The sequence below is a fragment of the Brevibacterium aurantiacum genome, from assembly GCF_007558825.1.
GTDB lineage: Bacteria > Actinomycetota > Actinomycetes > Actinomycetales > Brevibacteriaceae > Brevibacterium > Brevibacterium aurantiacum_A.
Genome location: NZ_VLTK01000001.1, coordinates 113,369 through 228,159 on the forward strand (window position 1 = coordinate 113,369; position 114,791 = coordinate 228,159).

Annotated in this window: 109 protein-coding genes and 1 tRNA gene (1 of these 110 cut by a window edge); 42 read left to right on the forward strand and 68 right to left on the reverse strand. The window is 63.7% G+C overall.

From position 1 onward, the window contains the following. Positions 1-345: 345 nt before the first annotated feature. Together FO013_RS00575 and pdxH are read right to left on the reverse strand one after the other, a co-directional pair. Positions 346-1,032, reverse strand: coding sequence for an iron-dependent transcriptional repressor DtxR (locus FO013_RS00575; protein WP_143920548.1), 687 nt, complete (start codon positions 1,030-1,032; stop codon positions 346-348). 253 nt (positions 1,033-1,285) lie between these two features. Then, entirely contained in the window at positions 1,286-1,957 is a 672-nt protein-coding gene (gene pdxH / locus FO013_RS00580) for a pyridoxamine 5'-phosphate oxidase (protein WP_143920549.1), read from the reverse strand. Between the two features lie 177 nt (positions 1,958-2,134). Between pdxH and serC the strand changes: the two genes are divergently transcribed. Continuing rightward, positions 2,135-3,292: a phosphoserine transaminase gene (gene serC, locus FO013_RS00585; RefSeq protein ID WP_143920550.1), complete on the forward strand. Its 1,158-nt coding sequence runs from the start codon at positions 2,135-2,137 to the stop codon at positions 3,290-3,292. Between the two features lie 161 nt (positions 3,293-3,453). Here serC and FO013_RS00590 read toward each other — a convergent pair whose 3' ends face one another. The 5 genes from FO013_RS00590 to FO013_RS00610 all read right to left on the reverse strand — a co-directional run bounded on the left by FO013_RS00590 (position 3,454) and on the right by FO013_RS00610 (position 7,389). Continuing rightward, complete coding sequence (locus FO013_RS00590) at positions 3,454-3,951, reverse strand: DUF456 domain-containing protein (protein ID WP_143920551.1); 498 nt, start codon at positions 3,949-3,951, stop codon at positions 3,454-3,456. Between the two features lie 162 nt (positions 3,952-4,113). Beyond that, positions 4,114-5,373, reverse strand: coding sequence for an MFS transporter (locus FO013_RS00595; protein WP_143920552.1), 1,260 nt, complete (start codon positions 5,371-5,373; stop codon positions 4,114-4,116). A 9-nt stretch (positions 5,374-5,382) separates the two neighbouring features. Continuing rightward, positions 5,383-6,291, reverse strand: a complete 909-nt coding sequence (locus FO013_RS00600) for a DUF3027 domain-containing protein (protein WP_143920553.1) — start codon at positions 6,289-6,291, stop codon at positions 5,383-5,385. Then, complete coding sequence (locus FO013_RS00605) at positions 6,291-6,671, reverse strand: cold-shock protein (protein WP_143920554.1); 381 nt, start codon at positions 6,669-6,671, stop codon at positions 6,291-6,293. Before FO013_RS00605 ends, FO013_RS00600 begins: the two co-directional genes overlap by 1 nt. A 487-nt stretch (positions 6,672-7,158) precedes the next feature. Continuing rightward, the gene (locus FO013_RS00610) at positions 7,159-7,389 is read right to left on the reverse strand and encodes a hypothetical protein (protein WP_143920555.1); all 231 of its coding nucleotides are present in this window, start codon (positions 7,387-7,389) and stop codon (positions 7,159-7,161) included. 72 nt (positions 7,390-7,461) lie between these two features. On the opposite strand from FO013_RS00610, the gene FO013_RS00615 reads away from it, so the two are divergent. Both FO013_RS00615 and FO013_RS00620 read left to right on the forward strand, forming a co-directional pair. Further along, entirely contained in the window at positions 7,462-9,573 is a 2,112-nt protein-coding gene (locus FO013_RS00615; protein ID WP_260847888.1) for a helicase-associated domain-containing protein, read from the forward strand. A 58-nt stretch (positions 9,574-9,631) separates the two neighbouring features. Further along, the gene (locus FO013_RS00620) at positions 9,632-11,266 is read left to right on the forward strand and encodes a DNA repair helicase XPB (protein WP_143920556.1); all 1,635 of its coding nucleotides are present in this window, start codon (positions 9,632-9,634) and stop codon (positions 11,264-11,266) included. A gap of 20 nt (positions 11,267-11,286) precedes the next feature. Here the strand turns inward: FO013_RS00620 and FO013_RS00625 are convergent, their stop codons facing one another. Then, complete coding sequence (locus tag FO013_RS00625) at positions 11,287-12,966, reverse strand: ABC-F family ATP-binding cassette domain-containing protein (protein WP_143920557.1); 1,680 nt, start codon at positions 12,964-12,966, stop codon at positions 11,287-11,289. A 29-nt stretch (positions 12,967-12,995) separates the two neighbouring features. Further along, the gene (locus FO013_RS00630; protein ID WP_260847889.1) at positions 12,996-13,955 is read right to left on the reverse strand and encodes an EamA family transporter; all 960 of its coding nucleotides are present in this window, start codon (positions 13,953-13,955) and stop codon (positions 12,996-12,998) included. 321 nt (positions 13,956-14,276) lie between these two features. Between FO013_RS00630 and FO013_RS00635 the strand changes: the two genes are divergently transcribed. The 9 genes from FO013_RS00635 to pspAB all read left to right on the forward strand — a co-directional run bounded on the left by FO013_RS00635 (position 14,277) and on the right by pspAB (position 23,285). After that, on the forward strand, positions 14,277-14,864 hold the full coding sequence (locus tag FO013_RS00635; RefSeq protein WP_143920558.1) for a CGNR zinc finger domain-containing protein: 588 nt from the start codon (positions 14,277-14,279) through the stop codon (positions 14,862-14,864). 315 nt (positions 14,865-15,179) lie between these two features. Continuing rightward, on the forward strand, positions 15,180-15,935 hold the full coding sequence (locus FO013_RS00640) for a response regulator transcription factor (protein WP_009881891.1): 756 nt from the start codon (positions 15,180-15,182) through the stop codon (positions 15,933-15,935). A gap of 30 nt (positions 15,936-15,965) precedes the next feature. Then, positions 15,966-17,834: a sensor histidine kinase gene (locus FO013_RS00645; protein WP_143920559.1), complete on the forward strand. Its 1,869-nt coding sequence runs from the start codon at positions 15,966-15,968 to the stop codon at positions 17,832-17,834. After that, entirely contained in the window at positions 17,831-19,939 is a 2,109-nt protein-coding gene (locus FO013_RS22270; protein WP_186292944.1) for a trypsin-like peptidase domain-containing protein, read from the forward strand. Before FO013_RS00645 ends, FO013_RS22270 begins: the two co-directional genes overlap by 4 nt. A 181-nt stretch (positions 19,940-20,120) precedes the next feature. Further along, positions 20,121-20,408 carry a WXG100 family type VII secretion target gene (locus FO013_RS00660; RefSeq protein WP_143920561.1) on the forward strand — a complete coding sequence of 96 codons (288 nt, stop codon included), beginning with the start codon at positions 20,121-20,123 and terminating at the stop codon, positions 20,406-20,408. A gap of 202 nt (positions 20,409-20,610) precedes the next feature. Continuing rightward, entirely contained in the window at positions 20,611-21,357 is a 747-nt protein-coding gene (locus tag FO013_RS00665) for a PspA/IM30 family protein (RefSeq protein WP_143920562.1), read from the forward strand. Next, positions 21,354-21,638, forward strand: coding sequence for a PspA-associated protein PspAA (pspAA, locus tag FO013_RS00670; protein WP_143920563.1), 285 nt, complete (start codon positions 21,354-21,356; stop codon positions 21,636-21,638). Before FO013_RS00665 ends, pspAA begins: the two co-directional genes overlap by 4 nt. Before the next feature lie 87 nt (positions 21,639-21,725). Further along, on the forward strand, positions 21,726-22,634 hold the full coding sequence (gene htpX / locus FO013_RS00675; protein WP_143920564.1) for a zinc metalloprotease HtpX: 909 nt from the start codon (positions 21,726-21,728) through the stop codon (positions 22,632-22,634). Positions 22,635-22,685: 51 nt separating this feature from the next. Next, positions 22,686-23,285, forward strand: a complete 600-nt coding sequence (gene pspAB, locus FO013_RS00680; protein ID WP_143920565.1) for a PspA-associated protein PspAB — start codon at positions 22,686-22,688, stop codon at positions 23,283-23,285. A gap of 216 nt (positions 23,286-23,501) precedes the next feature. Here the strand turns inward: pspAB and FO013_RS00685 are convergent, their stop codons facing one another. The 3 genes from FO013_RS00685 to FO013_RS00700 form a co-directional block, all read right to left on the reverse strand. Then, on the reverse strand, positions 23,502-23,714 hold the full coding sequence (locus FO013_RS00685; protein ID WP_143920566.1) for an RNA-binding S4 domain-containing protein: 213 nt from the start codon (positions 23,712-23,714) through the stop codon (positions 23,502-23,504). Further along, on the reverse strand, positions 23,714-24,538 hold the full coding sequence (locus FO013_RS00695) for a hypothetical protein (protein WP_186292945.1): 825 nt from the start codon (positions 24,536-24,538) through the stop codon (positions 23,714-23,716). Before FO013_RS00695 ends, FO013_RS00685 begins: the two co-directional genes overlap by 1 nt. A gap of 178 nt (positions 24,539-24,716) precedes the next feature. After that, positions 24,717-25,466 (reverse strand): TSUP family transporter, encoded by a 750-nt coding sequence (locus FO013_RS00700; protein ID WP_143920567.1) that lies wholly within the window; start codon positions 25,464-25,466, stop codon positions 24,717-24,719. Positions 25,467-25,518: 52 nt separating this feature from the next. On the opposite strand from FO013_RS00700, the gene FO013_RS00705 reads away from it, so the two are divergent. Beyond that, on the forward strand, positions 25,519-26,292 hold the full coding sequence (locus FO013_RS00705) for a DUF1707 SHOCT-like domain-containing protein (RefSeq protein ID WP_143920568.1): 774 nt from the start codon (positions 25,519-25,521) through the stop codon (positions 26,290-26,292). 69 nt (positions 26,293-26,361) lie between these two features. On the opposite strand, the gene FO013_RS00710 is transcribed toward FO013_RS00705, so the two are convergent. The 6 genes from FO013_RS00710 to FO013_RS00735 form a co-directional block, all read right to left on the reverse strand. Beyond that, on the reverse strand, positions 26,362-26,745 hold the full coding sequence (locus FO013_RS00710; protein WP_143920569.1) for a nuclear transport factor 2 family protein: 384 nt from the start codon (positions 26,743-26,745) through the stop codon (positions 26,362-26,364). A gap of 93 nt (positions 26,746-26,838) precedes the next feature. Continuing rightward, positions 26,839-28,476, reverse strand: a complete 1,638-nt coding sequence (groL, locus tag FO013_RS00715) for a chaperonin GroEL (protein ID WP_143920570.1) — start codon at positions 28,474-28,476, stop codon at positions 26,839-26,841. 499 nt (positions 28,477-28,975) lie between these two features. After that, the gene (locus FO013_RS00720; RefSeq protein ID WP_009881874.1) at positions 28,976-29,179 is read right to left on the reverse strand and encodes a cold-shock protein; all 204 of its coding nucleotides are present in this window, start codon (positions 29,177-29,179) and stop codon (positions 28,976-28,978) included. Positions 29,180-29,492: 313 nt separating this feature from the next. Then, positions 29,493-30,080 (reverse strand): LytR C-terminal domain-containing protein, encoded by a 588-nt coding sequence (locus tag FO013_RS00725; RefSeq protein WP_143920571.1) that lies wholly within the window; start codon positions 30,078-30,080, stop codon positions 29,493-29,495. A gap of 2 nt (positions 30,081-30,082) precedes the next feature. After that, positions 30,083-30,349 (reverse strand): DUF3263 domain-containing protein, encoded by a 267-nt coding sequence (locus FO013_RS00730; RefSeq protein WP_009881872.1) that lies wholly within the window; start codon positions 30,347-30,349, stop codon positions 30,083-30,085. Positions 30,350-30,624: 275 nt separating this feature from the next. Next, entirely contained in the window at positions 30,625-32,091 is a 1,467-nt protein-coding gene (locus FO013_RS00735; protein ID WP_143920572.1) for an aldehyde dehydrogenase family protein, read from the reverse strand. 163 nt (positions 32,092-32,254) lie between these two features. Between FO013_RS00735 and FO013_RS00740 the strand changes: the two genes are divergently transcribed. Continuing rightward, positions 32,255-32,956 (forward strand): uracil-DNA glycosylase, encoded by a 702-nt coding sequence (locus FO013_RS00740; RefSeq protein ID WP_143920573.1) that lies wholly within the window; start codon positions 32,255-32,257, stop codon positions 32,954-32,956. 57 nt (positions 32,957-33,013) lie between these two features. Here FO013_RS00740 and FO013_RS00745 read toward each other — a convergent pair whose 3' ends face one another. Together FO013_RS00745 and FO013_RS00750 are read right to left on the reverse strand one after the other, a co-directional pair. Beyond that, the gene (locus tag FO013_RS00745; protein ID WP_143920574.1) at positions 33,014-34,756 is read right to left on the reverse strand and encodes a threonine/serine exporter family protein; all 1,743 of its coding nucleotides are present in this window, start codon (positions 34,754-34,756) and stop codon (positions 33,014-33,016) included. Continuing rightward, positions 34,753-36,033 (reverse strand): amidohydrolase, encoded by a 1,281-nt coding sequence (locus FO013_RS00750; protein ID WP_143920575.1) that lies wholly within the window; start codon positions 36,031-36,033, stop codon positions 34,753-34,755. The genes FO013_RS00745 and FO013_RS00750 overlap by 4 nt, the downstream gene beginning before the upstream one ends. 202 nt (positions 36,034-36,235) lie before the next feature. Here FO013_RS00750 and FO013_RS00755 point away from each other — a divergent pair, with 202 nt between their 5' ends. Further along, the gene (locus FO013_RS00755; protein WP_143920576.1) at positions 36,236-37,030 is read left to right on the forward strand and encodes an SGNH/GDSL hydrolase family protein; all 795 of its coding nucleotides are present in this window, start codon (positions 36,236-36,238) and stop codon (positions 37,028-37,030) included. A 38-nt stretch (positions 37,031-37,068) separates the two neighbouring features. Further along, a complete protein-coding gene (locus FO013_RS00760) occupies positions 37,069-37,869 on the forward strand; it encodes an alpha/beta hydrolase (RefSeq protein WP_260847890.1) in 801 nt (266 codons plus the stop codon). Positions 37,870-37,962: 93 nt separating this feature from the next. Here FO013_RS00760 and FO013_RS00765 read toward each other — a convergent pair whose 3' ends face one another. Genes FO013_RS00765 through FO013_RS00780 form a run of 4 tightly spaced genes read right to left on the reverse strand, consistent with a single transcriptional unit; the run spans position 37,963 to position 41,348 of the window. Then, a complete protein-coding gene (locus tag FO013_RS00765) occupies positions 37,963-38,862 on the reverse strand; it encodes a PaaX family transcriptional regulator (RefSeq protein WP_260847891.1) in 900 nt (299 codons plus the stop codon). 8 nt (positions 38,863-38,870) lie between these two features. Continuing rightward, positions 38,871-39,794: a tryptophan 2,3-dioxygenase gene (locus tag FO013_RS00770; RefSeq protein ID WP_143920578.1), complete on the reverse strand. Its 924-nt coding sequence runs from the start codon at positions 39,792-39,794 to the stop codon at positions 38,871-38,873. Positions 39,795-39,843: 49 nt separating this feature from the next. After that, complete coding sequence (locus tag FO013_RS00775) at positions 39,844-40,227, reverse strand: hypothetical protein (protein WP_143920579.1); 384 nt, start codon at positions 40,225-40,227, stop codon at positions 39,844-39,846. Beyond that, positions 40,224-41,348, reverse strand: a complete 1,125-nt coding sequence (locus tag FO013_RS00780; protein WP_143920580.1) for a M4 family metallopeptidase — start codon at positions 41,346-41,348, stop codon at positions 40,224-40,226. The genes FO013_RS00775 and FO013_RS00780 overlap by 4 nt, the downstream gene beginning before the upstream one ends. 93 nt (positions 41,349-41,441) lie before the next feature. On the opposite strand from FO013_RS00780, the gene FO013_RS00785 reads away from it, so the two are divergent. Together FO013_RS00785 and FO013_RS00790 are read left to right on the forward strand one after the other, a co-directional pair. Beyond that, on the forward strand, positions 41,442-42,053 hold the full coding sequence (locus tag FO013_RS00785) for a winged helix-turn-helix domain-containing protein (RefSeq protein WP_186292946.1): 612 nt from the start codon (positions 41,442-41,444) through the stop codon (positions 42,051-42,053). Next, positions 42,050-42,406, forward strand: a complete 357-nt coding sequence (locus tag FO013_RS00790; protein WP_143920582.1) for a hypothetical protein — start codon at positions 42,050-42,052, stop codon at positions 42,404-42,406. Before FO013_RS00785 ends, FO013_RS00790 begins: the two co-directional genes overlap by 4 nt. 16 nt (positions 42,407-42,422) lie before the next feature. Here FO013_RS00790 and FO013_RS00795 read toward each other — a convergent pair whose 3' ends face one another. Genes FO013_RS00795 through FO013_RS00810 form a run of 4 tightly spaced genes read right to left on the reverse strand, consistent with a single transcriptional unit; the run spans position 42,423 to position 47,157 of the window. Then, a complete protein-coding gene (locus FO013_RS00795; RefSeq protein WP_186292947.1) occupies positions 42,423-43,661 on the reverse strand; it encodes a low temperature requirement protein A in 1,239 nt (412 codons plus the stop codon). A 55-nt stretch (positions 43,662-43,716) separates the two neighbouring features. Then, on the reverse strand, positions 43,717-45,159 hold the full coding sequence (locus tag FO013_RS00800) for a hypothetical protein (RefSeq protein WP_143920583.1): 1,443 nt from the start codon (positions 45,157-45,159) through the stop codon (positions 43,717-43,719). Then, a complete protein-coding gene (locus FO013_RS00805) occupies positions 45,156-46,298 on the reverse strand; it encodes an NAD-dependent epimerase/dehydratase family protein (RefSeq protein ID WP_143920584.1) in 1,143 nt (380 codons plus the stop codon). Before FO013_RS00805 ends, FO013_RS00800 begins: the two co-directional genes overlap by 4 nt. Next, complete coding sequence (locus FO013_RS00810; protein ID WP_143920585.1) at positions 46,291-47,157, reverse strand: MTAP family purine nucleoside phosphorylase; 867 nt, start codon at positions 47,155-47,157, stop codon at positions 46,291-46,293. Before FO013_RS00810 ends, FO013_RS00805 begins: the two co-directional genes overlap by 8 nt. A gap of 161 nt (positions 47,158-47,318) precedes the next feature. Here FO013_RS00810 and FO013_RS00815 point away from each other — a divergent pair, with 161 nt between their 5' ends. Together FO013_RS00815 and FO013_RS00820 are read left to right on the forward strand one after the other, a co-directional pair. Further along, entirely contained in the window at positions 47,319-48,521 is a 1,203-nt protein-coding gene (locus tag FO013_RS00815; RefSeq protein ID WP_143920586.1) for a molybdopterin-dependent oxidoreductase, read from the forward strand. Further along, positions 48,518-48,997 (forward strand): hypothetical protein, encoded by a 480-nt coding sequence (locus FO013_RS00820; protein WP_143920587.1) that lies wholly within the window; start codon positions 48,518-48,520, stop codon positions 48,995-48,997. Before FO013_RS00815 ends, FO013_RS00820 begins: the two co-directional genes overlap by 4 nt. Here FO013_RS00820 and FO013_RS00825 read toward each other — a convergent pair. The 3 genes from FO013_RS00825 to FO013_RS00835 are packed head-to-tail and all read right to left on the reverse strand — an operon-like array spanning position 48,987 to position 51,084. Further along, positions 48,987-49,796 (reverse strand): class I SAM-dependent methyltransferase, encoded by an 810-nt coding sequence (locus tag FO013_RS00825; protein WP_186292948.1) that lies wholly within the window; start codon positions 49,794-49,796, stop codon positions 48,987-48,989. The two genes, FO013_RS00820 and FO013_RS00825, sit on opposite strands and share 11 nt — an antisense overlap. After that, positions 49,793-50,398: a TIGR04282 family arsenosugar biosynthesis glycosyltransferase gene (locus FO013_RS00830; RefSeq protein WP_143920588.1), complete on the reverse strand. Its 606-nt coding sequence runs from the start codon at positions 50,396-50,398 to the stop codon at positions 49,793-49,795. Before FO013_RS00830 ends, FO013_RS00825 begins: the two co-directional genes overlap by 4 nt. After that, complete coding sequence (locus FO013_RS00835) at positions 50,395-51,084, reverse strand: glycosyltransferase family 2 protein (RefSeq protein ID WP_143920589.1); 690 nt, start codon at positions 51,082-51,084, stop codon at positions 50,395-50,397. Before FO013_RS00835 ends, FO013_RS00830 begins: the two co-directional genes overlap by 4 nt. 123 nt (positions 51,085-51,207) lie before the next feature. Between FO013_RS00835 and FO013_RS00840 the strand changes: the two genes are divergently transcribed. The 3 genes from FO013_RS00840 to FO013_RS00850 are packed head-to-tail and all read left to right on the forward strand — an operon-like array spanning position 51,208 to position 54,354. Further along, on the forward strand, positions 51,208-51,927 hold the full coding sequence (locus FO013_RS00840; RefSeq protein ID WP_143920590.1) for a response regulator transcription factor: 720 nt from the start codon (positions 51,208-51,210) through the stop codon (positions 51,925-51,927). Continuing rightward, on the forward strand, positions 51,927-53,078 hold the full coding sequence (locus tag FO013_RS00845) for a sensor histidine kinase (RefSeq protein ID WP_143920591.1): 1,152 nt from the start codon (positions 51,927-51,929) through the stop codon (positions 53,076-53,078). Before FO013_RS00840 ends, FO013_RS00845 begins: the two co-directional genes overlap by 1 nt. 46 nt (positions 53,079-53,124) lie before the next feature. Further along, the gene (locus FO013_RS00850) at positions 53,125-54,354 is read left to right on the forward strand and encodes an MFS transporter (RefSeq protein WP_143920592.1); all 1,230 of its coding nucleotides are present in this window, start codon (positions 53,125-53,127) and stop codon (positions 54,352-54,354) included. A 25-nt stretch (positions 54,355-54,379) separates the two neighbouring features. On the opposite strand, the gene FO013_RS00855 is transcribed toward FO013_RS00850, so the two are convergent. From FO013_RS00855 to FO013_RS00870, 4 genes are all read right to left on the reverse strand, one after another. After that, on the reverse strand, positions 54,380-55,063 hold the full coding sequence (locus FO013_RS00855) for a hypothetical protein (RefSeq protein ID WP_143920593.1): 684 nt from the start codon (positions 55,061-55,063) through the stop codon (positions 54,380-54,382). Positions 55,064-55,348: 285 nt separating this feature from the next. After that, positions 55,349-55,424: transfer RNA gene (locus FO013_RS00860), tRNA-Thr, on the reverse strand. A 145-nt stretch (positions 55,425-55,569) separates the two neighbouring features. Continuing rightward, a complete protein-coding gene (locus FO013_RS00865; RefSeq protein WP_143920594.1) occupies positions 55,570-56,430 on the reverse strand; it encodes a DsbA family protein in 861 nt (286 codons plus the stop codon). 156 nt (positions 56,431-56,586) lie between these two features. Next, a complete protein-coding gene (locus FO013_RS00870; protein ID WP_143920595.1) occupies positions 56,587-58,698 on the reverse strand; it encodes a serine/threonine-protein kinase in 2,112 nt (703 codons plus the stop codon). A 65-nt stretch (positions 58,699-58,763) separates the two neighbouring features. Here FO013_RS00870 and FO013_RS00875 point away from each other — a divergent pair, with 65 nt between their 5' ends. After that, on the forward strand, positions 58,764-60,344 hold the full coding sequence (locus FO013_RS00875; protein ID WP_143920596.1) for an alpha,alpha-trehalose-phosphate synthase (UDP-forming): 1,581 nt from the start codon (positions 58,764-58,766) through the stop codon (positions 60,342-60,344). After that, on the forward strand, positions 60,341-61,369 hold the full coding sequence (locus FO013_RS00880; RefSeq protein WP_143920597.1) for a trehalose-phosphatase: 1,029 nt from the start codon (positions 60,341-60,343) through the stop codon (positions 61,367-61,369). Before FO013_RS00875 ends, FO013_RS00880 begins: the two co-directional genes overlap by 4 nt. A gap of 21 nt (positions 61,370-61,390) precedes the next feature. Here FO013_RS00880 and FO013_RS00885 read toward each other — a convergent pair whose 3' ends face one another. Further along, complete coding sequence (locus tag FO013_RS00885) at positions 61,391-62,500, reverse strand: substrate-binding domain-containing protein (RefSeq protein ID WP_143920598.1); 1,110 nt, start codon at positions 62,498-62,500, stop codon at positions 61,391-61,393. After that, entirely contained in the window at positions 62,497-63,477 is a 981-nt protein-coding gene (locus tag FO013_RS00890; RefSeq protein WP_143920599.1) for a LacI family DNA-binding transcriptional regulator, read from the reverse strand. Before FO013_RS00890 ends, FO013_RS00885 begins: the two co-directional genes overlap by 4 nt. Positions 63,478-63,886: 409 nt before the next feature. On the opposite strand from FO013_RS00890, the gene FO013_RS00895 reads away from it, so the two are divergent. The 4 genes from FO013_RS00895 (at position 63,887) to FO013_RS00910 (ending at position 68,567) form a co-directional block, all read left to right on the forward strand. Then, positions 63,887-64,657, forward strand: coding sequence for an ABC transporter ATP-binding protein (locus FO013_RS00895; RefSeq protein ID WP_143920600.1), 771 nt, complete (start codon positions 63,887-63,889; stop codon positions 64,655-64,657). A 3-nt stretch (positions 64,658-64,660) separates the two neighbouring features. Continuing rightward, a complete protein-coding gene (locus FO013_RS00900) occupies positions 64,661-65,929 on the forward strand; it encodes a DUF4032 domain-containing protein (protein ID WP_143920601.1) in 1,269 nt (422 codons plus the stop codon). A gap of 123 nt (positions 65,930-66,052) precedes the next feature. After that, a complete protein-coding gene (locus tag FO013_RS00905; RefSeq protein ID WP_260847892.1) occupies positions 66,053-66,964 on the forward strand; it encodes an SDR family NAD(P)-dependent oxidoreductase in 912 nt (303 codons plus the stop codon). Between the two features lie 118 nt (positions 66,965-67,082). Further along, complete coding sequence (locus FO013_RS00910) at positions 67,083-68,567, forward strand: amino acid permease (RefSeq protein ID WP_143920602.1); 1,485 nt, start codon at positions 67,083-67,085, stop codon at positions 68,565-68,567. 100 nt (positions 68,568-68,667) lie between these two features. Here FO013_RS00910 and rlmB read toward each other — a convergent pair whose 3' ends face one another. Together rlmB and cysS are read right to left on the reverse strand one after the other, a co-directional pair. Then, on the reverse strand, positions 68,668-69,603 hold the full coding sequence (gene rlmB, locus FO013_RS00915; RefSeq protein WP_143920603.1) for a 23S rRNA (guanosine(2251)-2'-O)-methyltransferase RlmB: 936 nt from the start codon (positions 69,601-69,603) through the stop codon (positions 68,668-68,670). A 78-nt stretch (positions 69,604-69,681) separates the two neighbouring features. Further along, the gene (gene cysS, locus FO013_RS00920) at positions 69,682-71,133 is read right to left on the reverse strand and encodes a cysteine--tRNA ligase (protein WP_143920604.1); all 1,452 of its coding nucleotides are present in this window, start codon (positions 71,131-71,133) and stop codon (positions 69,682-69,684) included. Between the two features lie 295 nt (positions 71,134-71,428). Here cysS and FO013_RS00925 point away from each other — a divergent pair, with 295 nt between their 5' ends. From FO013_RS00925 to FO013_RS00945, 5 genes are all read left to right on the forward strand, one after another. Continuing rightward, positions 71,429-72,997 carry a sodium-dependent transporter gene (locus FO013_RS00925; RefSeq protein ID WP_143920605.1) on the forward strand — a complete coding sequence of 523 codons (1,569 nt, stop codon included), beginning with the start codon at positions 71,429-71,431 and terminating at the stop codon, positions 72,995-72,997. Then, positions 72,997-73,101, forward strand: a complete 105-nt coding sequence (locus FO013_RS00930; RefSeq protein ID WP_143920606.1) for a methionine/alanine import family NSS transporter small subunit — start codon at positions 72,997-72,999, stop codon at positions 73,099-73,101. Before FO013_RS00925 ends, FO013_RS00930 begins: the two co-directional genes overlap by 1 nt. A 317-nt stretch (positions 73,102-73,418) precedes the next feature. Further along, positions 73,419-74,510 (forward strand): S-(hydroxymethyl)mycothiol dehydrogenase, encoded by a 1,092-nt coding sequence (locus FO013_RS00935; protein WP_143920607.1) that lies wholly within the window; start codon positions 73,419-73,421, stop codon positions 74,508-74,510. Next, positions 74,510-75,181, forward strand: coding sequence for an MBL fold metallo-hydrolase (locus FO013_RS00940; protein ID WP_143920608.1), 672 nt, complete (start codon positions 74,510-74,512; stop codon positions 75,179-75,181). The genes FO013_RS00935 and FO013_RS00940 overlap by 1 nt, the downstream gene beginning before the upstream one ends. A 155-nt stretch (positions 75,182-75,336) precedes the next feature. Then, positions 75,337-76,752 carry an amino acid permease gene (locus FO013_RS00945; RefSeq protein ID WP_395949265.1) on the forward strand — a complete coding sequence of 472 codons (1,416 nt, stop codon included), beginning with the start codon at positions 75,337-75,339 and terminating at the stop codon, positions 76,750-76,752. Here FO013_RS00945 and FO013_RS00950 read toward each other — a convergent pair. The 4 genes from FO013_RS00950 to FO013_RS00965 are packed head-to-tail and all read right to left on the reverse strand — an operon-like array spanning position 76,722 to position 79,810. Then, positions 76,722-77,765: a hypothetical protein gene (locus FO013_RS00950; RefSeq protein ID WP_143920609.1), complete on the reverse strand. Its 1,044-nt coding sequence runs from the start codon at positions 77,763-77,765 to the stop codon at positions 76,722-76,724. The genes FO013_RS00945 and FO013_RS00950 overlap by 31 nt on opposite strands. Before the next feature lie 7 nt (positions 77,766-77,772). Further along, positions 77,773-78,297 carry a 2-C-methyl-D-erythritol 2,4-cyclodiphosphate synthase gene (gene ispF / locus FO013_RS00955; protein ID WP_143920610.1) on the reverse strand — a complete coding sequence of 175 codons (525 nt, stop codon included), beginning with the start codon at positions 78,295-78,297 and terminating at the stop codon, positions 77,773-77,775. Then, on the reverse strand, positions 78,294-79,370 hold the full coding sequence (locus tag FO013_RS00960; protein ID WP_313900562.1) for an IspD/TarI family cytidylyltransferase: 1,077 nt from the start codon (positions 79,368-79,370) through the stop codon (positions 78,294-78,296). Before FO013_RS00960 ends, ispF begins: the two co-directional genes overlap by 4 nt. Then, positions 79,328-79,810, reverse strand: coding sequence for a CarD family transcriptional regulator (locus tag FO013_RS00965; RefSeq protein WP_009883639.1), 483 nt, complete (start codon positions 79,808-79,810; stop codon positions 79,328-79,330). The genes FO013_RS00960 and FO013_RS00965 overlap by 43 nt, the downstream gene beginning before the upstream one ends. Positions 79,811-80,127: 317 nt before the next feature. Between FO013_RS00965 and FO013_RS00970 the strand changes: the two genes are divergently transcribed. After that, the gene (locus tag FO013_RS00970; protein WP_143920612.1) at positions 80,128-80,712 is read left to right on the forward strand and encodes a hypothetical protein; all 585 of its coding nucleotides are present in this window, start codon (positions 80,128-80,130) and stop codon (positions 80,710-80,712) included. Positions 80,713-80,904: 192 nt separating this feature from the next. On the opposite strand, the gene FO013_RS00975 is transcribed toward FO013_RS00970, so the two are convergent. After that, positions 80,905-81,588, reverse strand: a complete 684-nt coding sequence (locus FO013_RS00975; protein ID WP_143920613.1) for a response regulator transcription factor — start codon at positions 81,586-81,588, stop codon at positions 80,905-80,907. Next, on the reverse strand, positions 81,585-82,958 hold the full coding sequence (locus FO013_RS00980) for a sensor histidine kinase (RefSeq protein WP_260847896.1): 1,374 nt from the start codon (positions 82,956-82,958) through the stop codon (positions 81,585-81,587). Before FO013_RS00980 ends, FO013_RS00975 begins: the two co-directional genes overlap by 4 nt. Positions 82,959-83,174: 216 nt before the next feature. On the opposite strand from FO013_RS00980, the gene phoU reads away from it, so the two are divergent. Next, positions 83,175-83,837: a phosphate signaling complex protein PhoU gene (gene phoU / locus FO013_RS00985; protein WP_143920614.1), complete on the forward strand. Its 663-nt coding sequence runs from the start codon at positions 83,175-83,177 to the stop codon at positions 83,835-83,837. Between the two features lie 20 nt (positions 83,838-83,857). Here the strand turns inward: phoU and FO013_RS00990 are convergent, their stop codons facing one another. Next, positions 83,858-84,808: an EamA family transporter gene (locus tag FO013_RS00990; protein ID WP_143920615.1), complete on the reverse strand. Its 951-nt coding sequence runs from the start codon at positions 84,806-84,808 to the stop codon at positions 83,858-83,860. 71 nt (positions 84,809-84,879) lie between these two features. On the opposite strand from FO013_RS00990, the gene FO013_RS00995 reads away from it, so the two are divergent. After that, a complete protein-coding gene (locus FO013_RS00995; protein ID WP_143920616.1) occupies positions 84,880-85,815 on the forward strand; it encodes a LysR family transcriptional regulator in 936 nt (311 codons plus the stop codon). Positions 85,816-85,818: 3 nt separating this feature from the next. On the opposite strand, the gene FO013_RS01000 is transcribed toward FO013_RS00995, so the two are convergent. After that, positions 85,819-86,562: a phosphoglyceromutase gene (locus tag FO013_RS01000; protein WP_143920617.1), complete on the reverse strand. Its 744-nt coding sequence runs from the start codon at positions 86,560-86,562 to the stop codon at positions 85,819-85,821. Positions 86,563-86,877: 315 nt separating this feature from the next. Here FO013_RS01000 and FO013_RS01005 point away from each other — a divergent pair, with 315 nt between their 5' ends. Both FO013_RS01005 and FO013_RS01010 read left to right on the forward strand, forming a co-directional pair. Beyond that, positions 86,878-87,828 carry a bile acid:sodium symporter family protein gene (locus FO013_RS01005; RefSeq protein WP_395949267.1) on the forward strand — a complete coding sequence of 317 codons (951 nt, stop codon included), beginning with the start codon at positions 86,878-86,880 and terminating at the stop codon, positions 87,826-87,828. Continuing rightward, positions 87,825-88,472, forward strand: a complete 648-nt coding sequence (locus FO013_RS01010; RefSeq protein WP_260847897.1) for a GNAT family N-acetyltransferase — start codon at positions 87,825-87,827, stop codon at positions 88,470-88,472. The genes FO013_RS01005 and FO013_RS01010 overlap by 4 nt, the downstream gene beginning before the upstream one ends. 3 nt (positions 88,473-88,475) lie before the next feature. On the opposite strand, the gene FO013_RS01015 is transcribed toward FO013_RS01010, so the two are convergent. The 7 genes from FO013_RS01015 to FO013_RS01045 all read right to left on the reverse strand — a co-directional run bounded on the left by FO013_RS01015 (position 88,476) and on the right by FO013_RS01045 (position 93,378). After that, positions 88,476-88,832, reverse strand: a complete 357-nt coding sequence (locus tag FO013_RS01015; RefSeq protein ID WP_143920619.1) for an iron chaperone — start codon at positions 88,830-88,832, stop codon at positions 88,476-88,478. After that, positions 88,829-89,350, reverse strand: coding sequence for a YbjN domain-containing protein (locus FO013_RS01020; RefSeq protein WP_313900560.1), 522 nt, complete (start codon positions 89,348-89,350; stop codon positions 88,829-88,831). The genes FO013_RS01015 and FO013_RS01020 overlap by 4 nt, the downstream gene beginning before the upstream one ends. 30 nt (positions 89,351-89,380) lie before the next feature. Beyond that, complete coding sequence (locus FO013_RS01025; protein WP_143920620.1) at positions 89,381-90,760, reverse strand: glycosyltransferase; 1,380 nt, start codon at positions 90,758-90,760, stop codon at positions 89,381-89,383. A gap of 9 nt (positions 90,761-90,769) precedes the next feature. Further along, a complete protein-coding gene (locus FO013_RS01030) occupies positions 90,770-91,600 on the reverse strand; it encodes an alpha/beta fold hydrolase (RefSeq protein WP_143920621.1) in 831 nt (276 codons plus the stop codon). 21 nt (positions 91,601-91,621) lie between these two features. Then, positions 91,622-91,951: a DUF2516 family protein gene (locus tag FO013_RS01035; protein ID WP_143920622.1), complete on the reverse strand. Its 330-nt coding sequence runs from the start codon at positions 91,949-91,951 to the stop codon at positions 91,622-91,624. Between the two features lie 231 nt (positions 91,952-92,182). After that, positions 92,183-92,605: an AzlD domain-containing protein gene (locus FO013_RS01040; RefSeq protein ID WP_143920623.1), complete on the reverse strand. Its 423-nt coding sequence runs from the start codon at positions 92,603-92,605 to the stop codon at positions 92,183-92,185. Continuing rightward, positions 92,602-93,378, reverse strand: coding sequence for an AzlC family ABC transporter permease (locus FO013_RS01045; protein ID WP_143920624.1), 777 nt, complete (start codon positions 93,376-93,378; stop codon positions 92,602-92,604). The genes FO013_RS01040 and FO013_RS01045 overlap by 4 nt, the downstream gene beginning before the upstream one ends. A 65-nt stretch (positions 93,379-93,443) precedes the next feature. On the opposite strand from FO013_RS01045, the gene FO013_RS01050 reads away from it, so the two are divergent. Beyond that, positions 93,444-94,046, forward strand: coding sequence for a helix-turn-helix domain-containing protein (locus FO013_RS01050; protein ID WP_143920625.1), 603 nt, complete (start codon positions 93,444-93,446; stop codon positions 94,044-94,046). 14 nt (positions 94,047-94,060) lie between these two features. Here FO013_RS01050 and FO013_RS01055 read toward each other — a convergent pair whose 3' ends face one another. Beyond that, positions 94,061-95,209: an FUSC family protein gene (locus tag FO013_RS01055; protein WP_143920626.1), complete on the reverse strand. Its 1,149-nt coding sequence runs from the start codon at positions 95,207-95,209 to the stop codon at positions 94,061-94,063. Between the two features lie 84 nt (positions 95,210-95,293). On the opposite strand from FO013_RS01055, the gene pepN reads away from it, so the two are divergent. Beyond that, positions 95,294-98,092 carry an aminopeptidase N gene (gene pepN / locus FO013_RS01060; protein WP_143920627.1) on the forward strand — a complete coding sequence of 933 codons (2,799 nt, stop codon included), beginning with the start codon at positions 95,294-95,296 and terminating at the stop codon, positions 98,090-98,092. 271 nt (positions 98,093-98,363) lie between these two features. Here the strand turns inward: pepN and FO013_RS01065 are convergent, their stop codons facing one another. The 4 genes from FO013_RS01065 to FO013_RS01080 form a co-directional block, all read right to left on the reverse strand. Beyond that, positions 98,364-99,455 carry a C40 family peptidase gene (locus FO013_RS01065; RefSeq protein ID WP_260847898.1) on the reverse strand — a complete coding sequence of 364 codons (1,092 nt, stop codon included), beginning with the start codon at positions 99,453-99,455 and terminating at the stop codon, positions 98,364-98,366. A gap of 371 nt (positions 99,456-99,826) precedes the next feature. Continuing rightward, positions 99,827-100,939, reverse strand: a complete 1,113-nt coding sequence (locus FO013_RS01070; protein WP_260847899.1) for an LLM class flavin-dependent oxidoreductase — start codon at positions 100,937-100,939, stop codon at positions 99,827-99,829. A gap of 142 nt (positions 100,940-101,081) precedes the next feature. Next, positions 101,082-103,394, reverse strand: coding sequence for an HNH endonuclease signature motif containing protein (locus FO013_RS01075; protein WP_143920628.1), 2,313 nt, complete (start codon positions 103,392-103,394; stop codon positions 101,082-101,084). A 227-nt stretch (positions 103,395-103,621) separates the two neighbouring features. Then, positions 103,622-104,311 carry a helix-turn-helix domain-containing protein gene (locus FO013_RS01080; protein ID WP_143920629.1) on the reverse strand — a complete coding sequence of 230 codons (690 nt, stop codon included), beginning with the start codon at positions 104,309-104,311 and terminating at the stop codon, positions 103,622-103,624. Between the two features lie 114 nt (positions 104,312-104,425). Between FO013_RS01080 and FO013_RS01085 the strand changes: the two genes are divergently transcribed. Further along, a complete protein-coding gene (locus tag FO013_RS01085; RefSeq protein WP_143920630.1) occupies positions 104,426-105,487 on the forward strand; it encodes an NAD(P)/FAD-dependent oxidoreductase in 1,062 nt (353 codons plus the stop codon). Between the two features lie 184 nt (positions 105,488-105,671). Here FO013_RS01085 and FO013_RS01090 read toward each other — a convergent pair whose 3' ends face one another. The 9 genes from FO013_RS01090 to FO013_RS01130 form a co-directional block, all read right to left on the reverse strand. Next, on the reverse strand, positions 105,672-106,067 hold the full coding sequence (locus tag FO013_RS01090; RefSeq protein ID WP_143920631.1) for a universal stress protein: 396 nt from the start codon (positions 106,065-106,067) through the stop codon (positions 105,672-105,674). A gap of 49 nt (positions 106,068-106,116) precedes the next feature. Continuing rightward, positions 106,117-107,547 carry an APC family permease gene (locus tag FO013_RS01095; protein WP_143920632.1) on the reverse strand — a complete coding sequence of 477 codons (1,431 nt, stop codon included), beginning with the start codon at positions 107,545-107,547 and terminating at the stop codon, positions 106,117-106,119. Positions 107,548-107,587: 40 nt separating this feature from the next. After that, positions 107,588-108,298: a type 1 glutamine amidotransferase gene (locus FO013_RS01100; protein WP_143920633.1), complete on the reverse strand. Its 711-nt coding sequence runs from the start codon at positions 108,296-108,298 to the stop codon at positions 107,588-107,590. Beyond that, entirely contained in the window at positions 108,295-109,338 is a 1,044-nt protein-coding gene (locus FO013_RS01105; RefSeq protein ID WP_143920634.1) for a dipeptidase, read from the reverse strand. The genes FO013_RS01100 and FO013_RS01105 overlap by 4 nt, the downstream gene beginning before the upstream one ends. A 79-nt stretch (positions 109,339-109,417) precedes the next feature. Next, entirely contained in the window at positions 109,418-110,443 is a 1,026-nt protein-coding gene (locus tag FO013_RS01110) for a DUF819 family protein (RefSeq protein ID WP_313900561.1), read from the reverse strand. Positions 110,444-110,721: 278 nt separating this feature from the next. Next, entirely contained in the window at positions 110,722-111,036 is a 315-nt protein-coding gene (locus FO013_RS01115) for a DUF3870 domain-containing protein (RefSeq protein WP_143920635.1), read from the reverse strand. An 81-nt stretch (positions 111,037-111,117) separates the two neighbouring features. Next, positions 111,118-111,996, reverse strand: coding sequence for a serine hydrolase (locus FO013_RS01120; protein ID WP_260847902.1), 879 nt, complete (start codon positions 111,994-111,996; stop codon positions 111,118-111,120). Between the two features lie 144 nt (positions 111,997-112,140). Continuing rightward, entirely contained in the window at positions 112,141-113,280 is a 1,140-nt protein-coding gene (locus FO013_RS01125; RefSeq protein WP_143920637.1) for a S66 peptidase family protein, read from the reverse strand. Further along, positions 113,273-114,791, reverse strand: partial view of an ATP-binding cassette domain-containing protein gene (locus FO013_RS01130; RefSeq protein WP_143920638.1) — the 3' portion only. The gene runs 137 nt beyond the window's last position; the window shows 1,519 of its 1,656 coding nt (coding positions 138-1,656); its start codon lies off the right edge, out of view — the gene reads right to left on this strand; its stop codon occupies positions 113,273-113,275. The genes FO013_RS01125 and FO013_RS01130 overlap by 8 nt, the downstream gene beginning before the upstream one ends.

The window sequence follows — 114,791 nt, forward strand, 5'->3', positions numbered from 1 at the left end:
AACTGTAACCAATCAGTGACCGATTGTCACGTTTCTGTCACGAACCTCGCCCGCCACCACGGAGGTTTTCCATAAACGTCCAGGTCAGAGGCCGAGAATTGAGGTAAACATTCGTAACATTGGCGCGTTATACGACACGGCCCAGGGGGTGTTCTGACACCCCCTGGGCCGTACTCAACGTCCTTTTGTAACGAATCGATCCTGATCGAGACCATCGGCCGTGACCGGGTTGTCCCAGCGCCGGTTCTGCCAACGAGGCTTGCTTCTCGACGACGCTTCGTTACCTTGCAGGGCCAACCACTCGACCGAGTTCACTTCTTGCCGAGGAATGCCTCTGGAAAGAACTTACTTCTTGTAGGCGAATACGTGTGAAGCAGTGTCCAGCGGCAGGTCGAGCACATCCTGTGCACCCGGAACCTGGACCGTGATGTACTCGCCGTTGCGCGAGATCTCCACATCGCTGTCCGGCAGGACACCTGCGACCTGGAACTGCTGCAGCAGGTGGATGTCGACCTGCAGAGGTTCGGCCAACCAAGCGATCCGAAGTTCCTTCGCCCCGTCGCGAGCGACAGCCGTCGCCAGATCGACGACCTCGGTGCCTGGCGTCTGCTTTCCACCGATCACGTCAAGGCCAGGGATCGGGTTGCCGTACGGGCCCGAAGCGATCTCGGGGAGGAGTGTGACGAGTTTGCGTTCGACCTGCTCGCTCATCACATGCTCCCACCGGCATGCTTCGTCGTGGACGAGCTCCCATTCGAGTCCGACGACGTCGGCAAGGAGCCGCTCGGCCAATCGGTGCTTGCGCATCACCTCGGTGGCGATCCGACGCCCCTCGGCAGTCAGCTCCAGATGACGGTCGTTGCTCACATGCAGCAGTCCGTCACGCTCCATCCGCGCCACGGTCTGTGAAACGGTGGGACCGGAGTGATCCAAACGTTCAGCAATCCGAGCGCGCAGCGGCACGATCGACTGCTCCTCAAGCTCGATGATCGACTTGAGGTACATCTCAGTTGTATCAATGAGGTCGTTCACTTCAGACCAGCCACTCCACTCTTCGTCTTCAGGCCCATTCGACCATTTCAGGCGTTCTCTGCGTCAATCCTATCCCGCGTGCGTCCAATCACGTATGTTCAACCGACGTTGACGTCTACCGCTGAATGCGCAATGTCGGAATCCTCCGGTCGATCCTTCGACCTCGGCACCTGGACCACGATCCCGCCTGCCCGCTCAACGCGTGAAGTGAGACGATTATTTCGCTGCGTTCTCGACTCAGCCGAAGCTGACTTCAGGGGTAGAGACGGACAGGATTCCACGCGGCCGCCTGTGAGAGATCCGCAGGTTCGTGACTGCCATCTGCACGGCGGAACACCCACCGATCGTGGAACCGATTCCTCTGCCCCTGCCAGAACTCGATCTCGAAGACGCGGACTCTGAATCCTCCCCAGTGATCGGGTCGGGGCACCTCCTTGTCCGCATACTCTGCGAAGGCGGCATCGTATTCTGTCTGCATCTGCTCCCGTCCGCTGACGGGCTGAGACTGCTTCGACACACTGGCCGCAATCTGAGATCCATGGGGGCGCACGGCGAAGTACGCGTCCGAGTCCTCGGGTGCGACCTCCTCGGCGAGGCCCCTGATCCTGACCTGCCGTTCCATATCCTGCCAGGGGAAGTTCACGGCCACTCGTGGATCGGCGCGCAGCTGAGACCCCTTGGCGGAGTCGTAGTCGGTGAAGAACATGAACCCCGTCTCATCGATGCCCTTGAGCAGAACGATCCGTGAGGACGGTCCCCATTCATCGAGGGTTGAGACCGTCATCGCATTCGGTTCGCGGACGTGTTCCGCGGCTTCGTCGTACCACTGTCGAAACAGCGCGAGCGGCGAGACCTCGGGATGGTCGAAGGTCGGTGACTCGTAGGACTTCCGGGTCTGCGGCAATCGGTCGACTGGCTCACTCATGCCTTCACTCTACGACGCTCCGGTGACACGAGTCATCGGCTGCCTGCACACCTCGCCGCATGAGCGCATAACTCATCGCTGAAGCCGCCCCTGGACAGGACTCAGTCCCGCCCTCACATGTCTCCCATGACGATGCCGGTCGTCGCCCACTCGTGGGTGCGTCGTAGAATGTCGAGCGTGACTGCCACGAATATAACGATCCCAGACGAACTCCTGCCCGCCGACGGACGATTCGGAGCCGGTCCGGCTCGCATCCGCAAAGCCCAGATCGAGGCGCTGAACTCCGCCGCCGCCGATGTGCTGGGCACCAGCCACCGCCAAGCACCCGTGAAAAAGCTGGTCGGTCGCATCCGCGCCGGCCTAGCCGAACTCTTCAACCTGCCCTCAGGCTACGAGGTTGTCCTTGGCAACGGCGGTTCCACCGCCTTCTGGGACGTCGCCGCCTTCGGACTCGTGCGCGAGCGGGCCGCACACGCGACCTTCGGCGAGTTCGGTCAGAAGTTCGCCAAGGCCACCGATGAGGCCCCACACCTGCAGGACTCGCTGATCCTCAAGGCCGAGCCCGGCACCTCAGCCATCCCCTCCCCCGGTTCCTTCGCCAAGACGGCCGGGACCTCCGATGCCACGGCCGACGTCTATGCCTGGCCGCACAATGAAACCTCGACCGGTGTCGCCACCACGATCACCCGCCCCGAGGACATCGACGAAGACGCGCTCGTCGTCATCGACGCCACGTCCGGTGCCGGTGGTCTGCCTGTCGACATCACCGCGACCGATGTCTACTACTTCGCACCGCAGAAGAACATGGGCTCCGACGGCGGCCTGTGGGTGGCGATCATGTCTCCGAAGGCCATCGCGCGTGCCCAGGAGATCAAGGATTCCGGACGCTGGATCCCCGCGTCGCTGGATCTCGTGACCGCGATCGAGAACTCCCGCAAGGACCAGACCTACAACACCCCTGCCGTGACGACGCTGGTGCTCCTGGCCGAGCAGATCGAGTGGATCAACGGCAACGGCGGCCTCGAGTGGGCCACCGCCCGCACCCGTGAGACCTCCGGTTTCGTCTACGACTGGGCCGATGCCGCCGAGGTGGCTCATCCCTTTGTCGAGAACCCTGAGGATCGCTCAGCGGTCGTGACCACCATCGACTTCGACGATTCGGTCGATGCGGCCCTCGTCGCCTCGGTGCTGCGCAACAACGGCATCGTCGACGTCGAGCCCTATCGCAAGCTGGGCCGCAACCAGCTGCGCATCGCAACGTTCGTCTCTGTCGATCCCGAGGACGTCAAAGCCCTGCTGGCAAGCATCGACTTCGTCATCGACGCCCTGGCCTGAAGCCTCGTTCAGGCCGGGCACCCTGCACCGGCAGCTCCTCAACATCCCTGTGCAATGAGATGTTTTGGAGCTGCGGGTGTGGGGTGCCGAACTGTCTGTAGGCCAAGTTGCCGGCGACTCCCGACGGTACGGGCGGCCCCAGCCCCCCAGCCCCCCAGCCTTCAGCCGAGGAAGTGGATGAGGGTTCCGATGCCGAAGGTGATGGCCGCCAGCAGGGCGAGAAGGAACTCGAGAGCGGTGCCGATGCCGATCGCTTTGAGTGATTCCCAGCTGGAGTCCCAGGCTTCCTTGGCGTCGTGAAGGCGCATGTGTTCGGCGAGGTAGAGACCGGCGATGAAGCCGATCGGCAGGCCGACGACGGGAATCACGAAGAACCCGATGATTCCCAGGAGACCGGCCACAAGCACAGATCTGTTGGGAACCTTCATCGCCTTGAGCTTTCTGCCCGTGAGCACCAGGGAGGCGCTCATCCCGCCGGCGACGAAGACGGCGACGATGGCGAAGATGATCCAGGCCATCGGCCCGCCGATGACGATCGCCCAGACCAGCACGGCAATCGCGATGAGGATGGATCCCGGCAGAACGGGCAGGATGATGCCGAGGCAGCCGACGAGGATCGCCAGTCCGACCAGCACCGAGGTGAGAATGTCCGCGTTCACTGTCTGTCCGATCTGTTGCTCATGGGGCTCCCAATAATAAGGGACCAGGCTCTGCGCCGCGCTCAGGATGGCAGACGACTGCCGACCCAGTTCCCAGTCCCACACCCAGCCATAAGTTCCAAACCCAACCCCAAGCCCAACTCCTAGCCCTCAGCTGGGTAATCAGGGCCGGCCGAGATAGCTCACGTGGAGACGGATGCGAGATTTGGGGTCATAGCTCAGGCGCAGATTCTTCGACACGATCATCCACACCAGGCCGACGCTGAAGGCGATGATGCCCGAGGCGGCTCCGACGCCCATCGCCATCCGCGGTCCGTACGCATCGGCGACCCAGCCGGCCAGCGGGGCACCGATGGGAGTCCCGCCCATGACGACGGCAGCGTAGATCGCCATGACCCGACCGCGATAGTGCGCGGGAGTCGTCGTCTGAACATAGGCATTGGCGGAGGTCATCATCGTCAGCGACGCGAAACCGACGAGCATCAGCGAAGCCGCGAAGACGTAGTAGTTGGGTATCAGAGATGCTGTTCCCACGGCGAGGCCGAAGCCGCCTGCCGCGCCGAAGATGAAACGCAGTCGCGGCTTCTCCCGCTTCGCCGAGGCGAGTGCTCCGGTCACGGATCCGATCGCCATGACGGAGTTGAGCAGGCCGAAGCCGCTGGCGTCCTTGCCGAACTCGATCCTGGCCATGGTGGCGGTGTAGATGTTGAAGTTGAATCCGAAGGTCGCGACGATGAAGAGCACGACCAGCACGATCGTCACATCGGGGCGCCTTCGCAGGTATTTGAATCCGCCCAGAATCCCGCCCTTGCCCCTGCGCCCCGAGGGGTGCAGCCGGGTCTGATCCAAACGGATGAGCACCGTCAGGGTCGCGGCGAATCCGAGCCCGCTGATGAGGAAGACCGGCCCGGCGCCGATGAGCGCCGTCAGCACGCCGGCGACGGCGGGGCCGATCATGCGGGCACCGTTGAACGATGCGGAGTTGAGGCTGACTGCATTGGGAAGCAGCTTCTCACCGACGAGCTCAGAGACGAAGGCCTGTCGGGAAGGGTTGTCGAGAGTGGCCAGAATGCCCAGGGCCAGAGCCGTCAGGTATACGTGCCAGAGGACGATGACGTCGGTGATGACGAGCACGAACAGGAGCAGTCCTACGGCTCCCAGCAGCGTCTGGGTGACCATGAGCAGCTTGCGCTTGGAGAACTTGTCGGCGATCGCTCCTGCGAAGGGGAACATGATGAGCTGTGGGCCCATCTGCAGCGCCATGGTGATGCCCAGTGCCGAAGCATTGTTGTTCGTCAGGTAGGTGAGGACGATCCAGTCCTGGGCCGTCCTCTGCATCCACGTTCCGGTGTTCGAGATCAGGGCACCGGCGAACCAATGTCGGTAGTTCGGTTCAACCAGTGACCGGAACGTGTGCGCCATCTCGGTGTGTCAGCCCTCCTGGAACTCGAGTTCGCCGGCGGAGTAGTCGTCAACGACGGCTTCGGCAGGATCGCTGCTCTGCCGGCTGACATCGGTCTCCGAATGGGCTCCGCAGCCGAAGTCGAGTGCGACGACCTTGCCGTCAGCCGGGGACCAGCCGTTCGCGCAGACTCCGAACTTCTGTCTCAGCGATCCGGCCAGCGGCATAAGGTATCCGCAGCTGGAGCAGTGAGCCGAGGCCTTCGCCGCGAAATCCGATTCAGCGCCGGTCTCCGATTCGGCCCACCTGGTAGCGGCCGATGAGATGCCTTCGGGCGAGAGGACCCGGCGACGGCCGAGCCCGAATTCAAAATTCGGTATCTCGTCCAGATTGCCATCCGAGGTCTCTTCGACCTGTTCGAAGCCCTGTTGCAGGTTCGGATCGTCCTCGACCTTCGGCAGAGTGTCGCGAGGAGTCAGATCGCCGGGTTCCACACGCTGATCCCAGGGGATCCATTCCGGTGCGACCAGGGAGTCGGGGCCGGGCAGCAGTGCTGTCTCGCAGACCGTGACCTTCTTCGACCGAGGTGCACGGGCGAGGACCGCGACCCAGCGCCAACCGCGGTAGGTCGGATCAGTGCATGCGAAGTAGTGGGTGACCAGGCGGGTGCCCTCGGCCAGCGTGCCCAAATGATCACCGATCACGGAACTGCCGGCAACCTCGGCGATGGCAGAACGCGCAGTGTCGATGGCCGCGGCAAGCTGTGCATCGAGGACGACCTTCTCGGAGCTCGTCCGCGGCGCCTTAGTCGGCTTCACCGGCGCTGCAGCCTCAGCCCTGACAGGTGCTTCGGCAGCCGACGCCGCCTCGGCGGGCGCAGGGTCGTTCGTCGGCTCGGCACTCTGGCCGGCCAACCAATCACTGAAGAGTGATGACATCAGGACTCCAAATCGTCGGCAATTGCCCGCAGCAGTGAGGCTACCTTGTTCCCGTGGGAAGAATCGGGGTAGCGGCCGTGCTGCAGTCCGTTGTTGAGGTCATCGAGTACTTTGATGACATCTTCAACCATAACTGCCATGTCTTCGGCCGGGCGTCGGCGGACCTTCGCCACCTTCGCCGGGCCGGAGAGCAGCCTGGCCTTGAGGACCTGGGCCCCGCGTCGGGAATCGACGACATCATAGTCGAGGCGGGTGCCCTTGGTGACCTCAGCGTCCTCGGGCAGGACTGAGGAGTGGAGGAAGGCCTGTGAGCCGTCCTCGGCGATGACGAAGCCGAAGCCCTTATCGACGTCGAACCATTTCACGCGTCCGGTTGGCATGATGTCCTTTCCTGGTGCTGCTCGTAGTTGGTGTTGCTCGTCGTTGGTGTTGCTCGTAGTTGGTGTTGCTGGTGGTTCGTCAAGCTCGTACGTGGTGATGCTCAGTGGTGCATGGCATCGGGATCTGTCCCCATCGCTTCGCCCGGCTGCAGTTCTAGCTGACCGCAGTTGCGCCTGACTGCTGTGGCTTCGCCCGACTGCAACGACGCGGCCCCGGACCCTCTTCAGGATCCGATCTCGCTGTGTGCTCGTCCGGTGTGCTCATATGCCGCCTTATCGCCCGAACGTCGGTCGAAACGGTGTGCTGGCCGAACAATGACCGACCGATCCGCCCGAGGTGACGGCGGTGACTGTGGCCAGCCTCGGCGCGATGCCGTCATGGTGGGGTTGGCGCCCGGCGCTGACGTCGCGATCGCCCTGCACCTGACTGCGAAGCGATCGCTTCAGCGGAAGTGCGTGTGCCGGCGACAGCGCCCGCGGGAGAGTTTCAGCTCTGGCCCACCTCGGTCTGTCTGCGTCTCAATGCTGCTCTGACCAGGGCCACGGCGACCAAGGCGAATGCGATCGGGAGGAGGATCATCGGCAGATATGTCAGCAGGTGCGACGGGGCGTAGCCCATCCAGGCCTGGCCCAGTACGCCCATGAGCGCAACTGCGCCGACAAGGGCGGCGGCAACGGCTACGACGACGATGGTGGTGTCGACACGCTTGGCTGACAATGCTCGTCCTTTCCGAGATCCACGAAGGTCTTCTACCCATCTATTGTAACCCTCGCGGTAAACTGAACAGCGATGTCAATGACCTTCAGCCAGTGGCTGTCCCACAGTTCCGATACCGACTTCGAGTCCTTCGTCCGGACCCGTCGCGATCTCCTCCAACCAGAGTCTCCGACGATCCCCTCGCTGGCCGCGGCCGCTTCCTCGCGCATCGGCGTCTCCCGGGGCATCGAAGCACTGACGTCAACCCAGCTCGACGTCTTCATCGACATGGCCAAGGCAGCACGCACATCGGCCGACATCACCGTGGGTGAGAATCGTCATATCGATGACACCCTCGCCGAGGTGGCCCTCCCCCGGCTGCGCGACCTGGGCCTGGCCTGGCCCTCGTCCGAAACCACCTGGCGGATCCAATCGGAGGCCATTACGCTGCTGCCCACCTCGGCGGCCGAATCCGCCCGGGCACATCCGTGGCAGAGTGCGACGTCCGAGCTCGACACGAGTACCGAGACGATCCCGACGGCGCTCATCCACAACAGCGAACGTGCCGGTGTCGCAGAGGTCATCTCCTCCCTGCGCGGGCTCGTCGATGAATTGGCCAGCTCCCCGATCTCCCGCCTGACCAGCGGCGGCATCTCCAAGCGGGACGTCACACGGATCGGGAAGACCATCGACCTGGGGCTCGAGCAGACGATCACCCTGCTGCTCGCAGCGAAGTCGCTGAACCTCATCGGCGTGCTCGATGACCCGCTGGATCCTCAGTGGACGGCCAGCGACGATGCGGCCGATGTCCTCGAAGGCGACAGGGCGCAGCTGTGGGCTGCACTGATGACGTCCTGGCTGCGCGAACCCCTCGACGTCACCCAGCTGGCGGCCGGGGCGAGCGCCAACGAACGCCTCACCGTTCTCGCCTCTCCGAAGAAGTCTCTGTTCAAGGGGTTCAGCCAATCGCAGCCGACGATGCCGCTGCTGCGGTTCACGATCGTGGAGATTCTGCGCGACATCGGGCAGGGATCCTCACGCTCCGCCGAATGGATCCACGCGCAGGTCTTGGCCACTCATCCACTCATCCCCGCGCACGATTTCGCGATGACCGAAGCGATCCTGCACACCGCCGGCGCCTTCGGTCTGGCGACGACCCCGCTGCAGAATTCCGAGCACTTCGGGCCCAGCCGGTTCGGAGTCCTCCTCGCCGAAGGTCTGCGCAGAGCGATGAGAGACCAGGCCGCCCACGACCCGTCGATCGCACCGGTGAACTTCAGCCTCGAGGGCCTCGACGTGCCCACCGATGTCGTCGAGGCGGTGCGGCTTGGGCTCGTCGATGAGGTCGAGACCGTGCTCATCCAGTCCGACCTCACCGCTGTGGCGACAGGGCCCATCGAACCCAGGGTCCATCACATTCTGCGCAGGTTCGCCGTCGTCGAAGCTCGCGGGCAGGGCACCGTGTATCGAATCGACGCAGACACCATCGAAGCGAGCATGCAGGCCGGCGTCAACGCCGAGGATGCCTTGGCCCAACTCGGCGAGATCAGCGCCGAGGCCCTGCCGTCGACGTTGAACTTCCTCGTCGAGAACACGGCCTCGAAGCTCCGTCGCGTCCGGGTTGCCGGTGCCCGCGCCGTCCTCGTCGTCGATGACCCCGTCGACCTCGACGTCATCCTTTCCGACCAGGCGATGATGCCGGCCGGCCTGGAACGTCTGACGCCGACCGTGGCGATCGGGCAGCTGGGGCCCGAACGCACCATGCACCTGCTCGAATCCGCCGAGCACCATGCCATGCTGCACTCCCCCTCGGGACCGGTGCGCAAGCGCAAGGTCATCACGCAGGCCGACCCCGAGGTGCATCTGCGCAAACGCGCACGGGTCGACGATGCCCACCTCGACGATTACATCCGCATCCTGCGCTCCCCGGGGGCTCGCTCGGCCCCGGCCACGCGCACGGACGAGCCGCTGGGACACATGGATCGCCTCCGAGAAGCCGCCGAGGCGGGCCAGCAGGTCACGATCATGCTCGCCGACTCGCACGGGAAGGAGCGCGTCATCGACATGTTCCCGGCCACTGTCAACGGTGGGCGCGTGCGGGGCAAGGTGAAGACCACCGGCGCCGAGGCGTCCCTGTCGATCGCGCGCATCGTCAGCGTCGATGTGGCCGGCGATCAATCCGACGGGGTGGAGGAACAATCCTGAGGGTGCAGGCGTTGTGCCCTCGGAAGTCACCTCGGCGTGGAAAGAAGCAGGAACCTACATGAACGGTCCGTTGATCGTGCAGTCCGACCGGACTGTGCTCTTGGAGTCAGGGCACCCCCTGGCCGTCGAGGCGGCCGTGGCGATCGCGCCGTTCGCACAGCTTTCACGGACGCCGGAGTACATACACACCTATACGATCACTCCTTTGGGGCTGTGGAACGCCCGGGCCAGCGGACATGACGCAGAGTCCGTCGTCGACGTCCTCCTCGAATTCGCGAAGTACCCGGTACCCCATGAGCTGCTCGTCGACATCGTCGACATCATGGATCGCTTCGGAGTCCTCACCCTCGTCGACAATCCGATCCACGGGCTGACCCTGACCTCGAGCGACACCGATCTCCTCGCCTCGCTCATCAGCCAGCCGGATCTTGTGGGCAAGTTCGGCAGATCCCTCGACGCCGAATCCGTCCTCGTCCATCCTTCGGAGCGCGGTGAGCTCAAGCATGCTCTGCTGCAGCTGGGTCATCCCGTCTCCGACCATGCCGGCTATGTCGACGGAGAGGCCCACGAGATCGCCCTGTCCGATGATGCCCACGGCGGGCAGTGGCATCTGCGCGACTATCAGAAGGCAGCGATCGACCACTCCCTGAGCGGAGAATCCGGTGTCGTCGTCCTGCCCTGCGGTGCCGGCAAGACCATCGTCGGGGTGGCCACGATGTCGCGGGTGCAGACGACGACGCTGATCCTCGTGACGAACTCCGTCGCAGCCCGACAGTGGAAGGACGAGATCCTTGCACGCACCTCGCTGACCGAGGACGAGGTCGGGGAGTACTCGGGATCGACGAAGGAGATTCGGCCGATCACCATCGCCACCTATCAGGTGCTGACCACCCGCCGTAAGGGCTCATACCTGCACCTGGAACTCCTCGATGCCAAGGACTGGGGGCTCGTCATCTACGATGAGGTCCACCTTCTGCCGGCACCGATCTTCCGTCTGACCGCGAGCCTGCAGGCCAGGCGGCGGCTCGGACTCACGGCGACTTTGGTCCGTGAGGATGGGCGTGAGGACGAGGTGTTCTCTCTCATCGGGCCCAAGCAGTACGAGGTGCCGTGGAAGGAACTCGAACGACTCGGCTACATCGCCACCGCTTCCTGTCACGAAATCCGCGTGCGCCTGGACGGAGGAACTCGCACGGCCTATGCGCGCGCCGATGGTGAGGACCGGTACCGACTGGCGGCCACTTCGGATGCGAAGCTGCCGATCGTGCGCGAGCTCGTCGCCGACCATCCCGATGCGCAGATCCTCGTCATCGGGCAGTACCTCGATCAGCTCGAGGAGATCGGGGCCGGCCTCGACGCACCCGTGCTGACAGGGCAGACCCCGGAATCGCAGCGCCAGGAACTGTTCCGCGAGTTCCGTACGGGCCAGATCCCAGTGCTTGTGGTGTCAAAGGTCGCGAACTTCTCAGTGGACCTGCCTGCCGCCTCGGTGGCGATCCAGGTCTCCGGCGCCTTCGGGTCCCGGCAGGAGGAGGCCCAGCGTCTGGGGCGGATTCTGCGACCTAAGGAAGACTCCGGCTCAGCGGCGTTCTACACCGTCGTCGCCGCAGACACCGTCGATGAGCACTTCGCGGCCCAGCGCCGCCGCTTCCTCACCGAACAGGGTTACAGCTACGACATCGAGGTCCGCTGAGTGAGCTGTCGCGACATTGCTCAGCCTCGCGAGCGCACCACGCGGCCCTCGTCCCAGACCGGGGTCGTCGACTCGTAGACGTCTCCGTCGGAGCCGAAGACTAAGAACCTGTCGAAGTCCCGGGCGAACCAGCGATCATGGGTGACCGCCATGACCGTGCCGTCGAAGGCTGCCAGCGCGTCCTGGAGCGCTTCGGCCGAGACCAGGTCGAGGTTGTCCGTGGGTTCGTCGAGCAGCAGCAATGTGGCCCCGGCGAGTTCGAGCAGGAGGATCTGGAATCGCGCCTGCTGGCCGCCGGAGAGCGAGTCGAAGGTCTGTTCCGCCGCTCCTGCCAGCTCATAGCGGGCGAGTGCGCGCGAAGCCGGCTCTCGCGGGAGGCCGTTGCGGTGCTCATCGCCCCTGTGCAGAATGTCGAGAAGGCTTCTGCCCACAAGGTCCGGCCGTCCATGAGTCTGGGCGAACCACCCCGGTCGGACCCTGGCTCCCAGTCTCGCCCGCCCCTCATGCTCGACGGGTGGGATCTCGACGTCGGAGACCGGCCGATGCTCAGGTTCCGGATCGCTGCCGCCGGCGGCCAACAGCCGCAGAAAGTGGGACTTGCCCGAACCGTTTGATCCGAGGACGGCAACCCGATCGCCGTAGCGGACCTCGAGGTCGAAGGGCAACATGAGATTGCTCAGCTCCAGCCCGGAGGCGACGATCGCGATCTTGCCGGTTCGTCCGCCCTTGAGCCGCATACCCAGGTTCTGCTCGCGCGGAATCGCCTGTGGCGGCCCGGCCGCCTCGAAGCGCTCCAGCCGGGTCTGCGCGGCACGATAGCGCGAGGTCATGTCGGAGTTGTAGGCAGCCTTCTGCTTGTACATCTGCACGAGGGCCCTGAGTTTGGAGTGCTCTTCATCCCACCGTCTGCCCATCTCCTCCAGCCGTTCGAAACGGGATTTCCTCGCCTCGTGGTAGCTGCCGAAGCCGCCGGGATGGACCCAAGCGGTGTTGCCCGCAGCAGAGAGCTCCAGGGTGATGATCTCCGATGCCGCCTGAGCCAGGAGTTCGCGGTCGTGGGATACGAAGAGAACGCTCTTGTCGGTCTCGGCCAGCGCCTCTTCGAGCCAGCGCTTGCCCGGAACGTCGAGGAAGTTGTCGGGTTCGTCGAGGATGAGGATGTCGTTGTGCCCGCGCAGGAGCGCTTCGAGGACGAGTTTCTTCTGCTCCCCTCCCGACAGCGTTGAGATCGACCGATCCCGGCATTGCTCGAAGCCCATCCCCAGCGCCGAGGTGGTGCAGGTATCCCACAGCACCTCCGCTTCGTAACCTCCCGCTTCACCCCATTCGCCCAGCGCATTGGCATAGGACATCTGCACGGTGGTCGACTCAGCATCGGGCCCGAGCAGCTTCTCCTCGGCCCGTCTCACAACGGCTGCGGCGGATCGGATACGCTTCGGTGCCAACTCCTCGAGCGCCTCGGCGACGGTGTCTGCGGTGATGAACTGACGCATCAGTCCGACGCTGCCGGTGTGGGACACAGAGCCTTCGTCGGGAGTGAGTTCGCCGGTGAGGAGTCGTAGGAGGGTGGTCTTCCCGGCACCGTTGGCACCGATGAGTGCGGCTTTCGTGCCGTCACCGACGCGGAAGGACACCGAATTCAGCAGCGGTCTGCCATCGGCCAGAGTGTACGAGACGTCATTGATTTCGATGTGGCCCATGCGTTCAAGCTATCAGCTGCCTCCGCACCTCAGACCGAGTCGAACTCCTCCGAGGTGACGACGACCTCGCGGGAGGCAACCCGACGAGCCAGGCGAGACTCGCCCCATTTGATGAATCCGACGCCGCCGACGATGAACACGCCGCCGAAGAGCTGTATGGGTGCTGGCAGCTCGAACAGGACGAACCATGCCACAATCACGGAGAACGGAACCTCGACGAGGTTGAGGAACGAGCCGATGGTCGCCCCGATGTAGCGAAGACCCAGGATGCCGGTGATGTAGGCGCCCACAGTGAAGACGACGATCATCGACATGGGAAGGATCCAGGACACCTGGTATCCGCCGAAGTCGACATCGGCGGCGACGGCGCCGGCCGGCATCACCCCTGCGAGCACGATGACGGCCATCACGAGCGCCCCGATTCCCATGCCCAGGCCGGTCAGTGCCACCGGTGGAACGTTGATGGAGTCCTTCGCAGAGACCAGGAAGTAGCTGGCCAGGCACACTGCGGCAGCGAGTGCCATGATCACACCGAAGACGCTGATGTCAGAGTTGCGGAGGTCGAGCACGAGCAGGAGTCCGACCATCGAGACCACCACGCCGATGAAGGTCACCGTCGCCGGCCGGGTCCGAGTCCGCGCCCAGATCCAGAACACGAGGAGCATCGGCGCCGTCATCTCGAGCAGCAGCGCCACGGCCACGGTGAGGTGTTCGACGGCGACGAAGTAGAAACCCTGGACGCCGGCCATCGACACGAGCCCATAGATGAGCACCGTCTTCCAATTGGCTCGCACTTCGTCCCAACGCCCGCGCAGAGCGATGAGGGTGGGAATGAGCAGCAGAACAGCCGAGCCCGCGAGCCTGATGAGCACGACAGAGCCCGGCGTCCATCCGGTCAGATACATCGTCTTCGCGATCGGCCCGGAGACCGCGAAGAAGAACGCGGAGGCAAGAGTCAGCAGGAACCCCATGACGACGGTGCGATTCATTCTTGACCTCCTAGGACGTGTGCGGACTCGACGCGAACAGGTGCCCTCGCCGAGGTGGTGCATGTGGGTGAGTTGTGGTGCGGAACAGATGTGGTGTGGAACAGGTGTGGTGTGGAACAGGTGTGGTGTGGAACAGGTGTGGTGTGTGAGTGGGAACTGCGGAGATGTGGGTGGCCCGAAGGGACCGAGTTGTGCCGATCGGCCGCTGACGCGACGCGCGCTGTGCGGGCATGAGCCCTTCCTTATGAAGTATTCACCACTGCCGCGAAATGAGTCAAATGCACTTTGGTCCTTACATATTGTGGAAGAATGTGACCCACAATGACCTTCGCCAATGACATACGATCAAACCTCACAATGCTCGTCGACCTGCTGAATACCTCCGGCGCCGTCGCCGAGGAAGGAGACGAGTTGACGACTGCCGCCGGACTCCGCGAATTCGCAGCCCGGCACGACTTCTCGGGCCCGCTGAAGGCCACGAAGTCCGACGTCAAAGAGACCCGAGAACTCCGTGAACGCTTCGCCATCGCCCTCGATGCCAGCATCGACGCAGAATCGGAATCCGAGGCCTCGAGGGCCACGGAGCGCATCGTCAGTGAGGTCAATATCACACTCCAATGGGCCGGTGCGCTGCCACAGTTGGCCAGACATGGGGATTGGGATTGGCACCTGCACGCAGTGGGTCAGTCGGCGAGCCTCGCCGATCGCGTCGCGGCCGACGTAGCACTGGTCCTCATCGACCTGATCCGCAGCGGCGACCTCGACAGGCTCGGACTCTGCGCCGCCGAGGACTGCAACGCCTACCTCGCTGACTTCACCCGCAATCGTTCGAAGCGCTTCTGCGATTCCGGCACCTGTGCGAACCGCACGCATGTGGCCGCATTCCGCGCCCGCCAAACTGACTCCTGACTCACCGGCCTGAATCCTGACTCACTTGATAGAACCCTGACTCACTAGAAAGAACCCTGAGGTGAAGGCTCAACTCTCAGGTGAAGACCGACCGGAGAACCACCTCGGCGACCGACGCTTCCATGGCCGCCGACTTTCCTGTGCTTCAACTGAGCACGAGCGCATATATCCCTCAATTCGTCGGGCGGTTCCTGAGAGCGCATGCGGCATTCCGGCGCCAAAAGGACTTTTCTGAGAGTTTTTAAGTGAGGTAGATCACAATCGTATTCAGGCAACTACCACTCCACTCTCAGAGTTGAGCTTCAGACTGGATACATGACTACAGCAAACGATACCGACATCGAAGCCACACTCCTCGTTGTCGACGATGAGCCCAATATCCGCGAACTCCTCTCGACCAGCCTGCGCTTCGCGGGCTTCGACGTCGTCTCGGCGGCAAACGGAGCCGAAGCACTTCGCCTGGCCGAGCAGACCAACCCCGACCTCCTCGTCCTCGACGTCATGCTGCCGGACATGGACGGCTTCACCGTCACGCGTCGCCTCCGCCAGATCGGCATGAACGCTCCGGTCGTGTTCCTCACCGCCCGTGATGACACCTCGGATAAGATCACCGGCCTCACCGTCGGCGGCGATGACTACGTGACGAAGCCCTTCAGCCTCGAAGAGGTCGTCGCCCGCATCCGCGCCGTGCTGCGTCGGACCCGCAGTCTCGAAGACGAAGAGAACGCTGTCATCATGGCCGGCGACCTCGAACTCGATGACGACACTCACGAGGTGCGTCGCTCCGGCATCCTCATCGACCTCTCCCCCACCGAGTTCAAGCTGCTGCGCTATCTCATGCTCAATACGAACCGGGTGCTCTCGAAGTCCCAGATCCTCGACCATGTCTGGGAGTACGACTTCGGCGGGGACACCGGAATCGTCGAATCCTACATCTCATACCTGCGCCGCAAGATCGACGTCACGCCGGAAACGGACGCCGCCGGACACCCCGTCGAGATGGAATGGACACCGATGATTCAGACCAAGCGCGGCGTGGGCTACATGCTGCGCACACCAGAATCCAAGTAGTCGGTCAAGCTCAGGCGCTAGATTACTCACGTGGTAAAAGAATCCCGTCCCACCAAACCCGGCTTCTGGGAAGAATGGTCGCTGACCACCAAGCTGCTGGCCATCATGATGTTGCTCATGCTGCTCGTGCTCTCGGGGACGAGCGCCTGGGTGCTCGAGAACCTTCGCGACAGCCTCGTCGAACGCACCGATGAGAGACTCATCAATGCTTCGGAGACGCTTGCGAAGCAGGCCTATCAGGATGTGTTCCAGCCTGCCCAGCTGCAGTCGTCTTCATCGTCGAGCAAGGACCAGTCAGCAGACTCGGACAGCGGTGACGGGACGGAATCCTCTGCTGGCACTCCCACCACCATCGATTCGAGCTCGTGGGACGAGCTCAAGAGCCTCATGCCCGGAGGCTTCTACGTCCAGTTCTATGACACGAGCGGCAAACCGATCAGCGATCCTGTGGCTCCCGAGCCGGGTAACAGCCCGGTTCTGCCGAAGATCAACGAGTCGAAGGTCTACGCGCAGGGCGGTGAGCCATTCACCGTCCCCGGGAGCACCTCACAATGGCGGGCGCGAGCGATGAAGGTCCAGAACACGGATGTGCTCGTCTCGATCGCAGTGCCCTTCGACCGCGAGATCGACAACATCAACGAGCGGGCCCGCAACACGATGATCGGCATCGGACTGCTGGCATTGGCCATGGTTGCAGGCGTCGGATACTGGGCGATCAACAACACCTTCCGCCCGCTGCGCGACATTGAGAAGACCGCCTCACGGATTGCCGCGGGCGACTTGAGTCAGAGAGTGCCGACCTTCCCTCGCAACACCGAGCTCGGTCGCCTGTCAGGCGCGTTGAACACGATGCTGGGACGGATCGAGGACTCCTTCGACGGGCAGACGCGATCGGAGAAGCGCATCCGCCAGTTCGTCTCCGATGCCTCGCACGAACTGCGCACACCGCTGGTGACCATTCGCGGCTATGCCGAGCTCTACCGGCAGGGTGCGATCACGAAATCCGATGACATCGGAAACGCCATGGAACGCATGGAATCCGAAGCCAAACGCATGGGCGTCCTCGTCGACGACCTCGTCGTCCTCGCCCGTCTCGATGAGCAGCGACCCGCCGAGATCGGTCCCATCGACCTCCATCGGATCGCCCGCGACGCCGCCGCCGACGCAGCTGCGCAGGCCCCCGACCGGGACATCAGCTTCGTCGGCCTCGATGGGGAAGATGCCCAGCCCGTGCCGATGATCAGGGGCTCGGAGTCGAAGATCCGCCAGGTCATCGTCAACCTCGCCGGCAACGCTGTCCGCCACACCCCCGAGCACACCGCCATCGAGTTCGCCGTCGGCGTCGTCGGTGGCCGCGCCGGGGTGACTGCGGAGTCCACGGATCCGTCGAATGGTCAGGACACCGGGCCCAAGACCGGAGCCAACAAGACGGTGGCGAATAGGACTGCGGCGAAGGACAGATCCCGCGAACGCGGATTCGTCACCGGCGGTGTCCGCATCTTCCGCCGAGGCGACTCGAACGGCAACGATCAGAACGACGCCCAGGCCCCCACCGGCATCGTGCCCGACATGACTGCGGCTGGGTCCATCACCGTCGACGATTCGCTGCGCGGATTCCCCAACGGACGAGTCAGGTTCGAGGTTCGCGACCACGGCGACGGGATCGATCCCGAGGTCGTTCCTCGGATCTTCGAGCGTTTCTACCGCCTCGACGTCTCCAGGACTCGCGACACCGGCGGGTCGGGCCTCGGACTCTCCATCGTCAAGGCAATCGTGGAGAACCACCACGGCTCGATCACAGTGCACCAGACACCGGGCGGCGGTGCGACGTTCCGCATCGATCTGCCCATCTCAGAAACTGAAGACAGCGCTCCGGACGTACGAAAGGACGAGCGATGAGCAGCAACGACCCTAACAATCAGGGCAACAACTCCGACAACAGGGGACGGCACGGGGATCAGGACCACCGGACGTTCCCCACCGATGGCTCACGCGAATCCTCAGACAACCCCCGGAACTCGGCTGCAGGACCCCAGGGCTCCACGGAGGGCTCCCGCCGCTCGGCAGAGGTCCCACGGACCTTCCCCAACGGTCCGAACGGTCCGAACGGCTCGAATGGTCCTGCTCGGGTCAGTCCACCCATTGCGCCTTCTACCCGCCCGAGCAGCCCAGAACAGAGACCAAGCCAAAGCGGCAGCACGGGTCAGGACCAGGCACCGACACAGAATCAGGCTCCGTGGCAGGGACAGGACCCGAGGCAGATGCACCCGACTCGTGCTCAGCCCCCTGTGGACGCACAGGCACGGTATCCCGGTGCATCGGCGCAAGCTGGGCCATCGGGGCAGCCTGGACGATCAGGGCAGCCTGGACCGTCAGAACAGCCCGGGTCATCGGGACAACCCGGCGCAGCGGGGCAGGCTGGCGCAGCGGGGCAGGCTGGGCAATCAGCGTATGGTCCCGGCCAGAACTACGACGGAACCCAGCGCCATGACCGCGGCCCCGAAAACGGCAGCAACGGTCAGTACAGCCACCCCTATGTCGGAGCCGACACACCCAACGGCGCAGCGCAGGCCGGCCAGAACTCCCCCGCTGACACGAACCCGTATGGCACGCCGTATTCTGAGGGAACCGGGCAGCCAGCAGCAGGCACAGCTGCAGGTGCCGCCGCAGGAGCGGGTGCTGGCGCGGCGGCAGGTACAGGAGCGGCCGCATATGGCCAATTCGGCAATCAGCCGAACCAGGGCGGGTACCCCACGTCCGATTACCCAGGATTCCAGTCCGGACCCGGCATGCCTGGCGCGCCCGGCATGCAAGGTGCGCCCGGTGGACCTGGCACGCCCGCTGGACCTGGCACACCCGGATGGTCAGGACCCTACGGAGGCGAAGCACCACCTCGGCGAGAGAAGCGAGGACCGGGTTGGGGTGCGACAATCGCCATCGCGCTGATCGCTGCTCTGCTGGGCGGAGGCGCAGCATTCGGCGGGAGCTACGCGCTCAGTGCCCTCGGCGGAGAGGATTCGCGCAAGGTCGCCGATCAGACCATCGAAACCCCGGACTGGACCGAGGTCGCCAAGCAGACTTCCCAGAGCGTCGTCTCGATCCAGGTCGGCACCAACGGGCAGGTGCAGGGACTGGGATCAGGTTCGATCTACGACGACCAAGGACATGTCATCACGAACAACCACGTGGTGGCCCCGGCCGACACTCCCTCCGGCGAGATTGCTGTGACGATGAAGAACGGGGGAACGATGAAGGCCGAGATCGTCGGCCGCGATCCCTCGACCGACATCGCAGTCATCAAGCTCGACCAAGTGCCGAAGGACGCTGGTCCGCTCCCTGTCGGCGATTCGAAGAAGATGAAGGTGGGAGATCCGGTGATGGCATTGGGCAACCCCCTCGGTCTCGCGGACTCGGTCACAACCGGCATCGTCTCGGCCCTCGACCGGCCCGTCTCCACGGAGAACATCGGCGAGGACGCGACCTCACAGGAGAAGGAGATGACGATCACGAACGCCATCCAGACGGACGCCGCGATCAACCCCGGCAACTCCGGCGGTCCCCTCGTCGACGGTGACGGCAGCTTCATCGGCGTGAACACTGCGGCGGCCTCGCTGAGCCAGGCTGGTGAAGGCGGGCAGTCGGGATCGATCGGCATCGGGTTCGCCATCCCCGCCTCACAGGCCGTGATGATCGCCGATCAGCTCATCTCAAGTGGCAAGGCACTGCATCCCTTCCTGGGGATCACGCTCACCGACGGACAGATCAACAGCGGCGGCACCACGCGTGGCAGTGCGAAGGTGCAGTCGGTGCAGTCCGGATCGCCGGCCGACAAGGCAGGCTTCAAGGACGGCGACGACATCGTGTCCGTGGCTGGAACCAAGGTGAACAACGCGATTGCTCTGCGGGCACTCGTCCGCGCCCAGCCGACGAACTCCTCTGTCGACTTCACCGTCATCCGCGGCGGCCAGGAGCAGACATTGAAGACGACGCTCGAGCTGAAGTAGCACCACTTGAGTGCAGATCGCTGTGGATGACGATCTCACTCGTGAGCATTGAGGGTGTGGACAGCCAAGCGCTGTCCACACCCTCTTTTGTCGGGCTTCGTCGAGCACGGGTGAACCGCGATGCTGGGAAGAGTCCCGGTGCCTCGTTCCGAGCTCCGGTGCCCCGCCGTTAGGAGAAGTCATGAGTTTCGAAGTCGATGCCGAACGCGTCTCATCCGCTGCCGCCGCCACAGCAGGGACCTCCCGCACCCTCGTTGCAGAATCCAATAAGATGCTGAGGAATCTTCTGGCCCTGCAGGAGTGTTGGAAGGGAAGTGCGGCACAGAATTTCCAGACGGTCATCAATGAGTGGGAGGGCGCTCAGAAGCAGCTGTTCGAATCACTGACCTCGATCCACGGGGCCCTCAACACGGCGGCCGCGCAGTACTCGGAGGTCGAGGCTGCGAACTCCCGACTCTTCGTTCCGTGAGCACCGAGCATGCAGCCCGTCGTTCCCCGCGAATTCCCGCTTAGGGCGTCTGTCCGAGTTCTGTGTCCGCGTCTGGCAAATTGTCAGCCTTTATTAGTAGGCTGATAGCGATAGTTCGCGGCGGTGCCGGCTACGTTTCTCCAGCTTCGGAGACGAGCGGTCAGCACCGTCGGGTCAAGACCAATGCAGGAGTCGACTACGGATGAGCATCTTCCAAAGGATCGCGGCGATCTTTGGCGCCAAGGCCAACAAGGCGCTGGACAAAGCCGAGAACCCCAATGAAACTCTCGATTATTCATATCAGAAGCAGCTTGAGCTGCTGCAGAAGGTACGCCGCGGTGTTGCCGATGTCGCCACCAGCCGCAAGCGCCTCGAGCTGCAGATCACTCAGCTCGAACAGCAGCAGAACAAGCTCAGCGGCCAGGCCCAGAAGGCCATGGAGATGGGCCGCGAGGACCTTGCCCGTGAAGCACTGACCCGGAAGTCGGGGCTGGACCAGCAGATCACCGATCTGCAGGGCCAGCACGAGGGGCTGCAGGGCGAGGAGCAGAAGCTCACGATGGCCTCGCAGCGTCTGCAGGCCAAGGTCGATGCCTTCCGCACCAAAAAGGAGACCCTCAAGGCCACGTACAACGCAGCAGAAGCACAGTCGAAGATCGGCGAAGCCTTCTCCGGCATCTCCGAGGAGCTCGGCGACGTCGGACTCGCAGTCCAGCGCGCCGAGGACAAGACTGCTTCCCTCCAGGCTCGTGCCGGTGCCGTCGACGAGCTCATCGCTTCGGGCGCACTGGAAGATGTCACTGGTTCCTCGAAGGACGACATCAGTGCACAGCTCGACGCGCTCTCAAGCGACAACGACGTGGAGATGGAGCTCAACCGGATGCGTGAGTCGCTGCCGGCATCTTCCGACAAGCAGCAGCAGTCGCTTGAAGGCGAGGACAAGCAATGATCATCCGCATCATGGGCGAGGGCCAGTTCGACATCGCCGACGTCGACCAGAACCTGTTGCAGAAATACGACAACCAGGTTGAAGACGCCGTCAACGCCACCGATGAAGAGGCCGCCCGAAAAGCTCTTCATGCCCTTCACGACTACGTCGTCGGACACGGCAAGCCCGTCTCTGACGACTATCTGGGAACGAGTGAGGCCGTCGTGCCGTTCGTCGATGCGACTCTGGAAGAGATCACAGAGCTCCTCACCGGTGAAGGCTTCATCCCAGATCCAGCCTGATCCACACAGTTTGATATCGGTGACTCCGGCCCACTGCCTTAACCCAAGGCCGTGGGCCGGAACTGCCACACCCAGAGAGGAACCACGATGAAGAATCGTTTCGTCAAGGACAACGGACTCACCATGCGTATGGGGTGGACGATCTTCCTGAACGGACTGATCTACGTGATCCTCATCCTCGCCATCTGGTGGATGCTCGGCGGCAGCACCGGCGGCGTGATCATCGCGGTCCTCGTCAGCGGCGGCGCGTTCTTCTTCCAGTGGTACTTCTCCGACAAGATCGCGATGAAGGCGATGGGTGCACGAGAAGTCTCCCCCGAGGAAGCCCCGGAGCTGCACACGATGATCGATCGCCTCTGCCAGCTCGCCGATTCGACCAAACCACGCGTCGCGGTCTCGAACTCAGCCATTCCCAACGCATTCGCCACCGGCCGTTCGCCGGAGCGCTCAGTCGTGTGCGTGACACGCGGCCTGCTCGAGAAGCTCGACCGCGATGAGGTCGAGGTCGTGCTGGCACATGAGCTCTCCCACGTCGCCCATCGCGACGTCACCATCATGACAGTCGCCGGAGTCACCGGTGTCGTGGCCGCTCTCATGATGCGAGCCGGTTACTACATGAGCTTCGGACGATCGAACAACAACGGCGGCGTCCCCATCCAGCTGCTGTTCATCCTCGTCGGTGCCGTCGTCTACGGACTCTCGTTCCTCCTCATCCGCAGCCTCTCGCGCTACCGCGAGCTTGCCGCCGACAGGGCCGCCGCCATACTCACAGGCGCACCTTCGACGCTGGCCTCTGCGCTGACGAAACTCAGCGGCGACATGAGCAAGATCCCGGAGAAGGACCTGCGTGCCTCTTCCTCGGCGAACCATCTGGCGCTCATTCCCGCCGTCAGCGGCAAGGCGGCCCTCGGACAGCTCTTCTCCACACACCCCTCGCTCGACAAGCGCCTGGAGCAGCTGGCGCGGATCTCCGGGCAGCTCTCACAGCCCCAGTGACCATCGACCCGCTGACATCAACCGCACTGACCGACATCCACTAGGAGTTTCATGGGTTTCTTCGACGCTCTGTTGGGCCGTTCCAAACCGAAGCGGGCCAACCTCGACGACCTCTTCGCACTGCCACCCGCCGCACTGACGCTCGAAGCCGCAACAGGCTTCAAGCCCACCGGAGTCGGGGCCGTGGCGTTCCGACAGGTCGAAGGTGCGGCGTTCCAGTCCGCTGAAACCGAGAGCGTCGCCCTCATCGGCTCGGACCCCGCCGCGAACGTGACCCAGCAGAACGACGGGTTCGGCTACACCTGGCAGGTGGTCTCCGACACCAACGCTGAGGTGGTCAACCTCGTCACCAATCTGCACGCCGTGAACTCGGCTCTGGTCAGCCAGGGCTTCGACACGATGCTGCTGTGCTCGACCGTCTACTTCGCAAACCCGGACGGGCGCCGCCTGGCACTCGTCTACCAGTACAAGCGCGGCACGTTCTATCCCTTTGCGCAGTCAGGTCCCAAGCAGCGCGACAACCCCCTGGAGATCCAGGTGCGCGGCGTACTGTCCAACGAGCTTCCGTTCGAAGAGGACACATCCAATTGGTCAGCTCTCTGGGATGCTCCCGGGCTCAATGACACTCCAGAGGCCAATCAGCGGACCTGAAGTTTTCGCGACAGCTGCTCTGAGGGTCTCGGGTTACCTCGTCTGAGGGTCTCCTCGGGTTACCTCGTCTGAGGGTCTCGGGTCACCTCTTCTGAGGGTCTCGGCGCAGATGCAGAGCGTCGCAATGGCCCACAGACACTGAGACAGCCATGCAGAAGGGACGTCCCCGCGGGGACGTCCCTTCTGCATCAGATGCTGTGTTCGTGATCGTAGGGCCTATTCGACCGAGACCTCGATGACCTCACCTAGGGCTTCGACGGTGTCTCCGGGACGAATCGTGGCACCTCGGCGAGTTTCGACCTCACCATTGACCACGACTTCGCCGTCAGCAATCATGTCTTTGGCCATCGCACCGTGTTCGGCGACACCATGGAGTTTGAGCAGCTGACCGAGCTTGATCGAATCGCCGCGGATCTCAATCGTCTCCATCAGAACAGGTCTCCAAGATCGAACCCGTCGCCGCCGAAGAGACCGCCTCCGTCGCCGCCGTCTCCGCCTCCGAAGAATCCGCCTCCGTCTCCGCCATCTCCGCCGCCGGCATCGCCACCACCGGCGTCACCATAGGCGCCGTCCCAGCCGCCGCCCATGCCGCCGAACATCATCGAGCCCATGAGGACGCCGGGCAGAAGTCCCGAACCGGCATAGGAGTTGAAGTATCCGCGGTTGTATTCGGCGTAGGCAGGTCCTGCTTCCCAGTAGGCCCGGCGAGTATGTCCATCACCGGTCACGACCTTGCGGACGGCCGGTTCCGCACCCACCGCCACGCGCTCGGCGTCGGCGGCACAGACGGGAACAGGTCGCAGCTGGCCGCCGGCAGGCGCCCAGTCGATGTCTTCGACCGAGGGACCGTGCTGCGGGTTGAAGAAGCACGGGGGACGGCGCACGGGCAGAGGCTTTCCGTCAACGCGCGCACGCACGCATTTGGCGGCGTAGCGACCGTCTTCGAGGGCCTCGGTGACGCTGCGGATGTCGGAGGGCTCGTCGACGTTGTCGAGCGTCTCCTTGGCAATGTCGTAGGAATCCAATGCCTGCTTGTAGTCCTGCGAGCCCCCGGTGTCGAGTTCGACTCCGGCGGTGAGGATATCGAGTTCGGCGACTTCCTCGCCGAAGGACGTGACATCCTCTTCGGCGGTCTTTGTCACCTGCTGGAGCTCGGCGGCGGCAAGTTCCTTCTTACGGTGTTTCTCCTTGCGGTAGCCAACGAAGAAGATGGTGCCGAGCACCACGAGTATTATCAGGAATACTGCTGCCACGATCTATGCCTCCCCAGCAAAACGAGTCACCAATCAGTATGCCGGACGAGTCTGACAAGCGACTGAACTGAAGCCTTGTGTCAGCTCAGTCCGCAGGCTCGAAATTCGCTCTCAGATGGGCGCTCAACGCGCTCACAACAGGCTCCCTTGCCTATAACACGAGGAGTCGGTAAGCCGTTCAGCCCAGGTGGATCAGCCCCTTGACGAGGGTCGCAATTCCCCCACCGAGGGCAAGGACGATCATAACGACTCGGGCAGTCGAGGAATCGATCTTCTTCGACATCCAATCCCCGCCGACGAGACCTGCGACGAGGACCGCCGCGATCCCGATCCAGGCAGGTGCTGCCAACTGCGGCCAGGCGCCGTGGTCGAACACGGCTTTGAAGACGATCGCCGAGGTGGTCCCGACGACGAGGAACGGCTGCAGGGTTGCGGCAAATGTCCGCTGATCCCACTTCGTCAGTACAGCATAGGCGCTGACGGCAGGCCCGCCCGCTCCCGCGGCAGCCGACATCGTTCCCGAGAGGAAGCCGGTGGTGAGCTTCGTTCCGAAATTCGCGGGCATCGTCTTGCCGATTCGGCCGATGACCATGGAGCTGATGAGGGAGACGATGATCAGCAGGCCGATCAGAATCTGCAGCGATGGCGCTGGGAGAGCTGCGGCCAGGAGGGCTCCGGGAATCGTGCCGATGAGTGCCCCCAGAGACAGCTTCCAGAAACTGCCCCACTCGGCTTCTCGCCAGGTGCGGGCGAACACGGTGCCGCTGGCGACGATGCCGCAGATGTTGACGAGCACAACGCCGGAGAACGGGTCGAGCAGAAGCACGAGAAACGGCCCACTGACCAGGCCGAATCCCATTCCGGTGACTCGCTGCGAAACTGCCCCCAGGAACACCGCGAACACGATGAGCACGACGACGGGTTCCATTTGCACCATCATAGTTCAGACCCGCTATCTGGGCGGGGTTACAGTAAGTGTCATGAACAGTTCGCCACTGTGGTCACGATTCAGCGCGGATCCCCGCGCTCATGGGCAGGTGCGCGCTTCGGATGCCGATCGCGCAATCGTGGGCGATGTGCTGTCCGAGGCGTTTGCGTTGGGTCAGATCGACGCCGAGGAATTCGACGAACGCAGCGAGGCCGCCAACCGTCTGAAGACTCTGGGAGAGGTCCCCGATCTCGTGCAGGATCTCATCATCGCCGAGGCGGGCGAGGTCGCACCGGGAGAACTCGACGATTCCGCCCGTGCCCAAGCTCTTGCCCGCCTGAATGCTGATCGTATCCCGATCACTCCCGAGCAGATCGATGCGGCCGCGCAGAAGTACTACAAGGACCGCGTGCGAAATGTACTCCTGGGGATGTTCGCCGGTCCTGCCGGAATCACACTCGCCATCTGGGCCGCCACTTCATTCGCCGCGGGCGGGCTCATATTCTTCTGGCCGATATTCGTCATTCTTCCGATGCTCTTCGGCGCGATCTCACAGATCTCCAATAAGCAGAGCCTCATCCGCAACAGGAAGCGCGAGCTGACGAAGCGAGCCCGAGCGCAGTTAGGCGACGCTGAGGCCAAGCGTGAGCTTGAGGAACGCAGGAACGACGATGAGGACGAGGATTACGAAGACACCTTCGGCAACGGATTGCAGCCTCCGCACCCCTTGGCCCCTCCCTTCGCTCCGGGAGAGGTGGCTCCCAATGATGAGATGCGCAGGCGCCGCCGAGAGCGTCGTCATCGACGCAGGAACCCCTGGGACTGACCGACTCGTGACTGGCAGCGAAGCGCTTAGGCGACGTCCCTGAACCTGTCCGCGCCCGGCTGGAGACGCTCAGGCGTGGAAGACCCGGATCTGAGCGAACCCTGTGGCCTTGTTGTTTCGGAACCAAAGCGTATGTGAGAAGTATCGGATGTCTTCGCCGTCGCTCGAATGCTCCCATTGGCCCCAGGCCGCAGCTGCCTTGCCGTGAGTGATGGCTGCGTCGAGATGACCGGCCACGGGCTTCGAGTCAGCAATGCGCAGCAGTGCGTCGATGACTTCGTCGCGCCCGGTGCTGGTCTCGACTCCCCCGCCGCCCACGATCTGGAGGATGCAGTCCTCATCGACCACCTCGGCGAGGGCTTGTCTGTCTCCGTTGATCAGATTCTCCTCGAACCTGGCGACGAACATGTTCTTCGGACTGTTTCCGCAGGATTCTGTGCCTGTGAAGTTCATGCCGTCCAGGCTACGGCACGGCCTTCGAACCGAGAAGAGCCGTGCCGGCACCCTTTCGGGCACCGGCACGGCTCTTCGAGTGAGAGGGGCTTATCAGAAGCCCATGCCACCCATTCCGTCCATGCCGGCAGCAGCTGCGTCAGCACCTGGTGCAGCCTTCTCAGGCTTGTCGGCGACAACCGACTCGGTGGTCAGGAACAGACCGGCGATCGAGGCGGCGTTCTGCAGAGCAGAGCGGGTCACCTTCACCGGGTCGTTGATGCCAGCGGCCAGCAGGTCCTCGTACTCACCGGTTGCGGCGTTGAGGCCGAATCCGGGTTCGAGGTTGGCGACCTTATCGGCAACCACACCGGCTTCGAGGCCGGCGTTGGTGGCGATCTGCTTGAGCGGAGCTTCGATGGCAACCTTGACGATGTTGGCACCGGTTGCCTCGTCACCCTCGAGAGTGAGGTTGGCGAAGGCAGTCTTGCCCGCCTGGATGAGTGAGACGCCGCCACCGGCGACGATTCCCTCTTCCACAGCAGCCTTGGCGTTGCGCACTGCATCTTCGATGCGGTGCTTGGTTTCCTTGAGCTCGACCTCGGTCGCGGCTCCGGCCTTGATGACTGCAACTCCGCCAGCCAGCTTGGCCAGACGTTCCTGCAGCTTCTCACGGTCGTAGTCGGAATCCGAGTTCTCGATCTCGGCACGGATCTGGGCGACCCGACCTGCGATCTCCTCGGCGTCTCCGGCACCCTCGACGATGGTGGTCTCGTCCTTGGTGATGACAACCTTGCGGGCGGTGCCCAGCAGTTCGGTGGTCACATTGTCGAGCTTGAGCCCGACTTCCTCGGACACGACCTGACCACCGGTGAGGATGGCGATGTCGGCCAGCTGAGCCTTGCGGCGATCTCCGAATCCAGGAGCCTTGACGGCCACGGACTTGAAGGTGCCACGGATCTTGTTCAGTACGAGAACCGCGAGAGCTTCGCCCTCGACGTCTTCAGCGATGATGAACAGCGGCTTGTTGGACTGCTGAACCTTCTCGAGGATGGGCAGCAGATCCTTCACGTTCGAGATCTTGGAGTTGACGATGAGGATGTAAGGATCCTCAAGGACAGCTTCCTGGCGATCGGTGTCGGTGACGAAGTAACCGGAGATGTAGCCCTTGTCGAAGCGCATACCCTCGGTCAGTTCGAGCTCGAGTCCGAATGTGTTGGACTCCTCGACGGTGACGACGCCTTCCTTGCCGACCTTGTCGATGGCCTCGGCGATCAGTTCACCGATAGCAGGATCTCCAGCGGAGATACCGGCAGTCGCGGCGATCTGTTCCTTGGTCTCGATGTCGATGGCGTTCTCGAGCAGGACAGCGGTCACGGCTTCAACAGCCTTCTCGATGCCACGCTTGAGGCTGAGCGGATCAGCACCGGCTGCCACGTTGCGCAGTCCCTCGCGAACGAGCGCCTGAGCCAGAACGGTAGCGGTGGTGGTGCCGTCGCCAGCAACGTCGTCAGTCTTCTTGGCGACTTCCTTGACGAGCTCAGCGCCGATCTTCTCGTAGGGATCCTCGAGTTCGATCTCCTTGGCAATGGAGACACCATCGTTTGTGATGGTGGGTGCGCCCCACTGCTTTTCGAGCACGACATTGCGGCCACGGGGTCCAAGGGTTACCTTGACCGCGTCCGCAAGCTGGTTGAGACCTGCTTCGAGTCCCCGACGAGCTTCTTCGTCGAATGCAATCATCTTTGCCATAGTGGCTTAGATCCTCCCTGATGGAGTGGATTGGGAATCCAGAGCAATCGTCAGCGCCCGCGACGGCAGAGAGTGTGTCCGCATGTTCCATTCCACACATGGACCACGCTCTCGAAACGATTGATGAGAAACCCTAGGTTTTCACCAGTACTAGATTTAGCACTCTCCCCATGCGAGTGCAAATATTGCCGCCCACCTGCGCCTGCCGAAATGGCTGCCTCCCGCGTGTTTCCGCAGTTCGGCCCAGCGCGAAACTCCCGCACGTTCCACAGAGCGGACACGTGAGGCGGGTGCGCCAGGTGGATGCGAGGTGCGGACTCACCAGGTGGACGCACCGGAAAGCTGCTGCAAGGAGCCTGCCCCCGCAGAAGGGAAGCCGCCCCCGTAGAACTGAAAAGCGCCAAGCAGCTGCCTGCTTGGCGCTTTCCCCGCTCGATAGGATTCGGGCCTGAGCCGCCATCCCGCCGAGGCGGATCAAAAGACTTTACGTACGTGAGTCTCAGAGGAGGGTGACGGATTCCGCCTGAGGACCCTTTTGTCCTTCTCCAACTTCGAACTCAACCTGCTGGCCCTCTTCGAGAGCGCGGTAGCCATCCATCTGGATTGCGCTCCAGTGAACGAACACATCCTGGTTGTTGCCTTCCAGGGTGATGAAACCATAGCCCTTTTCGGCGTTGAACCACTTGACGGTACCTTGTGCCATTACTTCTCCATAAAGTGCAGTGTCATTGACATTCCATCACCCGCTTGCAACCTGTCTGGCCGCGCAGCGGACTACGGAAGCTAGTAAAACTCAACCGACCCCGCGATTTCTCTCATTGACCTCTGGAGAATGATCTCGGTGAAGCACGAATAGAACACAAGGGCAGTGCTTGCCTAGCTGATGCAACTCTACCCCAGCGTCGGACAGGTCCTCCGACGGCTCAACACTGTTACCAATTCGTTATACGGGACCATTCGGAGAGTTCATTTCTCCTGGCAGACGAGTTCATTTCCGCTGAGATACGTGCGGACATTCAGCCCTCGGCTTCGCCTGAACCGCCTTCGCCCGAATCGCCTCCGCTGGGTTCGGGTCCGCGTTCGGCGATATCCGAACAGATGACGACAGTGATGTCGGTGTCGAAGTCCGTCGAGGACTCGACGGCCTCGATGCCGAGCGCCTCGGCGACCATCTTCGCCTGAGAGGCATTCGCCTCATCAGCGTAGTAGACCGTGGAGTCGGTCAGTCCTGTCGAATAGTTGCCGACTTCGCCAAGGCCCCAGCCCTTCTCCTCCACCGCTTCGGAGAACTTCTTCGCGGTTCCCGAGACTCCGGAACCGTTGAGGACGTCAACCGTGACCGAGGAGTCTGCGACGCTGACTTCACTTTCGCTCGGCGATGGACTCGCCGAGGAGGTCTTGTCAGACCCGGAATCGGCGACGTCGGACTCGGGGTCCTTCATCGACGAGGTGATGATGTTGATGGCAGCGACCACCAGCAGAACGGCAACAAGGGCGAGGATGATGACCAGTGCGATGGCACCGACATTCGACTGCGCCGCGGACTCCTGTCGATGGGCTCCGCTGCGTCGTCCAGTTTCGATCTCGTCGAATTCGTCAGTCATGTCTACCTCGAGACGCGGGCTTGTGCTCGTTCGCTCTGCCGCGTGGTGCGGATGCGACGCAGGCGTTTGACCAGCATTGGGTCACTGGCAAGAGCGGCTGGGTTATCGAGCAGGGAATTGAGGATCTGGAAGTAGCTTGTGGCAGACATGTCGAACCGTTCGCGGATCGCATGATCTTTGGCTCCACCGTACTTCCACCAGCGCCGCTCGAACTCCAAAACGGACACCTCGAGCTCACTCAGTTCGGGTGCGCCTTGGTTCTGCGGCATAGACGTTGTGCTCCTTCAAGATGAATCGTTGCTTCTATATTATCGCCCGGACGACAGGACTGAAATTCCCGGCGCGCCGTCGCGCGTCCGCCAGCGCGCCTTTCCATCCCCACCAGCGTGCCTTCGCATCCCCGCCGACACCATTCAAGGTCAGACAATCAGATAACCCACCCTGCTGCAGGAGACTGACCGCAGTGGGTGAGTCGCCCACCGCAGAGTGGGTCGAGATTGCCGACAGGTGGTCCGAATCGGACGACCTGTCGAGCGAGAGCTGATCAGCGGATGCGGATGTTGACCTGCTTGATCTGGGTGAAGCCTTCGAGCATGCCCTCCAGCGATGCCTCACGACCGAAGCCGGAGGTCTTCATTCCGCCGTAGGACTGGCCTGCCAGCTGGCCACCGCCCTGGTTGACCTGGACCCAGCCGGATTCGATCCGATTGGCCATGGTCAGCGCGGCATCGACGTTCCTCGTGAACACGAACGCGGCGAGGCCGAATTCGCTGTCATTGGCCATGTCGATGACCTCGTCGACGTCCTTCCAGGGAATGACGGAGAGGACGGGGCCGAAGATCTCTTCCTGGCTGGTCTGCCATTCGTTCTTGGCCTTGGAGAAGATGACGGGCGCGTGGTAGAAACCGGGTTCGCCGACCTCGAGTGAGTCCGAACCGTCGTAGGCGATCTCAACGCCGTCCATCGACTTGCCCATCTCGATGTAGTCAGACACCTGATCGTACTGCTTCTCGTTGATGATGCAGCCGATGTCGGAGTCCTCATTTCGAGGGTCACCGACCTTCATCTTCGAGACTGCGTCGACGAGCTTGCCCAGGAAGTCATCGTAGATGTCCTCGTGCAGGAACAGACGCGAACCCATCGTGCAGGACTGTCCCTGGCGTGCAAAGCGAGTCGAAAGCAGCACCTGCTGGAGGGTGTCGTCGTCGTTCGAGTCTGGGAAGACGATGTTGGGGCTCTTGCCACCGAGTTCCATCGAGGAGTGAGCGAGACGTCCGCCTGCCAGTTCCGCGACGTGGCGGCCGACGTTCGTCGAACCGGTGAACGAGACCTTATCGACGTCGGGGTGGACGTTGAGTGCTTCACCGATGACCGAGCCCTTGCCGGTGACGACGTTGAGGACGCCGGCCGGTAGGATGTCGGCGAGCAGCTCAGCCATCTTCAGAATCGTCAGCGGTGCATCCTCGGCGCATTTGAGGACGATCGTGTTGCCCGCGGCCAGTGCGGCCGGGGTCTTGAAGGCTGCGATCATCAGCGGTGAGTTCCACGGCAGGATTCCGGCGACGACGCCGAGAGGCACCCGCTTCGTGTACTGCAGCTGACCGTCACCGGCCGGCAGAGTGTTGCCCTTGACCTCGCCGGCGACTCCGCCCATGTAGCGGAACAGGTCGGCCAGGATGATCGTCTCCGGACGTGCCTGTGTCCGGATGGCGTTGCCGGTGTCGATCGCGGTCAGTTGGGCCAGTTCCTCGGAAGCGGCTTCAAGGGCGTCGGCGCAGCGGATGAGCATCTTCTGCCGTTCCTTGAACGGAAGCGCAGCCCATTCGGGAAATGCCTTCCGAGCAGCTTTGACGGCGCGATCGGCGTCCGCTTCCTTGCCATTGGCCACAGTGGCGATCACAACGTTGCGATCGATGGGGGTGATGACGTCTTTCCTGTCACCGTCGGCAGCTTCGACCCATTCTCCGCCGATGAACATCTTCCAGTTCGTGGCCTCGGGAAATTGCGACATAGTGATCCTTTCACCTACTCAGTTCTGCGATGAACTCTTGTCGTCGAGCATATCGTCTGCCCGGGTCCGAAAAGAATGGTGGGAGGGTAGGCGATGATGCACACCTGATCTGCGTTGTGTGCACATCGGCACCGAGCCTCACCCCATCGGTAGAATCGCGGCCATGACGTCCACAGCCGAACTGACGAAGATCATGTCCCCCGATTGGGCCACGGCGCTGTCCGGCCAGGCCGATCGCATCCATGCCATGGGCGATTTACTGCGGGAGGAGGTCGCCGCCGGGCGCAGTTATCTGCCCAGCGGAGACAAGGTGTTCCGTGCCTTTGCCGAGCCCCTCGCCGAGGTGAAGGTGCTCATCGTCGGTCAGGATCCCTATCCGACCCCCGGACATGCGATCGGTCTGTCCTTCGCCGTCGATCCCGAGGTGCGTCCGCTCCCCCGGTCGCTGACGAACATCTACAAGGAACTCAACTCCGACCTGGGCATCGAGCCTGCCGCCCATGGTGATCTGCAGGCCTGGTCTCGGCAGGGAGTCATGCTGCTCAACAGGGTGCTCACTGTTTCACCGGGCGAGCCCGCATCCCACCGCAGACGCGGCTGGGAGGCCATCACCGAAACCGCGATCGCCGCACTCGTCGACCGGGATCAGCCGCTCGTGGCGATACTCTGGGGCCGTGACGCGAGGAATCTGGCACCGATGCTGCAGTCGGGTCGCTCCGAGGTTGCGATCATCGAGTCCGCGCATCCGTCGCCGCTGTCGGCCAGCAGAGGCTTTTTCGGATCCCGACCGTTCTCGCGGACGAACGAACTGCTGGGACAGAAGGGCATACCGCCCATCGACTGGGCCCTCCCACCCCAGGACTGAACGTGCCGATGCTGAGCGTGGACACACTGAGCGGGCAGCCAGTGAACGTGTCGGCACTCAGTCGCGGGGTTCGACAGTGTCCAGAGTGATCGTCGATTCATTCGAGCGCGCAGATTCGGCGGTCTTCTCCACAGCGTCTGCCTTGAGGTTCTTCAGCGGCCGGGCCAGGTAGCTGCCGAGCACTGCGCCGACGGCCAGTGCCGCATTGGCAAGAATCGCGGTGAACAGCGAGGACAGTCCCACTGCGAAGGACGTCGTCTCGGATTCGGCGACGATCAGATAGACGGCGGTGAAGATCGACAGCCCCTGCAGCAGGGTGTAGATCGCGGGAATCATGAGAACGATGGCAGGCGCGCCCAACCGAAGGGACAGCGGTCGCGCAAGGAAACCGCTCACGGTCGCCGCCAGCAGACTGGCGAGGACATTGTCGATCTCGAGGACCGTCAGCACCGTGATCGTGATGTAGGAGGCAAGACCGACGAACGCGGCCGGCAGGATGAACCGCCTCGTCGACTGCATGGCGACGACTGCCGCCATTGAGACGACTGCCGCTGCGATCATCGAGGCGATCGCGGTGAGGACATGTACACCGGTCTTGGGCACGAGAACCTCGATCGGGTCGAGGCCGATCGCCTCGCCGGTCACCACTCCCAGTGCCAAACCCGAAACGATGCCGGCCAGGGTCAGGACCACTCCCACCATTCGCCCGGCCGCAGTGAGCGGAAAGTTCGTCAGGGCGTCTTGGACAGACGAATACAGAGACTGAGTCGGCAGAAGCAGGACGATTCCGGCAGCAACAAGGTACTGCGGTGATTCGATGATGCCGAAGTTCCCGGCCACCATCGCCACCAGGGTCGCAATCGCCGCCTGCAGCGTGGTGATGAAGAAATTGGGCAGACTGGTGCGGCCGATGAACTTGCCGCTCTCCCGGATGAAGATCGCCATGACGATTCCGAGGACTGCTGTGATGGCTCCGCCGCCGAGCATCACGACGAGACTGCCGACCATCAGTCCCCAGGCTCCTGTGACGAACCAGTCCTGATAGGGACGTCGCTGCGACCTGATGGCGTCGAGGCGGCTGCGTGCATCGTTGAATCCGATGTTGCCCGCAACCAGATCGGTGACGAGCTTGTGCACGGAACCGAGCTTCGCGAAGTGGATGGATTCGCCCCGGTTGACGCGCATGACGGTCATGAGACGGCCATCAGAGGTCGAATAGTGCACGGTGAGGGTGTTCGAGGTCAGGTCCACCTGCGCAGTCGTCAGCCCGAAGGCCGCACAGGCCGCGATGACGGAGACTTCGATGTCGGAGGTGCCTGCGCCGGCGCGCATCATGATCGCGGCGATGTCGGCCGCGAGGTCGAGGACCATCCTGGCCTCGTCCTCGGCAGGCTCGTTGGCTTGCACCGGAGCCTTGTACGGGCTGCCTTTGAGGGCGGTGACGATCGGCACCGGCTGGGTGTTGACCGAGGCACCGGAGACGAGTCTGCCCACGGTGCGTCTGGCCACGCGCTGTGCGACCCGCTGAGAGGTGCCTCTTTGGTCGGCTTTCGGCTTCGACTTGGCTGTCGTCGCTTTCGCTGACTTCGGGCCTGCAGGGTCGACGTCCGCGGACTTCAGCGCTCCGGTCGGTGCTTCGCGCAGCTCCTGCAGGCGCTGCTGACGAGAGAGTTCGAGCAGTTCCTGCAACGCCGAGGATCCGGCTTCGGCCTGGTTCGCACCGTGCTCAGGTCCGGACGACGACTGGGCGTCGACCGGTACCTCGGCGGTGGGGGCCTCTTCTGTGCTGTCGTCCGTCACGGCTCACTGATGAGAGTCGGGCCGAATGGGTCCGCCACATCGGCAGAACCTGCTGCGGCGTCGAACTCGAAGACCTTGCGGCCGGAGACGAACACCTGATCGGCGCGGGAGTTCAGGTCGAGCGGGTCACCGGACCAGATGACGAGGTCAGCGTCGCGACCCGGTGCCAGTGAGCCGAGTCGGTCATCGAGGCCGAAGATCGCGGCCGGGTTGATGGTCAGAGCTTCGAGCGCGATGACCGGGTCGAGGCCTTCCTTGACGGCCAGGGAGGCCTCATGGATGAGGAAGTTGATGGGGATGACGGGGTGGTCGGTGGTCAGGGCGATGCGCACCCCGGCCTTGGCAAGGGCGCCCGCGGTCGCCAAAGTGCGATCGCGCAGCTCGACCTTCGACCGGCTGGTCATGAGGGGCCCGAGGATGACGTCGATGCCCTTGTCGGCGATGTAGTCAGCGATCTTGTGGCCCTCTGTGCCGTGGTTGATGACCAGTCGGTAGCCGAATTCCTCGGACAGCCGGATGGCCGTGGCGATGTCATCGGCGCGGTGGCAGTGCTGGTCGAAGACGAGTTTTCGCTCAAGGACATCTGCCAGGGTCTCTTTGGCAAGGTCACGTTCGAAGGGTGTGCCTTCGGCTTCGGCATGGGCCCGCTTCGCCAGGTAGTTCTGCGCATCGACGAAGGCGTCGCGGAAGATCTTCGCAGTTCCCATGCGTGTGGACGGGGTGACGTCCTTCTCACCGTAGACGCGCTTCGGGTTCTCTCCCAGTGCGGACTTCACGGACAGATCCTGCGTCACGAGCATCTCGTCGACGATCCGACCCCAGGTCTTGACGAAGGCGGTGCGCCCGCCGATCGGATTGCCGGATCCTGGCTTGATGAGCGCCGAGGTGACTCCCCCGCGCAGTGCGTCCTTGAACCCGAGGTCACTCGGGTCGATGCCGTCGAGAGCACGCACGCCGGCACCATTGGGATTCGTCATCTCGTTCGTATCGTCACCTGACCAGCCCTCGCCATCCTCATGGACGCCGAGGTGGCCGTGGGCTTCGATGAATCCCGGCAGGACCCAGCGGCCCCCAGCGTCGATGACCTTCGTGCCGGCTGGCAGATCCTGTGCGGCGCCAGCGCCGGATTCCACTGAGGTGATGGTTCCGTCCGAGACCAGGATCGTGCCGGATTCGATCGGTTCGACACGTCTGCCGTCGGCGTCTGCGATGGGCACAATCCGAGCATTGGTGATGGCGAAATCAGTGATCTCGGGAACCGGAACCGAACGATACATTGTGCTCCTTCTGCAGTGACCTTCAAAGATGAGATCCGTGTCGATTCGAGTCTACGCCAGGCGCTCGGCACTGGTCACGACGCGGTGCCGCCGGGGTCTTCTGCAGTCTGATCCGTTTCCAGCAAGGCAGTCCGACCTGATTCCGGCAAGGCCGATTCAGTATAGTTCGGAGTCAGAGAACCAATGAGAGAAGGACCCTGCGATGCTCCAGACAATCACGTCATATGTCGCGATCGGCGACTCCTTCAGTGAAGGGCTGATGGACCATGACCCCAACCAAGAGGACCGGTACTTGGGATGGGCCGATCGTCTGGCCGGCAAGCTCGTCGACTCCCCCGTGGGCAGTTCCGAGCTCACCTACGCCAACCTGGCCATCCGCGGGCGTCTCCTCGATCGGATCATCGATGAGCAGGTGCCCAAGGCACTCGCCCTCAAACCCGACCTGGTCAGCTTCTGCGGCGGCGGCAATGACTGCCTGCGCCCGACGGCCGACATCGATGACCTGGCCGATCAGTTCGAACGCGCCGTCGTCGCCTTCCGCGAGGCCGGCATCGAGGTGCTCATGTGCAACGGCTTCGACACGGAGATCAGCTCACCTCTGATCCGCGCCGTACGTCCGCGCGTGGGCATCTACAACACCCACCTGTGGTCGATCGCGCAGCGTCACGGCTGCCACATGATCGACGTCTGGGGCCTGCGACCCCTCTACGCCGGCGAGAATTGGGCCGATGATCGGATCCACCTCTCGCCTAAAGGCCACGACCTCGTCGCGGATCAGGCACTGGCCACCCTGGAGAGCGGACATTCGCTGCCCGTGACAGGGTTCGCGATGCCAGCACGCCCGACGCGGCCGATCCGCGCCGCAGTCAGCGAGGAGTCGAAATGGGCCCGTGAGCACTTCGCCCCCTGGGTAGGTCGGCGCCTGCGCGGCCAGTCCTCGGGCGACAAGCTCGATGCGAAGCTTCCCGAACTGACTCGCGTGCGCAAACCCGAATGACCGCGAACGAGCCAACTGCGAAGGCGAACGAACCCTCGATGAACGACGACAGTCCTTCCACAAGTTCATTGCGGCAGGACGAGCGCTTTGCCGCCTTGGGTGACGCCGGTGCCGATCTCGGCTCGAAACGGGCGGCCAACCGGAGTGAGTACGGAACCGAGTCCGATCAGTTCCTTGAGGTCTACGGCGACCCGGGAACCGCCTCGGCGACGGTGATCCTCGTCCACGGCGGCTACTTCCGTCAGCGCACGGATCTCGCCCATGCCCGACCCATGGCCCTTGCCCTCGCCGAGGCGGGGGTGCTGTGCGTCCTCATCGAATACCGGCGCTCGGGTGGGCAGCCCAACTGCCTCGATGACGTCACCGCCGCCATTGCCTTCGCATGCGGCTCACTGTCGGGCTGGGGTGTGAACGCGCGGGCACGGAACAATCTCGTCGTGACCGGCCACTCCGCCGGTGGGTGCCTGGTGCTGGCCTGGGCGAGCCACCTCGGCGAGGACGGACCTGAGTTCCGGCTCAGACCCTTGGCGCCGATCACCGACCTATTCCGGGAGGTGGTGGACGAGCTGGGCGACGGCGCGGTGCTCGACTACATGGGTGCGCGGCCGGAAGAGAATCTAGCGGCTTATCTGCGCGAGGATCCGCGTTCTCGAGTGCTGCTCATCCCCTCTCGGGTGGATCTGCGCATCCTCCACGGCGACCGGGATGAGACGGTCGACATCGATTTCTCACGGACGTTCCCGGCCCGGCTGACCATCGCCGAGGGCGCCGATCACGCTGACCTCGTCGATCCCGAATCGCCCTACTTCCCGCTTGTGGTCGACACGCTTCTGAGCTGAATCGACCCAGGGCGGGCTGCATCGACGTCTGTTGAACGACGCCGGCTCCGGCTCCGGCTCCGGCTCCGGCCATAGTGCACCGATGTGCACCGGTCACCTGCCGGCTGCGATCTCTCTGACGTGGGCACGTGCCGGTTCTGCCAGACTGCGGGACAGTTGAGCGAAGAGTTCGACGCTCCTCATGCCGGGCCAGTTCGCGGGCAGGGCGCTGGGTGGAAGGCCCGGATCGACGTAGGGGATCGTCTTCCAGTCGTCGACGCAGCGCAGCCACAGGACGAATGCTTGACGGGGTTCGGGCTGCATTGCTGAACCGGTGTGTTCTGCAACCGTTGCGTGCGACGCTGAGCTCTCTGCGTGCGGCGCTTTCGGCGCTGAGCTCTCCATGCGCGACGCAGAGTGCTCGTATAGACCAAGGAATTCGGTGTGCCGGGCAGCCAGCGTGTCCAGCTCCCACCATCTCGCCGCCGCCTGGGCGAAGGGCTCGGCCGTCAGCGGTGTCTGCGTGAGGAAGATCGTCGCCCGGTTTCGAACCTCAAGCGTCTCCAGCGCGTCTTCGACCTCGGCGCGCAGATGTCCGGGGGCGATCCACAGACCGTCGATGACTGCACCGAATCCCAGTCCCATGAGTGCTCGACGCAGCTGCACCCGTTTCGACCGGTCCACCTCGGGCAGGGAGTAGGACACCAGGCACCAGGGTTCGTCATCCCTCTGCCCGCGGTAGGAGAAGATCCTCCGGTCACCTCGTTCGAGGTCGGTCACGGCCGCCGGGTCCAAACGATATCCGGCCACGGTGCCGCGCTTGTCGGGAATGAGCAGCCCTTTGCCTTTGAGTCTCGACACGGCGCTGCGCGTCGAGGAGTTCGAGACGCCGACAGCGGCGAGGAGGTCAAGCAGAGCCGCGACCCGGATCCACCCACCCAGGTCTCGCAGATGGAGTCCGACGAAGGTCCGCAGCAAGGAGGTGGGGCTGCCGGACGTGTGATCGAGATCCACGATCGGACTCAGAGCCCCGGACAGCCGGTCGCGGAATTCTGGCCGCCGGTCGCGGTGCCGGGTCCGTTTTCGATGCCGGTGCGGATGTCGAAGAGCTCGGGGAAGAAGGTGAGGTCAAGTGCCTTCTGCAGGAAGCCGACGCCGCTCGACCCGCCGGTGCCTCGCTTCATTCCGATGATGCGCAGCACCGTGCGCATGTGCCGGTAGCGCCAGAACTGGAAGTTCTCCTCCAGATCCACGAGCTCTTCGCAGCTCTCGTACTCCAACCAGTAGTCCTGCGGGTTCTCATAGATGATCCGGAAGGTGTCGAGAAGCTCCTCATCGAAGGTGTGCGCCACGCTCACATCTCTGTCCAGAAGTCGCCGCGGAACCGGAAGGCCGCGGCGGGCGAGGGCACGCAGGAACTCGTCGTAGACGCTTGGCTCGTTGAGGTATCTTTCGAGTTGCGCACGGGCCTCAGGCTCACCGTCGAAGACCTGCAGCATGCCGGCGTTCTTGTTCCCGAGCAGGAATTCCACGGCCCGGTACTGCCAGGACTGGAAGCCAGATGACTGGCCCAGTTCATCGCGGAAGCCGACGTATTCGCTCGGTGTCAGGGTTGCAAGCACCGACCACTGCTCGGTCAGGGTCTTCTGGATGTGCTTGACTCGGGCGATGCGTTTGAGGGCCAGCTGGAGCTGGTCGCCCGCGATGAGGCTGCGTGCGTCGAGAAGTTCGTGGATGACGAGCTTGAACCACAGCTCAGTGGTCTGGTGCTGAATGATGAACAACAGCTCGTCGTGGTGGACCGGTTCGCTGACGGGGTGCTGGGACGTCAGCAGGCGGTCGAGGCTGAGGTAGGAGCTGTAGGTCATCGTCGACCGCAGGTCCGTGTGAATGCCGTCTTCGAGATCCCGTTCGTTCTTGGCCGCGGTGGAGTCGTCATGAGTCATGACAAGCAGTCTATTGCAATCTACGTCCGCACGGACTGAGTCTGCAACATCAACCCGCCCCGGGCCTACGCCGCTCGGGGGCAGCGATCTCGCGCACCTGTTCGACGAGGCTCTTCCACTCCCCCGGCATCTCGGCCTCGCCGAAGCGCACAAGGCCGAAGCGACTCTCGATCACATAGACATACCTGTCAGCCCCGGCACCGCAACCACCGGCAGTCTGCGAAGTCGCGTCGCCCTGCCACGGGAGTTGTGCCACTTTCGGGCCGATCTCCTCCCGATGCTCACTCGAGTCGATATCGAGGTCCCAGACGAGCAGCAGCCCGCCGATCCCACCGCTGCGCTCGACGACGAGGTGGCCGAAGCCGTCGCTGCGGCCACTGCTCCCATCGCTCGCACCGGCCGAGGCGCTCGGACGAGGCGCCTCCTCACTCACCAGCTGCTCCCCACGTTTCCGCGACCTGCGCCACGGGTGACGCCCACTGCGTCCCAGCTTTGGACGAGCGCGTCATGAACGTCGGACCCCTCTCCGAACTGGGCGACCGCCTCGGCGATGGTCAGGGCCGCGAAGCCAGAGAAATCGGTGCGCGTGGTGATGTCGGATCCGGTCAGCACGGCGAACCACACTTGCCCCACGGTCTCCCATGCTGGGCCGCCGAGGCGGGTGGCGGCGAGCGCGAAGGCGCGGTTGGGGATGCCGGAGTTGAGGTGGACACCGCCGTTGTCCGACTCAGTGGTGACGAAGCGGTCCATGTGGTCAGGCTGCGGGTCCGCGCCGAGGACATCATCGTCGTAGGCAGTGCCGGGCGAAATCATCGAACGCAGCGCTGTGCCGGAGACCGCGGGGGTGAAGATGCCTGCGCCGATGAGCCAGGTGGCATCCCCCGCATCCTGCCCGGAGTCGTGCTGTTCGGTCAGGGCCCCGAAGACGTCGGCGCAGTGCTCATTGAGCGCACCGGGCTGCCCGAGGTACTCGAGGTCGGCTGTGTGGCTGATGACGCCATGGCTGAGCTCGTGGCCGATGATCGACAGCGACCCGGTGAAGCCGGTGAAGACCTCGTCGTCGCCGTCACCGAAGACCATGAGCCGACCATCGAAGAAGGCGTTGTCATAGTCCTGGCCGTAGTGGACGCTGGCAATGAGCGGCATCCCTTTGCCGTCGAGCGAGTTGCGATCGAAGGCCTCGGCGAAGAGTGAGTAGGAGGCCCCGAGCCCGTCATAGGCCTCGTTGACCGCCTCGTCTGACACCGACTGCTCGCCCTCGCTGCGAACGAGGACTCCCGGCAGGGTCTCGGTGCCCTGCGCGTCGTGGATGAGTCGGTTCACCCCAGCACTGGCACCGATGACCTGAGAGTGCCTCGCACCCCGGGAGTCCTGGACTCCCCCATCGGGCTTGGCCACCGGCGTATACCGCAGCCCCTCGGCACGTAAGTTGCGACAGGAGTCGTCGGAGACCTGACAGCTGCGCGCAGCACGGGCGGCACGAGGGAACTTCTCGCCTCCGCGTTCGGCGATCGCATCGAGCAGGTAGGGCGGGATGACATGTCGAAGACTCATATGACCAGGGTGCCACTTCTGCTGGTGCAACGAATGGAAAATCGATGCAAACTTTTCCTTGCAAAGAATTCTTTGCAAGCGTATCTTTGCAATATGGCTGAAGAATCAGACTCTCCGACACCGATCCGAACCCTTGGGCCCGAAGCACTCAAGGGGCTCGCACATCCGCTGCGAGTCGAGATCTACGACGCACTGTCCAAGTTCGGTCCGCAGACGGCGACGAGTCTGGCCAGCAGGCTCGGCGAGTCGACAGGTTCGACCAGCTACCACCTGCGTCAGCTCGCCCGCCACAACTTCATCCACCAGGTTGAGGGCATCTCCGGCGGGCGAGCGAAGTGGTGGGACCGCTCCCCGGGTGCGATCGATGTCAGCCGAAACGCCGCCAAGGAAGACCCCTCTGCCAGCGCCTCGACCGGCTTCATCCTGCGTGAGTGGACCAGAAACCGCACTCGTGCGCTTGAGGACTTCGTCGACGCTCTCAACTCGGACGATCTGCTGCCCGATGCATGGGCCGATGCCGCGGCGATCGACACGAGCAATGTGCATGTCACGCCTGCTCAGCTGCGGGAGATCAACGACCGGGTGCACGAAGTGATCGACGCCGTCGTCACGGAGTTCCGCGGTCGAAACGACCCCGGATCCCGTCCCGTGCAGATCCAGTTCAACGCCTTCCCCCTGACCGATGGAGAGGAAATTCCATCATGAGCACCCTCATCTATCCGATCCGACCGCAGACCTTCCCACGAGGGCCCGGCAGAATCGTCGAGCGCACAACAACCACCACCCGTGAGATCTTCCTCGATGACGCGCGGGCAACGATGCTCCGAGCAGGACCAGCTTCCCCGCGCGGCCCCGAAATGGCAGCCCAGCCGCAGTCGTCCCCATCGGACATGCGACTTCGCGGACTCAGTCGGGCCATGATTCGCCTCGGCGTGTGGCTGATTGAAGCGGGCCGCAGGCATGCGCTTCGCCCCGCAGCACGCGCGGACGAGATCGCCCGCAGGCTCGAAGATGCGAAGGACCGCGACATGAGGCATTTCATCGGCCCTCCGAACTGAGCTCAGGCTCCCGAACTCACGCCCTCACCTCGGCGCCGGTGGACGATTCATCCCCCTTCGGCGTTGCCACGATGAGGGTGATGACGATGATGATCATGAAGAATGTCGTAAGGAAGGTCGGGATCGGGATGATCGGATCCAAGAGCACCAGCACCGCGCAGGCAGGAACGACGATGTTGACGACCCTGCCGGCATTGGCCCTGATCGCCAGCACCCACACGCCGAGGACGAAGACCGCGATCGGGACCGCGATCATGAAGGCACCGAGCAGCGGATTGATTTCGCTGTGGCTCAGCTGCGAGTCGACTTCGACGCCCACTCCGGCAGAGAACGCACCAGCGGCGGCGAAGACGAAGTAGTGGCCGTAACCGTAGGTGAGGGTTCTGCGAATCGATGACACCGCCCGGTGATGGGGCGGCCAGAAGTAGATCCACCACATGGATGCGGTGACGACGAGGCAGAGCGAGCCCAGGGTCACGAGAGGAATCACTTCACCGTTGTCCGCGAAGGCTCCGAAGATGGCATTGGCGGAGGCGAGCAGGCTTTCACCGAGGAGGATGATCGTGAACAGCCCGTAGCGCTCCGTGATGTGATGCGGATGCCACGGCGTCGAGCCGCGGATCTCGGCGATGACAGGAACGCTGAGCTCGACGAGGACCAGGAGGGCGAAGCAGACCAGCGCCATCCCCTGCGGCTCAATGGCGAGCCACGCGATCCACAGCACTTGGGCGAGACCGATTCCGCATGCGTAGAAGATCGTCGCACGCCGTGCGGGACCTGCCCTCCGTGATGCGCGCAGCCATTGGGCGATCATGACGATGCGCATGAGGATGTAGCCGAGAACGACGATGGTGAACTCGCCGTCGACGAAGGCGGGCTCGATACCCGCAGCCAGGATGAGCACTCCACCCATCTGTACGACGGTCATCACGCGGTAGAGCCAGTCGTCGTTGTCGAACGACGTACCGAACCAGGTGAAGTTCATCCACGCCCACCAGACGGCGTAGAAGATCATGAGGTAGGCGACCAAGCCGTCACCGAGGTGCCCCTCGGCGACGCTGTGATGGAGCTGGGTCGCAGCGATGCTCACCGCGATGACGAAGGTGAGGTCGAAGAAGAGTTCGAGCGAACTCGCAGTGCGACCGTGCTCACCGGGGTCGCGAGGGCGCAACGGTTCGAGGCGGAATCGGCTGGGACTCGTGGGGGTGTTCACATCGAGGGCTTTCGTGCTTGGGCCGGGCAACGGCAGGTGCATGACAGACTGGCTGGGAACAGCTTAGGGTCAACGCGTCAAAGCCACCAGACCGGTGTCACCAAGCGCTCTGCGCAACGTGGGCCAGCCCCAGGCCGAAGACGAGATTGAGACCGAGCAGCCACGACCTGGACCTGTCAGGAACAGCTGCCAGGGAAACGAGCAGCCACGGCACCATGAACAGCCAGATGCGCTCGACCTCCGCCCTGCTCATATTCGACAGGTCGGCGGCCACAACCATGAGCACAGCTGACGAAGCAAGGAGAACCACCACGCGCAGCCGGCGGTCAGCTTCGCTCGAGTGCGCAGCCTCATTCGAGTGCTGCGAGAACATCGCCCGACGGGAGCCCCTCGCCGTTTCGACGATTCCCGCCCCGATGCCTGGACCTGTCGCGCAGATGAGAGCCGCGAGGTTCGCCCACATCCAATACGTGGGAGGCCGAGAGGACGCGAACCCGTCCCAGTACCGCTGGCTGAGCGCCGGGTAGGCCTCCCACCAGAAGAATCCAGCGACGGTGAAGACGCCGACGACGAGCAGCGCCCCACCGATGACCCACGGCAGCGGGCGAATGGACCGTGCCGCGGCGAACACGGCGAGGACCACGGCCCCGAGGAGCGGGAAGCCGTAATTCATATAGGTTCCCAATCCGAGCATGAGACCCGACACCACTGACCAACCGACCGCTGGCCACCCGACCGCCGGCCACCCGACACGAACCCGCGAGGTGACCGCGGGGCGTCCCTCCTCCACCCGCGAACGCACCGCCACTGCAGCGCTGAGCGCAGCGATCGCCCACGCGCCCACGGCCGCGAACACAGCGTCGGCAGACACGGCCGACCAGATCGCGGCGGGCGCCGTGGCAAGGAATGGTGCGAGGATCCGAGCGCGGGCCTCGATGCCGAGGTTCCTGCACGTGCACATGATCGCGAGGGGAATGGTCGCCGCAATCAGGGTGACAACGAGCCCGATGGCGTACGTCGAGCTCAACCCCAGAGAGACGAGGAGAGCGAAGAAGAGCACGGCTCCCGGCGGGTGACCTGCGAGGTGGACAGGAAGATTGTGGGCACTGGCCAGGGGGATCCGGTCGACGTACCTGGTGAGCAGCGACGATGCACCGGAGAAGAAGCCCTCGTCCGCGATCTGGCGTGCGGTCGGCAGATACTCCGCGTCGCTCTCAAGCTCTCCACCAAGATGAGAGAGCCCGTCGATCGCGTCGAGGGCGAGCATCCATGCCGCGGAGACGAGAGCGGTGAGCATCAGAAGCATTCGCCACGGCAGCCGTTGGGCGGCCCGGAATCCCCAGACTCCGACGGAGACCGCGATGGCCACCGCAGCAATGCTTCCGATTCCCACTCGAGGTCGGAATTCGGCGAACAGGGGCGGGAGGCTCAACACCTTGACGTCCACCCCAGTCACGAGTGGGAACACGATCGCGGCGGCCACGAGGGCCAGAGCCGCCAGCACGCCGCCGAACCCGGGCCACACACCCCCGCGCTTCACCCCCGGGACACTTCCCCTGCCGCAGGCTCCTGCGACGCGTGGGCATCGCGCATCGGGGCCCTCGCGAATTCGGCCATGCCCTCGGCGAAGCCGATGCGCGGCACCCAATCCATCTCGGTCCGGATCCGCGCCGCCGAGGCGGTGATATGGCGAACATCGCCGAGGCGGTACTCGCCGGTGACGATGGGTGCGCCACCGCCCAGAGTCTCGGCCAGGGCGAGCGCCATCTCTCCAACGGTGTGGACGTCTCCGGTCGCGACGTTGAAGGCTCGCACCGTCCCCGCTGCCTGTCCCTGAGACCAGTCGAGACCGGCGAGATTTGCGCGGGCGACGTCGCTGACGTGGATGAAGTCGCGGCGCTGCTTCCCGTCCTCGAACACTCGGGGTCTGTTGCCTGCTTTGAGGACGGAGCGGAAGATCGAAGCCACTCCGGCATAGGGGGTCCCCTGCGGCATATTGGGTCCGTACACATTGTGATAACGCAGGAGAACGGCCCGGCCTCCAGTGGCGCGGGCCCACGAGGCGGCGAGGAATTCCTGACCGAGCTTGGTCGCCGCGTAGACATTGCGGGGATCGCACGCTCCGTCCTCGGTGATGAGATCCGGGAGCAGCCGTGTGCCGGTGCGCGGTGACATGGGATCGAAGCGTCCGGCGTCGAGGTCGGCCCGGCTGCGCAGATCGGCGGCGATCGGCCCCTTCTCGTCACGGTAAGCCCCCTCGCCGTAGATGACCATGGACGAGGCGAGGACGAGGTCCTTCACACTATGTCGTGCCATCGCTGCGAGCAGAACGGAGGTTGCCAGTTCGTTGCTCGCGACATAGTCGGGACTGTCGGAGAAGTCGACACCCAGGCCGACCTTCGCGGCCTGATGACTGACAGCATCGACGCCCGGGAGGACACGGTCGAGGACACCGGGATCCGCGACATCGCCGTGGACGACGCGGACGTGGCGATCCGTGAACTCCGTTCCGAATCGGGCCAGCAAACGTGGCGAGGTCAGCGCAGAAGCATGAACGTCGGAGCGGAAGTTGTCGAGGACGGAGACCTGCCAACCGGCGCGCAGTGCCGCGGCGACAACCTCGGCGCCGATGAATCCGGCCCCTCCGGTCACGAGCAGGTGCGGGGCGGTCTCATGCATCGGAGGCCACAGTATGGGTCAGGATCGCTCGAATGGTCTCAGCGGGCACAAGCTGCGGCGGCCTGTAGTCCGCGTCGATGGCCGCGACGATCGCGGACAGGGCGGCGATGATTCGAGGTTCGGCCGCACGCAGGCGGTCGAGGACCACGCTCGCGTCGACCGCCTCGGCGAGATTCTGCCCGGCGTCGAAGTCGGTGACGAATGAGAGGTTGACGATCCCCATGCCGAGCTCCCCCGCGAGGGCGGCCTCCGGGTACTGGGTCATGTTGACGATATCGCCGCCGGATTCGCGCAGGAGCCGCGACTCTGCCCGGGTGGAGAACCGAGGGCCTTCGATGACGGTGGTGGTCCCGGAGTCGGGGACTGCCTCGCCGAGCGCGCGCACGGCCGTTCGGGCTTTGGCAACGAGGTCTGGGGTGAAGGGATCGGAGAACGGCAGGTGGACGACGAGGCCACCACCCGAGTAGGTCGAGGCCCGGCGAGTGGTGCGGTCGAGCATCTGATCAGGGATGACGAAACTACCGATGGGCATGTCGGGGTTGATTGAGCCCACGGCGCTCGACGATACGACGGTTCTGACTCCGAGTGAGGCCAGTGCCCACATGTTCGCGCGGTAGTTGATCTCGTGCGGGGCGAGCGCATGCCCGGCTCCGTGGCGGGAGAGGAAGGCGATGGGTGTGCCGTCGAGATCACCGAGAGTGATCGTGCCGGATGGCGGGCCGTAGGGTGTGTCGATGCGACGATCGATGCGCTCCGATGGGGCGAGGAGCTCATAGAGCCCCGATCCGCCGATGACGGCGATGCGCGGACTTGGCTCCGCGGCCTCGGCCTCGCCGAGGCGGTCCTCCGTGGGGTTCATATGTGCTCCTTCTTCTCTCTCGTGTCCGTTCATTGTGTCGCGGCCGAGAGTGGGCACGAGGTGGGAAATGCTTACGAGACGATGACAACCTGGCCACCGATGTCCTCGGACCGTAAGAAAATCCGAGCACGGCGCCGACGGTGCGTCCCTAGTCTCGAACCATGTCCGCTCACGATCCTCGAATTCCCGGAGATGAACAGCCGCCGGTCAACACCGACTCGGGCGGAGGCTCGCGCTTCGAGAGTGCACGGAACGCGGTGTCGTCGAAGCTTGCACCCTCCGACCCGGTCCGCGGTCCCCGCACCGCAGTCGTCGTCGGTCGCCTGCTCGGACTCGTCTTCGCGGTCTGCTTCGTCACCGGCCTCTTCAGCCACTTCCTTCAGGATCCCCTCTCCTGGATGCGCTTGGCCACTCGTCCTGTCACGATCTATCAGATCACCCAGGGCGTGCATGTGGCAGCGGGCCTGGCATCGGTCCCCCTGCTCCTGGCGAAGCTGTGGACCGTCTTCCCACGTCTCTTCACCTGGCCGCCGATCACCTCGTGGGTTCATCTCCTCGAACGGGCTCTCATCGGGGTGCTCGTCTCTGCGAGTCTCCTCGAACTCACGATCGGCGTCATGAACATCTACCACTGGTACGGTTGGCCGTTCTCGTTCCGCTCCACCCACTATGCGCTGGCCTGGGTGATCGTCGGCACGCTGCTTGCCCATGTCTCTTTCCAACTGCCGAAGATCATCGAGCACTGGCGGGTCCGGCCCCGCACCGTCGAGCTCGATCGCCGTCTCTTCCTCGCTTCCGTCCTCACGGCGACGGGGGCCATCGTGGCCTTCACCGCCGGGCAGTCGACGAAGGTCTTCGCAGGCATCAACCTCTTCGGTCCACGCAGGTACGGAGAAGGGCCGCAGGGACTGCCGGTCAATCGCACCGCTGAGGCGGCGGATGTGCTCACCACCGCCGTCGACCCCGAATGGAGGCTCGACGTCAGCGGACCGGGGGTGTCGCAGCGGTTCACCCGTGACGAACTGCTGGCGTTGCCGCAGACGGAGGCGGTCATTCCGATCGCCTGTGTCGAGGGCTGGTCGACCACCGCTTGGTGGAAGGGCGTGGCGCTGCATGAGGTCCTCAGCCGTACGGGAATCGACCCGAATTCGCGGATCAGAGTCTCGAGCCTGCAGACCAGGGGCGGATATGCCACCAGCGAGATGGGCCCGGAATTCGCCTCCGACGATCTCACACTCATCGCCTTGGAGCTCAACGGCGAGGTCCTCGACCTCGATCACGGGTACCCCGCTCGCATCATCGCGCCCGGTCGGCCCGGTGTCCTGCAGACGAAATGGATTTCGAGCATCGAGGTGATCGCATGACTGTGGCTCTGAGAACCTCTCTTGTTCTCGTCGGTATCGGCATTGCGTCCTATGGCGCCGTCCTCGTGCTCGCCCGCTTCGGTCTCGACCAGATCATCGGACTCGCCATCTGGCTGGCGGCGGCCGTCGTCCTCCACGACTTCATCCTCGTGCCCATCGTGACGCTCATCGCTCGGTTCGCCTTCGGCCAGAAGACGAGTTCTTTGGCTGGCTCAGGCTCTGCTGAGTCAGGCTCTGACTTCCGGCCGAATCCTGGTTCTCGCCGGCTCGCGATCGTCCGCGCACTGCTCGTCTCGGCGAGCCTCATCTCGGTAGTCGTCGTGCCGGAGATCGTGGCGTTGGGCCGCGGTGTTGCGAATCCGACGATTCTGCCCGGCGACTACGCCCACAATCTCCTGTGGCTGTGGGCGTTCGTCCTCGCGGCTGTCGTAGCAGTCCTTGGCATCGGCCTCATCGCCGCACGTCTCAGGCGCTGAGAGCCACGAACGTGCGCACGCCGGCAGCTTCGACGTCAGCAGCTTCGGCGTCGGCTCCTGCTTCGTTGCCACCTTCGCCATAGCCTCCCACGCTCCAGCGCGCCTCGACCTGCAACCCCACCTCGGCGGCGATCCGGGTGAGCGGACCGGCACCGATCTGAGCCCAAGGGAAGGGTTCGCTCGATCGACCGCAGCGGTCGCGCACCTCGGCGAGGAAGCAGCGTTCTTCCCCCTCCCCGGCCGAGGTCTCGACGATGACGAGCCCCTGTGGGTTGACGAGGAGGCGGGCACGGTTGAGCAGGGCACGTGGGTCGCCGCCGATGCCGATGTTCCCGTCGAGGAGCAGCGCGGTCCCCCATTTCCCTTCCAAGGGCAGGGCGTCGTTGATGTCGTGGCGCAGGACCGGCAGCCCCGAAACGTGGGCCATCGCCACGGCGGTCGCCGACACATCGATGCCCAGGGCGAAGCGCCCGGACACAATCGCGGCCCGAACCATTCGGCCGGGACCGCAGCCTAAGTCGATGACGGAACCGGCGCTGTGTTCGATGACGCTGAGGTCGGCTGCATCGGCCTCCGCGGTATAACGATCGACGTCCATGATCGTCGTCGCGGCAGAGGCTGCGCTGCACGCAGCGCCAGGGGCGCAGACTGTTGGATCCGGAATCTCGCCGGCCCTGCCTGCCGTGATTGAGGTGTCACCGACTGCACGGAGGGTCAGTGCCCCGCCGCCCAGCAGCGAGCGCTCATACGGGTGGGCTCCTCCGTGACCGAAATAGGTGGGCTGCGCCGTGAGAGTCATGATGCCCTCGTTCCCAGTACCGTTCCGGGCAGCAGTCGGGCCGCGGCATCGAGGTCATCGATCGTGTCGATGTCACGCAGGCTCGGCAGGATCGCCGTCGCCAGGCCAGCGTCGATGAGCCGTGCGTACTGGATCGCCCCAGTGTCGCCACGCGACATCGGCACCCCGCGCACAACGTCACCGTCGGGTTCGCGCAGTCCCAGAGCCCAGAATCCACCGTCGACGGCGGGACCGAACCAGGCATCACATCCCTCTGGCCAATTGCGACTCACGGTTTCGAGCACCAGGGGATCGAGATGCGGGGAATCCATTCCGATGAGGACGCTCGGTCCGCTGCAGACGTCGAACACCGCGCCAATCCGCTCATCGAGTCCGCCACGAGCCTGCTCGATGACATCCCAGCCGTCGAAGTCGCGGGGCAGTGAGTCACCGTCGAAGCAGAGGATCTTCCGCGTCCATTCGAAGGACTCGACGGCGGTGGCGGTGATGTCGATGCAGGCGGCGGCGATATCGGCGGCGGCCTCGAGGCTGAGCGGCGGGTGCAGGCGGGTCTTGACCTTTCCCGGAATGCACTCCTTCGCGAGCATGATGAGTGTCGTCAAGAGGGGATCTCCTTGATCATTCGGGTCATATCGGCGATCGCGGTGAGCGTGCCCTTCAGCGTGCCGGTCACCTTCGAACGCCCGGTCCTCGGCCGGTAGCTCACGGGCACCTCATCGACTCGCAAACCCGCCAGGTGGGCGCGCAGCACCATTTCGAGGGGATAGCCGCTGCGGCGATCGTGCAGGTGGAGATCGAGCAGTGCCGCTCTGCGTATGGCGCGCATGGGTCCGAGATCGTGGAGTTCCAGACCGGTGCGTACGCGGATGAGTCCGGACAGTACGCGGTTGGCGATTCTCGCGTGGACCGGCCAGGCCCGCAGATTTGTGGCGCGGCGTCGACCGAGCATGAGATCGGCCTCTCCCGCCAACACAGGTCCACTCACCCGGCCGAGCTCGGCGAGGTCGAAGGACCCGTCCGCGTCACAGATCGCAACCACCTCGGCCGTTGCCGCCATCACCCCAGCCTGCACTGCCGCGCCGAAGCCTCGCCGGGATTCGACGATCACCTGGGCACCAGAAGCCCGGGCAACCTCGGCGGAGGAATCGGTCGATCCATTGTCGACGACAATGGCATGCACACCGGGCGGAAGGCTCCCGAGAACTCCGGGCAGGGCACGCGCTTCGTTGAGACACGGCAGAATGAGGTCGATGGGCGCCGCGGGGGTCGGCTGCGAAGATTTCGGCATAAGTCGAGACTAGGTATCTGGCCCCTCCACAGACGGTCGAGAAATCTTACGAAACAGGGACAAACCGCCCCCTCGCAACGGTTTCGGTGCTCGGCCCGGGGTTCGGGTTCTTAGACTGAGGCCATGACTCATGCACCTGCGAGCTCTCCCCTGCGCGACCGCAGGCTCCTCCTCGTCGAGGACGACCCGACCGTCGCCGAGGTTGCCCGCAACTATCTGCGCGCCGCCGGGTTCCTCGTCGACGAGGTCACCGATGGGTTCCAAGCCCTCGACGCCGTCGCAGAGGGGGTTCCCGACCTCGTCGTGCTCGACCGGAAGCTGCCGGGCATCGATGGGACAGAGGTGTGCCGTCGTCTGCGGACCTTCTCAGACGTTCCGGTGCTCATGCTCACCGCGCTCTCGGCCACGGAGGACCGGATCGACGGCTTCGAATCCGGGGCCGACGACTACCTGACGAAACCGTTCTCCCCGCGAGAACTCGTCCTGCGTGTGGGGTCGATCCTCAAACGCACCGTCGACGAGGCGGCTCCAGAGGTCCCCTTCAGCCTGGGCCCGTTCCGACTCGACGTCTCCGCCCGGAAGGTGAGCCGCAACGGGGTTCCCCTCGATCTTTCGGCACGCGAATTCGATCTCCTCGCCTTCTTCCTCAAGCACCCGCACCAGGTCTTCGATCGTGAGGCCCTTCTCAAGTCCGTGTGGGGATGGGAGATCGGCGACCTGTCGACCATCACCGTGACCGTGCGGCGGTTGCGAGCGAAGATCGAAGACGACCCTTCCCAGGCGAAGCACCTGGCCACGGTGTGGGGAGCCGGCTACCGCTTCGACGTTGAGGAGGTGAGCTGATGCTCCTGCCGCTTCCGGAGATGTCCATCATCTTTCTTGTCGCGATCGGCTGTTCTGTGGTCATCGGTGCACTCGGCGTCGTTGCACTGTGGCTGTTCCGACGTCGATCGCTGAGAGTTCGACTCGTCATCATTGTGGCGACGACGCTGTCGTCCGTACTCGCCGGCATGATCGCTATCTCCGCGGCCATGTATCTGTCTGAACACGACCTCTACGTGTTCTTCACCGTCGCCTTCGCCTCCTTCCTGTCGACGATGGTCGTGACGTGGGTGCTCGGCCGGCTCATCGCCCGGGAGTACCGCGACCTCAAGACCCTGACGGCCGAAGTCGGTGAGGGACGTCGCCTCGGTGCCAGCCATGACCCCAAGGACGTCTCCGAGACCGCTCAGGTGAAGGCCGAACTCATCTCCACGAGCCAGAAGCTCGCCGATGCCCGAGATGAGGTGGCGGCCCTCGACCGGTCGCGCAGAGAACTCATCGCGTGGATCGCACATGACCTGCGGACTCCGATGGCGGGGCTCAAGGCCATGGCCGAGGCGCTCGAAGACGGAATGGTCGACGATCCCACCAGGTACCACGAGAAGATCAAGCTGCAGGTGGATCGGCTCTCACACATGGTCGACGATCTGTTCGCCCTGTCGCGAATACAGTCGGGCAACCTCGAGCTCGACAGCATCGAGATCAGCCTCTACGACCTGGTCTCAGACACTGTGGCCGATCTGCGTCCGATCGCCGAGTCCAAGGGAATCTCGGTGGAGGCGCTGGGCCTCCAGGACGTCGTGGTGACCGGTGATCCCAGGGAGCTGACCCGCGTGGTCGAAAACCTGTTGATGAATGCCCTGCAGCACTCTCCCAAGAATGCCGAGGTCGTGCTGGAAACGAGTCGGAACGGTCAGCAGCAGGCCGTGCTCACGGTCAGCGACGCCGGCGGAGGTGTCCCGAACGCGGCCCTGACCGAAATCTTCGTCACCGGTTGGCGCGGCACCCCTTCACGAACTCCGGAAGACGAGGTGCTCACCGCGGGTGCAGGCCTGGGACTGGCCATCGTGCGCGGAATCGTCGAGGCCCATGCCGGCACTGTCGGAGTCAGCAACACACCGGCAGGAGCGCGCTTCGAGGTGCGACTCCCCGCAGCAGCACCCATGCACTAGGCGCCGGCGCACGTTCCTGCGCTCGGTCGTCAACTAGACTTGGCAGGTGCTCAAACCCATCCTGTGGCCGGTCCTCGCACCGTCCCTCCTCTTCGCCGTCGGTGTGGGCGCGATGCTTCCGGTTCTGGTTCTCGGCGCGCTTGATCTGGGCTCGAGTTCCTCCTTCGCCGCCGCCATCGTCGGCATCATGGGGGCAGTGTCCCTTGTCGCGACTGTGCCGGCAGGGATCCTCATCGACCGCCTCGGCGACTTCCGGGCGATGCTCGTCGCCACGATGACCGCGGTCGTCGTTCTCGGGGGGATCGTCGCGGCCTTCCTCTGGGACTCGCCGGCCTCGCTCGTTCTCTACACGGTGGCGCTCATGCTCTTCGCTCCGGTCTCCGATGTGTGGAGCCTGGCCCGGCAGGCTGTGGTCGCCGAGGTGATGCCGGCGAAGGATCTGGCCAAGGCGATGACGGCGCTGGGCGGAACTCAGCGGGTGGGCAACCTGATCGGCCCCATCGCCGGCGCCGGCCTCATGTTCGCCTTCCCGCTGTGGTCGGTGTTCGTCTTCGCCGGTACCGCGGCCGTCGCCGCCATCGTCGTCATGGCCCTGCCCATCGCCCACATCCCCGGCTACTCGGACCGCGGGAACTCCGGTGCTGGTATATCCGATTCAGGTCAGGCACTGAAGGCACCAGAACCTCCCCGTCCTCGCCTCGATGTGAGGTGGAAGGCTGTGGTCCTCGTGGGGATCTCGGTCGCTGCGCTGACGGTGGCTCGGTCGGCTCAGCCCGTGGTGATTCAGCTGTGGGGCGTCGAGATCGGGATGCACGAATCGTCGATCTCGCTGCTCATCGCCTTCGGCGCCGCCCTCGAACTCGGCTTCATGTTCCTCGGCGCCTATATCAAGGACCACCTCGGGCGGACGACGACGTTGGTGGTCTGTCTGACGATCTTCGGGTCCGGCTTCATCGTCATGGTGCTGCGTCCGGATCTGACCGGCATGATCGCGGCCGCAGCAGTCATGGCCTTCGGCAACGGGCTGGGTGCGGGTGTGAACATGACCATCGGTGCCGATCTGTCGCCGGCGATCGGACGCGCCCGTTTCCTAGGCATCTGGGCGATCTTCTCCAACGGCGGCAAACTGGCCGGACCGACCCTCATCTCACTGGTCATCACGGTCGCCTCACTGCGCTTCGGCATCCTGTTCCCGGGACTCTTCGCCATCGTAGGCGCTGTGTGGGCGATCATCTGGTCCCAGCAGATCCGCCTGCCCAGTCGACGCCGCCGCTGAAAACTGTCCTCTCGGCCCTGACAGCCTAGGAGGCAGGGACCTCGAACTCAGAGGTGAATTCGGGAACCTTCTTGTCCTCCCCGAGCACCTTCGCCTCGGGACGGAGGTAGGTTCCCTTGAGCTCGTCAGCCGTTTCGCTCACGTAGATCGGAATATACCCCGTGTGCTCTCCATCGCGACGTGGCGCGAGGTCGAAATACTCATACCCGGCCTCTTCGAGTTCGTCTTTCGCACTCGATGCGTAATTGGCCTCTTCGCCGGCGCTGTCGAGGTAGAAGTCCGCTGAGCTGATGGTCCCGCCGTAGCTGTCGCCTGGTTCCACCTTCACTTCGATGTAGACCATCTCTCCATCAGGGTTGTCGGCGGCTTCGTAGTACTCAGTGGGGTTGTTGCGCACCGCAGATACGACGGTGATGACATCTCCGGTCTCCTTATCGGTGAATTCTGCGCCGACCTTCACCTCGGCGCCCTCGGCCTTGTCGCTCGCGCCTTCGGCATCGTCCGTCTCCGTGGTCGTGTCTGCTGTCTCTTCTGCGGTCTCTTCTGCTTCGAAGCCTTCGCCCTGCGCTTGGGTGGGTTCTGCACCCTCGGGGGCTGTCTCCGCCGCCGAGTCATCGGTGCCGCAGGCTGACAGTGCCAGTACGGCGGCAAAGGCCAAGGCTGAGGTCTGCGTGAGGATTCGGGCTGAGTGGCGTCCGCTGCGGTTCATCGGGTTCCCTTTCGAAATGATGGGCACTGCATGAGCTGTGTGATTGACAGCTCTTCGGCCCTGACAGGGAAAACTCTATGGTCAGCGACCCCGGATACGGGTGATGATCACAGCACACCTCGTAGCAGATCTGCCACAACTCCCGAGGACGTTCGCGCGAGTCTACGCATCGACGTACCCGAGTCTGCGCATCGACGTACCCGAGCCGGTGGCCAAACCGGCGCCCGAACCAGTGCCCGAGCATAAAAAACCAGGCCAGACAATTCACTGTCTGGCCTGGCTGAGTGGAGCCCCCCATCGGACTCGAACCGATGACCTTCGCTTTACAAGAGCGGTGCTCTACCAACTGAGCTAGGGAGGCGTGGCGACGAAACGATGCCGTCGGCGCCTACACGATAGTAGTCCATTTACCTTCGCGGCTACAAAACGGGCGCGAGGCAGACTTCACTCACGAGCATCGGTCGACCACCACCTCGGCGGCGGTCGACCGATGTTCGTGAAGTCGATCAGCCCTTGATCTCTCCGGTGGCCTTGAGAATCTCCAAGGTCAGCGACTGCGGGTCGCTGGTCTTGTCGGTCTTCTCGCCGTTGATGAGCACCCACGGGGTGCCTTCCACCTTCGCGTCCAGAGCGTCCTGCGAGGAATTCTCGACGAAGCCCTTGAACGACTGGTCCGTGACGCAGCTCTTGACGGTCTGCTCGGGATCGGACTGGAGCTTCTTCGAGGTGTCGACTCCGACATCCTCAGCGACCTTGAGCAGTTCCTCATCGGTGCGGCCGTTGCCCTGCTCTTCCGGCTGCTGGGCATACATCGCGGGGAAGAAGTCCCTGACGGTTTCGGGCTGCGAGTCGATAACGCAGGCGGCCAAGTTAGCCGAGCGGGTCGAGTACTCGTTGCCGCCGGACATGCGGTCAAGGAAGGAGACTGGCTTGTACTCGAGCACGATCGAACCCTCGTCGGCGAGCTTCTCCAGGGTCGGGGCGTTCGCCTCCTCGAACGCTTTGCATCCTGGGCATTGGAAGTCGAGGTAGACCGTCACGGTCGCAGCATTCTCCTTGGCGCCGGCATCGGCCGGAGCCGGCAGATCCGACTCCTCATCGCCGGGCATCTGCTTCGGCTGCACCACTTTGCCGTCCTTGGCCATGCTGACACCGCCGGCGACGAAGTTGGCCGGAGTTATTCCCGGCTTGCTCTGCTGGAAGATGAGAACAGCGACGACCGCAGCCACGACGACCACGACAACACCGATCCCCACGTAGAGGATGGTCTTGGCGGTCTTCTCCTTCTTCTCCTGAGCCGCTGCGATCTGGCGCGCGTTCTCACGTGCTTGGTTCCGCCGATTGTCACCGGAATTGTTCTTCGCCATTGTTCCTCACGTTGCGATCGTCTGACGTCGGCCCAGCCTCGGACCGTGGGGAGTCGGGTCGACATACGAGTCCCGACCGTCCCACCTTACCCAAACAGGTGGCGCCTCGACTCCCAGTGAAATTCAAGGATCAACTACACCGGGGCTGGGAGACGCCTATACAGGTTCGGGCAGATAGGTGAATGGGTTCGTCTGCAGAGGCCACCAGGACATGCCCGAACCCGTCTGGATGACCATGATCGCGATGATGATTAGGAGCGCGATCGCGGACAGAGCGATGAGCCGGCCCAGTTGGTTGCGCGTCGCCCCGGAGACCATGAGCCGTGATCCGAATCGCAGGCTGCCCGCACCAGGCCCCAGCCACAGAACCAAGCCACCGGCGGCACCGGCTGCCCACACCGAACACTGCTCCGAGTATCCGCTGGGAACGATTCCCGCAATGTCGAGTCGGGTCAGCACGAGCATCGCGACACCCGCGATCGCCGGCAGAATGAACGACGTGATCGAGGTCAGCACCGATGCCAGAAGCGCACCCGGCGCCGAGGCGAGCGAACGCAGGAATTCCCTGCCGTTCGTTCCGCGTTCGAACCGGTGCTTCTGGGCCTTGCGGTCCAACCGTGTGCCGGTCCGCGCCAGGATCGACCACAGGAACACGATGAGTGTGACGAGCAGCGGGGCCAGCGGCATGATCGCGATCGCCAGCAGGATGAGGGCGAACACCACCCATCCGCCGGTCCGGATCGTCCGGTAGGTCATCGGCCCCCAGCCGTAGCCCTGCTGGTCCGGCTGACCCGGTCGGCTCTGCTGTCCTGACTGGACTCCTGTGCCCGTGGGGTCGGGTCGGGCGGTGCCCTGACCTGTGCCTGGTCCGCCGCGAACGGTCGGAGGTCCGCCGAACCCATACCCTGCCCCACCGAGGTTGGTCCCGGCCATCGCTGATCCCGGAGCGGCCTGGATGCCGCCGTTGGGATTGCACACGGGCGGTGCGGTTCCCCGGTTCGTCTGGCCTGGGTTCATGGGCGGGTTCCCCTGCGAGCCGGGCATCATCCCGGAACGGGCCTGCGGCTGCTGGCCCTCCACCGGTGGGCCCTGTGGGCGCTGACTCTGTGGACGCTGGCCCTGTGGGGAATAGCCCTGCTGTGGGTATCCCTGCGGGCCCGTTCCGCCGGGCCCCGTACCACCGGACGCGTTCGGGTTCGGCGCCGAATCCGGATAGCCTCCGCGCGGCGATCCGTGCCCGGTGGCACCGTAGCCTGAAGCGTCGTATCCGGCGGCTCCGGTGCCTCCGCCATAGGCTGCGGCACCTCCAACAGCAGCACCAGCGGCACCACCGGCAGCAGCGCCGAAGGCTGTGCCCAAGGCGTTGCCGTAGCCCGACCGGCTGCCCCCACCGCCGTCGACCGCAGGCATCCGTGCAGTCCCGGTCGACGATGCCTGGTTCGAGCTCCCGGCGGCCGGACCGGATCCCAGCTGCGGTTCGCGTCCGGACTCGATGTCGACGAGTGCGTCAAGGATCATCTGACCACTGGGTCTGCGTTCGGGCTTCGGGTCGAGGCAGGCCGCGATCAGGGGAACGAAGTTGCGGGGAGCGTTGCCGAGATCGAACTTGCCCATGGCCACTCGCCCCAGCACCGCTTCAAGAGGACCGGAGCCGTACGGGTTGCGGCCAGTGGCGGCATAGGCCATCGTCGCGGCCCACCCCCACCAGTCGGTCTTCTCACTCGAGGTCTTGCCATCGGCGATCTCAGGGGACAGGTATCCGGGCGTTCCCATCACCAGGCCCGTCGCGGTCACCCGCACCTCGTCGGCGACCTGAGCGATGCCGAAGTCGATGACCATCGGCTCGCCGTCCATGATCATCACGTTCGCGGGTTTGAGGTCGCGGTGGATGACACCGGACTCGTGCACAGCGTTGAGGGCGTCGAGGAGAGCATGGCCGAAATGGACGAGTTCATCCTCGGCGAAGGGACCGTTGTCTCTGACATCGTCGGACAGCGTCTGCCCGTCGACGAACTCGGTGATGATGAAGGGCTGCGCGGATTCGAGCTCGGCGTCGAGCACCTCGGCGATTCTGGGATGTTTGATCCGGCGCAGGGTCCTGACCTCGCGTCCGAGGCGTTTGCGAGCGGTCTCATCATTGGCGATATGCGGGTGCAGGACCTTCACTGCGACCGGGTTGTTTCCGCCGTCGACACCGAGATAGACGACGCCCATGCCGCCCGAGCCGAGCTCCTCGATGAGGCGGTAGCCTCCCAGATCCTGAACCATCACCCTCCCAAGCGTAGTCGAGCGAGTACAGTTCGTTCCAAGGACCGACACAGGAGGAGGCGCAGATGAACACCGTCAACTCTGCCAAAACCACTACCGCATCCGCATATGGTGACAGCGATTTCGTCGTCGTCGCGAACCGTCTGCCCGTGGACCGGGACCCTGCTGAGAAGAACCAAGGATGGCGCACCTCACCTGGGGGTTTGGTCACTGCAGTGGCGCCGGTGATGAAGTCTCAGGAGGGTGCGTGGATCGGCTGGACCGGGGTGCCCGACGTCGATTTCGACCCGTTCACGATCGACGGGATGCATCTGGTTCCCGTCACCCTGACGAGTGAGGATGTCCTCAAATATTATGAAGGATTCTCCAATGCAACATTGTGGCCGCTCTACCACGATGTGATCGTCCCGCCCGAGTTCCACCGCACGTGGTGGGAATCGTATGTGCGCGTCAATGAGCGCTTCGCGGCCAAGGTCGCCGAGGTGGCTGCCGAGGGCGCCACCGTCTGGGTCCATGACTATCAGCTCCAGCTGGTTCCGCAGCTGGTGCGCCGCACGCGTCCCGACCTGGCGATCGGGTTCTTCAACCACATCCCCTTCCCACCCTACGAACTCTTCGCACAGCTGCCCTGGCGCGACGAGATCCTCCGCGGCCTCCTCGGCGCGGATCTCATCGGATTCCAACGTCCAGCCGATGCCGCGAACTTCCGACGCGCGGTGCGCGGACGTCTCAATTTCACGACGAAGGGTTCAACGGTCAACGTCCCGGCCGGGGATTTCCTGCCGGAGCACATCGTGCGCGCCGAAGCCTTCCCGATCTCCATCGACACCCCGTACCTCGAGGAGCTGGCGCGTGATCCGAAGATCATCGAGCGTGCCCAACAGATCCGCGAAGAGATCGGCAATCCGAAGGTCGTCATGCTCGGAGTGGACCGAATGGACTACACAAAGGGCATCCGACATCGGCTCAAGGCGTTCGGCGAACTTCTGGCCGAAGGCAAGCTCGACGTCGAGGATGTCGTTCTGATCCAGATCGCGACTCCCTCCCGAGAACGGCTCGAGCAGTACAAGATCATCCGGCACGATGTGGAGCTGGCCGTCGGTCGGATCAACGGTGAGCAGGCCGAAGTCGGGTCCATCGCCGTCCATTACCTCCACCACTCCTACCCGCGCGATGAGATGACCGCCTTCTTCCTCGCCGCGGACGTGATGCTCGTGACGGCCCTGCGTGATGGGATGAACCTCGTGGCCAAGGAGTATGTGGCCTGCCGCAGACGTGATGACGGTGCCCTTGTCCTGTCCGAGTTCACCGGGGCCGCCGATCAGCTCAAGGGTGCCGTGATGGTCAACCCTCACGATATCGGCGACCTCAAGGCTGGCATCCTCGACGCCGTGCAGATGGATGAGAAGACGCGGTCACGGCGGATGAAGCAGATGCGCAAGAAGATCGCCACGGACACGGTGAGCATCTGGTCGAAGAAGTTCCTGGCCGAACTCGAGGCCATCCACACGAACCCGGAGGCGATCATCCCCGACCGTCCTGCCGCCCTGCCCGAACGGCCGACGACGGCCTCCGATCGCATCACCTCCACTGTCACCGCACAGGACCCCAGCCCGGCGTCTGTACCCGGTGAGGGCCGTCAGTGACATCGGATCCGGCCTCCGTGCCGCCGTCCCAGCCCCGCCCCGGTCAGTCCCACTCAGAGCAGCCTCGACCTGAGGCTGTGCCACCCGAGCCGCTGTCACCTGAGCAGGCGCCCTCACCACGATCGACTCCCGATTACACGCCATCGGCGGCCCTCGACCTCGGGCAGGTCACCGGCGCCGATTCGGTCCTCATCGCCCTCGACTTCGACGGTGTCCTCGCGCCGCTGCAGGACAATCCCGACCAGTCCCGGATGCTCCCGGAATCGGCACAGGCGATCGTTGATCTCAGCACCCTGCCCGCAACCCGGGTGGCTCTGGTCTCCGGTCGTGACGTCACCACCCTGCGGCGTCTTGCCGACCCGCCCCCGGCTGTGTGGCTGGTCGGTTCCCACGGCGCCGAGGTGGACCTGGGCTCGTCATCGCCGGCATCGACTCCCTCACCTGAGGTGACGGTGAATAAGCCTCAGGTCAGCGTCGCCGAACAGCGGATGCTCACCGCGATCGATGCCCATATCGAGTCCTTCGAACACGACCTGTCGTCGGGATCTGGCGCGAGTTCGGAGCCTGGATCGGGCTCCGAATCTGGCTCGGCCTCAGAGCCTGGCTCGGTCGCTGAGGTCAGGGTCGAGCGGAAGCCGTTCTCCCGCACGGTGCACACGCGTGGCCTCGACCCGGAGTTCGCGTCTGCACTGCACGCCCATGTCGTCGCCGTCCAGGCCGAACATCCAGGGATCCGCGTCATCGAGGGCCACGACATCACCGAGCTTGCAGTGAAGACGGCGACGAAGGGCGATGGTCTGCGGGCTCTCATCGCCGCCGGTTCACCCGCCGCGGTCCTCTACCTCGGCGACGATGTCACCGACGAGGATGCCTTCGCCGAACTCGAAGACCTGCCGACGGGCCTGAGCATCAAGGTCGGGCCGGCCCCGACCCGCGCACCGTGGCGGATCACAGATCCCAGCGCGGTCGCAGAACTCCTCACACGTCTCGCAGACGAACGCCGCGCACAGCCGTCACAGCTCTGAAGCGCCTCGGCGGCGGCTTTCTCAGCGTCGCTGCGGCGGCACTGCGCTGGCCCGCAGGACGAGATCCGGGGTCATCGAATAGTCGATGGCCGCCGCCTCGCCAGGATTGGCCATCATCGTCCTGACCTCGTTGAGCGCGGAGACGGCGATCGCCTCCCAGTCGTAGCTGACCTGCGACAGGGGTGGTGCGATGACATCGGCATCGGGCATGTCGCCGACGGTGAGCAGCGAGAGGTCCCGCGGAACGTCGAGGCGAGCGCGCGCGGCGGCTTCGAGAATGCCGAACGACAGCGATGGAGCGCAGGCGATGACGGCTGAGCACTGCAGGTGGAGCAGCTCCTCGGCCGCGGCGACTCCGGCCATGGTGCCTCCTGCCGCCTCGACCACGGGCGCCTGGTCACGGGTGGCGGGAATGTGGAGGACCTGAGCCATGGACTTGCGGAATCCGGCGATGCGCACGGCCGCGGCTGAGTCGCGGAGCACGGCGAGCCCGATCCGACGATGCCCCAGGTGCACGAGGTGCTGCACCGCGGTTGCGATGCCGTCCGTGGCATCAAGCACGATGCGTGAGATCCCGTCCTCGTGCCGGGCGTTGGAGACCCTGATCTGCGGCAGGTGCCGCTCGGCCAGCTTCGCGGCGAGTTCTCCGGCCGCTCCCCCGCCGAGGACGATCGCGCCCTGAACATGAGGCTCGCTTCCAGCCGAGCCGAGCAGAGATTCGGCCAGGGCATCGGCCCGGTAGGCCGCGGCCTCAACATGTACAGCGGCAATCCCCTGGGCGAAGACTCTGCTGGTCAGAAGGTCGAACAGGCGCGCATAGGGGTCGACGTTGCCCGCCGGAGCGGCGGGCTTGACCAGAGCGACCATCTGTCTGGACGGTGCATCGTGACTGCCCGAGTCCACGCCGAGGATCGCCAACGCCCGCCGGACCTTGGCCAATGACCCCGGGGACACTGTGTCCGGGTGGCGAAGTGCCCGCGAAGCAGTCGCCTTCGACACCCCTGCCGCACCGGCGATGGCGCCGAGTCCGACATGTCTGTGCTCACCGAGTTCGGGCGCGGTGGATGCATTGGGTGCCTCGGCTGCAGTGGAGGCACCGGCTCCGGAGTGTGATTCGGCGCTCGGGTTCACTGTCGCGCCGCCGTCGTCGAGGCCCTGGCCAAGAGCCGGGGCCGAAACACCGGCGGGACCGATTTCAGGTCCTCACCGGAGATCTTCAGCGTCGACAGGGTGGCTGCGACGAGCGCCTGCGAGAGCCCCTCGACGTCGATGCCGAGAACGGTGGCTGGTGGCCCGGTGAACTTCATCGTCGGCGAATCGCCGAAGCCGACGATCGACATGTCCCGCGGTACCTGCAGGTGCCGATTGCGCAGACCCTGAAGAGCCCCGTGCAGCTGCAGTGCCGACTGCACGATCACCGCGGTGCAGGTCGCATCCTTGAGGTCGAGGACGGCGCGCGAACCACCGGAGAAGGACTTCGGAACCTGCGAGATCCAATCATCGAGCTTGACCCCGAAGTTGCGAGCGGGATGCTCGGCGCGGAAGCGTCTGATCAGCTGCACCGCAAGCTCACCGCTGTCATTGCAGATCAGACCGATGCGTCGGTGGCCGATGGCCTGGAGATGTTCGAAGGCTGTCGTCATTCCCCCGCCGAGGTCGAGGCGGGCGGCGATGATGTCGCCGCTGACATCATCGGAGTCCACCGCCGACTGCTCGTCGACGCGAATGCAGGGGATGTCCGTGTGCAGGCTCGTCAGCGTCGGCGTCACGAGGGCAACGGCACCGGCGTCGACGGCGACCTCCAGCGGGGTGGTCTCGGTCTCGACCGGCGGCCGGGTGATGAGCAGACCGTGCTCCTGCAGAGCCGTGGCCACGCGAGTGCAGACCTGAACCTGCCAGTATTCGGGATTTCCCGGTGCGCTGACGGCGACCAACCGCCTCGGCGCCTCATGGAGGAGGGTGGAGCGAGAGTAGCCCAACGAGTCCATGGCTTCGAGGACTCTGGCCCGGGTCTCTTCGGCCACAGCGCCGCGCCTGCCGAGGACACGGGACACCGTCGCCAGGGACACTCCCGCCCGGGCGGCGACATCGTCGAGCTTGACCTTCATACCCGGAAGTCTATCGGGGCCAGCTCCACCGGCGACCACCTCAGCGGCGGTGTCCCTCGATTGCAGATTTGCCTGCCATCCTCGGCGGCGGTGGGGCCTCAGTCCGCGGTGAACACGGGGGCGAGGTCTCGACTCAGTGATTCGCCGAGGGCGCACACCTGTTCGTCGAGCTCCATCACCTCAGACAATGCGTCTTGCCTGCGTCCGACACGCCGCCTGTGCAAACAATTGCACAAACAAACTTGCCTGCACGTTCGGTGCAGGAGAACCGTTGAGCAATCGCTGAACCCGCGGTTTCTCACCCAGCATCCGCCCAGGTGTGCGCCTGCGCGCTGGCACAGTGCTGAGAATCACTCTACGCTTTGTCGAATAGGCTGTCACACAGCGCAATCAACGGCATAGGATGTGAATGACTGAGCATCCCCGCCAGGTCACCGACGACCAGCTGCTCACGAATACTTTAGGAGGAAACATGTCAACAGTGTCGTTGAATGGCCTCAGTCATGCCTACGAGAACACCGTGTCCCCCTCGGTGCACCCGTTCAATCTCTTCATCGACGACGGTGAGTTCGTCGTCCTCTACGGACCATCCGGATCCGGCAAATCGACCATCCTGCGGATGCTCCACGGCCTCGAGGCCCCTAAGACGGGCACGATCCTCATCGACGGAGTCGACGTCACCCACGCCGCGGTCAACGATCGAGACGTCACCCTTGCCCTTGAGAGCTACGCCCTCTACCCTCACATGAGCGTGCGCGACAACCTCGGCTTCGCGCTCCGTGTCGATGGTCTCCCAGCCGAGGAGATCCGTGAACGCGTCGAGTCCGTGACCTCGAAGATCGGGCTCAGCGACATCCTCGATGCCGTGCCCGGTGACCTCTCCGCCCTGCAGCGCCAAACGATCGCCCTGGCCCGTGCCGTGGTCCGTCAGCCCAAGGTCCTGATCATGGACGAACCGGTCGTCAACCTCGTTCCCGAGTATCAGGCCGACACTCTGCGCCTGGTCAAGGATCTGCAGCAGGAATTCGGGCTGACCACCCTCTATGCCACGGCCGATCTCGATGACGCGAAGGTCCTCGGCGACCGCATCGCATTCCTCGACCATGGGCGTCTGATCGGGGTGGAGAAACCTGAAGTCGCCGAGGCGCTCGTCGCCTCGATCGCGGACGTGGACTCCTGATCGGTGCCCGAAACCTCAGCACCGCAGATCCACGCGGTCCACAGCGCCGATCACGACGCGATCGCAGGACTTCCGTGGCATCTTCCCCTCGGTGAGTGGCCCCAGGACTTCCTCGGTGGTCTGCCCCGCGGCATTTCCCGCCATGTGGTGCGCTTCGTCGAAATCGGCGATGAGGTCCTCGCGATCAAGGAGACCGACGACCGTCGGGCCCTGCGCGAATTCGACATCCTCGGTGTGCTCGGAAACCTAGCCGTACCCACGGTCGAACCGCGCGCCTATGTCACCAACCGATCCACCACCTCGGCGATGGAGCTCCCGGGGGCGCTGCTGACCGCCTACCTCAACTTCTCACTGCCCTACCGTGCTCTGTTCTCCCGGTCGCTGGCCGCGGACGCAGCCGACCGCCTCGTCGACGCACTCGCGGTCCTGCTCGCCCGGCTTCACCTGGTCGGCTTCTACTGGGGCGACGTCTCCCTGTCGAACACTCTGTTCCGGCGCGATGCCGACGCCTACGCCGCCTATGTCGTCGATGCGGAGACCGGTGAGCTCCACGATCAGCTCTCCGACGGTCAGCGGCAGATGGATCTGCGCATCGCGCGCACGAACATCGCCGGTGACTTCCTCGATCTGCAGGCCGCGGGCCTCATCGAATCGACGGTCGACCCGATGGCCGCCGGCGAACGTCTCTTCGAGGCTTACAACGGGCTGTGGCGGGAGCTGACTCGGGTCGAAGAGTTCTCCGTCAACGAACGCTGGCGCATCGACGAGCGCATCCGCCGCCTCAACGACTTGGGCTTCGACCTGGGCGAGCTGACCGTGACCACCGACCTCGACGGCGTCAGCCTGCTGGTCGAACCGAAGGTCGTCGAGCCCAACCACCATTCCCGCAGACTCCTGCGCCTGACAGGCATCGGTGCCAACGAGAACCAGGCGCGGACGATGCTCAACGACCTCGATTCCCACCGCAGCGCACCCGGCTTCACCGGCGGAGCACACGGCTCGGGCGAGCTGCCCGCCGAACTCGACGAGGACCAGGCCGCGCGGCTGTGGCTCGACGAGGTCTACAAGCCCCTCATCTCCGCCATCCCTGAGAATCTCACCCACAAACTCGAACCTGGCCAGATCTTCTATGAGTTCGTCGAGCACCGGCGCGTCATGTCCCGGGCCAGGCAGCGCGACATCCCCACGATGGAGGCCATCGCCTATTTCATCGTCGACTATCTCTCGAACCTCCCCGACGAAGCGCTCTACGTCGACAGCCAGAAGTTCTGAGGACGTCAGCGCTGGGATTCCACCAAGTGGAACGTGGACCCGAGCGCCACCTCGGCGGGCTTATGTTTGAGGACAATGAGGCGATCCCCGCCTGAACATCCAGTGCTACGCAAAGGACCTTCGATGTCGCAAGTCCCGCAGAACTCATCACAGTCGACGCAGAATTCCGTGCCGACGAACGAGAACAACCCTTCGATCCCCTCCCTCTTCGACCTCAGCGGCCGTACGGCCGTCGTCGTCGGAGCAGGTTCCGGACTGGGCCAGGCCAGCGCGATCGGCCTCGCCGATGCCGGTGCCCACGTCGTCGTCGCCGATCTCAACCTCGACGGTGCCGAGGAGACCGTGCGGATCATCACCGAACGCCAAGGTGATCCGGGCGGCACGGGAAGCACCGCCGGCAGAGGCAGGGGCGGACACAGCGCAACCTCGTCGCCGGGGGCCGAGGCCGCACGCGTGGACATCACCGATACCGAATCGGTCAATGCCCTCGTCGCGGCTCACCCGGAGGCCCAGGTTCTCGTCATCACCCCTGGTGCGAACGTGCGCAAGCGGCTGCTGTCGACGACCGACGAGGAATTCGACCGGGTCATCGACATCAATCTCAAGGGCACCTATCGCCTGATGCGCGGATTCGGTGCCGAAATGGCCGAGCGCGGCCGCGGCTCGATCGTCACCTACTCATCATTCCGGGCTCTGGCGATCGAACCTGGCCAGGGCATCTACGCCGCGGCCAAGGCCGGTGTCGTGCAGCTGACGAAGACGCTGGCCAGTGAGTTGGGGCCACAGGGCGTGCGCGTCAACGCGATCCTGCCCGGACCCTTCGACACTCCGCTGACCCAGCAGATCAAGGCCGATGATGAGTGGTGGACCGCCTATGCGGAGAAGACCGCGCTGGGCCGCTGGGGGCACCTCCACGAGATCGCCGGGCCCGTGCTGTTCCTCGCCTCCGACGCCTCGACGTATGTCACCGGACACTCGCAGCTGGTCGACGGCGGCTGGATGGCCCAGGACGGTCGCTTCTCCCCTCGGCTGTAAGGCTCCGGTGTAAGTCTCCCGTCGTGCGCAGTCGCGTGCGGCGGTCGTACTCAGTCACGTGCAGTCGCAGCACGCAGTCGCGTGCGACCGTGGTGGGTGCACGTGCAAGAATATTCGCATGACCGCTCGAGACAACTCCACCTCCCCGACAGCGACCGATCGACCTCGGCTGGCCAATCAACTGGTCCGCCGCAAGTCGATCAGCAGCATGGTCGAGGACACCCAGGATGCGTCCACCGGCGGTCTGCGCAGAACCTTCGGCGTCTTCCAACTGACGATGATCAGCGTCGGCGCCACCTTGGGCACGGGCATCCTCGTCATCCTCGGAGAGGCCGTGCCGATCGCCGGGCCTGCCGTCTGGTTGGCCTTCATCCTGGCCGGAATCACGGCTCTGCTCTCTGCCGTCAGCTATGCGGAGATGGCCGGCATGGTTCCGGTGTCCGGGTCAAGCTATTCATATTCCTATGCGACCCTCGGCGAGGGCGTGGCTTGGATCTGCGGTTGGTGTCTCGTCCTCGAGTATGCGGTCTCCGTGGCTGCGGTGGCCGTGGGTGCCGCCGACTACGTCAATGAGACGCTGCGGATCTTCGGAATGTCGCTACCGCCGTCCCTGTCGGCGGGCCCCGATGGTGAAGGCGGAGTCATCAACCTCTCGGCCCTCATCGTCGTCCTCCTCGCCACGGTGCTGCTCATGCGCGGGGCCAAGGAGTCCGGCATCGTCAACACGATCATCGTGTTCGTCAAGCTCGGCATCCTGGTCTTCTTCGCCATCGTCGCGTTCACCGCGTTCAAGGCCGGCAACTTCGCACCGATGCTGCCCATGGGCGCCGCCGGAGTCACCGCCGCAGCCTCGAGTGTGTTCTTCTCCTACATCGGCTTCGACGCAGCCTCGACCGCCGGCGAGGAGGCGAAGAACCCCAAGCGGGACCTGCCGCGGGCGATCATCCTCTCCATGGTCATTGTCACCACCATGTACGTGCTCGTCGCCGTGGCTGCGATCGGTGCCCGGGAATGGCAGTGGTTCGAGACCTCGACCGCTCCCCTGGTCCAGATCGTCCATGAGATCACACAGTCCGATCTCGCGGTCTTCATCTTCGCCATCTCTGCGGTGCTCGCGATCCTCTCGGTCGTCATCACCGTCCTCTACGGACAATCACGCATCCTGCTCACGATGTCACGCGACGGTATGGTTCCGAAGGTCTTCGGCATCGTCTCACCCCGGACAGGCACTCCCCTGGTGGGGACCCTGGTCACCGGCGTGCTCGTCGCGATCACAGCGGCACTGATCCCGCTCGGCGAACTCGCGAATGCCACAAGCATCGGCACCCTGTTCGCCTTCTGCCTCGTCAACATCGCGGTCATCTACCTACGTGTCAGACGCCCGGACCTGCCCCGCTCATTCAAGGTTCCCTTCGGCCCGACGATTCCCATCCTCGGGTCCCTGGCGTGCGCGTTCCTCATGGTCAACCTCGGCGGGACCACCTGGGTCGTCTTCGGCCTATGGATGCTCGTCGGCTTCGTCGTCTACCTCACCTACAGCCGCCGCCACTCCCGCGTCGGTGCCCTCAGCAACAGCGACTACCGCGCCAGCATGGACGCCTGAGCGACGATACGGTTCGCTAAACCTCCCCGACGTCACAAAACCTCCCCGGCGCCGGGCGTTATTAGTGACGTCGGGGAGGTTTAGCGCGGGCTGGTCGCTCTCAGCCGCGTCGGGTGCGAGCGACCTCGTAGAGGGAGACAGCTGCGGCGATTCCCGCGTTGAGGGACTCCGTGGTCGCGGCGATCGGAATCGAGACGATCTGATCGCATTTGTCGGCGATGAGGCGAGAGATGCCCTTGCCCTCGGACCCGACGACGATGCACACCGGGTCACGGCTGAAGGTCAGCTCCGGCAGCTCGACGTCTCCGTCCATGTCGAGTCCGACGACGAAGACGTTCTGCTTCTTGAGCTCATCGATGGCACGCGCGAGGTTGACGACCTGGGCGACCTTGATGCGGGCCGCAGCACCGGCGGAGGTCTTCCATGCGGCTGCCGTCATCGAGGCGGCACGACGCTCCGGGATGATGACGCCGTGACCGCCGAAGGCAGCCGCGGACCGCACAATGGCACCGAGGTTCCTGGGGTCGGTGATGCCGTCGAGAGCGACGAGCAGCGGAGCCTCGGCCCGGTCGGCTGCGACCTCGAGCAGGTCACGGGGCTCGGCGTAGTCGTAGGGCGGGATCTGCAGGGCGATGCCCTGGTGGATCGCGTCATCGGTGAGCCGGTCGAGGTCGGGCTTGCTCGCCTCGAGCATCGAGATGCCGCGCTTGGTAGCCAGGGTGATGGCCTCCCGAACACGGTCATCGGAGTCGATTCGTCCGGCGACGTACATCGCGGTTGCGGGAACGTCCTCACGCAGAGCCTCGAGCACCGAGTTGCGCCCGGCGACCATGTTCGGACCGTTCTCCTTCTTGCGGCGCCTGGCCTGATTGGCGCTTGATGCCTTCTTCGCCGCTGCGGTCTTGTGTGCCTTGTGATAGACACGATCCTCGGCCTTGGGCGTGGGGCCGCGGCCCTGCAGGCTGCGCTTGTTCTTGCCGCCGGAGCCCTTGGTCGGGCCCTTCTTCGAGCCGCCGGCGCGTGGGTTGGAAGCCATGTGAATCCTTAAGAGTCGTAGGTGGTCACGAACCGGAGTCCGTCACCGGGGGAGATTTTCTGAGCAGAGTGCAGTGAGTCAGCTGTCCTTGACGTGGTAGCGGTAACCGTCGGCCGTGTCCTCGATGACGATTCCGGCGGATGCCAGATTGTCGCGGATCGCATCGGCGGTGGCGAAGTCCTTCTCCGCCTTCGCCGCGGCCCTTTGCGCGGCGAGCGCATCGACGAGGGAATCCAGCGCCGATTCCACCGTCGCATTCGCTCCTGAGCCGGCCCACGCCTCGGCGCTGGGATTGACTCCCAGGATATCGAGCATCAGCTCCACCTCGGCGACGATCTGTGTGAGAGTGTTCCGGTCCTGGCCGGAATCGAGGAGCTTCGCACCCTCGGTGACCTTCGCGAAGACCACGGACAGTGCACGGGGCACGCCGAGGTCGTCGTCGAGTGCCGCTGCGAACTCCGTGGGTACGTCGACGCTGCGACCGCGGTAGGAGTCGCTGACATCGGGCAGTGCGGGTGCGTCGTCTCCGAGTGCCTGCCGGGCCCGCTGGAGGAAATTCGCCAGGCGGTCGAGCGAGGCCGTCTGCCGGTCCATGGCCTCGGGTGAGAACTCGAGGATCGACCGGTAGCTGGCACCGGTGAGGAAATAGCGCACGGCCAGCGGGCTGTAGCGGTGGAAGAGCTCGGAGGCGAAGACTGAGTTACCGAGCGACTTCGACATCTTGTCCCCGCCCACGTTGAGCAGGCCCGAATGCATCCAGATGTTGGCGAACCGGTCACCTGCCGCGCGCGACTGGGCCAGCTCGTTCTCGTGGTGAGGGAAGCGCAGGTCGAGCCCACCGCCGTGGATGTCGAAGTTCTCGCCGAGGTACTTCGTCGACATGGCCGAGCACTCGATGTGCCAGCCCGGTCGGCCCCGACCCCAGGGAGCCGGCCACGAGGCGGTGCCGGGCTCGCCGGGCTTGTGCGTCTTCCACAGCGCGAAGTCTCGGGCGTCCTTCTTGCCCCTCAAGTCCGCATCGTTAGCGGGTTCCATGTCCTCGAGTCGCTGGTTGGTCAGTTCCCCATAGTCCGCCCACGAGGCGGCCGCGAAGTAGACATCGCCGCTGTCGTCGAGTGCCGGGTAGGCATACCCCGCCGTGATCAGTCGATCGATGAGTTCGATCATCTCGGTGATGTGCCCGGTGGCGCGGGGTTCGTAGCTGGGTGGCAGCACATCGAGGGCGGCATAGGCCTGAGTGAAGGCCCGTTCGTACTTGAAGGCGTGGGCGAACCAGGGTCGCCCCTCCTCGGCGGACTTCGACAGGATCTTGTCGTCGATGTCCGTGACGTTGCGGACCAAGGTGACGCTGTAGCCGCGGTACATCAGCCAACGACGAAGCTGATCGAAGACCGAGGCCGAGCGCAGGTGGCCGATATGGGGCTCACCCTGCACCGTGGCACCACAGACGTAAATGCCCACGTGCCCGGCATTGACGGGGCGCAGTTCGTCGGTGGTGCGGCTGGCGGTGTTATACAGAGCGATAGTCACGCACACAAGTCTACCGGGGACAAGCGTGGTGCTGCTGTCTTCGCGAGCATCATGACGCAGGGACGACTATGAGGTGTCCGACATTTGATACGAGAGTGTTACACAGCTCACGTGACTTGGGGCACGTTTCACCGAGGCCTCCCAGTATGCTGGGGAGCAAGTCAACGCGACCGTGCCTGCCTCATCACGAGGTGACCTTCATGGGCGGTACGCTCGCTTGCCGGCGACTTCGTCACAGCAGACCGTCATACCGGCATCAGCCTCACAACAATGTGGTTGGACAGAAAGGAACACCGTGTCTTCCACCAAATCACCCCAGAGGGAGGTCTTCGCCACCCGCGGCGCGTTCATCTTCGCAGCCATCGGATCGGCAGTCGGCCTCGGCAATATCTGGCGCTTCCCGTACATCACGTACGACAACGGCGGCGGCGCCTTCATCATCCCCTACCTCGTCGCTCTTCTGACAGCCGGCATTCCGCTGCTGTTCTTCGACTACGCAATGGGCCACCGGTCCCGCGGTTCAGCGCCGCTGGCGTTCCGGATGGCGTCGAAGGTCGCCGAGCCCATCGGCTGGTTCCAGACCGGTGTGGCCTTCTTCATCGGCATCTACTACGCAGCCATCATCGGCTGGGCCGGCTGCTACATGTTCTTCTCGCTCAACCAGGCATGGGGCGATGACGCGACCGGCTTCTTCACCGAGACGTTCCTCCACGCCAGCGACCCGGGCATCTCATTCGAGTTCGTCCCCGGCATCCTGATTCCGATCATCCTCGTGTGGATCGCCACGCTGGGAATCCTCCTGGCCGGCGTGCAGAACGGCATCGCGCGATTCGCGAAGATCTTCATCCCGCTGCTGGTCGTCCTGTTCCTCGCGCTCGTCGTCCGGGCGCTGTTCCTGCCGGGCGCCTTCGACGGCATCGACGCGCTGTTCACCCCGGACTTTGCGGCACTGACAGATCCGGCGGTGTGGATCGCGGCCTATGGGCAGATCTTCTTCTCACTGTCGATCGCCTTCGGCATCATGATCACCTACGCCTCTTACCTGAAGCGGAAGACGAACCTGACCGGTGCCGGTCTCGTCGTCGGCTTCTCGAACTCCGCGTTCGAGATCCTCGCCGGAATCGGCGTCTTCGCAGCTCTCGGCTTCATGGCCGCGGCGCAGGGCACGCAGGTCTCCGAGGTCGCCGACAGCGGCATCGGACTCGCGTTCATGGCGTTCCCGACACTGATTTCGGAGATGCCGGGAGGCGCGCTGTTCGGCTTCGCCTTCTTCGCCTGCCTCGTGTTCGCCGGGCTGACTTCGATCATCTCGATCGTGCAGGTCCCGATTCAGGCCGTGCGTGAGAAGTTCGGCCTCGGCGACAAGGCCTCGACCTTGCTCGTCGGCGGAATCATGGCGGTCATCTCGATCCTGCTCATGCCCACCGTCACCGGCCTCTACGTCCTCGACACGATCGATGCCTGGGCCAACAACATCGGCATCGTCGGTGGTGCCGTGGTCGCACTCATCACCATCGGCTGGATCGCCCGCAGGCTTCCTGTCCTGCGTGATCACCTCAACGCGATCTCGAGCTTCAAGGTGGGCTGGCTCTGGATGATCATCCTCGGCGGTCTCACGACCATCGTGCTCATCTACATGCTCATCACCCAGATCATCACCTACTCGACCGAGGGCTATGAAGATTATCCAGTCGTCCTCACGGGCACCTTCGGCTGGGGCATGATCGGGCTGCTCATCATCGCCTCGATCGTCCTGACCCTGATCAAATGGCCCCAGAAGACACTCGACGCGGCTGATGCGGCTATCGCTGATTCTGTGGCCGAAAAGAATCGCACAAACACCACTCACGGAGGAGCACACTGATGGGTACCTCAGCAATCGTCATGATGGTCATCGCCATGGTCACCGTCTGGGGCGGCCTCATCGCCGCAATCATGCACCTGCGCAAGCACCCGGACGGGGAGTGATCACCACCGACAGATGGTGACCTAACACCCAAGATCTGTTCCGACGAAGGCGGTTCGACACCTGGCAACAGGCATCGGGTCGCCTTCGTCGATTCGCCCCTCGTCTCGCCTCACGCACCGACCGACTTCGGACCTCTCGCATGTCCCAATTTCGGACCTCTCGCATGTCCCGGCTTCGGACCTGAATTCTCATTCGGCGGGCGCACTGGTCGCGAGCGCCCTGCCTGGTTAGGGTGGGGGTTGTACGAACTTTTCAGTGGGCGCATATGGCCTTTGCCCATGCACAGAGCACAACGCCCAGATCACTAGGAGACGCAATGCCACAGACCGTCAAAGGTGTCATCTCCCGCAGCAAGGGGGCGCCGGTCGAACTCGCCGACATCGTCATCCCCGATCCGGGTCCAGGCGAGGTCATCGTCGATGTGAAGTCGTGCGGCGTCTGCCACACGGACTTCCACTACCGCGAGGGCGGGATCAGCGACGACTACCCGTTCCTGCTCGGCCACGAATCGGCCGGCACGGTCTCGGAGATCGGCGAAGGCGTCACCGACGTCGAGGTGGGCGACTTCGTCATCCTCAACTGGCGCGCCATCTGCGGTGAGTGCCGGGCCTGCAAGCGCGGTGAACCCTGGTACTGCTTCGACACCCATAACGCTTCGCAGAAGATGACCCTGCCCGACGGCACAGAGCTCGAAGCCGCACTGGGTATCGGGTCCTTCGCAGAGAAGACCCTGGTCGCGGCCGGACAGTGCACCAAGGTCCCCGAGGCTGATCCCGCTGTCGTGGGCCTCCTTGGCTGCGGTGTCATGGCCGGAATCGGTGCCGCCATCAACACCGGCGAGGTCACCCGCGGCAAGACCGTGGCCGTCATCGGCTGCGGCGGCGTCGGCTGCTCGGCCATCGCCGGTTCTGCGCTGGCCGGTGCCGGCACGATCATCGCCCTCGACCTCGATGACACGAAGCTCGACTGGGCGAAGGATCTCGGAGCCACCCACACAGTCAATACGCGCGGCAAGAGCGAGGACGAGGTCGTCGAGGCCATCCAGGAACTCACCGGGGGCTTCGGCGCCGACGTCGTCATCGACGCGGTCGGCCGTCCGGAGACCTGGCGACAGGCCTTCTACGGCCGTGACCTCGCGGGCACCGTGGTGCTCGTTGGCGTGCCGACCCCCGAGATGGAGCTGAGCGTTCCGCTGCTCGACGTCTTCGGCCGCGGCGGTCGTCTGAAGTCCTCCTGGTACGGCGACTGCCTGCCCGAACGGGACTTCCCGATGCTCGTCGACCTGTATCAGCAGGGACGCGTGCCATTGGAGAAGTTCGTGTCTGAACGCATCGGGCTCGGCGACGTCGAGGAGGCTTTCGAGAAGATGAGTCAAGGCAAGGTACTGCGATCGGTGGTGGAGCTCTGATGACGGCAATCGAACATCTGGTTACGACTGGAACGTTCTCGCTCGACGGCGGAACCTGGGACGTCGACAACAACGTATGGATCATCGGCGATGACTCCGAAGTCATCGTCATCGACCCCGCGCACGACGTCAACGCCATCGCGGAGAAGGTCGGTGCGCGTGAGGTCAAAGCGATTCTGCTGACTCACGGTCACGATGACCATGTCGGAGTCGTCCGCGATTTCGCACACCGCGTGGGCAACCCACCCGTTCATCTGAACCCCGAGGATCACGTCCTCTGGGACATGACGTATGACAGCTACCGCCCGGACATGGAGATCTCCGACGGTGATACCTGGAACGTCGGCGGCGTGAGGATCAAGGCCCTGCACACCCCTGGCCACTCCCCCGGCTCCACCTGCTTCTTCGTCGAGACCGGCCTGCCGATCCCGGCAACTGCGGGTGCCGGCAGTGCTGTCGGGCCCGTCCTCTTCTCCGGAGACACTCTCTTCAATGGAGGCCCCGGCGCGACCGGTCGTTCGCACTCGAGCTTCGAAACGATCATCGAATCGATCAGAGACGTCCTGTTCAAGCTGCCTGACGCCACGATCGTCCTGACCGGACACGGCGAGCCGACGTCGATCGGAGCCGAAGCTCCGTCGCTGGAGGACTGGGTCAAGCGCGGAGCGTGAGGTCCTCACACCGCGGATTCGCCGAGGTGGCGCTCGGGTGAGTGATCACACTGATCACCGCTCGGGTCAGAGCCTGCACAGCTGAATCCGGTCGGAGATGCCGTGGTCGCAGATTCGCGACCACGGCATCTCTTCGTCTCGGGCGCTAGAATCGTCTGGTGCCTGAATCTCAATCATCGCAGTCCCCTGTACCCGCAGACTCATCCTCAGAGTCTCTGACACCTGAGACGTCGCGGGGCGGCGCTGGCCTCAAGATCGGAATGAAGCCCCGCCATCTGGTCATGATGAGCCTCGGATCGGCGATCGGAGCCGGCCTGTTCGTCGGCTCGGGCGCCGGTGTCCAGGCTGCCGGTCCAGCCGTCCTCATCTCCTATGTGGTTGCCGGGCTCATCGTCATCTTCGTCATGCGAGCCCTGGGAGAGCTCGTGGCTGCCGACCCGAATCCCGGCGCCTTCTCCCACTACGCTGGTCGCGCGATGGGCCCTGCCGCCGCATTCGCCGTCGGCGCCCTGTGGTGGGTCCAACTCTGCCTCGTCGTCGCAGCCGAGGCCACTGCCGCCGCACAGATCGCGGCCAGCTATGTGCCTTCGATCCCGCAATGGGTCATCGCTCTGGCGATCATGATCATCTTCACCGCGATCAACCTCACCACCTCGGGCAGCTTCGGTGAGTTCGAGTTCTGGTTCTCCCTCATCAAGGTCGCCTTCGTGACTCTGTTCCTCGTCCTCGGCGCCGCATTCCTGTTCGGCTGGACCCCGGCACAACCACCCGAGACCATCTTCGCCGATGGGTTCATGCCCACAGGTCTCCCGGGTGTTGCGGCCGGTCTCCTCGTCGTGGCGTTCGCCTTCGGCGGGATCGAGATCGTGGCGGTCGCCGCTGCCGAGACCGCGAACCCGAGTCGCAGCGTGACGCAGGCGATCAAGACCATCGTGTGGCGAATCCTGTTCCTCTACATCGGCTCCGTGGCGATCATCGTCCTCGTCCTCGACTGGAAGGACGAACGGCTCACCGAGTCACCCTTCGTCGCAGTCCTCGACACCGCAGGTCTCCCCGTCATCGCGTCTCTTCTGGCCGCGGTCATCGTCATCGCACTGCTGTCTTCGATGAACGCGAACATCTATGGTGCTTCCCGGATGGCGTTCTCCATGTCCGAACGGAAGATGCTCCCGGCAGGACTGAGCCGCACGACCACACGCGGCGTCCCGATGGTCGCGGTGCTGGCCACCTCGGCGTTCGGATTCGCAGCAGTGGCCCTGAACTACTTCTGGGCCGCCGAGGTGCTTGGTGTGCTGCTCAACATCGTCGGGTCCACGCTCATTGTCACCTGGGTCGCGACACTGGTCTCCCAGATCATCATCCGCCGCCGTACCGAGGCCGCCGGCGCAGAGCTGCCGTTGAAGATGTGGCTCTTCCCCTGGCTGTCCTATGCGACTCTGGCTGGCATCGCCGTGATCATCATCCTCGGTCTGACCGTGGAGTCCGTGCGCATCCAGATACTCGGCACCCTGGTCTTCACCGCAGCACTCTACGGGATCGGCTACCTGGTCACGCGTAAGCGCAGGGCCTGAGCCAGTTCACGAAGTGCCGACGACTGCATCGGGATCGGCAGCTGTCCCGCCACTGAGGTGGGAGTAGGAGATCGGTGCATTGCGGGCGTAGGCGGCTGTGCCCTCACGGAGGTTCGCTCGGCTGCCCGGCTGAGCCATCCGTCGAGCATATCGAGTGTCTGGCCTTCGTGGCGGCCGAAGTGTCGGCCCGCATATTCACTGACGTCGATGGGCACGAATCGTTCCAAGGCGTCGAGGACGAACCCGGCCCCTCGGTCCGACATCGGCATCCGGACGCCGGTCACTGCGTGCACCGCCTCCGAGGCTGCCCGCGAGGGCCGTCGCAGATGCGACCTCAGGCTGGCCCAGCTGCCCTCGCGAGCACTCAGTTCAGCGACGTAGGGAATGAACACCGCCGGTGGAGCGGAGATCACAAAGGCCGGCACACCGACGATGAGGCCACCGAGCCTGCGACGCAGTCCTCGCACAGTCTCCCTGCGGCCGCTGGCCATGAACACAGGCATCCCGGGCGGATGCCAGTATCTGACCTTGCGTCGAGTTGTTCGCTCTGACAGGAGCGCGGGTGAGAAGACGAGGATCTCGGAATCAGGGAACATCGACGCAGCAATGGACCGGTCCCCATCGACCTGGCTGGTGATCGCGATGATGCCCGGGCGAAGGGCGACAATCGACGCGGCAACACCTTCGTCGAGGTCACCCGGCCGTGTCGTCAGCACCACGAGGTCCCAGGATTCCGAACTCACCGCAGCCCAATCGACCACGGTCACCCGGCGTGCAGTGCCTGCCCCCTGCACAGGTTCCCGACGCGCTGGCCTCTGACCGAACACGGGTTCCCGGCACACCGGCCCCTTTCGGAAAGAGCGCACCCGTCTCGGATATGCGGCGCTTCGCCCCCGCACTGCATCAGAGTTCGAACTCTCCGACCGTGAGACCACGACCGCTTCGTGTCCTCGGCCGAACAGCGCCGCGGCTGCGAGGCCGATCGCTCCTGCCCCTTGGAACACGACCTTCATGCACTGCTCACTGCGGTCTCGGCGCTGCCACCGACGCGTCGTCGCGCGCAACAGGATAGACGAGAGCATTCGCGATGGCTGCGACTCCTTCGCCGCGCCCCGTCAGCCCGAGCGCGTCGGTCGTCGTCCCGGACACCGATACATCGGCCCCAGCAGCCGCCGACAGCGCCTGCTGAGCATCGAGCCGCCTCGTACCGATCTTCGGGCGATTGCCGATGACCTGGACGGAGACATTGCCGATCTCAAAACCTGCCGCACGGACCTGTCGTGCTGCCTCGGCGAGGAGAGCGGCCCCGGAGGCACCGGCGAACTCAGGCCTGTCGACGCCGAAATGCTGTCCCAGATCGCCGATTCCCGCGGCAGAGAACAGCGCATCACAGCACGCATGGGCAGCAACGTCGGAATCGGAATGGCCCTCGAGCCCACGTTCACCGGGCCAGTTCAGGCCCGCGACCCAGAGTTCCCGCTCGGGATCGTCGGAATAGGCGTGCACGTCGACTCCGATACCGGTACGAGGAATGACCATGGTCATCGTCGCTGCTCTCCTTCGCTCGCGGGGTTTTGTTTCTCGCCCTCGTCCAGAGTCGCTTGCGCGTCGATAGTCGCCGACTCCTGCTGCGTCGCGTCCCGAGTCGTTTCCGTGTCCCGTTTCGTCGCGTCCCGAGTCGTTTCCGTGTCCCGTTTCGTCGCGATGTGCTCACCGAGTACGAGGTCGAGGGGGTAGGTGATCTTCAGTGCTTCCTCGTCACCGTCAACGGCGACGACTTCGATGCCGAGGCGCTCGACGAGTCCCGCATCATCCGTGGCCGCGAGGGATCCAGGCCCCAAGGCAGCCAGATCGTCTTCGTATCTCTCGTGTGCTCGACGCAGGGTGCTGGCAGTGAATCCCTGTGGGGTTTGGACCCGGCGCAATCGCGAACGGTCAAGATCGCCGTGGAGGACCTCAACGGTTGGTAACTTCTGGTCGTTCTCAGCACCAGATTCGACCACAACTTGCCAACCGTCTGCGTCTGGCTGCGATCGAGGCGCCCGGCGCCCGTCGTTCGTGGTGGGACGGTGATCGTTCATGGTGGGACGGTGATCCGAGTTCACTGCGGGGCGACTCTCCACGCGACGCACGGTGTCGGTCATGGGCAGGACGGGAACGACCGCCTCGGCGCCCGCGCGGACAGCATCGGCTACTCGCCGGAAGACCTCGGAGGGTGTCAGCGCCCGGGCGGCATCGTGGACCAGCACAACGTCTGCGTCACCTGCATATTTCAAGGCTAATTGCACGGATTCGATTCGATCTTCTCCGCCTGCTACAGCTGTGATTCGCATTCCCGACATGTTGGATTCCGAATCTTTCGCACCCGATTCTGAAATGGAATCGATTTCATTGCGGGCACGCATTAAAAACTCCTCAGGAGCGGCAACCACAATTGTGGAAGCAACTCCCGAGGAGATGATCGCCTCAAGACTGCGAGCCAGAAGGCTCTTCCCGTTCAGCCGAACGAGGGCCTTCGGGTCTGCACTGCCCAAGCGCGTTCCCGACCCTGCGGCCGGAACGATGACGCAGATATTCAGGACGCGAGCACTTCGTCCAGAATGGCCTCGGCCTCGGATTCCTCTTTCTTCTCAGCCAATGCGAGTTCGGAAACGAGGATCTGACGGGCCTTGGACAACATGCGCTTCTCACCGGTCGACAAGCCGCGGTCCTGCTCGCGACGCCAGAGGTCACGAACGACTTCGGCAACCTTGATCACGTCGCCGGACTGCAGCTTCTCAAGATTCGCCTTGTAGCGACGAGACCAGTTCGTGGGCTCTTCGACGAATTCCGCGCGGAGGACGTTGAAAACCTTCTCAACACCCTCTTCACCGACGACATCGCGCACACCGACGAGGTCGCAGTTCTCCGCAGGAACCTCGATCACTAGATCACCATGGGCGACCTGGAGCTTGAGATACAGTTTCTCCTCACCTTTAATGGTTCGTTTCTTGATATCTTGGATTGTCGCTGCACCGTGATGTGGATAGACAACTGTGTCGCCGACCTCGAAACTCATATTCTCTTCAAACCCCTTTCGCGGACTTCCAGTTTACCATGAGGCGCGCCACAGAAATCATTCAGGCTGCGGATTCTTCGTGCTAGGCTTCGCTGCGCGGCTTGCCGAACGCGGGCTCGTCTCCAGCGATGCCGAGGTTCTCGCGGCCGAAATCCTTCCCACCAGGCCCGGGCTCTGCTGGAGCACTCACTGCGCAGGCCTGGGCTCTGTTGGAGTTCTCACCGCGTGAACCCGTCCGGTCACGCTCCGGGTTCTACGGCCGGTCAAAAACCGGGTAGTATACAGATTGATCTTGTATTGCCACTTCAAGGAGCACAATGAAACGGCACAACCGCGCGGCACTCGCAGTTGCCGCACTCGCTCTCGTCATTCCAGTCAGCGGATGTGCAAGCCTGCTGTCACCTCACCAGACCGCCGAGTACCAGTACAACGCCGGTGACGGTGCCTGGGGATCGGTCGGAGACGTCGAGGTCCGCGGTCTGATGCTCATCATGGACGAGTCCGGCAAGGGCCCGGCCCAGCTATTCTTCACACTCATCAACAAGGGCGATTCCTCCGCCAAGGTGTCCCTGGACGTCGGCGGGAAGACGACCACCGAGTCGGTCAAGGCCGGCGAAACCTTCGTGCAGGACCCGGAGAGCTCGGCGTCGACGTCTTCGAAGCCGGTCATCGTGGACAGCCTCAAGGCGAAGCCCGGAGACCTGGCCGACGTCACCGTCAAGGTCGGCAGCGACGAGAAGACGATCCGGACTCAGGTCCTGTCGAATTCCCTGCCGTACTACGAACAGTACGTACCGACCGAAAAGCCATCGGAGTCACCCAGCGAGGATGCCTCACAGCCCGGCGAAGACGCATCGCAGTCCGGCGAGCAGGGCGAGTCAGCCACTGGCATCAACGGCTGAACCCAGCCGCACAGGAGCCGAATACCTCAAGGAGCCGCCCACACGATGTGGGCGGCTCCTTCTGCGTCACCTGTGAGTCTCTCGGCCCTGTGAGTCTCTCGGCGCAGGTACCGTGAGAGCCCCCGCTTCGGAGCCAGGCCCTGCTTGGCCAAGCTCCCGCTGCGCGCAGTCAGGCTCTGCGGGGAGTCGTGGTCAGGCTTCGAACTTGTAGCCGAGTCCGCGCACCGTGGTGAGCAGGCGCGGCTCCGAGGGGTTCTGTTCGACTTTGGCACGCAGACGCTTGACGTGGACGTCGAGGGTCTTCGTGTCGCCGACGTAGTCTTCTCCCCAGATCCGGTCGATGAGCTGACCGCGTGTCATCACTCGACCGGAGTTGCGGATGAGGATCTCGAGCAGCTCGAACTCCTTCAGCGGCATCGACAGCTCTTCGCCGCGGACGCTGACGACGTGACGTTCGACATCGATGCGGACTCCCCCGGCTTCGAGCACCGACTCGTCGTCGAAGGCTTCGGACTCGACGTTGCGGCGCAGCACCGCTCGCACCCTGGCCAGCAGTTCTCGCGAGGAGTAGGGCTTGGTCACGTAGTCGTCTGCGCCGAGTTCGAGTCCCACCACCTTGTCGATCTCCGAGTCCTTGGCCGTGAGCATGATGATCGGCACACTGGACTTCGCACGCAGCTCTCGGCATACCTCGGTGCCGGAGACTCCCGGCAGCATGAGGTCGAGCAGAACGAGATCGGCGCCGTTGCGGTCGAACTCTGCGAGAGCCTTCAAACCGTCATCGGCAACTGTCACCTCATATCCTTCTTTATCGAGCAGGTACGACAGTGGGTCCGAGAACGAATCCTCGTCCTCGACAAGCAGAATTCGAGTCACGTTGTGAGCTTCCTTTGTTCGCTTCCGGTTTTCAGAACCTGGGTTGTCTCATTCTCATTCTCCCCTGTGCTGACGCCCTTGTCATCGTCGGGGTCATGTTCGGTGCCGTCATTGGCAACCGCGCCATCAGCAGCGGCTCCCTCTGCATCCGTCTCAACCTCAACCTCAGCCTCGTCGGCATCAGCCCGTGCCGAGTGCTCGAGCAGGACCCCATCCGGCGCCGAGGAGGATGCTTCGTCATCGGAGACGTTGCCTGCCAGCGGAAGCACGATGGTGAAGGTCGAACCCTTGCCGAGGCGGCTCCAGACCTTCACCTGCCCGCCGTGTGTGGCGATGATGTGCTTGACGATGCTCAGCCCCAGCCCGGTTCCACCCGTGATACGCGAACGCGCCGGGTCCACGCGGTAGAAACGTTCGAAGACGCGCTCGGTGTCCTGAGTGGAGAGACCGATGCCCTGGTCGGCGACGGAGATCTCGACGCGTTCGTCGACCAGGTCGACTCCGACGCCGATGCGAGTGCCGTCGGGTGAGTAGTTGATGGCATTGTCGATAAGGTTGCGCACCGCATTGACGAGGAGTTCGTAGTTGCCCTCGATGAGCATTGTGCCCGGTGGCGAGACCTCGATGTGGATGTTCTTGCTCTCGGCACGCGTACGGGCACGGTCAGCGGCATCATCGACCACCTCGGCGGCGGAGATCTTCTCCGTCGCGGACGGAGCGGTATGGTCCTGGACGCGGGACAGGTCGATGATCTCCTGCACCAGCTGAGTCAGCCGCTTCGACTCCCGCTGCATGCGACCGCCGAAGCGTTCGACGGCCTGCGGGTCATCGGAGAAGTCGGTGACCGCCTCGGCGAGGAGGGACATCGCGCCGATGGGGGTCTTGAGTTCGTGGGAGACGTTGGCAACAAAATCTCGCCGAATGGAGTCAACGCGCTTGGACTCGGTCTGGTCGTCACAGAGGACGAGGACGAAGGCCGTGCCCAAGGGCGCCACACGAGCGTGGAGGAATCGCAGGATCGAATCCGTCTGCTCGCGCTTCTGTTCGAGTTCGATCTCTTCGATGAGGCCTCTGGAGCGGACTCGGCCGACCATGCGCAGCATCTCGGGAGAAGCAAGGGAATGCCCTCTGACCAGCCCGAACGTGTAAGCGGCCGGGGATGCTTTGACGACGTCATCACCGGCGTCGAGAACGATCGCGGCCGAGGGCAGCACAGCCAGAACCTCGGCGATGCCTTCGGGCAGGTCGTCCTCAGAATGCAGATCGGCAGCATCACGGGAGCGTTCGCTGAAACGAAACGCCAGAATTCCCGCTATGCCCAGTCCCAGACCGACGATGCCGGTCAGGACCGCTACGATCAAGAGGTCCACGTCATCAAGCTTATGCGCAGTCGGCTTCAGAGGCGCACGGAATCGACCCCAGGACGCCGCTTTTGCCGAGGAATTCACCTGCATGCCAGACAACGTTCACCCAATGGTGTCAAGCTGACACAGTGTGCCTATCCTGACCGGAGGGTTGTCCGCACCCAGGGCGATCTCAGGCACCTCCCCTTGCACAAGATCCACGAGATTAAGGAACCGCTGTCAATGCGCGAAGTCTTCAGAAATGAGCTGGACGAGCTGGCCACGCAGCTGGTCGACATGTCTGTCAAAGTTCACGAGGCGATGCGCCTGGCGAACCAGTCCCTGCGAAGCAACGACCTCGAACTGGCCGAAAAGGTCATCGAAGCCGACGCCGTGATCGACCACATGCAGCACGCCCTCGACCTTCAGGCCGCTGAGATGCTGGCCTTGCAGGCCCCCGTCGCCGCCGACCTGCGCGCGGTCATCGGCTCACTGCGGATGTCCGCTTCGCTCGAGCGCATGGGTGACCTCGCTCGCCACATCGCCCAGCAGGTCCGCATCCGCTACCCGGAGTCAGCGATCCCCGACCACTTCACCGACACCTTCACCCGCATGGGCGAATCCGGAGAGAAGATCGCCGAGGCGACGGAGAACCTGCTGTCGAACCCGGGCCTGACCGCCGTGCCCACGATCAATGCGATCGACGAAGAGCTCGACGAACTGCACCTGAGCATCTTCGCCAAGCTCGCCGAGGCGCCCGCCGGTTCGCTGGCACCCCGCCACATCGCCGACGTCACCCTGCTCTCGCGCTACTACGAGCGCTTCGGCGATCACGCGGTGTCCGTGTCTCAGAAGGTCGAATACCTGCTCACCGGCAACTGGGAACCGTACCTGTCGAAGAAGTGACATACGCCTGAAACACCGAATCAGCCCGAGGTCGACGAATGTTCGACCTCGGGCTTTTCGCTGGCGATGACCTTCCGCTGCCTCCGGTTCGTTCCGCTGATGCTGCGTGCGATGGTCTTCAGCACTCCCGTCGTGACGGCGACGCCCAGAAGCAGCAGGGCTCCGCCGACGAGCTCGGGAACGGTGGGACGGTCTCCGAGGACGAGCCAGGCCGAGAGCACACCGACCAGGGGAACCAACAGTGAGAACGGCGCCACCTGCGATGCCGGGAACCTTGCAAGCAGCGAATTCCAGATGACGTAGCCGATGAGTGAGGCGCAGCCGGCGGTGTAGACGACCGAAGCCACGACTCCCCAGGTCGGGTTCGCAAGTGCGTGAGCCACCTCGGCGGGGCCGTCGACGAGCATCGAGAGCGCGAACAGGGGCACGGGGACCACGATGGCCGACCACACGGTCATCTGCACACCGTTCGTGCCCTCCTTGACGCCGCGGGCGATGACATTGCCGATCGCCCAGGACAGGGACGCGGCGAGCGCGACGAGGAAGGCGACGATCGGCACCGATGCCTGGAGGCTCAGGCCGATGACGCACAGTCCGGACAGGCCGATGAGGATGCCGATGATCTGGCGTCGACTCGGGAATTCCTTGAGCACAAGGGCCGCGACGAGCACCGTGAAAGCGGCCTGAATCTGGATGACGATCGACGTCAGACCCGCAGGCAGTCCGAGGAACATGGCTGTGTAGAGGAGGCCGAACTGACCGGCGGACATGAAGACGCCGATGAGGAGGATGCGTCGGAAGTTCCCTCTGGGGTACTTGACGAAGAAGATCGCCGGGATCACGACGAGCGTGAAGCGGGCTGCGACGAGGAGCAGCGGTGGCCAGTCCCGCAATCCGAAGTCGATGAAGATGAAGTTGACGCCCCAGAGAACGACGACGAGCAGGGCGAGCATGTAATGGACGGGACGCATACCTCCAGGATCCCAGCCATTGCATCAAAATTCCATTGAATATAAATGCGTGGTTTCGTTAAAATTGTTTGATGATTGACGCTCTCGCTCTGCGCACGCTCGTTGCTCTCGACTCGGCCGGATCCGTCACGGCGACGGCCGATGCACTCGGCTACACCTCGGCGGCCATCAGCCACCAGCTGCAGAAGCTCTCGCGCTACCTCGGCTCGCCTGTCACCGAGCGCACCGGACGGGGGATCGCATTGACTCCGATGGGTCGGGAGCTCAGCCGTCGCGGCGCCGAGCTGCTCCAGGATCTCGAAAGCCTCGAGACCGACGCCCGGGCAAGGTCGGGCGAACCTCGAGGTCGGATCACGGTGGGCGGTTTCTCGACCGGCATCCGCGGGGTGCTGGTGCCATCCCTGCCGCTGCTCAAGAACACCGCGCCGGAGCTGACGATCACCAACATCGAGGAGGAACCCGATGAGCTCATCGACATGGTCACGGTCGGTCGGATCGACGCTTCGCTGATCTTCGACTGGCGGGAGGGTCCTCCCCAGCTGCCCTCGACGCTGAATTCCGAGCTCATCACCGTCGACCGGGCCGATATCGTCATGCATCGTGACCACCATCTGGCATCACGCAATCTGGTGACCCGGCAGGATCTCCTCCGCGAGGTCTTCGTCTCGGCACCGCGCAACGGCGTATGCCACCGCTGGCTCACCGCGCTCTTCGATCCCCTCAACGCCGAACCGCGGATCGAGTACTGGGCGATGGAGTATGACACCCAGATCGAGTTCGTCCGGGCCGTCGGGGCGCTCGCGCTGGTGCCGCGGCTGGGACGGCCGCACCTGCCAGCCGACGTCACCGTCGTCGAACTCGACGATCCGAGCATCGCCCGCTGGATCTACCTCGTGTGGCGGGCCTCCATGAGCGCATCCCCGGCGATCTCCCTTCTCCTTGAGCAGATGAGGGCAGTCGCCGAGGTGACAGCAGGTGAGTGCGAGCCCGGGCGAGGGAGAGTCTGAGCCTCAGCGACCCTGGTTGGCGACCTGACCGATCGCGGCCTCTGCGGCAGCCGCATCGAGGTACGTGCCGCCGGGCCTGACCGGAGTGAAGTCCTCGGTCAGCTCGTAGTGCAGCGGGATGCCGGTGGGAATGTTGAGGCCGGTGATATCGGCATCGGAGATACCGTCGAGGTGCTTGACGAGGGCACGCAGCGAATTGCCGTGGGCGACGACGAGCACGGTGCGTCCGACGGTGAGCTCGGGGACGAGCCGGTCGTACCAGTAGGGCAGAAGCCGGTCGATGACGTCGGCCAGGCATTCCGTGCGAGGCAGGGAACCGCCGAGGTTGGCGTAGCGAGGATCTCCGGCCTGCGAGAATTCGGAGGCGTCGCCGAGAGCTGGCGGCGGGGTGTCGAAGGAGCGGCGCCACGTCATGAACTGCTCCTCGCCGAACTCCTCGCGGATCTCCTTCTTGTTCTTGCCCTGCAGTGCACCGTAGTGGCGTTCGTTGAGTCGCCAGCTGCGATGGACGTCCAGCCAGGAGAGATCGGCGGCCTCGAGCGCCAGATTCGAGGTGAGGATGGCCCGCTTGAGACGGGAGGTGTAGACGACGTCGGGGATGAGGTCGGCCTCGCGCAGGAGCTCGCCGGCCCGCTGGCCCTCAGCCCGCCCCTTGTCCGTCAGGGTCACGTCGACCCAACCGGTGAACAGATTCTTCTGGTTCCATTCGCTCTCGCCGTGGCGCAGCAGGATGAGGTTATGCGTCATGCCACCATTTTTGCACGACCGTGCCGACGCACACAGAGCCGCCCACCCTCTGGTCCAGGTGCTTCCGAGATATTTCTCACTATTCGGCACTCGATCTTGCATCCCGATATGCCGGGATAGCCTGAACTCATGCCTGACACCCCTACACCGCAGTCGTCGAGCTCGCAGCCTGAGTCGTCGAACCCACAGCCTCAGCCGTCGAACCCACAGCCTCCATCGTCGAGCTCGCAGTCGCCGACCCCGCCACCGCAGGCGGGAGGCTCATCGGCTCCTCAGCCCCAGCAGCCGAACTCCGACCGCAGTTCGATCATCGCTGTGACGGCACTGCCGGTCCTCGTCGTGATCGCCGGAGTCCTCGGGTTCCTCAGTCCCGACACGTTCACTCCTCTCGCGCCCTCGATCACCTGGGCTCTCGGAATCGTCATGTTCTTCATGGGTCTGACGCTGACGCTGCCGGACTTCGCTCGGATCGCGAAGAAGCCGTGGATCGCCGCCCTCGGTGTCGTGACGCAGTTCGTCGCAATGCCCCTGCTCGGTCTCCTGGTCGTCACCCTCTACAGCCTTCCGACTGAGATCGCTGTCGGCGTCATCCTCGTCGGATGTGCCCCCGGAGGGACTGCTTCGAACGTCGTCACCTACCTGGCCAAGGGCGATACCGCCCTGTCGGTGTCGATCACAACCCTGTCGACCCTTCTCGCCCCGGTCCTCACTCCCCTGCTGACCCTGTGGCTGGCCGGCTCATACATGGACGTTCCGTTCTGGTCGATGTTCGTCTCGATCTGTCAGACGGTGCTCGTGCCCGTCATCGTCGGGGTGATCGTCAGGCTCGTGGCCTCGAAGTTCGTCGACAAGATCTCACCGATTCTGCCCTGGTTCGCGTCCATCGCCATCGCCTACATCGTGGCGGTCGTCGTCGCGGGCTCCGCCGACTCCATCGCGACCGCCGGAATCCTCGTGCTCCTGGCAGTCATCACGCACAACGTCTTGGGACTTGGACTCGGCTACGGAGTGGCCGCAGCCTGCCGGTTGGACACTCCGACCAGACGAGCGATGACCTTCGAGGTCGGGTTGCAGAATTCGGGGCTCGCATCCACTCTCGCAACCACGTACTTCTCACCGCTCGCTGCTCTTCCCGGCGCTGTGTTCAGCGTCTGGCACAACGTCTCCGGTGCACTCCTGGCCTCGGTGTTCGCACGCCGCCCCTACGGCAAACCACCGCGTGAGCAGGTCGCCGGAGACAGTCACACACAGGAGTCGGGACTGTGATCGGGCCCTCGACCCCGTCGGGCTTCTCCGCTTTCGACGAGGAGACGATCGCTCTCGCGAACAGGAGATTTCTGATTCGGCGGGCACGAGACACCGATGTGCACGACCTCGTGTCCCTGCTTCGCGATGACGCCCTCGGTGCTGCTCGTGAGGGTTCCGGCGCCGAGGAGGTGGCAGACTACCAGCGTGCCTTCGGTCTCATCGATTCCGATCCCAATCAGCTTCTGGTCACGATCGACGACGTCACCAACTGTGCTGAGAGCAATCACGAAGATGCTGAGACCCACCATGACGGTGCCGAGACTCATCATGACGGTTCTGCGAACAACGATGAGGGTGGGCAGCCACGCCCGTCCGACACCGGATCGACCGCCGTCGTCGGCACCCTGCAGCTGACGCTGATCCCGAGCCTGTCACGACGAGGTTCGACGCGGCTGCAGATCGAAGCGGTGAGGATCGGGCCTGATGCGCAGGGCCTAGGACTGGGCACGGCGGTCTTCGAATGGGCCCATGACTGCGGGCGTCGATTCGGGGCCTCGCTGGCTCAGCTGACGACCGATAAGTCGCGCACGGATGCGCAGCGGTTCTATGCACGGCTGGGCTACGAGGCCAGTCACGAAGGGCTCAAACTGGACCTGAGCTGAGACTCACATCCACTTCACCCCATCGACCTCGAACTCACGGATGCGGTGGGCGATCATCTCCGCCAGCAGGTCGGTGGGTATCTCGCGATCGTAGTAGAGCTTGATCGAACCCTTTCCGGTGTCGAATCCGCTCAGCCGATCGGCGAAGGCCTCTTTGGTGCTGGGGGTGAATACGAAGTTCGCGTGCTTAGCATAGCCGGCGAAGGCGAAGAGGATCGTGCCTACGAAATAGGCAGGGTTCCCCCACTTGAGGCCTTCCTCAGCGGTGGGCGCAGCGGCGCGGCTGAGGTCCCGCAGGCGCCTCAGGAATTCCCGCTTGTGCACATCGTCGAAGCCGGCGATGTAATCGTCGACGTTCAAGCCTGCTCCAGAAATTCGTTGTCCGGTCCGCTGAGGACGTCTTCGAAGGCGGCGAGGTTCCGCGTCGACTCGCCGCGACTGACCCTCCAGGCCCATTCCTTCTTCATTCCGGTGAGGAAGCCGATGAGCAGAAGTTCGTTGAACGAGGAGTCGGCGATCGCCAGAATCGCCCCGAGCAGAGAGTCGAGTTCCTCGAGAAGTCGGCCCCGGGGAACGCTGGCTCCCAGATACACATCGCCGAGGGTGTCGATGCCGAACGACACCGGGCCTGGTCTCATGTTCTTGATGAGCAGCCAGCGGTTGAACTCCTCGGCGTTCTCATCCGGGTGGCGGATGACGAACGCCTGCAGCTGCACCGTTCGCGCGGAGATGGTGATCGACACGGTCGTCTTCAGCTTCTTCTCTCCCGGCAGGACCACGGCGATCTGCGTGTCCTCTACGGCGTCGACTTCGACCTCGTTCTCATGGGCCCACTGCCTCACACCGGCCAGAAGCGTCTCGGTGTCGGTCGTCATCATGTGTCCTTCCGTCGGCAATCCATGAGTCCTTCAGCAGCCGCGCCCGACCAGTCGCGGCTTCGGGTTAAGTTCTTCCCCAGTCGCTGTCTCTTCCATGACCGTCAGCTGTTCGGTGGTCGTCATCGTCGTGGTCGGGGCCAGATCCGGCACGTCGAGGGCGCCGAGCACACTCGCCGCCGTGGCCGACCAGTCGAATCGGGCAGAGCGATCGGCGGCATGAAGTGCGAGTTCGCATCGCAGTTCGTCATCGAGGAGCATCCGCTCGAGAGCCATGGCCCAATGCCGAGGGTTATGATCGGCGATGAGCACGCCCGAATACCCGTGTTCGACGATGTCGGGCAGACCGCCCACCGCCGAGGCTATGGCGGGCAGGCCCGATGCCGAGGCTTCGGCCGCGACCAGTCCGAATGATTCGCTGCGTGAGGGGACGAGAAGGATGTCCGCCGCGCGGTAGTAGGTGACGAGTTCATGAGCGGGGACGGGACGTCGCACCTCGACGCTGGGTTCGGCGGCGATCGCTGAGTTCAGCTCGCGCAGGTACGACGAAGAACCAGTCGGAGCCTCTTGGCCCGAAACTGCGCCGAGGAGGATTCCACGCGTCCGAGACGCCAGGTGCGGGTTGTTCTCTCGCAGGCCGGAGATCGCATCGACGACGACGTCGGTTCCCTTGATGAACTGCATCCGCCCCACATAGAGGACGACGAATTCGTCTGGTGCAAGACCCAGAACTGTTCTGGCTTCGGCACGATCTCCTGGGGAGAACAGGTCGTGGTCGACGCCGGGCCTGGCCACCACTACGGCGTCGGCATCGGCGCCGAGCTCGTGGATGAGATCGCGACGCTCTGCCGGAGTGTTGGCCACGATCAGGTCCACCGCCGAGGCGATTCGCTCCTCTGCTTCCAAGCGCTGAGGCCGTTCGTGGCTGGTCTCTGAGTCGCGGTTCTTGACTGCGCCGATCGTGTGCATGCTCACGACGATTCGAGGACGCTCACCCGACCTGGTCGCGTCGTCGGCGACCGCCGACGGTGACTCCTGGGAGCGAAGCTCCTGAGCCCGCAGCGCCGCCTCGGCGGAGATCCAATAGTGCGCCCAGATCACATTGGCTGAGGTGAAGCTCGGCTCGGCGAGGAGGAGCAGCACGAGTTCGTCGATGGCATCGGCAAGCTCGTCCTTGTTGGCCGCATCGATCGGCAGCTGGTGGAGTCGGACGTTCTCAGCGATCTGCAGGGTGCCGGCGCGCCCGCCCAGGCCGTCAATACCGCTTGGGTCGGCAGTGAAGACGTCGACCACGTGGCCAGCTGCTGCCAATGCGCGCACCGACTGGTCGACGTAGACATTCATCCCACCGGCATCACCCTGGCCCGGCTGAGCCGCGGGCGAGGTGTGGAGTGAGAGAACGGATATGCGCACTGTGACAGTTTAGCCAAAGAACTCGCCGAGGATCCGGCGGACTTCGTGGCGCCCGCGCCACAGGATCGATCCCGCTGGCAGGACTTCCAAGTGGGCCTCGGGAATCGCGGCCGCAATAGCCTCGGCGACCTCGACCGGATGGGCAGGGTCATCCTCGTGGGTGAGCACGAGCGCTTCCCCCGGGAACCGAGCCAGAGCACTCAGCGGGTCATTGCCCGTGCTCACATCGCCTGCGCTCTCGTCGACTGCGATCTCAAGAGCCAAGCCGAGCCCGTCGGACATGTCCGTATTGACGAGATTCTCGGCCTTCGTCTTCGTCCAGGCTCTGGCCGGCAGGAGCTCGGCGACCTCGGTGGGTTCGCGAGAAAGCATCAGGTCCGTGATGGACTCGACGTCACCGGCTGCCACCAGATCACGCAGTCCCTCCAGGTAGCCGCGGTTCGCATCGGCCACCTCGGCGGAGAATCCGGTGAATGATGCCGGAAGCACGAGCGCGACCTTCTCGAGGTTCCGGCTCGCCGGATGAGTGGTGCCGAGCAGTCTGAGGAGTCCGCCGGCGGACATGGATACGCCGAGGGCCTGCGTCGCCGAGGTGGACGTCAGGGCCCGTGCCAGCACCTCGGCGATGTGGCCGTAGTTCCACCCCGATCCAGGTGAGGGGCGTCCGCCGTGGCCGGGCAGGTGGACGAAATGCTTGGTGCCGGTGATGCCAGTGCCGAAGGGACGGGTGTCGCGGATTGCGCCGGCGAATCCGTGGCCGAAGAGCGTGTGGGGCTCACCGGTGCCGAAGGTGGCGATGTAGTCGGAATCTGGGCCCGGGAGGTTGAGGTCGTTTGTCATCTGCGCGTGTTCGTCGCGGCCTCAGCGCCAGTGGTTCCGATTCTGTTTGCGATTGCGCGGGTCGATCGCCTTGATCTTCGGGCGGACGTCGGTGAGGTAGACGATGCCGGCGACGAGTGCGATCAGGTTGAGGAAGATGATGCGCATGCCCATGGGTGGAAGCGCGATGAGTGCGAGCGCGAGACCGACGCCGAGGAGGATGACCCAGAACTTCTTGCTCTGTTTGTCAACGGCGCGATAGTTCTCGTCCTTATAGCGGAGGCAGTCGATGAACGCCCACAGCTGGAGGCCGAAGGCCGCGACGGACAAGGCGAGAAAGACCATCTGCTGAACGCCGGCAATTATTTCCATAGCATCTACCCTAGCAATCGCAGCTCTTCGGGGCACGGGGACGGCTCGGATCCTGGGCGAATCCTCATCGTCGGATCACCCTCCGCACATGAACCGCCTCAGCGCTGCGACGACACGGTGTTGAGGAAGTACGCCGTTGAGGAAGTCCGGCGCTCTGCCCGTCACACGGTCAGACGCTGGCTGTCATCCAGTCTGACTCTGACTGTCGCACCTGCGCACCATGGCCGGCGTTCACAGGACCCCTGTCATTCGGATGCCTGCGCAGACACCCATTCCCAGCAGCACACAGATGAGCATCGGCACTCGCAGGATCGCGGCCAGGACTCCCACGCCGACGCCGATGAGCCGTGCGGGGTCCGCGATGTCCTGACCATCGAAGATCGCCGTCGTCGCGAAGACTGCACCGATGAGGACGACCGTCGCCCGATCCATCCACTTCGTCACCGTCGCCGTCGAGTCGCCTTCCGACTCCCCCGCGAGTTCTGCGGTGCCGTTCGGTCCTGTGGTGTCGTATGCCCCCGCCGAGGCGCGCGCGAGCTGTCGGCGTCTGCCCTTCGTTGCGATCGCCGCACCGAGCTTCACACCGGCGAAGCGCATGGCATAGGTTCCGATGCTCAGCGCGGCGAGTGCGATGAGAAAACTGACCGGACTCATCGGCTTCCCTCCTGTCGATCGAGATCGTCAGCATCGCTGCGAACGCCAGCGTCACTGCGATCAGTCTGGGCGGTACGCCTCCTGATGACTGCCTTGATCGACCAGCCGGCTGCCACGAACACGAATACCGACAGAGAGGTCACGGCTCCGAGTCCGAGCGGCAGGAGCGGAGTGAGGAGGACCGAGATGAGGATTCCGACGACCGTGAGCGACAGCGTGGTCCTGCTCTTCAGATCGCCGCGGATGAGGCAGAAGAGGATGATGGGGAAGGCCGCATCGAGGCCGAGGAGATCGGCGTCGATGACGCTGCCGAGCCACTGGCCGAGCATGGCCCCGCTCGGCCACATCAGTGCGATTGCCGCACCCATGAGAAGGAATGCATGCCACCGTGCCCGGTCGGTGCTGACCGTTCGCGATACGGCGATAGATTCGTCGTTGATCCAGTGCGCCGCGATGAGTGCGCGCCAGTCCTGCGGGAAGAACGGCCCAACGGCCATGCCGAAGGCGAAGTTCCGTGAGTTGACCAGCAGGCCCGCCAACACTGCAAGGACCGGCGCTCCGCCTGCTGCGATCACGCCGACGAAGGTGAATTCCGCTGCACCGCCGAGGGCGAACATCGCCAGCAGCAGCGTCTGCCACCACGGGAATCCGGACACCGCGGAGATGGCCCCGTAGGACAGGGCGACCGCGATGATCGTGATCGTGACGATGACGACGTCACGATAGGTCGAGCCCGGAAGGACCCGATCTATCGTGCGAAACACAGAACTCATGTTCTATATAGTGCACACTCACAAATCGTTCGTCAACCGGAACGTTGGGTCGCTATAGTGAACTTATGAGTTCTCAACCACGAGATGAGGCACCCACCGGATCCAGTGAGCCGTCGGCTGGCCCGACGCCGCGTGAGCAGATCGCAATCGCAATCAGACGAGAGCGGATGCGCGCGAACCTCTCGCTGTCCGAAGTCGCCCGTCGAGCGGGGATCGGAAAATCGACCATGTCCGGGCTGGAGGCTGGCACCGGCAATCCCAGTGTCGAGACGATGTGGGCCCTGGCATCCGCGCTCGACATCCCACTGGCCAGACTGCTCGATCCCCCGCAGCACGAAGTCGCACTCCTGCATGCCAAGGATCTGCCCAGCCTGCCGTCGAACACCGCGAACTATGCGGCGACCCTGCTCTCAGCATCGCCGGCGAATGCGCGGCGCGATGTCTATTTCATTCAGGCCGAACCGGGTCAGCCGCGAATCTCACAGCCGCACCCTGTCGGCACTATCGAGCATGTGATCCTGGGGCAGGGGGCGGCACGCATCGAGGTGCTCGGACAGTCCTACGAGCTTCACGTCGGCGACTACCTGACCTACCCGGGTGACCAGCCGCACGAGTTCACGGCGCTCAGACCGGAGACGACTGTCGTCTTCATCGTCGAGAGCCGCTGAGGTCCGCGACTTAATCACTCCGCGGGCGGTTCGTCCGTATCTCGCGTGTCTTCACTGAGCGAGGGAAGTCGGTTCTGGGCGGCCTCGTTGGTCAGCCCGCAGGCTTCGAGGAGGTCTACCGCGACAGGACGCAGCAGCAGCACGAGGGATTCGTCGTGGATATCCCAGCTCTCCTCCGCACGGGGATCAAGACTGGAAGCGGCCTCGGCCAGCGCAGCTTCTGCCAGTGCCCGATCGGTCCCTCTGCGCAGCGCGACTTCGAGCTTCTTCGACCCTTCGGACAGCGAATCCACGTAGCCGGCGATGATCGGCTTCTCCGCACCGAATTCGGTGATGCCTACGACCCTGCGAGCGATGACGCGAATGGTGCGCATGGCACGATCGGCATGGGTGTGTGCACGGGACAGCCTGGTCACCTCGGCGGAATGACGCCTGCCTCTGGCATTGATCTTCGCCGCTTCCCTCGAGATCTTGAGCGAGGAACCCCAGGAATCGATGATGTCCTGGGTCTCTCGAGCCCGTGTCAGTGCCCGTTTTGCGAGTGCGACGTCGGAGTCCTGCAACGCCCGCGCCATCATCTGCAGGACTGCGCTGATCTCGTCGAGCATGCTCGCGGCAAGACCACGCGGGACCTTGCGGGCATCGCGCGGAAGGATGAGGGCGAGAAGGATCGCACACACGGATCCGGTGAGGGCATCGAGGGTGCGGGGAAACGGCAGGGTGGTGGCGGTGGCAGGGACCACGACGACGTAGACGGATTGGACGGCGATCTGGGTGATGAAGATACCACCGGAATTCAGCATCGTGCCGATGAAGAGGCCGATGGCAAGCGTCAGTGTGAGCTGCCAGATCCCTGTGCCGTAGACGTTGACGAGGAGCTCACCCACGAGCACGCCGAAGGTCGCACCGAAACCGATCTCCATGGCTCGGCGCAGACGACGGTCGGCGACCGGTCCGATGCCGACGGCAGAGGCGACGGCTGCGAGGAACGGATATGGGTGGCCGAGGACATAGACGCAGAAGGCATAGGCCGCGGTGGCGGCGATCGGGATCTGGATCAGCTGCCCGGCGTTGGCCTGCACACGCTTGAGACCCATCCGAGATCGATGCACCAGAGTGTTGAAGGCGCGCTGGGGCAGTTCTCTGACCTCGGGCTTCGCCATCAGACTCCCTTCGTGCTCGCCTTCGCTGTACCCAGCGTACCGGAATTGTGACATGCTAAAGTCTGTGCGCCGAGGAGGCTATGAATGACAACCAACCTGACCCGAGATGAAGCGCAGAGCCGCACTCAAGTGCTCGATGTCTCGACTTACACCGTCGACATCGACGTCAGCAATGCTGAGACCGGAGCTCCGACGTACCTCTCCCGTACCGTCGTCGAGTTCACCGCCCGAACCGAGTGCCGCACATTCATCGACCTGATCGCAGACACGGTCACATTCGCCGAGATCAATGATGAGATCCTCGACCCCGCCGAGGTGTTCGACGGCGCACGCGTGGGACTGCCCATCCGCGCGGGGAAGAACACCCTGACAATCGAGGCGCAGGCCTACTACTCCACCTCGGGAGAAGGACTGCACCGCTTCACCGACCCTGCCGACGGCAAGGTCTACCTCTACACTCAGTACGAACCGACCGATGCCCGCCGCGTGTTTGCGAACTTCGACCAGCCAGATCTTAAGGCAGAGTTCATCTTCAACGTGACGGCCCCCGAACACTTCCAGGTTCTGTCGAACCGCCCCGAGACGAGTCGCGGACCGAGCCAGGAGGCGAGCCAGGGTTCTGTCGATATTGACTCCCCTGCGATCACTCATCATTTCGCTCCGACGCTGCGACAGTCGAGCTACATCACGTGCATCACCGCGGGCCCCTACGAGGGCGCAACCGACCACTGGACGGATCCATCGACCGGTGAGGTCGTGCAGTTGGGAGCATGGACGCGCGCCAGCCTCGTCGACCACCTCGACGCATCGGATATCTTCTCGATCACGAAGGCCGGGCTGGACTTCTTCACTGGCGAATTCGATTATCCGTATCCGTGGGGCAAATACGATCAGATCTTCGTTCCGGAGTACAACCTCGGCGCCATGGAGAATCCGGGACTGGTCACGTTCACCGACAGTCTGATCTTCCGGGACAAGGTCACCGACGCGAACTACGAGTCGCGGGCGAACGTGATCCTGCACGAGATGGCACACATGTGGTTCGGCGACCTGGTGACCATGAAGTGGTGGGACGACCTGTGGCTCAAGGAGTCGTTCGCCGACTACATGGGTGGGCTGGCACTGGCCGAGGCGACCCGATTCACCGAAGGCTGGGTGACCTTCGCACTGCGTCGCAAGGCGTGGGCGTACACGCAGGACCTCTATCCGACCACGCACCCGATCGTCGCCGACATCCCCGACGTCGAGGCCGCGAAGCTCAACTTCGACGGCATCACCTACGCCAAGGGTGCGTCCGTGCTCAAGCAGCTCGTGGCCTTCGTCGGCCGGGAGGCGTTCTTCGCCGGCTCGCGCCTGTACTTCAAGCGCTTCGACTACCGCAATACCGAGCTCGCCGACTTCCTCGAATGCCTCGCCGAGGCGGCCCCTGACCGGGACATCGTCAGCTGGGCCAGTGCATGGCTGGGCACCTCCGGAGTCTCCGAACTGTCGTTGGAACTGACGACATCCGACGATGCCCCATCGTCTGCGCGGGGCTCAGCACGAGCAAGCATCACCAGCGCGAAGATCACTCAAGCCGATTCGGCTCGCGGTGCCGAGCTGCTGCGTCCGCACACGCTCGAGATCGCCACGTTGGGACGAAAGGGACGCAAACTGGTCCCGATCGATTCCTTCTCCTTCGACTTCTCCACCCGGTCAGCTGAGGTGGAGCAGCTCGCTGGACGCACCCTCGGCGATATCACGCTGGTGAACTATTCCGATCACGACTATGCGCGCGTGCGCTTGGATCCGGCATCGACGGAGGCCGCGATCAGGTCGGTGTCCCGGATCGCGGATCCGCTTTCACGGGCATTGGTGTGGTCAGCCTTGGAAAATGCTGTTCGCGATGGCCTCCTTCCCGTGCAGCGATATCTCACGGCCTATGCCCGGAGCTTGGGCAAGGAGAGCCATGCCGGCATCATGGCCGGGCTGAGCCAGACGGCGCTGACCTGCCTGGACCAGTGGGTCTCGGCGAGAAACTTCGAGACCGCAATCACCGGGCTGTTGGGCGCTGCTCTTGACGCATTGGCAACCGCCAGGTCAGGCTCGGACGCTCAGCTTCATCTGGCGAATCTGGTTCTTGCTCTCACCTCGCGCACTGCGCGTTGCTTTGGGGCAAGTGCCGCGATCGCGATGGGCCGCAGCTTCGCGTCGCAGATCCTCGCTGTTCCCGTCGGCGAAGAAATCGACCATCTGACCTCGAGCGCACCGCCTGAGCCTGTTGGGTCTGGGACCTCCGGGAGTGAGCCTGTTGGGTCTGGGACTTCCGGGCCTGGATCTGATGCTCCGGACCACGCTGCGGCGTCTCTGCCGTTCAAGGGACTGCTCAATGATCATGCTCTGCGGTGGAATGCTCTGACCGCGCTCGTGTGCCTGGGGTGGGCCGACCAGACCGACATCGCGCGAGAGAACCAGTCAGATCCCAGCTCATCGGGCCGCCTCCATGCCGAGACTGCAAGTGCGGCCATGCCGCTGCCGATCGTGAAGATCCGCGCATGGGAGGTCATCAACGAGGCGTCGGCGCTGAGCAACGATGTGCTCACGGCCATCATCTCCGGTTTTGTGGCCCCCACGTCGATGCCGCTCATCGAAAACTATGTCGATGAGTACTTCTCGCGACTTGCCGGCTTCTGGGCCGACAATTCGATCGAGATCGCCAGGCGCCTGGTCCTCGGGCTCTACCCTCGTTGGTCGGTTGACGAAGAGGCCGCGGTCGAGAAGACCGATGCCTGGTTGGCCGCGCACAGCGATGCTCCGGCGGCGCTGCGTCGGCTGCTCATCGAACGCCGCGATGATCTGGCTCGGGCGATCTATCTCAAGTCGACCCAGAGCTCACGCCACTGACCTGTCCCCTCAAGTGGGCCCGTCTGTCTCTTCGGCGGGCCACCTGGCGACTCAGCAGACCTGGTCAGGCGGCTGATGCCGCTCAACTGGCGCCAGGACTCCTGAATCTGCCGCAGCGATCGGGCAGGTGTATGACGAGACAGAGCGAAGGCCGATTCCCCGTTTCATGTGGGGCTTCGGCCTTCGCTCTGTCGTGGGACGTCAACGCTTGCCACCTCGACGCTTGCGACATCAATGTCGGCCGGAATCGGCCAACCGCTCAATATCGCGCTCAGATGATTCGGCGAGCTCCGGAGAACTCATTGCCGGTGTCCCACGACTTCCAGTCGGTGACATAGACGTCTTTGGACGCGTTGGGCGAATGGATCATCTTTCCGTCGCCGACGTACATTCCGACGTGATGGACGGTTCCCGAGGTGGTCGAGAAGAACAGCAGGTCGCCTGCCTTGAGGTCACGTTCGGAGACTTTCCTGCCGGCGGTGGCCTGCTCTCCCGAGTCACGGGGAATGTCGATGCCATGGGCCCGGTAGATGCTGTAGGTGAAGCCCGAGCAGTCGAAGCCGTAGGGCGAGACTCCGGCCCACAGGTAGCGCAATCCGTCGAACTGCTTCGCCGTCTTGACGAGGTCAGAGCCGCTGGGCTTCGCTGGCTTGTCACCGGTGTCATAGACGGCGACGTCGTCGAAATCGATCCACGCAGCACCGCCACCGGGGAGCGCCACGCGCACGTCATCGACGTCCTGGGCGATGAGCGGAAGATCGACGTTGAAGCTGACATCCGCACCGGTGTCCTTGGTGAACTCGATACCTTCGAGTTCACTCTTCTTCTTCGTCACGACCGCGCGGGGCTGGTCGTCCTTGAGTTTCCCGAATCGGTCGTTCTCGACAAGCTGCTTCTTCGGCACCCAGCCCGGGTAGCCCTTCTTGTTCTTGGACGTCGATTGGTCCTTGACCGCGACCTGGGCCCAGTCGCCCTTGGTTTTGAGGACAGTGACTTCGGAACCGTATGCAGCTTGAGTCTCGACCTTTCCGGTCAGGTCACGTCGCACATCGGTCTTTTTGAGATTCTTGTTCCACTTGTCGAGGTCGACAGGATGGCCAAGGGCAGGCTTGTCGACCTTCCGGGGGGCTTTCGAATCGGTCCACAGGGTAGCGACAGTGACATCGACGTAGGCCGTTTCGCCCTTTTCGATCTTCCCGTCGGTGATCCGCTCAAGCTCCTGGCCCGGGACGACTGCAGCTTTCAAATCGGTTGCAGATTCTTCATCGGTCGACATCAGGTTGCTCGACAGCGCAGGGGCTCCTGCGCCGAATACAAGTCCGAGCCCAAGTGCCGCCGAAACAGCAATTTTGGTACGCATCATTTCTCTTTCGGTCTGCGGGTGTCACTCCCGCGTGGGGGAAGTCTCCGAAGGTCATTCGGTATGCGTGCTCCGCCACCCATGGCATCGACCGGTATCGAAATCTGTGGTCGACATCGATCGAACCCATGCGCATCGAAGCGCCGCACAGTGCCGATATTACCGGCCGCTCAGAAGCAGACGACAACGCCGACACTGTGGCAGGATATCGCGATGCCACGTTGAAAAGAAGTGTCCTTGTCCCAATCGATACAGAGATGAGACTTCGGACGAACATTGCAGCTGAAGGGCGCGCCCCGGTTTCGAGGCGCCGCCTTCAGGTCAAGATCGAGTGTTCAGGCAGGGCTGTTGCTGTCAGTTCAGACCTGGTGCCTTCAGTTGAGGAACTCGGCGGCCAGCAGCTCGAGCGATTGGATCCTCGCGTCGTCCTGGCGGAGATCTTCGCCCTCCATCGCTCCTGCGACGGGCTGGATCATGATCTCGTCGACCTCGAAGCGACTGGCGAGCTCTTCGAGCTGTGCTTTGGCGGATTTCGCGTCGCCGATGATCCAGTTCTCAGACATCTCTTCGCCGACCATACGTTCCTGGTCGGTCCTGACTGATCGCACGTCATCGCCGGCCAAGCGCAAAGGTTCCATCCGCCCACCGGTCCGCAGGCGAGACATCTGCAACAGGAAAGGCTCGGAGCGCAGGTGCGCTTCGTCCTCGGTCGGCGAGACCACAGCATTGACTGTGACGAAGGTCTGCGGCTTGTCACCGTAAGCACCCGGAGTGAAGTTGTCACGATAGATCTTCATGCCGGTCGTGGCGCCCGCCGCGAAGTGGTTGGCGAACACGTAGGGCATGCCGAGCTGGGCAGCGAGTCGGGCGGAGTAGCCGGATGAGCCGAGCAGCCACGGCAATGGCTGTGTTCCCGGCACGGCGGCGGGAGTCGCATGCAGGACGTGCTCACGGCCACCATGGAGCGGAATACGCAGTCCTTCGGGCTTCATCAGGCTCAACGTGTCGATGACGTGCTGCGGGAACTGTTCGACGGGATCGACGGTTCGTCCCTCCCGGTCGACCATTCGACCTTCGCCGAGGTGTCCCCTCATGGCCGCCGAGGTGATCGGATCTGTGCCGGGTGCCCGTCCGATCCCCAGGTCGATGCGGTCACCGTAGACCGCCGATAGGAGGGAGAAGAGTTCCGCTACTGCCAGCGGAGCGTGGTTAGGCAGCATCACGCCGCCGGATCCGAGACGAATGCGCTCGGTTCCCTGGCCGAGGTACATGAGTTCGGCACCGGGCATCGTTGACGCGATCGATGGCATGTTGTGGTGTTCGGCGACCCAATAGCGGGTATATCCCAGTTTGTCCGCAGACTGAATCAGTTCGTGGGAGGCAGCGAATGAATCTGAGGTGCTCTGTCCGACACGAACCGGCACAAGGTCAAGAATAGAAAGCTCCATAACCATGGCAACAGCTGTCTCAACAGCTTCATTCCTCATTCCCCACGTGACCTGGGACGGCACTGCTTGACCTTGCTCACGTCCTGGTGACCACGCTCCTGGCGTGTCTGGCAGAGACCGACATCAGACAGAGACAGACATCAGCCGACGCACACCTCTCCCTTGCCCCGCTAAACCAGCACTAGTCGAAGAGAGTATCGGTGGTCTCTTTTGCAATGAATCGCGCGTGCAGGATCGGGCGTCTGGCGGGATCGATCGTCGCAGGCGGAACCCATGCCGGGCGCCCATCCTTGAGCATCACGGTGTGCCAATCCGAATCGTCGATCAGGTGGTGATGGGATCCACATGCCAATGTCAGGTTGTTGACATCGGTCCTGCCTTCGTTCGCCCACGGAACTACGTGGTGTGCATCGCACCATCCAGGCGGGGTGTCACAACCGGGGAATGTGCAGCCTTGGTCTCTGCTGGACAGTATCGCCAATTGTTTCGAGGTGGCGAACCGTCTTTCGGTGGCAAGCTCCATGCTCTTCGTCTTCTCTCCCATGAGGTGGAAGAACACCGAACCGTTCAGGCCTTCGAAGGAGGCTGTCTGCATCGGAAATGACGCCTCTGCGTCGGTGACAGCACGACCAGACTGCTTCGCAAGGTCCTCAGCCTTTGCCGTGACCACGAGCGCGAAGGGCGCACCTGCCATCACTCGATTCATTTCGATCCGGCCGATCATTGTGGCGAACCGTTCGTAGATCTTGTTCTTCACGCTCGGTTGGCGACCGGCCATCGCCACCGTGGAGCCGTCTTCCCTCACTCCATATCCGGGCGGAACATCACGGCCACCAGTGGCGCGTTCATCCTCAGCCTCGCGCTGCCATTCACCGATTTGATGGTCGAAGCCGAGCTCAAGCGAGGGGTCAACTGCGTCTGAGCGATCACCTCGAAGAACTTGGCTGAATACATCGACCACCTCTTGGTCGGCCGCCGAGATCCTTCCCGCGGATATCGTTCCTGAGTCTGTGGCCGAATCTTGCTGCTGGTCAGAACTCGAAGTCTCTCTGTCGTCCGCTTTGATCCTCGAGGTGAGGTGTCCGCTCATGATGCCGCCCGTTACGGGATCGAGGACTCCCTTAAGCGCCCAGGTTCCGTCTTTTCGCTGACGCAGGCTGACTGAGAGTGCATCACGCTTTGGGGCCTCATGTGGAAGCTCGCCATCCGGGTCGAGCCAAGCGAGGATCTCGTTGAATAGCTGCTGGATGTCCTTCACACGCACCTTCGGAGCCTTTTCAACCAAGATTTTCTCCGCTTCGAGCTGATCCTCCAGACTCACTCGAAGCGGCAGGTCTTTCAGACAGCCGATGATTGTGCTCGCCTGTGTTGATGATAGCGATCCGCGCTGCAGGGCGCGGGACACCACAGGGAACTTCGGTCCGATTGACTGGCCACTGAAATTGACCTGATTGCCCAGCTTCTCAGCCAGTTCAGATCGACGGTACGCCTCTCTTTCGGAGAGGTTGAGGCGATTCTGGACCAGCGCCTTCGTCGACTTCGCCCCATAATCTCGAGGCGTTCCCACTCGTTCGAAGACGGAGAGAGTCACGACTGAGAGTGATTCGACCAGCCGATTGACTGTCTCCAACCCATCCAACACCGTTATCGCATCGTCGGGACCCATCGGACGATTGAACGATTCGAGGTCACCGACGAGAGACCTAAGTCCGTGGATGCTGGTCGCAACCTCCGGAGCGATACGCTCCAAACTCACCCAGGCGTGCTCGTCAAGAAGAGGATGCTCCGAAGCGGGGGCCGCATCTGAATCGGAGCCACCAACCGGAGCAAAGTCGGAGGCGGAGGCGCCACCTCGAACCGACTCCGAGTCGGTCTCGCTCGTGAGTCTTGAACGGTTCGGTGATTCTCCGCCATCCGATTCATCCGCAGACTGCTGACCCAGGAAGGCTGCCCAGTCGCCGTCTTCGCCCTTTTCCGAGGCGTCCTCACTGGCACTGCGCTCGGCCGCAGCTGCCTCGGACTTCTTTTGCATCCACTCTTCTTTTTCAGCGTCGATCTCTGCTGCACGACGCTTGAGTTCGGCTTGCGCATCCGGATCATCAGCGCTGGCCTCCCACGGGTTGCGGCCACTCCAACGGGCTCGCCGAGCAGTGTCTGTGAACTCATCGGCTTGTGCGGGATCAATCGGCTCACGAAGCTCGTAAGACTCTACCGGTTCGGAGGGTTCCGCAAATTCTGTCGATTCGGCGCGTTCCGCAGGCTCGGCAGGATGATCCGCGTCGGCGAATTCGAAATCGTTCGGGGGCGGCGTGGCAACTTCATCGAAGCGATCTGCCAATGGATGACCATCAAGGTCGAAGCCTGCATCACGCAGAAGCTCTCGATAAGTGGGAGAGCCCTCGCCCGCCTCGTCTTCCCCACCAGGCACAGCGGAAGAGGCTGGTTCGTCATGCCCATTCTTCTTGTGGCGCTTGCGGTCGGGGGTGAGAGTCATGATCTCGCAAATCCGTTCGTCAACTGCTGTGTTGTCCGCTTGACTCCAATTTTACTCTCACCACAGACTATTTGTCTATAGTCTTGTTCTAATCTTTTAGGATCGTCATCAAGTTGCTCTACGTTCTTCTATATTTTGGCTCGTCAGATATGAGATCAGAGCGGATAGGGCCGTTGATCGACCGCCCCTCCCGGTCGCAGCCCGCCCCTGAAGCAACCTGGGCGAACTCATTTTCTGAGGTGGACGCGTTGCCCCTCCGGCCCGAAAAGACTCAGATACTCGACGCCGGACTCCTCCGCGCTTCCGAACCAGTGCGGGGTGCGGGTGTCGAATTCAGCGGCTTCCCCTGCGTCCAGGGTCATCGATCTGTCACCCAGGATCAGACTGAGTCTGCCCCTGATCACGTAGACCCATTCGAATCCGGGGTGTGTCTTCAGCGCGCCGAGCTTCGGCGTCTGCTTGCCGTCGACGATGTGCTTGAACGCCTGGACGCCGATGGCACCTCGGCTCAGCGGCAGGACGGTCTGACCGTTGATCTTCTTTGGCGTGATGTGAATTCGCGGGTCTCCGATCGGCGGCGTTCCGACGAGCTCATCGAGTGGCAACCCGTAGATGCCCGCCAAAGGAAGGAGAAGCTCCAGACTGGGCTTCCGCTTTCCAGACTCCAGCCGCGACAAGGTGCTCAGTGACATCCCGACCAGATCGGCCACCTCCTCGAGGGTGCGCCCCTGCTCCCGACGCAGATTTCGCAGGCGGGCGCCGACACCGGCGAGTGACTGCTGAATGGCCTCCTGCGGGCTGACCCCCTCAGATCTCGCACCGAGCCGACGAGTGCCCAGCGGCCCCGACCCGCCGGGCCCCGACCCGTCGCTCGCCCGTCTGCCTGTGCTCGATTCCTGCGGCGCATCCTCAATCATGGTTTACATACTGCCAGAATTTGCCAATTCGGCAAACCTGCTTGCGATTCGATAGCTTGAAGGGTGAAACTGCAGAGGTACCCGCTTCCTCACCCCGTCGAGCCAAGGACTGCTATGTCAGAATCAGACCCCACACCGCAGAATCAGCCACACACCTCCCAACAGAGTCAGCCAAACCTGCCCAGCCGGCAGAAGCTCATCGCCGAGGTGGCCGTCATCGGCGGAGGCGCCGGTGGCCTGGCCGCTTCGATCGCTTTGGCTCGCTCGCTTCGCAGTGTCATCGTCATCGACGCCGGCTCCCCGCGCAACGCGGCCAGCGCTCACGCTCACAACGTCCTCGGCCATGAGGGCGTCAACCCGCTCGACCTCATAGCCAAGGGGCGTCAGGAGGCCGAAGCATATGGAGTCCAGTTCATCGACGCCACAGTCCTCAGCGCCAACAAGAGGACGCAGGCACCAGAGACACTTGGCTTCAACCTCGAGACATCGGTGGGAATCTCCATCGAGGCAAAGCGAATCATCATCGCGACCGGGCTCACCGACGTGCTTCCCGACATCCCAGGGCTGGCCGACGGGTGGGGCGAGACCGTCCTTCACTGCCCCTACTGCCACGGTTACGAGGTTCGCGGGCAGAACATCGGCATCATCGGCACAACCGCCATGTCATATCACCAGGCGATGATGTTCTCCCAGATCAGCGACCGCGTCACCTTCCTGCGACACAATGCTCCGGCACCGGATGAGGCGCAGAGGAGAATGCTCAGCTCGCTTGGCATCGCCTACGTCGACTCGGCAATCGAAGCGGTGGAACGGACCGAGACCGGAACCGTCGTCACGTTGCGCGACAACGAGGCCGACAACGAGACCACCCTGCACAGCAACCGGTCGGACGCCGATGCCGGCCCCTCGGACATGACTTTCGACGCTCTGGCCGTAGGGCCCCACTTCCGGGCGAATGGCGAGATCTTCGAGCAGCTCGGCGGCACTGTCGCCGACCACCCGACCGGCATGGGCTCATCCATACCCGCCGAGGCAAACGGTGCCACAGACGTACCCGGTGTCTGGGCGGTGGGAAACAGCGCGGACATCTCGGCCATGGTGGTGGCGAGCGCGGCCAGCGGTGTCCTGGTCGGTGCGCAGGTCAACGCCGAACTCATCATGAGCTCAGTGTCGTAGCAATCACCCCGGCCTGATTTCAGCTGCCGTACGCGGTCACCGCCGAGGTGGCCCGGTCGCCGAAGCACCAACCGTCGAGTTACACGACCGCCGAAGCACCAACCGTCGAGTTACACGGCCGCCGAGGTAGCCCGACCGCCGAGTAGCCCGCCGTCGTGGGATGCCCCACGACGGTGGGCTCAGCTCAGTGACTGGCCTTCACACAGAGGACCGGGCAGACGGCTTCGAGGATGACGCGTTGGATCGTCGACCCCAGTAGGAACTTCCCCACCGGGGTCCGCTTCCGGGTGCCGAGCACGATCAGCTGAGCCCCCACCTCGGCGGCGGCATCGAGAATCTGCTCGGCGGGGTCGTACTCGCTGCCACGCGTCAGCACCTGCGCCTGCACACCGGAGCGCGACAGATAGTCCTGGACCGACTTGATCTCCCCCTCGCCGAGGCGGTAGGAATCTCTGCGATCAGATGATCGGGAAGCGTTGACGACGACCAGGTCCCGGTCGTCCTTCTTCGCCTCTTCGATCCCCTTGTCGAGGGCCGCGTGGCCCGCTGGATTGTTGACATAGCCCACGACGATGGTCATGTTTCACCTTCATTTGTTGAGACTGATTGAAACCCTGTGCGTCCCGCGATCATGTGAGCTCCTCGGGGTTGCGGAACTTGGTGCTCGCACCTTTGACCGAGCGATTCCACAGCCAGGTGATCGCCCAGAGGACGACGCCGATTCCGATCAGCGCCACCGCAATCTGGTATTGGATGAGTTCGTCGAGGCGAGCCCACGGTCCGACGAGGAATGAGCAGGAGAACAGTCCGATCCAGGGCAGATAGGTCGGTGCTTTGAAGTGCTCGTGCTCAACCGGCTTCTTCCGCAGGACCAGCACAGCGACGTTGACGACGGCGAACACGGCGAGCAGCAGCAGTGATGTCGTACCGCCCAGGGACGCGGTCACCGTCTCCGGCAGCAGCGTGGTCACGGCGATGATGAGAGCGAAGGCGATGAGAGTCGTGAAGAGGATCGACACCCAGGGCGAACGACGGCCGCGCAGCACCTTCGCGAATACGGGCGGAAGCACGTTCTGCTTCGACATTCCGTATAGCAGACGGCTGGCCATGAGCATGTTGATGAGTGCGGAGTTCGCGACTGCGAACATCGTCATGAACGGGAAGATCAGATCAATAGGAAGCCCTGGAGCACCGGCTCTGACGACCTCCAGCAGCGGCGTTTCGCTCTCGGAGAGTTTGCCGATCGGCACCGCGGCCACTGCCACCAGCGAGACGAGCACATAGATCACGCCGGTGATCGACAGCCCGGTGAGCATGATCTTCGGGAAGACTCTCGGGTCCTTGGTCTCCTCGACCATGTTCACCGAATCCTCGAAGCCGACCATGGAGAAGAAGGCCAACGAGGTCGCACCGGTGATCGCGAGGAACACGCCCTTGTCGTCCGCGGTTTCGAAGATCAGCACACGTGAGAAGTCGGCGCTGCCGGATCCCAGTGCGAAGAAGCCGACCAGGATGACGAGCAGCAGGCCGCTGAGTTCGATCATCGTCAGCACAACGTTGAACCAGACGCTCTCGCCCACGCCGCGCAGATTGATCGCGGCGATGACGGCCAGGAAACCGAGCGCGATCCACATGACTCCAGTGCCGGATACGTCCCAACCGAAGCCGGCCACCATATTTGCCGCGAAGACATTCGAGGCTGTCGACGCCGAGGTGATGCCTGAGCTGAGGACGGCAAAGGCGACGAGGAACGTCACGAAGTGGATCCCGAACGCCTTGTGCGTGTACAGCGCTGCACCGGCTGCGGTCGGGTACTTGGTGACGAGCTCCATATAGGAGAATGCCGTGATCAGCGCAACGGCGAACGCCAGGATGACCGGAGCCCAACCGGCACCGCCGACCTGCCCTGCTACCTTGCCAGTCAGAGCATAGACACCTGTACCCAGGATGTCTCCGACGATGAAGAGAAGGAGCAGCTTGGGCCCCATGACCCGCTTCAAGGTCTCCGGTTGATGCTCGGCCCCCGGGCCCGCCGCAGTGGTGTTCTGGCTGTGACTCACGATGTTCCCTCCGTGTTCGCCCGTGATCGCAGCCGTGCGATCACTGGTGTTTGCTGCGGACCACGTCGAGGAAGGCCGTCAGGAGCGCCTTCGCCTCCCGCTGACTGTCCTCACCGCGTTCCTCTGCTTGTTCCAACAGGGTCTCTTTATTAAAGCCCAATTCTTGCAGTTTGTCCGCGTCCCAGTTGCGTATGTTCTGCCCTGACGACTCGGGATGGAACTGCGTGCCCCATGCGTTGCCGATTCTAAATGCTTGGAACCGGCAGGCGGTACTGGTTGCCAACAGTGTTGCCTCGGGTGGAAGGTCGACAATCCGATCGACGTGACTTTCGACGAAGGCCACGCGATTGCCGATCGCGGAGAACACCGGATCCTGAGCCGCGTCTGCGGTCATATCGATCCAGGTGTACCCCTTCTCCGGCGCGCCGGTCTGCGCCCGCACATCCCCGCCGATGACGTGGGCGATGAGCTGTCCACCGAGGCAGATGCCGAACTGCGGCAGATCCGTCTCCAGCGCATGTCGTGACAGCCTTGCCTCGGCCTCAAGCCAGGGCGCCCTATCGGTCTCATCGGGCATGTATCCGCCGCCGAGCATGATCAGACCGTCATAGTCGCTGAGCTCATTCGGTTCCGGCAGTTGCGAGATACCGCCGATGCGCAGGTCGAACTCGATGTTCTCGCTGATCATCCACTGTGTGAGCAGTCCCGGCTGGGATTCGATGTGGTTGACGATGACGAGGAGTCGCGTCATGACGACTGTCCCGCCGAGGTCCCCAGGAAGCGGGTGTAGGCGTCCTCGTGTGCTTCGAGGACCCGCATCGCATTGTCGAAGCCGAGCTTGTGCAGATCGGAGTCCGACCAGCCACGTGAACTCAGTTCCGAGAACAGCGCCGGGTACTGCCCGGCGTCGCCGAGTCCGGTCGGCAGCTCATCGACACCGCAGATGTCTCCGCCGAGGCCGATGTGGTCGATTCCGATCCGGTCGCGTACGTAATCGCAATGGTCGGCGACATCGGCCACGGTCACCTCGGGGGCGGTGCCGTTCTCTCCTGCCTCCGCCCATTCGCGACGAGCATTCGAGACGAACGAGGGCACGAAGGTCATCATCGCCACTCCCCCGTTGCCGGGCACCCGGTCGAGGACGTCGTCGGGAATGTTGCGCGGATGCGGGTTGAGCCCGAACGCGCAGGAGTGGCTGAAGATCACCGGCAGGGTCGAGATGTCCAGGGACTGGTGCATCACGCTGGGCGCGACGTGGGAAAGGTCGACGATCATGCCGATCCGGTTCATCTCTGCCACGACCTCACGGCCAAAGGCGCTTAAGCCCCCGTGCTGCGGTCCGTCCGTGGCCGAATCCGCCCAGGAATGAGTCGTCGACCAGGTCAGGGTCATATACCGGGATCCGGCGCGCGCATAGGAACGAAGCACGGCCAGGGATTCATCGATCTGCTGTCCGCCTTCGACGCCCATCAGCGAGGCCACCTTTCCGGCCTCCCGGGCGGCGACCACCTCGGCGGCGGTGCGGGTGAACTGGAGTCGTGCCGGGTAGCTCGTGACGACGCGCTGCACTGCGTCGATCTGTTCCCACGTCGCCTTGATCGCGTCCGCGCCGGTGATCGAGGAATGGACATAGACCGACCAGTACTGCGCGGCAACGCTGCCCGCGCGCAGCTGATCCATCGTGGTGAAGGGCGAGACACTGGGGTCGTTGAGTCCCTCAACGCTGTAGTCGCGCTCCTCCCGCAGATACCAGGCGAGGTCGTTGTGCCCGTCGAAGACGTCGATTGTCATGAGTGTGCTCCTTCAGTTCGGATGATGGTCGGTGGGTTGGGTGGAAATCTGCGCGGTCTCAGGCGCCGAATCATGCTCGTCATCCGATGCCCGACATCAGCTGCGCCGACCACAGCCCGAGGAAGGTTCCGGAAAACGTTCCGATGAGCGCGAAGAGCACGCCCACCGGCACCAGCTGACGGTTGAATGCACCCGCGACCACCGGTGCCGAGGCGATTCCCCCGATGTTCGCGGTGCTGGCCACGGCAATGCTGAACAGTTCGGTCTTCGTCAGCTTCGCATAGACGAGCATGATGACGATGTGGACGAAGAACACGATCACGCCGGCGACCAGATAGATCGGGGCTTCGGCCAGCGAGGTGAAGTCGGATCCGGAGGCGATGATGCCGATGATGATGTAGAGCATCATGGTCGCAAGCTGATTCGAACCCGCGGCCCGCCCCCACCGAGTCGACCCGATGATGAGACCCACGATGCTCACGATGAGGATCGTCCAGGCCGAGGCATTGATCACCGTGCCCACTTCCGGGAGCATTTCGCCCGCCTTGGCGGCCAAGGCGGAGACGAGCAGGGAGAAGCCCAGCAGACCGAAGATAGAGGACAGGGTCATCGGCTTCTCCTCCTCGTCGGTCACCCGATCGGCGAAGTCGAACTTCGAGGTGTCTGCCTTCGTCCATCTGTTGAACTTATCGGAGACGGCGACCGAAGAGAAGATGAGGAGCAGCCAGAAGGAGTAGAGAACGGTGTCGACGATGAGCACATAGCCGAAGATGTCCTCCGGCGCCTCCAGAATATTCTGAACGGCGACCATATTCGCCGAACCGCCGGTCCATGAAGCATTGAGCGCACCAAGTGCCTTCCAGGATTCGGGAGCCAGAGCCGAATGCACGATCAAGTAGGCGAGGATGAAGCCGATCATGATGCTCGCAGCCGTCACTACGAAGGTCAGCAGCAGTTTCGGTCCGAGCCGGATGATCTGTCGCACATCGCATTTGAACAGCAGGAGCAGGATCATCGCCGGCAGCAGCGCGTCCTGCAACCCGTCGCCGACGCTGTCGATCGCGTCGTGGTCGAACATGCCGACGGTGTTGAGCAGGGCCGCCACGATGTAGAGGAAGACGAAACCGGGACATATTTGAATACTTTGAATTTCCCGCTGCGATCGGCGACGACGAGAACCGCCGAAATCGCCAGCAGCAGGCTGATGAATAGAAAACCGTCCGTAATCACAAACGACACTCCTTCAGTTGGATTGGACCGCGTCGGCCTGCCCTCGGTCCGTTCCACGAGGTGCAGGCGCAGTGCGCGGTGAAGCCATGTGCGGTTGTCGATTGGATCCGGTCCGGTGGGGACCCAGGCAATCTTGGTGGTCGAGAAGTCGTCTCAGCTAGAGGTTGGGAGCTCGTGGTACTTCTTCGCTGCGTTGTTCACCGCGACGATGAGCGCCTTCTGGGAGGACCCGTGGTATCTGGCTGTGATCGAATCCGTGAGTCGACCGGTGTCCCTGATGTCTGCGTCGATGAACAGGCTCCTGATGAACTTCCTTGTCAGGGCCAACGTCGCCGAGCAGTCGACATCGAGGACTCGATGTGTCTCCGCCTCGATCTCGAAGGCGATGTAGAACAATCCGTACTGTGCCATGATCGGGTTGTTCGACGGTGCTTTCGCTTCGCCTGTGAGGTAGATCGAGGAGGTCATAGGACATCAACGATACTCGAGGAACAGCGTGTGAGCGTGCGTATTCTCGAGCCGATTGAATGCTGATCGATGTCCGGTTTCTCAGAGGAATCGGTGAATCGCCTCCCCCGCTTCGCGCATGATGGGCATGACGTCGACGACCCGGTCAGTGCCCTTTTCCCAATTCGCGAACACGGCGTAGGCGACCCGCCGGGTCGGTGTCATGACGATCCCGGAGTCGGCGCGGATCGTCCCGTTCGTGCCGGTCTTGTTCCAGACCCACACGTCGCGCTGATAGTTGTAGTGGGCCAGAGGATCGAGATCGAACGCCGAGGCGACCATCGATGTGTCCGCGCCGGCTCCCAGCCAGCGACGGAAGATCTCGTTCGTCGACTCGTCCCAGAACTCGTCCTCTGCATGACGGGCCATGAAGTCGCTGAGCTCGGCCGCAGTGCCCGTCGACAGTGTTCGCGGCGCCTTGGCCGGTCGGGGCCAGCGGAGGAAATCATGGAGGCCGGAGTTCCGGTATCCCAGATCCTCGACCTGGCGGGCGACGTTCTCGAGGCCGATGCGACGAATGAGCACGTTGGTCGCGAAGTTGTCGCTGAAGGCTCCGACGAGCACGGCCACGTCATAGACGCTCAGATCGTCCTGCTCCATGAGGTACCAGATGCCGGACTCGTCGACTCGTTCCGAGGGACGTCTGGACAGCCGCTCCTGTAAGTTGAGATTGCCGTTGACGTGCATCTGCAGCGCCGTGTGCAGGAGGAACACCTTGCCCATGCTGGCGGTGTCGAGTTCATCGTTCTCGTTGTGGGCGAACACGCGTTCGCCGCTGTCGATGTCGAAGGCCAGGGCGCTGAAGCGCACACCCGGCAATCGGTCGAAGCCCACGCTGCCCATGTTCGACGGTGTCCCTACGTACGACGCGGTCTCTACCTGCGACGTTGTCTCTACCTGCGACGTTGTCCCTTGGTTCATGCTCTCACTCTTCACGTTCATGTCATCTGTCATCGTGCGAATTCCTCATCTCCATCGACATCTGCGAGCACCACAGTCTGCTCACACGCCGTCTGCACTCGCTCATGTCTCGTCTGTACTCGCTCACACCCCGTCTGCACACGCTCATGTCTCGTCTACCCACATTCGGGGTCTGCCCCGGGCGGGAGCCTCGAGCGTGACGGAAACTCCCAGCGGCGTGCTCGGCGCATCGGGGTCATGCCCGAAGCCCATCTCGCTCACGATCGGTATGCCCGCCTCGCCCAGGTAGTCCATGATCAGGGCCTCGACCTCGTCGACCTCCGCGCAGTCCTGCCAGGAGCCCAGCACCACTGCGTCGGCTGAGTCGAACCAGCCGCCGCGGACGAGCTGCACCAGCAGATTGTCGAGTCGGTAGAGCTCCTCCTCAACATCCTCGAGCATGAGGATCGAAGGCCCACTGCGTTCACGCAGCTCGCGTACCCCGGCCAACTCGGGACTTCCCATCCCGGCCGCGACCAGACTGAGGTTTCCCCCGCCTAGGCGGCCCTTCGCCGTCCCCGGAACCAAAGTTCGCGCCCGGCTGAGCGGGCGAGGGGGCGCCGAGCTTGCGTCGATAGGCGCCGCCCTCTCGCCTGCCTGCGGTTCCCCCGCAGGGAACCCGAGTTCGCGCCCGCCCCAGGGTTCAAACAGCCAGGCAGCCACCTCGGCGGGGACGACCGTGGAGTTCTTGAACGGATCGTTTCCGACCATCGGGCAGAACAGCGTCGCCACCGACATGTGATGATCCCAGGCCTGATGCAGCGCTGTGATATCCGAAGAGCCGGTCAGCAGCTTGGGGCGGCCGTCGGGTCGCAGGGCATGCTTGCGCATGAGGTCGAAGTCGATGCCGTCGAGCAGACGCATCGCTCCGAATCCGCCACGCAGTGCGATGACCGCTGCGGCATCCGGATCGCACCATGCCTCGACGAGGTCAGTTCGGCGCTGTTCGTCGGTTCCCGCCAGGTACCTCACGCGTGGGTGACGAGCGCGGACATTGTCGCCGACGACCACGCGCAGCCCCCAGGATTCGAGCTGGGTGATTGCCCGCAGCAGGGACACTTCGTCTGTGGGTCCCGACGGTGCGATGAGACGGACGGTGTCGCCGGCCTGCAACGGCGCGGTGTCGAGGTACGGGCTGACGCTCGCCTGCGCCAGCCCACTGCTTCCCTGCGCCGGGCCGCTGGTCGCCGACGCGGGCGGACGAGAGGCAGAACTTGAGGTTGAGTGAGGGCTAGGGCTATCCATGCGTGACCAGACTCTGACTTCCCAATCGGGGAACTGCGGCGAGGAGTTCCTGCGTGTATGCGTGCTGCGGGTTCGCCAGCACGGTGTCGACAGCGCCGTACTCGACGATCTCGCCCTTCTTCATCACGGCCACGGTATCGGCGATGTTCCACGCCAGACCGAGGTCGTGGGTGATGATCAGGGCGCTCATCCCCAGGTTCTTCTTCAGCGCCAGGAACAGAGAGAGGATCTCTCCTCGCACGGAGGCGTCGAGGGAGGCGACGGGTTCATCGGCGATGAGCACCTGCGGATCGAGTGCGAGCGCACCGGCGATGACGACCCTCTGCCTCTGTCCACCGGAGAGCTCCTGCGGAATCGACTCGAGGTAGTCGGCCGCGGGAGTCAGCTCGGCGGCTTCCAGCGCCCCGATGACTCGCGCGTATTCGTTGTCGTTGAGCTTCTGCACTCGCAGGCCTTCGACGACGGCCTCGTAGACGCTGCGCTTCGGGTTGAGCGAGCCCGAGGGGTCCTGGAGGATCATCTGCACTTGTCGACGGAAGGTCCGCAGCGCCTTCGCCTTCTTCGGCAGGGCCTTGCCCGCGAACTCCATCTGCGAGCCCGAATCCACCTCCTGCAGGCCGAGCAGAGACCTGGCCAGGGTCGTCTTGCCCGACCCGGACTGGCCGACGACGGCGAGGATCTCCGCCTTGTGCAGCGCCAGATCGACGTCGCGCACGGCCCGTTCCCTACCGTGGCGGGTGTCGAAGGAGACATTGAGGTTCTTGGCCTCGAGGACCACCTCGTCGGTCATCGTGAACGGTTCGGCCCGGCGCACCTCGGCGGGTTTGAGGGTTCGGGGATTCATCCGCGACTCGGCGTCTCCGATCTGCGGGAACGCACCGGCCAGCTGCTTCGTATAGTCCTCCCGCGGCGACAGGCACACCTGGTCGCTGGGACCGTACTCGACAAGCCTGCCGTAGCGCATGATCGCGAGGTTCTCGCACACCGCGGAGAGCACGGCGAGGTCATGGCTGATCATGAGCAGCGAGATCCCGCGTTCGGCGACCAGCTTCGCCAGGCCCACGAGAATCTGCTTCTGCACGATGACGTCGAGGGCGGTGGTCGGTTCGTCTGCGATGATGATGTCCGGTTCGCAGGCCAGAGCCATGGCGATCATGATCCGCTGCTTCTGCCCACCGGAGAGCTCATGCGGATACGCCACGGCCTTGCTCGGATCGAGGTCGACCTCCTCGAGGAGTTCGAACATCCGGTCTCGTCGTCTGGCCGGCGTCGTCCAGGTGCCCTTCGAGTGGTGTTCGAGGGCCTCGATGATCTGACCTCCGACCTCGCGCACGGGGTTGAGGGAGTGCAGGGCGCCTTGGAAGACGATCGAGGCCTGCGCCCAGCGCACCGCCCGGATCTCGCCGAAGCTGAGATCCTTGATGTCCTTCCCGCCGAGGCTGACCTGCCCGTCGATCTGCGCGGACTTGGGCAGCAGGCGCAGGACCGACATGATCAACGTGGACTTGCCC

Bases quoted from the DNA above. Each gene is read 5' to 3' on its own strand.
- FO013_RS01120 (WP_260847902.1), bottom strand. From the start codon at position 111,996: ATGAACCAAGGGACAACGTCGCAGGTAGAGACAACGTCGCAGGTAGAG.
- FO013_RS00855 (WP_143920593.1), bottom strand. From the start codon at position 55,063: ATGAACCGCAGCGGACGCCACTCAGCCCGAATCCTCACGCAGACCTCA.
- FO013_RS00615 (WP_260847888.1), top strand. From the start codon at position 7,462: ATGTCAATGACCTTCAGCCAGTGGCTGTCCCACAGTTCCGATACCGAC.
- FO013_RS00600 (WP_143920553.1), bottom strand. From the start codon at position 6,291: ATGTCATCACTCTTCAGTGATTGGTTGGCCGGCCAGAGTGCCGAGCCG.
- FO013_RS00750 (WP_143920575.1), bottom strand. From the start codon at position 36,033: ATGTATCGTTCGGTTCCGGTTCCCGAGATCACTGATTTCGCCATCACC.
- FO013_RS01065 (WP_260847898.1), bottom strand. From the start codon at position 99,455: ATGATGCGTACCAAAATTGCTGTTTCGGCGGCACTTGGGCTCGGACTT.
- FO013_RS00815 (WP_143920586.1), top strand. From the start codon at position 47,319: ATGTCCGCTCACGATCCTCGAATTCCCGGAGATGAACAGCCGCCGGTC.
- FO013_RS00790 (WP_143920582.1), top strand. From the start codon at position 42,050: ATGAGCACCCTCATCTATCCGATCCGACCGCAGACCTTCCCACGAGGG.
- pspAB (WP_143920565.1), top strand. From the start codon at position 22,686: ATGGGTTTCTTCGACGCTCTGTTGGGCCGTTCCAAACCGAAGCGGGCC.
- FO013_RS00875 (WP_143920596.1), top strand. From the start codon at position 58,764: ATGAACACCGTCAACTCTGCCAAAACCACTACCGCATCCGCATATGGT.
- FO013_RS00730 (WP_009881872.1), bottom strand. From the start codon at position 30,349: ATGCCGCAGAACCAAGGCGCACCCGAACTGAGTGAGCTCGAGGTGTCC.
- FO013_RS01000 (WP_143920617.1), bottom strand. From the start codon at position 86,562: ATGACGCATAACCTCATCCTGCTGCGCCACGGCGAGAGCGAATGGAAC.
- FO013_RS00845 (WP_143920591.1), top strand. From the start codon at position 51,927: ATGCTCCTGCCGCTTCCGGAGATGTCCATCATCTTTCTTGTCGCGATC.
- FO013_RS00705 (WP_143920568.1), top strand. From the start codon at position 25,519: ATGAACAGTTCGCCACTGTGGTCACGATTCAGCGCGGATCCCCGCGCT.
- FO013_RS00935 (WP_143920607.1), top strand. From the start codon at position 73,419: ATGCCACAGACCGTCAAAGGTGTCATCTCCCGCAGCAAGGGGGCGCCG.
- FO013_RS00910 (WP_143920602.1), top strand. From the start codon at position 67,083: ATGACCGCTCGAGACAACTCCACCTCCCCGACAGCGACCGATCGACCT.
- groL (WP_143920570.1), bottom strand. From the start codon at position 28,476: ATGGCAAAGATGATTGCATTCGACGAAGAAGCTCGTCGGGGACTCGAA.
- FO013_RS00625 (WP_143920557.1), bottom strand. From the start codon at position 12,966: ATGGGCCACATCGAAATCAATGACGTCTCGTACACTCTGGCCGATGGC.
- htpX (WP_143920564.1), top strand. From the start codon at position 21,726: ATGAAGAATCGTTTCGTCAAGGACAACGGACTCACCATGCGTATGGGG.
- FO013_RS00595 (WP_143920552.1), bottom strand. From the start codon at position 5,373: ATGGCGCACACGTTCCGGTCACTGGTTGAACCGAACTACCGACATTGG.
- FO013_RS01075 (WP_143920628.1), bottom strand. From the start codon at position 103,394: ATGACTCTCACCCCCGACCGCAAGCGCCACAAGAAGAATGGGCATGAC.
- FO013_RS00640 (WP_009881891.1), top strand. From the start codon at position 15,180: ATGACTACAGCAAACGATACCGACATCGAAGCCACACTCCTCGTTGTC.
- phoU (WP_143920614.1), top strand. From the start codon at position 83,175: ATGCGCGAAGTCTTCAGAAATGAGCTGGACGAGCTGGCCACGCAGCTG.
- rlmB (WP_143920603.1), bottom strand. From the start codon at position 69,603: ATGGCTTCCAACCCACGCGCCGGCGGCTCGAAGAAGGGCCCGACCAAG.
- FO013_RS00990 (WP_143920615.1), bottom strand. From the start codon at position 84,808: ATGCGTCCCGTCCATTACATGCTCGCCCTGCTCGTCGTCGTTCTCTGG.
- FO013_RS00720 (WP_009881874.1), bottom strand. From the start codon at position 29,179: ATGGCACAAGGTACCGTCAAGTGGTTCAACGCCGAAAAGGGCTATGGT.
- FO013_RS00735 (WP_143920572.1), bottom strand. From the start codon at position 32,091: ATGTCGCAATTTCCCGAGGCCACGAACTGGAAGATGTTCATCGGCGGA.
- FO013_RS00805 (WP_143920584.1), bottom strand. From the start codon at position 46,298: ATGCATGAGACCGCCCCGCACCTGCTCGTGACCGGAGGGGCCGGATTC.
- pdxH (WP_143920549.1), bottom strand. From the start codon at position 1,957: ATGAGTGAGCCAGTCGACCGATTGCCGCAGACCCGGAAGTCCTACGAG.
- FO013_RS01020 (WP_313900560.1), bottom strand. From the start codon at position 89,350: ATGATGACGACCGACACCGAGACGCTTCTGGCCGGTGTGAGGCAGTGG.
- FO013_RS00995 (WP_143920616.1), top strand. From the start codon at position 84,880: ATGATTGACGCTCTCGCTCTGCGCACGCTCGTTGCTCTCGACTCGGCC.
- FO013_RS00835 (WP_143920589.1), bottom strand. From the start codon at position 51,084: ATGCCGAAATCTTCGCAGCCGACCCCCGCGGCGCCCATCGACCTCATT.
- FO013_RS00725 (WP_143920571.1), bottom strand. From the start codon at position 30,080: ATGACTGACGAATTCGACGAGATCGAAACTGGACGACGCAGCGGAGCC.
- ispF (WP_143920610.1), bottom strand. From the start codon at position 78,297: ATGACCATGGTCATTCCTCGTACCGGTATCGGAGTCGACGTGCACGCC.
- FO013_RS01085 (WP_143920630.1), top strand. From the start codon at position 104,426: ATGTCAGAATCAGACCCCACACCGCAGAATCAGCCACACACCTCCCAA.
- FO013_RS01055 (WP_143920626.1), bottom strand. From the start codon at position 95,209: ATGGCGAAGCCCGAGGTCAGAGAACTGCCCCAGCGCGCCTTCAACACT.
- FO013_RS00950 (WP_143920609.1), bottom strand. From the start codon at position 77,765: ATGAAGGTCGTGTTCCAAGGGGCAGGAGCGATCGGCCTCGCAGCCGCG.
- FO013_RS00825 (WP_186292948.1), bottom strand. From the start codon at position 49,796: ATGACTCTCACGGCGCAGCCCACCTATTTCGGTCACGGAGGAGCCCAC.
- FO013_RS00755 (WP_143920576.1), top strand. From the start codon at position 36,236: ATGCTCCAGACAATCACGTCATATGTCGCGATCGGCGACTCCTTCAGT.
- FO013_RS22270 (WP_186292944.1), top strand. From the start codon at position 17,831: ATGAGCAGCAACGACCCTAACAATCAGGGCAACAACTCCGACAACAGG.
- FO013_RS01100 (WP_143920633.1), bottom strand. From the start codon at position 108,298: ATGACGCGACTCCTCGTCATCGTCAACCACATCGAATCCCAGCCGGGA.
- FO013_RS00865 (WP_143920594.1), bottom strand. From the start codon at position 56,430: ATGGCGAAGAACAATTCCGGTGACAATCGGCGGAACCAAGCACGTGAG.
- FO013_RS01050 (WP_143920625.1), top strand. From the start codon at position 93,444: ATGAGTTCTCAACCACGAGATGAGGCACCCACCGGATCCAGTGAGCCG.
- FO013_RS00870 (WP_143920595.1), bottom strand. From the start codon at position 58,698: ATGGTTCAGGATCTGGGAGGCTACCGCCTCATCGAGGAGCTCGGCTCG.
- FO013_RS00630 (WP_260847889.1), bottom strand. From the start codon at position 13,955: ATGAATCGCACCGTCGTCATGGGGTTCCTGCTGACTCTTGCCTCCGCG.
- FO013_RS00660 (WP_143920561.1), top strand. From the start codon at position 20,121: ATGAGTTTCGAAGTCGATGCCGAACGCGTCTCATCCGCTGCCGCCGCC.
- FO013_RS00820 (WP_143920587.1), top strand. From the start codon at position 48,518: ATGACTGTGGCTCTGAGAACCTCTCTTGTTCTCGTCGGTATCGGCATT.
- FO013_RS00930 (WP_143920606.1), top strand. From the start codon at position 72,997: ATGGGTACCTCAGCAATCGTCATGATGGTCATCGCCATGGTCACCGTC.
- FO013_RS00760 (WP_260847890.1), top strand. From the start codon at position 37,069: ATGAACGACGACAGTCCTTCCACAAGTTCATTGCGGCAGGACGAGCGC.
- FO013_RS01035 (WP_143920622.1), bottom strand. From the start codon at position 91,951: ATGGAAATAATTGCCGGCGTTCAGCAGATGGTCTTTCTCGCCTTGTCC.
- FO013_RS00780 (WP_143920580.1), bottom strand. From the start codon at position 41,348: ATGAGTCTTCGACATGTCATCCCGCCCTACCTGCTCGATGCGATCGCC.
- FO013_RS00605 (WP_143920554.1), bottom strand. From the start codon at position 6,671: ATGCCAACCGGACGCGTGAAATGGTTCGACGTCGATAAGGGCTTCGGC.
- FO013_RS00770 (WP_143920578.1), bottom strand. From the start codon at position 39,794: ATGACTCATGACGACTCCACCGCGGCCAAGAACGAACGGGATCTCGAA.
- FO013_RS00965 (WP_009883639.1), bottom strand. From the start codon at position 79,810: ATGAGTTTCGAGGTCGGCGACACAGTTGTCTATCCACATCACGGTGCA.
- FO013_RS00795 (WP_186292947.1), bottom strand. From the start codon at position 43,661: ATGCACCTGCCGTTGCCCGGCCCAAGCACGAAAGCCCTCGATGTGAAC.
- FO013_RS01030 (WP_143920621.1), bottom strand. From the start codon at position 91,600: ATGACAAACGACCTCAACCTCCCGGGCCCAGATTCCGACTACATCGCC.
- FO013_RS01125 (WP_143920637.1), bottom strand. From the start codon at position 113,280: ATGGATAGCCCTAGCCCTCACTCAACCTCAAGTTCTGCCTCTCGTCCG.
- FO013_RS00740 (WP_143920573.1), top strand. From the start codon at position 32,255: ATGACGTCCACAGCCGAACTGACGAAGATCATGTCCCCCGATTGGGCC.
- FO013_RS01105 (WP_143920634.1), bottom strand. From the start codon at position 109,338: ATGACAATCGACGTCTTCGACGGGCACAACGACCTCGCCTGGTATCTG.
- FO013_RS00620 (WP_143920556.1), top strand. From the start codon at position 9,632: ATGAACGGTCCGTTGATCGTGCAGTCCGACCGGACTGTGCTCTTGGAG.
- FO013_RS00785 (WP_186292946.1), top strand. From the start codon at position 41,442: ATGGCTGAAGAATCAGACTCTCCGACACCGATCCGAACCCTTGGGCCC.
- FO013_RS01115 (WP_143920635.1), bottom strand. From the start codon at position 111,036: ATGACCTCCTCGATCTACCTCACAGGCGAAGCGAAAGCACCGTCGAAC.
- FO013_RS00940 (WP_143920608.1), top strand. From the start codon at position 74,510: ATGACGGCAATCGAACATCTGGTTACGACTGGAACGTTCTCGCTCGAC.
- FO013_RS00840 (WP_143920590.1), top strand. From the start codon at position 51,208: ATGACTCATGCACCTGCGAGCTCTCCCCTGCGCGACCGCAGGCTCCTC.
- FO013_RS01080 (WP_143920629.1), bottom strand. From the start codon at position 104,311: ATGATTGAGGATGCGCCGCAGGAATCGAGCACAGGCAGACGGGCGAGC.
- FO013_RS00665 (WP_143920562.1), top strand. From the start codon at position 20,611: ATGAGCATCTTCCAAAGGATCGCGGCGATCTTTGGCGCCAAGGCCAAC.
- pepN (WP_143920627.1), top strand. From the start codon at position 95,294: ATGACAACCAACCTGACCCGAGATGAAGCGCAGAGCCGCACTCAAGTG.
- FO013_RS00635 (WP_143920558.1), top strand. From the start codon at position 14,277: ATGACCTTCGCCAATGACATACGATCAAACCTCACAATGCTCGTCGAC.
- FO013_RS00970 (WP_143920612.1), top strand. From the start codon at position 80,128: ATGAAACGGCACAACCGCGCGGCACTCGCAGTTGCCGCACTCGCTCTC.
- FO013_RS00890 (WP_143920599.1), bottom strand. From the start codon at position 63,477: ATGAAGGTCAAGCTCGACGATGTCGCCGCCCGGGCGGGAGTGTCCCTG.
- FO013_RS01090 (WP_143920631.1), bottom strand. From the start codon at position 106,067: ATGACCATCGTCGTGGGCTATGTCAACAATCCAGCGGGCCACGCGGCC.
- FO013_RS00905 (WP_260847892.1), top strand. From the start codon at position 66,053: ATGTCGCAAGTCCCGCAGAACTCATCACAGTCGACGCAGAATTCCGTG.
- FO013_RS00685 (WP_143920566.1), bottom strand. From the start codon at position 23,714: ATGGAGACGATTGAGATCCGCGGCGATTCGATCAAGCTCGGTCAGCTG.
- FO013_RS00700 (WP_143920567.1), bottom strand. From the start codon at position 25,466: ATGGAACCCGTCGTCGTGCTCATCGTGTTCGCGGTGTTCCTGGGGGCA.
- FO013_RS01045 (WP_143920624.1), bottom strand. From the start codon at position 93,378: ATGAGTTCTGTGTTTCGCACGATAGATCGGGTCCTTCCGGGCTCGACC.
- FO013_RS01040 (WP_143920623.1), bottom strand. From the start codon at position 92,605: ATGAGTCCGGTCAGTTTTCTCATCGCACTCGCCGCGCTGAGCATCGGA.
- FO013_RS00895 (WP_143920600.1), top strand. From the start codon at position 63,887: ATGACTGAGCATCCCCGCCAGGTCACCGACGACCAGCTGCTCACGAAT.
- pspAA (WP_143920563.1), top strand. From the start codon at position 21,354: ATGATCATCCGCATCATGGGCGAGGGCCAGTTCGACATCGCCGACGTC.
- FO013_RS01070 (WP_260847899.1), bottom strand. From the start codon at position 100,939: ATGAGGAATGAAGCTGTTGAGACAGCTGTTGCCATGGTTATGGAGCTT.
- FO013_RS00710 (WP_143920569.1), bottom strand. From the start codon at position 26,745: ATGAACTTCACAGGCACAGAATCCTGCGGAAACAGTCCGAAGAACATG.
- FO013_RS00810 (WP_143920585.1), bottom strand. From the start codon at position 47,157: ATGAACCCCACGGAGGACCGCCTCGGCGAGGCCGAGGCCGCGGAGCCA.